General features: G+C 54.6%; 93 protein-coding genes, 1 tRNA gene and 2 pseudogenes (2 of these 96 only partly in view). 52 read left to right on the forward strand and 44 right to left on the reverse strand.

Going from position 1 to position 115,343, the window contains the following annotated elements:
• A protein-coding gene (gene mtlA / locus OGW13_RS02990; protein WP_042998597.1) for a PTS mannitol transporter subunit IICBA crosses the window boundary here: on the reverse strand, positions 1-914 show its 5' end (the start). It extends 1,000 nt beyond the left edge of the window; only the first 914 of its 1,914 coding nucleotides appear in the window; it begins with the start codon at positions 912-914; its stop codon lies off the left edge, out of view.
• Between the two features lie 530 nt (positions 915-1,444).
• On the opposite strand from mtlA, the gene OGW13_RS02995 reads away from it, so the two are divergent.
• The 7 genes from OGW13_RS02995 to aldB all read left to right on the forward strand — a co-directional run bounded on the left by OGW13_RS02995 (position 1,445) and on the right by aldB (position 9,916).
• Entirely contained in the window at positions 1,445-1,801 is a 357-nt protein-coding gene (locus OGW13_RS02995; RefSeq protein ID WP_287115668.1) for a DUF3302 domain-containing protein, read from the forward strand.
• Positions 1,802-1,803: 2 nt separating this feature from the next.
• Positions 1,804-2,940 (forward strand): HlyD family secretion protein, encoded by a 1,137-nt coding sequence (locus OGW13_RS03000; protein WP_287115607.1) that lies wholly within the window; start codon positions 1,804-1,806, stop codon positions 2,938-2,940.
• Positions 2,941-3,012: 72 nt separating this feature from the next.
• Entirely contained in the window at positions 3,013-3,621 is a 609-nt protein-coding gene (locus tag OGW13_RS03005) for a glutathione S-transferase (protein WP_042998595.1), read from the forward strand.
• A gap of 98 nt (positions 3,622-3,719) precedes the next feature.
• Positions 3,720-5,111: an L-seryl-tRNA(Sec) selenium transferase gene (selA, locus tag OGW13_RS03010; RefSeq protein WP_287115609.1), complete on the forward strand. Its 1,392-nt coding sequence runs from the start codon at positions 3,720-3,722 to the stop codon at positions 5,109-5,111.
• Positions 5,108-6,955: a selenocysteine-specific translation elongation factor gene (gene selB / locus OGW13_RS03015; RefSeq protein WP_200041173.1), complete on the forward strand. Its 1,848-nt coding sequence runs from the start codon at positions 5,108-5,110 to the stop codon at positions 6,953-6,955. Before selA ends, selB begins: the two co-directional genes overlap by 4 nt.
• Positions 6,956-7,139: 184 nt before the next feature.
• The gene (gene yiaY / locus OGW13_RS03020) at positions 7,140-8,291 is read left to right on the forward strand and encodes an L-threonine dehydrogenase (RefSeq protein ID WP_287115611.1); all 1,152 of its coding nucleotides are present in this window, start codon (positions 7,140-7,142) and stop codon (positions 8,289-8,291) included.
• A gap of 92 nt (positions 8,292-8,383) precedes the next feature.
• A complete protein-coding gene (gene aldB / locus OGW13_RS03025) occupies positions 8,384-9,916 on the forward strand; it encodes an aldehyde dehydrogenase AldB (protein WP_042998591.1) in 1,533 nt (510 codons plus the stop codon).
• Positions 9,917-9,962: 46 nt separating this feature from the next.
• On the opposite strand, the gene OGW13_RS03030 is transcribed toward aldB, so the two are convergent.
• The gene (locus tag OGW13_RS03030) at positions 9,963-10,277 is read right to left on the reverse strand and encodes a hypothetical protein (protein WP_042998590.1); all 315 of its coding nucleotides are present in this window, start codon (positions 10,275-10,277) and stop codon (positions 9,963-9,965) included.
• Between the two features lie 185 nt (positions 10,278-10,462).
• On the opposite strand from OGW13_RS03030, the gene OGW13_RS03035 reads away from it, so the two are divergent.
• Positions 10,463-10,789: a DUF3302 domain-containing protein gene (locus OGW13_RS03035; protein WP_042998589.1), complete on the forward strand. Its 327-nt coding sequence runs from the start codon at positions 10,463-10,465 to the stop codon at positions 10,787-10,789.
• A 2-nt stretch (positions 10,790-10,791) separates the two neighbouring features.
• Positions 10,792-11,928: an HlyD family secretion protein gene (locus tag OGW13_RS03040; protein WP_125339315.1), complete on the forward strand. Its 1,137-nt coding sequence runs from the start codon at positions 10,792-10,794 to the stop codon at positions 11,926-11,928.
• On the opposite strand, the gene OGW13_RS03045 is transcribed toward OGW13_RS03040, so the two are convergent.
• On the reverse strand, positions 11,925-12,899 hold the full coding sequence (locus OGW13_RS03045; RefSeq protein ID WP_042998587.1) for a LysR family transcriptional regulator: 975 nt from the start codon (positions 12,897-12,899) through the stop codon (positions 11,925-11,927). The two genes, OGW13_RS03040 and OGW13_RS03045, sit on opposite strands and share 4 nt — an antisense overlap.
• Before the next feature lie 122 nt (positions 12,900-13,021).
• On the opposite strand from OGW13_RS03045, the gene OGW13_RS03050 reads away from it, so the two are divergent.
• The 3 genes from OGW13_RS03050 (at position 13,022) to OGW13_RS03060 (ending at position 15,362) form a co-directional block, all read left to right on the forward strand.
• A complete protein-coding gene (locus OGW13_RS03050; RefSeq protein ID WP_042998586.1) occupies positions 13,022-13,762 on the forward strand; it encodes a MipA/OmpV family protein in 741 nt (246 codons plus the stop codon).
• A gap of 479 nt (positions 13,763-14,241) precedes the next feature.
• The gene (locus tag OGW13_RS03055) at positions 14,242-14,649 is read left to right on the forward strand and encodes a winged helix-turn-helix domain-containing protein (RefSeq protein WP_224267565.1); all 408 of its coding nucleotides are present in this window, start codon (positions 14,242-14,244) and stop codon (positions 14,647-14,649) included.
• A gap of 239 nt (positions 14,650-14,888) precedes the next feature.
• Positions 14,889-15,362: a 4Fe-4S dicluster domain-containing protein gene (locus OGW13_RS03060; RefSeq protein WP_042998585.1), complete on the forward strand. Its 474-nt coding sequence runs from the start codon at positions 14,889-14,891 to the stop codon at positions 15,360-15,362.
• A gap of 34 nt (positions 15,363-15,396) precedes the next feature.
• On the opposite strand, the gene avtA is transcribed toward OGW13_RS03060, so the two are convergent.
• Both avtA and malS read right to left on the reverse strand, forming a co-directional pair.
• Positions 15,397-16,650 (reverse strand): valine--pyruvate transaminase, encoded by a 1,254-nt coding sequence (gene avtA / locus OGW13_RS03065; protein WP_042998584.1) that lies wholly within the window; start codon positions 16,648-16,650, stop codon positions 15,397-15,399.
• Between the two features lie 172 nt (positions 16,651-16,822).
• On the reverse strand, positions 16,823-18,853 hold the full coding sequence (malS, locus tag OGW13_RS03070) for an alpha-amylase (RefSeq protein WP_287115616.1): 2,031 nt from the start codon (positions 18,851-18,853) through the stop codon (positions 16,823-16,825).
• A 316-nt stretch (positions 18,854-19,169) separates the two neighbouring features.
• On the opposite strand from malS, the gene OGW13_RS03075 reads away from it, so the two are divergent.
• The gene (locus tag OGW13_RS03075; protein ID WP_042998582.1) at positions 19,170-19,994 is read left to right on the forward strand and encodes a protein bax; all 825 of its coding nucleotides are present in this window, start codon (positions 19,170-19,172) and stop codon (positions 19,992-19,994) included.
• A 50-nt stretch (positions 19,995-20,044) separates the two neighbouring features.
• On the opposite strand, the gene xylR is transcribed toward OGW13_RS03075, so the two are convergent.
• From xylR to xylF, 4 genes are all read right to left on the reverse strand, one after another.
• The gene (xylR, locus tag OGW13_RS03080) at positions 20,045-21,223 is read right to left on the reverse strand and encodes a D-xylose utilization transcriptional activator XylR (RefSeq protein WP_042998581.1); all 1,179 of its coding nucleotides are present in this window, start codon (positions 21,221-21,223) and stop codon (positions 20,045-20,047) included.
• 83 nt (positions 21,224-21,306) lie between these two features.
• A complete protein-coding gene (gene xylH, locus OGW13_RS03085) occupies positions 21,307-22,488 on the reverse strand; it encodes a xylose ABC transporter permease XylH (RefSeq protein WP_044328306.1) in 1,182 nt (393 codons plus the stop codon).
• The gene (locus OGW13_RS03090; RefSeq protein WP_044253780.1) at positions 22,466-24,007 is read right to left on the reverse strand and encodes a xylose ABC transporter ATP-binding protein; all 1,542 of its coding nucleotides are present in this window, start codon (positions 24,005-24,007) and stop codon (positions 22,466-22,468) included. Before OGW13_RS03090 ends, xylH begins: the two co-directional genes overlap by 23 nt.
• Positions 24,008-24,085: 78 nt before the next feature.
• The gene (xylF, locus tag OGW13_RS03095; protein ID WP_042998578.1) at positions 24,086-25,078 is read right to left on the reverse strand and encodes a D-xylose ABC transporter substrate-binding protein; all 993 of its coding nucleotides are present in this window, start codon (positions 25,076-25,078) and stop codon (positions 24,086-24,088) included.
• Between the two features lie 363 nt (positions 25,079-25,441).
• Here xylF and xylA point away from each other — a divergent pair, with 363 nt between their 5' ends.
• The 3 genes from xylA to yiaB all read left to right on the forward strand — a co-directional run bounded on the left by xylA (position 25,442) and on the right by yiaB (position 28,831).
• On the forward strand, positions 25,442-26,764 hold the full coding sequence (xylA, locus tag OGW13_RS03100; RefSeq protein WP_042998577.1) for a xylose isomerase: 1,323 nt from the start codon (positions 25,442-25,444) through the stop codon (positions 26,762-26,764).
• A 97-nt stretch (positions 26,765-26,861) separates the two neighbouring features.
• Entirely contained in the window at positions 26,862-28,316 is a 1,455-nt protein-coding gene (gene xylB / locus OGW13_RS03105; protein ID WP_287115621.1) for a xylulokinase, read from the forward strand.
• Between the two features lie 167 nt (positions 28,317-28,483).
• Positions 28,484-28,831 (forward strand): inner membrane protein YiaB, encoded by a 348-nt coding sequence (gene yiaB, locus OGW13_RS03110; protein ID WP_042998575.1) that lies wholly within the window; start codon positions 28,484-28,486, stop codon positions 28,829-28,831.
• A 130-nt stretch (positions 28,832-28,961) separates the two neighbouring features.
• Here yiaB and OGW13_RS03115 read toward each other — a convergent pair whose 3' ends face one another.
• Positions 28,962-29,957, reverse strand: coding sequence for an acyltransferase (locus tag OGW13_RS03115; protein ID WP_090050299.1), 996 nt, complete (start codon positions 29,955-29,957; stop codon positions 28,962-28,964).
• Between the two features lie 177 nt (positions 29,958-30,134).
• On the opposite strand from OGW13_RS03115, the gene OGW13_RS03120 reads away from it, so the two are divergent.
• The 3 genes from OGW13_RS03120 to glyS all read left to right on the forward strand — a co-directional run bounded on the left by OGW13_RS03120 (position 30,135) and on the right by glyS (position 33,527).
• Positions 30,135-30,440: a YsaB family lipoprotein gene (locus OGW13_RS03120; protein ID WP_042998574.1), complete on the forward strand. Its 306-nt coding sequence runs from the start codon at positions 30,135-30,137 to the stop codon at positions 30,438-30,440.
• Between the two features lie 96 nt (positions 30,441-30,536).
• Positions 30,537-31,448 carry a glycine--tRNA ligase subunit alpha gene (gene glyQ, locus OGW13_RS03125; protein WP_042323214.1) on the forward strand — a complete coding sequence of 304 codons (912 nt, stop codon included), beginning with the start codon at positions 30,537-30,539 and terminating at the stop codon, positions 31,446-31,448.
• A gap of 9 nt (positions 31,449-31,457) precedes the next feature.
• Positions 31,458-33,527 carry a glycine--tRNA ligase subunit beta gene (gene glyS / locus OGW13_RS03130; protein ID WP_042998573.1) on the forward strand — a complete coding sequence of 690 codons (2,070 nt, stop codon included), beginning with the start codon at positions 31,458-31,460 and terminating at the stop codon, positions 33,525-33,527.
• Between the two features lie 79 nt (positions 33,528-33,606).
• Here the strand turns inward: glyS and cueP are convergent, their stop codons facing one another.
• From cueP to OGW13_RS03150, 4 genes are all read right to left on the reverse strand, one after another.
• Positions 33,607-34,146 carry a copper-binding periplasmic metallochaperone CueP gene (cueP, locus tag OGW13_RS03135; RefSeq protein WP_042998572.1) on the reverse strand — a complete coding sequence of 180 codons (540 nt, stop codon included), beginning with the start codon at positions 34,144-34,146 and terminating at the stop codon, positions 33,607-33,609.
• A gap of 179 nt (positions 34,147-34,325) precedes the next feature.
• The gene (gene cspE, locus OGW13_RS03140; protein WP_000014594.1) at positions 34,326-34,538 is read right to left on the reverse strand and encodes a transcription antiterminator/RNA stability regulator CspE; all 213 of its coding nucleotides are present in this window, start codon (positions 34,536-34,538) and stop codon (positions 34,326-34,328) included.
• Positions 34,539-34,810: 272 nt separating this feature from the next.
• Entirely contained in the window at positions 34,811-35,101 is a 291-nt protein-coding gene (locus OGW13_RS03145) for an HTH-type transcriptional regulator (protein WP_042998571.1), read from the reverse strand.
• 256 nt (positions 35,102-35,357) lie between these two features.
• Positions 35,358-36,728 carry an MFS transporter gene (locus OGW13_RS03150; RefSeq protein WP_054176515.1) on the reverse strand — a complete coding sequence of 457 codons (1,371 nt, stop codon included), beginning with the start codon at positions 36,726-36,728 and terminating at the stop codon, positions 35,358-35,360.
• A 443-nt stretch (positions 36,729-37,171) separates the two neighbouring features.
• Between OGW13_RS03150 and OGW13_RS03155 the strand changes: the two genes are divergently transcribed.
• Complete coding sequence (locus OGW13_RS03155; protein ID WP_042998569.1) at positions 37,172-37,882, forward strand: DUF3053 domain-containing protein; 711 nt, start codon at positions 37,172-37,174, stop codon at positions 37,880-37,882.
• A 42-nt stretch (positions 37,883-37,924) separates the two neighbouring features.
• Here OGW13_RS03155 and ghrB read toward each other — a convergent pair whose 3' ends face one another.
• The 6 genes from ghrB to OGW13_RS03185 form a co-directional block, all read right to left on the reverse strand.
• The gene (gene ghrB, locus OGW13_RS03160; RefSeq protein ID WP_042998568.1) at positions 37,925-38,899 is read right to left on the reverse strand and encodes a glyoxylate/hydroxypyruvate reductase GhrB; all 975 of its coding nucleotides are present in this window, start codon (positions 38,897-38,899) and stop codon (positions 37,925-37,927) included.
• Positions 38,900-38,921: 22 nt separating this feature from the next.
• The gene (locus tag OGW13_RS03165; RefSeq protein WP_287115622.1) at positions 38,922-40,202 is read right to left on the reverse strand and encodes an MFS transporter; all 1,281 of its coding nucleotides are present in this window, start codon (positions 40,200-40,202) and stop codon (positions 38,922-38,924) included.
• Positions 40,203-40,269: 67 nt separating this feature from the next.
• On the reverse strand, positions 40,270-41,208 hold the full coding sequence (locus OGW13_RS03170; protein WP_287115623.1) for a sugar kinase: 939 nt from the start codon (positions 41,206-41,208) through the stop codon (positions 40,270-40,272).
• 3 nt (positions 41,209-41,211) lie between these two features.
• Positions 41,212-41,961, reverse strand: a complete 750-nt coding sequence (locus OGW13_RS03175; RefSeq protein ID WP_061069351.1) for a sugar phosphate isomerase/epimerase family protein — start codon at positions 41,959-41,961, stop codon at positions 41,212-41,214.
• Positions 41,962-42,061: 100 nt separating this feature from the next.
• Positions 42,062-43,078 (reverse strand): LacI family DNA-binding transcriptional regulator, encoded by a 1,017-nt coding sequence (locus OGW13_RS03180; RefSeq protein WP_042998564.1) that lies wholly within the window; start codon positions 43,076-43,078, stop codon positions 42,062-42,064.
• A 122-nt stretch (positions 43,079-43,200) separates the two neighbouring features.
• Positions 43,201-43,863, reverse strand: coding sequence for an OmpA family lipoprotein (locus OGW13_RS03185; protein ID WP_042998563.1), 663 nt, complete (start codon positions 43,861-43,863; stop codon positions 43,201-43,203).
• Between the two features lie 154 nt (positions 43,864-44,017).
• On the opposite strand from OGW13_RS03185, the gene OGW13_RS03190 reads away from it, so the two are divergent.
• Complete coding sequence (locus OGW13_RS03190; RefSeq protein WP_287115625.1) at positions 44,018-46,342, forward strand: molybdopterin guanine dinucleotide-containing S/N-oxide reductase; 2,325 nt, start codon at positions 44,018-44,020, stop codon at positions 46,340-46,342.
• On the opposite strand, the gene OGW13_RS03195 is transcribed toward OGW13_RS03190, so the two are convergent.
• Both OGW13_RS03195 and tag read right to left on the reverse strand, forming a co-directional pair.
• Positions 46,320-46,751, reverse strand: a complete 432-nt coding sequence (locus OGW13_RS03195) for an N-acetyltransferase (RefSeq protein WP_042998562.1) — start codon at positions 46,749-46,751, stop codon at positions 46,320-46,322. The genes OGW13_RS03190 and OGW13_RS03195 overlap by 23 nt on opposite strands.
• On the reverse strand, positions 46,732-47,310 hold the full coding sequence (gene tag / locus OGW13_RS03200; protein ID WP_042998561.1) for a DNA-3-methyladenine glycosylase I: 579 nt from the start codon (positions 47,308-47,310) through the stop codon (positions 46,732-46,734). Before tag ends, OGW13_RS03195 begins: the two co-directional genes overlap by 20 nt.
• Before the next feature lie 156 nt (positions 47,311-47,466).
• Between tag and OGW13_RS03205 the strand changes: the two genes are divergently transcribed.
• The 9 genes from OGW13_RS03205 to dppF all read left to right on the forward strand — a co-directional run bounded on the left by OGW13_RS03205 (position 47,467) and on the right by dppF (position 58,136).
• Positions 47,467-48,168, forward strand: a complete 702-nt coding sequence (locus OGW13_RS03205) for an autotransporter outer membrane beta-barrel domain-containing protein (protein WP_044327184.1) — start codon at positions 47,467-47,469, stop codon at positions 48,166-48,168.
• Between the two features lie 231 nt (positions 48,169-48,399).
• Positions 48,400-49,602: an L-lactate MFS transporter gene (locus OGW13_RS03210; RefSeq protein ID WP_044253750.1), complete on the forward strand. Its 1,203-nt coding sequence runs from the start codon at positions 48,400-48,402 to the stop codon at positions 49,600-49,602.
• A 262-nt stretch (positions 49,603-49,864) separates the two neighbouring features.
• Positions 49,865-51,556, forward strand: coding sequence for a kdo(2)-lipid A phosphoethanolamine 7''-transferase (gene eptB / locus OGW13_RS03215; protein WP_287115628.1), 1,692 nt, complete (start codon positions 49,865-49,867; stop codon positions 51,554-51,556).
• Between the two features lie 91 nt (positions 51,557-51,647).
• Positions 51,648-51,724: transfer RNA gene (locus OGW13_RS03220), tRNA-Pro, on the forward strand.
• A 708-nt stretch (positions 51,725-52,432) separates the two neighbouring features.
• Positions 52,433-54,040, forward strand: coding sequence for a dipeptide ABC transporter periplasmic-binding protein DppA (gene dppA, locus OGW13_RS03225; protein ID WP_044253744.1), 1,608 nt, complete (start codon positions 52,433-52,435; stop codon positions 54,038-54,040).
• Positions 54,041-54,200: 160 nt separating this feature from the next.
• Complete coding sequence (dppB, locus tag OGW13_RS03230; RefSeq protein WP_042998556.1) at positions 54,201-55,220, forward strand: dipeptide ABC transporter permease DppB; 1,020 nt, start codon at positions 54,201-54,203, stop codon at positions 55,218-55,220.
• 9 nt (positions 55,221-55,229) lie between these two features.
• Entirely contained in the window at positions 55,230-56,132 is a 903-nt protein-coding gene (dppC, locus tag OGW13_RS03235) for a dipeptide ABC transporter permease DppC (RefSeq protein ID WP_042998555.1), read from the forward strand.
• Between the two features lie 10 nt (positions 56,133-56,142).
• Complete coding sequence (dppD, locus tag OGW13_RS03240) at positions 56,143-57,126, forward strand: dipeptide ABC transporter ATP-binding protein (protein WP_044267240.1); 984 nt, start codon at positions 56,143-56,145, stop codon at positions 57,124-57,126.
• Positions 57,123-58,136: a dipeptide ABC transporter ATP-binding subunit DppF gene (gene dppF, locus OGW13_RS03245; protein ID WP_042998553.1), complete on the forward strand. Its 1,014-nt coding sequence runs from the start codon at positions 57,123-57,125 to the stop codon at positions 58,134-58,136. The genes dppD and dppF overlap by 4 nt, the downstream gene beginning before the upstream one ends.
• Positions 58,137-58,201: 65 nt before the next feature.
• Here the strand turns inward: dppF and OGW13_RS03250 are convergent, their stop codons facing one another.
• The gene (locus tag OGW13_RS03250; protein WP_287115629.1) at positions 58,202-59,500 is read right to left on the reverse strand and encodes an SLC5/6 family protein; all 1,299 of its coding nucleotides are present in this window, start codon (positions 59,498-59,500) and stop codon (positions 58,202-58,204) included.
• A gap of 502 nt (positions 59,501-60,002) precedes the next feature.
• Here OGW13_RS03250 and OGW13_RS03255 point away from each other — a divergent pair.
• Positions 60,003-60,071 (forward strand): annotated as a pseudogene (locus OGW13_RS03255) (type I toxin-antitoxin system toxin Ldr family protein); the annotation flags it as partial.
• Positions 60,072-60,152: 81 nt separating this feature from the next.
• On the opposite strand, the gene bcsG reads toward OGW13_RS03255, so the two are convergent.
• Genes bcsG through bcsE form a run of 3 tightly spaced genes read right to left on the reverse strand, consistent with a single transcriptional unit; the run spans position 60,153 to position 63,576 of the window.
• Complete coding sequence (bcsG, locus tag OGW13_RS03260; RefSeq protein ID WP_044253740.1) at positions 60,153-61,832, reverse strand: cellulose biosynthesis protein BcsG; 1,680 nt, start codon at positions 61,830-61,832, stop codon at positions 60,153-60,155.
• On the reverse strand, positions 61,829-62,020 hold the full coding sequence (bcsF, locus tag OGW13_RS03265; RefSeq protein ID WP_042323160.1) for a cellulose biosynthesis protein BcsF: 192 nt from the start codon (positions 62,018-62,020) through the stop codon (positions 61,829-61,831). The genes bcsG and bcsF overlap by 4 nt, the downstream gene beginning before the upstream one ends.
• Complete coding sequence (gene bcsE / locus OGW13_RS03270; RefSeq protein WP_287115632.1) at positions 62,017-63,576, reverse strand: cellulose biosynthesis c-di-GMP-binding protein BcsE; 1,560 nt, start codon at positions 63,574-63,576, stop codon at positions 62,017-62,019. The genes bcsF and bcsE overlap by 4 nt, the downstream gene beginning before the upstream one ends.
• 288 nt (positions 63,577-63,864) lie before the next feature.
• On the opposite strand from bcsE, the gene bcsR reads away from it, so the two are divergent.
• The 9 genes and pseudogenes from bcsR to OGW13_RS03315 all read left to right on the forward strand — a co-directional run bounded on the left by bcsR (position 63,865) and on the right by OGW13_RS03315 (position 79,654).
• Positions 63,865-64,053: a cellulose biosynthesis protein BcsR gene (gene bcsR / locus OGW13_RS03275; RefSeq protein WP_042323607.1), complete on the forward strand. Its 189-nt coding sequence runs from the start codon at positions 63,865-63,867 to the stop codon at positions 64,051-64,053.
• 11 nt (positions 64,054-64,064) lie between these two features.
• Positions 64,065-64,817, forward strand: a complete 753-nt coding sequence (gene bcsQ / locus OGW13_RS03280; protein WP_044267245.1) for a cellulose biosynthesis protein BcsQ — start codon at positions 64,065-64,067, stop codon at positions 64,815-64,817.
• A pseudogene (bcsA, locus tag OGW13_RS03285) lies at positions 64,814-67,435 on the forward strand (UDP-forming cellulose synthase catalytic subunit). The gene bcsQ and the pseudogene bcsA overlap by 4 nt, the downstream one beginning before the upstream one ends.
• A gap of 10 nt (positions 67,436-67,445) precedes the next feature.
• Positions 67,446-69,803, forward strand: coding sequence for a cellulose biosynthesis cyclic di-GMP-binding regulatory protein BcsB (gene bcsB, locus OGW13_RS03290; protein ID WP_054176509.1), 2,358 nt, complete (start codon positions 67,446-67,448; stop codon positions 69,801-69,803).
• 6 nt (positions 69,804-69,809) lie between these two features.
• The gene (gene bcsZ / locus OGW13_RS03295; RefSeq protein ID WP_058587427.1) at positions 69,810-70,916 is read left to right on the forward strand and encodes a cellulose synthase complex periplasmic endoglucanase BcsZ; all 1,107 of its coding nucleotides are present in this window, start codon (positions 69,810-69,812) and stop codon (positions 70,914-70,916) included.
• The gene (bcsC, locus tag OGW13_RS03300) at positions 70,898-74,395 is read left to right on the forward strand and encodes a cellulose synthase complex outer membrane protein BcsC (RefSeq protein ID WP_287115633.1); all 3,498 of its coding nucleotides are present in this window, start codon (positions 70,898-70,900) and stop codon (positions 74,393-74,395) included. The genes bcsZ and bcsC overlap by 19 nt, the downstream gene beginning before the upstream one ends.
• A 92-nt stretch (positions 74,396-74,487) precedes the next feature.
• Positions 74,488-76,476 carry a biofilm formation regulator HmsP gene (gene hmsP, locus OGW13_RS03305; RefSeq protein ID WP_072011089.1) on the forward strand — a complete coding sequence of 663 codons (1,989 nt, stop codon included), beginning with the start codon at positions 74,488-74,490 and terminating at the stop codon, positions 76,474-76,476.
• Between the two features lie 175 nt (positions 76,477-76,651).
• Positions 76,652-77,938 carry a C4-dicarboxylate transporter DctC gene (gene dctA / locus OGW13_RS03310; protein ID WP_042323143.1) on the forward strand — a complete coding sequence of 429 codons (1,287 nt, stop codon included), beginning with the start codon at positions 76,652-76,654 and terminating at the stop codon, positions 77,936-77,938.
• Between the two features lie 222 nt (positions 77,939-78,160).
• Positions 78,161-79,654: a M16 family metallopeptidase gene (locus tag OGW13_RS03315; protein WP_287115635.1), complete on the forward strand. Its 1,494-nt coding sequence runs from the start codon at positions 78,161-78,163 to the stop codon at positions 79,652-79,654.
• A gap of 95 nt (positions 79,655-79,749) precedes the next feature.
• Here OGW13_RS03315 and kdgK read toward each other — a convergent pair whose 3' ends face one another.
• On the reverse strand, positions 79,750-80,679 hold the full coding sequence (gene kdgK, locus OGW13_RS03320; RefSeq protein WP_046401659.1) for a 2-dehydro-3-deoxygluconokinase: 930 nt from the start codon (positions 80,677-80,679) through the stop codon (positions 79,750-79,752).
• A 232-nt stretch (positions 80,680-80,911) separates the two neighbouring features.
• On the opposite strand from kdgK, the gene pdeH reads away from it, so the two are divergent.
• Both pdeH and OGW13_RS03330 read left to right on the forward strand, forming a co-directional pair.
• Positions 80,912-81,679, forward strand: coding sequence for a cyclic-guanylate-specific phosphodiesterase (gene pdeH, locus OGW13_RS03325; RefSeq protein WP_222167498.1), 768 nt, complete (start codon positions 80,912-80,914; stop codon positions 81,677-81,679).
• A gap of 77 nt (positions 81,680-81,756) precedes the next feature.
• Positions 81,757-83,817: an AsmA family protein gene (locus tag OGW13_RS03330; protein ID WP_042998539.1), complete on the forward strand. Its 2,061-nt coding sequence runs from the start codon at positions 81,757-81,759 to the stop codon at positions 83,815-83,817.
• Between the two features lie 45 nt (positions 83,818-83,862).
• Here OGW13_RS03330 and OGW13_RS03335 read toward each other — a convergent pair whose 3' ends face one another.
• The 3 genes from OGW13_RS03335 to OGW13_RS03345 form a co-directional block, all read right to left on the reverse strand.
• Positions 83,863-85,185, reverse strand: a complete 1,323-nt coding sequence (locus tag OGW13_RS03335; RefSeq protein ID WP_287115636.1) for an MFS transporter — start codon at positions 85,183-85,185, stop codon at positions 83,863-83,865.
• A 353-nt stretch (positions 85,186-85,538) separates the two neighbouring features.
• Entirely contained in the window at positions 85,539-86,567 is a 1,029-nt protein-coding gene (yhjD, locus tag OGW13_RS03340) for an inner membrane protein YhjD (RefSeq protein WP_044253716.1), read from the reverse strand.
• Between the two features lie 47 nt (positions 86,568-86,614).
• Positions 86,615-87,514, reverse strand: a complete 900-nt coding sequence (locus OGW13_RS03345; protein WP_042998536.1) for a LysR family transcriptional regulator — start codon at positions 87,512-87,514, stop codon at positions 86,615-86,617.
• Positions 87,515-87,633: 119 nt separating this feature from the next.
• On the opposite strand from OGW13_RS03345, the gene OGW13_RS03350 reads away from it, so the two are divergent.
• Positions 87,634-88,392, forward strand: coding sequence for an SDR family NAD(P)-dependent oxidoreductase (locus OGW13_RS03350; protein WP_044253710.1), 759 nt, complete (start codon positions 87,634-87,636; stop codon positions 88,390-88,392).
• 358 nt (positions 88,393-88,750) lie between these two features.
• Positions 88,751-89,350, forward strand: coding sequence for a helix-turn-helix transcriptional regulator (locus OGW13_RS03355; protein ID WP_042998534.1), 600 nt, complete (start codon positions 88,751-88,753; stop codon positions 89,348-89,350).
• Positions 89,351-89,365: 15 nt separating this feature from the next.
• Here the strand turns inward: OGW13_RS03355 and OGW13_RS03360 are convergent, their stop codons facing one another.
• Positions 89,366-89,914 carry a GNAT family N-acetyltransferase gene (locus OGW13_RS03360; protein ID WP_287115637.1) on the reverse strand — a complete coding sequence of 183 codons (549 nt, stop codon included), beginning with the start codon at positions 89,912-89,914 and terminating at the stop codon, positions 89,366-89,368.
• Between the two features lie 153 nt (positions 89,915-90,067).
• On the opposite strand from OGW13_RS03360, the gene OGW13_RS03365 reads away from it, so the two are divergent.
• On the forward strand, positions 90,068-91,639 hold the full coding sequence (locus OGW13_RS03365; RefSeq protein WP_287115638.1) for an STY4199 family HEPN domain-containing protein: 1,572 nt from the start codon (positions 90,068-90,070) through the stop codon (positions 91,637-91,639).
• 11 nt (positions 91,640-91,650) lie between these two features.
• On the opposite strand, the gene OGW13_RS03370 is transcribed toward OGW13_RS03365, so the two are convergent.
• The 4 genes from OGW13_RS03370 to OGW13_RS03385 all read right to left on the reverse strand — a co-directional run bounded on the left by OGW13_RS03370 (position 91,651) and on the right by OGW13_RS03385 (position 96,268).
• Positions 91,651-93,300, reverse strand: a complete 1,650-nt coding sequence (locus OGW13_RS03370; protein ID WP_042998531.1) for an alpha,alpha-trehalase — start codon at positions 93,298-93,300, stop codon at positions 91,651-91,653.
• Positions 93,301-93,585: 285 nt separating this feature from the next.
• A complete protein-coding gene (locus OGW13_RS03375; RefSeq protein ID WP_054176504.1) occupies positions 93,586-93,837 on the reverse strand; it encodes a DUF2059 domain-containing protein in 252 nt (83 codons plus the stop codon).
• 164 nt (positions 93,838-94,001) lie between these two features.
• Complete coding sequence (gorA, locus tag OGW13_RS03380; protein ID WP_042998529.1) at positions 94,002-95,354, reverse strand: glutathione-disulfide reductase; 1,353 nt, start codon at positions 95,352-95,354, stop codon at positions 94,002-94,004.
• Between the two features lie 71 nt (positions 95,355-95,425).
• Positions 95,426-96,268, reverse strand: a complete 843-nt coding sequence (locus tag OGW13_RS03385) for a 23S rRNA (adenine(2030)-N(6))-methyltransferase RlmJ (protein WP_042998528.1) — start codon at positions 96,266-96,268, stop codon at positions 95,426-95,428.
• A 215-nt stretch (positions 96,269-96,483) separates the two neighbouring features.
• Between OGW13_RS03385 and prlC the strand changes: the two genes are divergently transcribed.
• Both prlC and rsmJ read left to right on the forward strand, forming a co-directional pair.
• Positions 96,484-98,526, forward strand: a complete 2,043-nt coding sequence (gene prlC, locus OGW13_RS03390) for an oligopeptidase A (RefSeq protein ID WP_287115640.1) — start codon at positions 96,484-96,486, stop codon at positions 98,524-98,526.
• Positions 98,527-98,533: 7 nt separating this feature from the next.
• Positions 98,534-99,304, forward strand: a complete 771-nt coding sequence (gene rsmJ, locus OGW13_RS03395; RefSeq protein WP_054176502.1) for a 16S rRNA (guanine(1516)-N(2))-methyltransferase RsmJ — start codon at positions 98,534-98,536, stop codon at positions 99,302-99,304.
• Between the two features lie 77 nt (positions 99,305-99,381).
• Here the strand turns inward: rsmJ and dtpB are convergent, their stop codons facing one another.
• Together dtpB and uspA are read right to left on the reverse strand one after the other, a co-directional pair.
• Positions 99,382-100,854, reverse strand: coding sequence for a dipeptide/tripeptide permease DtpB (gene dtpB, locus OGW13_RS03400; RefSeq protein ID WP_263507370.1), 1,473 nt, complete (start codon positions 100,852-100,854; stop codon positions 99,382-99,384).
• Positions 100,855-101,118: 264 nt separating this feature from the next.
• On the reverse strand, positions 101,119-101,553 hold the full coding sequence (gene uspA / locus OGW13_RS03405) for a universal stress protein UspA (protein ID WP_000323571.1): 435 nt from the start codon (positions 101,551-101,553) through the stop codon (positions 101,119-101,121).
• Between the two features lie 402 nt (positions 101,554-101,955).
• On the opposite strand from uspA, the gene uspB reads away from it, so the two are divergent.
• The gene (gene uspB, locus OGW13_RS03410) at positions 101,956-102,291 is read left to right on the forward strand and encodes a universal stress protein UspB (protein ID WP_287115642.1); all 336 of its coding nucleotides are present in this window, start codon (positions 101,956-101,958) and stop codon (positions 102,289-102,291) included.
• A 62-nt stretch (positions 102,292-102,353) separates the two neighbouring features.
• Here the strand turns inward: uspB and pitA are convergent, their stop codons facing one another.
• Entirely contained in the window at positions 102,354-103,853 is a 1,500-nt protein-coding gene (gene pitA, locus OGW13_RS03415) for an inorganic phosphate transporter PitA (protein ID WP_042998523.1), read from the reverse strand.
• 230 nt (positions 103,854-104,083) lie between these two features.
• Between pitA and OGW13_RS03420 the strand changes: the two genes are divergently transcribed.
• From OGW13_RS03420 to OGW13_RS03435, 4 genes are all read left to right on the forward strand, one after another.
• A complete protein-coding gene (locus tag OGW13_RS03420) occupies positions 104,084-105,277 on the forward strand; it encodes a BaiN/RdsA family NAD(P)/FAD-dependent oxidoreductase (protein WP_054176500.1) in 1,194 nt (397 codons plus the stop codon).
• Between the two features lie 321 nt (positions 105,278-105,598).
• Positions 105,599-106,666 (forward strand): HlyD family secretion protein, encoded by a 1,068-nt coding sequence (locus tag OGW13_RS03425; RefSeq protein ID WP_287115643.1) that lies wholly within the window; start codon positions 105,599-105,601, stop codon positions 106,664-106,666.
• Positions 106,663-109,401, forward strand: coding sequence for a ribosome-associated ATPase/putative transporter RbbA (gene rbbA, locus OGW13_RS03430; RefSeq protein ID WP_287115644.1), 2,739 nt, complete (start codon positions 106,663-106,665; stop codon positions 109,399-109,401). Before OGW13_RS03425 ends, rbbA begins: the two co-directional genes overlap by 4 nt.
• Positions 109,401-110,525, forward strand: a complete 1,125-nt coding sequence (locus OGW13_RS03435; protein ID WP_044327558.1) for an ABC transporter permease — start codon at positions 109,401-109,403, stop codon at positions 110,523-110,525. Before rbbA ends, OGW13_RS03435 begins: the two co-directional genes overlap by 1 nt.
• Before the next feature lie 93 nt (positions 110,526-110,618).
• Here OGW13_RS03435 and nikR read toward each other — a convergent pair whose 3' ends face one another.
• The 6 genes in view from nikR to nikA are tightly spaced (at most 12 nt apart) and all read right to left on the reverse strand, a layout consistent with a single transcriptional unit that may run on beyond the window.
• Positions 110,619-111,020: a nickel-responsive transcriptional regulator NikR gene (nikR, locus tag OGW13_RS03440; protein ID WP_042323093.1), complete on the reverse strand. Its 402-nt coding sequence runs from the start codon at positions 111,018-111,020 to the stop codon at positions 110,619-110,621.
• A gap of 12 nt (positions 111,021-111,032) precedes the next feature.
• Positions 111,033-111,833: a nickel import ATP-binding protein NikE gene (gene nikE, locus OGW13_RS03445; RefSeq protein ID WP_044253644.1), complete on the reverse strand. Its 801-nt coding sequence runs from the start codon at positions 111,831-111,833 to the stop codon at positions 111,033-111,035.
• Positions 111,830-112,594, reverse strand: a complete 765-nt coding sequence (nikD, locus tag OGW13_RS03450; RefSeq protein ID WP_287115645.1) for a nickel import ATP-binding protein NikD — start codon at positions 112,592-112,594, stop codon at positions 111,830-111,832. Before nikD ends, nikE begins: the two co-directional genes overlap by 4 nt.
• The gene (nikC, locus tag OGW13_RS03455) at positions 112,594-113,427 is read right to left on the reverse strand and encodes a nickel ABC transporter permease subunit NikC (protein WP_042998516.1); all 834 of its coding nucleotides are present in this window, start codon (positions 113,425-113,427) and stop codon (positions 112,594-112,596) included. Before nikC ends, nikD begins: the two co-directional genes overlap by 1 nt.
• Positions 113,424-114,368, reverse strand: coding sequence for a nickel ABC transporter permease subunit NikB (gene nikB / locus OGW13_RS03460; protein WP_044253638.1), 945 nt, complete (start codon positions 114,366-114,368; stop codon positions 113,424-113,426). The genes nikC and nikB overlap by 4 nt, the downstream gene beginning before the upstream one ends.
• Positions 114,368-115,343: the 3' portion of a nickel ABC transporter substrate-binding protein gene (nikA, locus tag OGW13_RS03465; RefSeq protein ID WP_287115670.1), read on the reverse strand. It continues 599 nt past the right edge of the window; the window shows 976 of its 1,575 coding nt (coding positions 600-1,575); its start codon lies beyond the right edge, outside the window — the gene reads right to left on this strand; its stop codon occupies positions 114,368-114,370. The genes nikB and nikA overlap by 1 nt, the downstream gene beginning before the upstream one ends.

The following is a 115,343-nucleotide window of genomic DNA, read 5'->3' on the forward strand; positions in this document are numbered from 1 at the left end:
GCCAGCACTGCCAGGATTGAACCCGGAGAAGCCGGAGAAACCAGACCGCCATTCAGGAGAGTCAGCGTAAACACACCCGTCATACCGCCGAGGATAACGGCGAGGATCAGACGCGGGTTCATCAGCACATACGGGAAGTAAATTTCGTGGATACCGCCCAGGAAGTGGATGATTGCCGCACCGCCTGCAGACTGTTTAGCGCTACCGCGACCAAAGAACATGTACGCCAGCAGAACACCCATCCCCGGACCCGGGTTGGCTTCAATCAGGAAGAAGATGGATTTACCCAACTCATGGGACTGCTGAATACCCAGAGGTGAGAAGATACCATGGTTGATAGCGTTGTTCAGGAACAGGATTTTCGCTGGTTCAACGAAGATAGACGCCAGCGGCAGCATGTCATGGACAACCATGAAGTTAACGCCTGCAGCCAACACTTTCGACAGAACTTCAACTGCTGGACCAATGCCGAGGAATGCCAGAATGGCGAGGATCATACCGATGATGCCAGCGGAGAAGTTATTCACCAGCATCTCAAAACCGGATTTGATCTTACCGTCTACCCAACCATCGAAATGTTTGATTGCCCAGCCGCCCAGAGGACCGGCGATCATTGCACCGAGGAACATCGGCATGTCTGCGCCGACGATAACGCCCATGGTGGTGATTGCGCCCACCACGCCGCCGCGTTCGCCACCCACCAGTCTACCGCCGGTATAACCGATCAGCAGCGGCAGGAGATAGGTGATCATTGGGCCAACCAGCTTCGCCAGCGTTTCGTTTGGCAACCACCCTGTCGGAATAAATAGTGCAGTGATAATACCCCACGCGATAAACGCGCCGATATTTGGCATCACCATATTGCTGAGGAATCGACCAAAGCTTTGCACCTTGATCTTAATATCGGATGACATAAAAACACCCCTTCTTATGTTTGCTATCGCGCAGGCTGGAAGCCCGAGGTTTTGTTAATGTAGCGGCAGAGGTAGCCGGACCCTGTAGATACTGCGAAATCTGGCACTGAATCGTTAAGCTGTCCAGTCAGCGACCTTTAATGTGATTTGTGTCACATAAATATAGGGGGTAGGGAGGTAATTGATGTGATATTAATCACAAAACGGCTGTGTAAAAAAGCAACAAACCGTCGTTCTGAACCATTAATGGCATTAATTTGTGATGTAATTCACGTTTTATCTTTGGCTGTTTGTTGAATGTTTGTGATCTGAATCACAAGAAATATTCATCCAGATTTGTCCCGATGTGATCCTGGGCAGATTCCTCTCGTTGTCACCTGGCCTGATGTCATTAAATAACCATCTGGCGTGAAAAATAGTCTTTGGCGTGATGGCGAAAATGCATAACTCCCATTATGTTCAAATCATCAGCCAAATTACATTCGGCTGCCTGCAATAAAAACTCAAATGGGCGTAAAGTCGAGGCGGATATGTTTCTAAATTATTTCGCGTTAGGTGTGCTGATTTTCGTCTTTCTGGTGATTTTTTACGGCGTTATTGCCATCCATGATATCCCCTATTTAATTGCGAAGAAACGCAACCACCCGCATGCCGATGCTATTCATACCGCAGGCTGGGTGAGTCTGTTTACGCTCCATGTGATCTGGCCGTTTTTTTGGATTTGGGCAACCCTCTACCAACCGGAACGCGGCTGGGGGATGCATAATCACATCACGTCGCCGGGACAACATCCTGAAATTGCCGCGTTATCTGCGCGTATTACACAACTCGAGAAAAAACTGGCCGAAGTTAACACGGCTGAGAATACGACGTTTCCGGAGAGTTAATCATGGATCTGTTGATTATATTAACCTACGTCGCGCTGGCGTGGGCAGTCTTCAAAATATTCCGCATACCGGTGAATCAATGGACGCTGGCGACGGCGGCATTAGGCGGTGTATTTCTGGTCAGCGGCCTGATCCTGTTAATGAACTATAACCATCCGTATACCTTTACTGCGCAAAAAGCCGTTATTTCCATTCCTGTTACGCCGCAGGTTACCGGAATTGTCAGCGAGGTGACGGATAAAAATAACCAACTGATTAAAAAGGGTGAAGTGCTATTTAAACTCGACCCGGTTCGCTATCAGGCGCGCGTGGACAGGTTACAGGCCGATCTGGTCACCGCCACGCATAATATCCAGACGCTGAAAGCCCAGCTCTCAGAAGCGCAGGCTAATACGACGCGGGTCTCTGCGGAGCGCGATCGGCTGTATAAAGATTATCAGCGTTACCTGAAGGGCAGCCAGGCGCGGGTGAACCCCTTCTCAGAAAGCGATATTGATAACGCCCGGCAAAATTATCTGGCGCAGGATGCGCTGGTGAAGGGTTCAGTGGCTGAGCAGGTGCAAATTCAAAGCCAGTTAGACAGCATGGTTAACGGCGAACAGTCGCAGATTGCCAGTCTGAGGGCGCAACTGGCAGAGGCGAAATACAACCTCGATCAGACCATTATTCGCGCCCCCAGCAACGGCTACGTCACCCAGGTGCTGATCCGACCCGGTACCTACGCTGCCGCGCTACCGCTGCGTCCGGTGATGGTCTTTATCCCCGAACAAAAGCGGCAGATCGTCGCTCAGTTTCGGCAGAACTCGCTGCTTCGTCTTGAACCCGGCGACGACGCGGAGGTGGTATTTAACGCGCTTCCTGGGCAAGTTTTTCACGGTAAGTTGACCAGCATATTGCCTGTGGTGCCGGGCGGCTCGTATCAGGCTCAGGGGGCTTTACAGTCCCTGACGGTGGTGCCCGGGACCGATGGCGTCCTGGCGACGATTGAACTGGACCCGAATGCCGATGTGGATGCGTTACCCGACGGCATCTACGCGCAAGTGGCAGTCTATTCCGACCATTTCGCCCATGTTTCGGTCATGCGTAAGGTGTTACTGCGCATGACCAGTTGGATGCACTACCTTTATTTGGATCATTGAGAACGCCGTCACCTGCCTTTTCCCGCTGCGTGAGCCATACTCATTGTTTTGTGTTGGCGAAAAGGACTGATCATGAAACTCATTGGTAGCTACACCAGCCCGTTTGTACGAAAAATTTCGATCCTGCTGTTGGAAAAAGGCATCACATTCGAATTTGTTAATGAACTGCCCTACAACGCGGAAAATGGCGTCGCGCAGTACAATCCGTTAGGAAAAGTACCGGCGCTGGTGACTGACGATGGGGAGTACTGGTTCGATTCGCCAATTATCGCCGAATACATTGAACTGCTGGATATTGCGCCAGCGATGCTGCCGCGTGAACCGCTGGCCTCGCTGAAAGTCCGTCAACTTGAGGCACTGGCCGATGGGATTATGGACGCCGGTCTGGTGTCGGTGCGCGAGCAGGCACGTCCCGCCGCGCAGCAATCGGAAACCGAACTGTTGCGCCAGCGCGAGAAAATTAACCGCAGTCTGGATGCGCTGGAAGCGTACCTGGTCGACGGGACGATTAAACCTGACACGGTTGATCTGGCGACCATCGCCATTGCCTGCGCGGTGGGCTATCTCAACTTCCGCCGCGTCTCACCGGGCTGGTGCGTGAGCCGACCTCACCTGGTCAAGCTGGTGGAGACGCTGTTTCAGCGCGAGAGTTTTGCCCGCACTGAACCCCCAAAGGCTTGATTCATATTCTGTCCGTCCAGGCAATCTCACGTTACAATCCCCTCTATGTCGATATCCCTCCCCGTTGTGGGGAGGGTCACCAACAGCCAGGCCTTTTCATGACGACCGAAACCCGTTCGCTCTATAGTCAGCTTCCCGCCATTGATCGCTTATTGCGTGAAAGTGAATTTCTTACCCTGCGTGAGACTCACGGGCATACCCGTGTCGTTGATCTGCTTCGTCAACTGCTTGATGAAGCAAGAGAGATGATTCGCGATACGCAGACGTTGCCTGCGTGGTGTGAAAACTGGGCGCAGGAAGTGAGTCTTCGGCTGGAAAAGGAGGCCCGGAGTGCGCTGCGCCCGGTAATTAACCTGACGGGCACGGTGTTACATACCAATCTGGGTCGCGCTTTACAGGCTGAAGAGGCCGTCGCGGCTGTCACGCAGGCCATGCGCTCGCCGGTGACGCTGGAGTATGATCTGGACGGCGCGGGACGCGGGCATCGTGACCGCGCACTGGCGGAATTGCTGTGCCGTATCACCGGCGCGGAAGATGCCTGCATTGTGAATAACAACGCGGCGGCGGTACTGCTGATGCTGGCCGCCACCGCCGCCGGTAAAGAGGTGGTGGTATCACGCGGTGAGCTGGTGGAGATCGGCGGCGCGTTTCGTATCCCGGATGTGATGCGTCAGGCTGGGTGTACGCTACATGAAGTGGGAACCACTAACCGGACGCATGCCGATGACTATCGCCAGGCGGTAAATGAAAACACCGGCCTGCTGATGAAGGTACATACCAGTAATTACAGCATCGAAGGGTTTACCCACTCTGTTGATGAAACGGAGCTGGTCCAGATCGGCCAGGCGCTGGATATTCCTGTTGTGGCCGATCTTGGTAGTGGTTCGCTGGTCGATTTGAGCCAGTACGGCCTGCCGAAAGAGCCAATGCCGCAGCAGTTGATTGCCGCGGGTGTTAGCCTGGTGAGCTTCTCGGGCGACAAGCTGTTGGGCGGTCCGCAGGCTGGGATCATCGTCGGTAAGAAAGAGATGATTGCGCAATTGCAGCGTCATCCGCTTAAACGTGCGTTGCGGGCGGATAAAATGACCCTTGCTGCGCTGGAAGCGACGTTGCGTCTGTATCTCCACCCGGAAGCGCTGGCCGAGAAACTGCCGACGCTGCGCCTGTTGACCCGACGTAAAGACGCGATTCAGTCTCAGGCGGAGCGGCTTCTGGCGCCGCTGGCCGCGCACTATGGTGCGGAGTTTGCGGTGAGCGTACAGCCCTGTCTGTCGCAAATCGGCAGTGGCTCTTTGCCGGTTGATCGGCTCCCCAGCGCGGCATTAACCTTTACACCGCACGACGGCCGCGGAAGCCGTCTTGAAGCCCTGGCGACCCGCTGGCGTGAGCTACCGGTTCCGGTTATCGGCCGGATTTACGAGGGCCGACTGTGGCTGGATTTACGCTGTCTTGAAGATGAGACCCGGTTTATGGAGATGTTGTTGAAATGATTATTGCGACCGCCGGACATGTCGACCACGGGAAAACGACGCTGCTGCAGGCCATTACCGGCGTGAATGCCGATCGCCTGCCGGAAGAGAAAAAGCGTGGCATGACCATCGACCTGGGCTATGCCTACTGGCCGCAGCCAGACGGGCGTGTGCTGGGCTTTATCGATGTTCCCGGTCACGAGAAGTTTCTCTCAAACATGCTGGCGGGCGTGGGCGGAATCGATCATGCGTTGCTGGTGGTAGCCTGTGACGATGGCGTGATGGCGCAAACGCGCGAACACCTGGCGATCCTGCAATTGACCGGGAATCCGACGCTGACGGTGGCGCTGACCAAAGCCGACCGTGTGGATGATACGCGGGTGCAGGAGGTCCAACAGCAGGTGGAGGATGTCCTGCGCGAGTATGGTTTTGCGCAGGCGACGCTATTTGTGACGGCCGCGAATGAAGGCCGCGGGATTGAGGCGTTACGCGAACATTTGCAGCAACTGCCCGCCCGCGAACACGCCATGAATCAGACGTTCAGACTGGCTATCGATCGTGCCTTTACTGTAAAAGGCGCCGGGCTGGTGGTGACCGGTACTGCGCTGAGCGGTGAAGTAAACGTTGGGGATACGCTGTGGCTGACCGGCGTGAACGCATCTGTGCGCGTGCGCGGACTTCACGCGCAAAACCAGGCGAGTGAGCATGCTCATGCCGGGCAGCGCATCGCGCTGAATATCGTCGGCGATGCTGAAAAGGAGCAGCTTAACCGGGGTGACTGGCTGCTTTCAGACGCCCCGCCTGAGCCGTTCACGCGGGTGATTGTCGCGCTGGAAAGCCACGTCCCGCTTACGCAGTGGCAGCCGCTACATATTCACCATGCGGCGAGTCATGTGACCGGGCGGGTATCGCTGCTGGAAGCTAACCTGGCGGAACTGGTGTTTGATACGCCCCTGCTGCTGGCCGATAACGACCGGCTTGTGCTGCGCGATATCTCCGCGCGCGCGACGCTGGCCGGGGCGCGGGTGGTTGCACTTAATCCGCCACGTCGCGGCAAACGTAAACCCGAGTATCTGCAATGGCTGGCGTCACTGGCGGCGGCGAAAGATGACGGTGCCGCGCTGGCGGTGCACCTGCAACGCGGGGCGGTCAATCTGCCCGATTTTGCGTGGGCGCGCCAGCTAAATGGCGACGGTATGCGTTCGCTCATTCACCAGCATGGATTTATTCAGGCAGGTTACAGCCTGCTGAATGCGGAAGTTGCCGCGCGCTGGCAGCGCAAAATCCTCGACACGCTGGCGACTTACCATGAACAACATCGCGATGAGCCTGGTCCGGGGCGCGAACGCCTGCGTCGTATGGCGCTGCCGATGGAAGATGAAGCGCTGGTGCTGTTGTTGATTGAACAAATGCGCGACAGCGGCGATATTCACAGCCACCATGGCTGGTTGCATCTGCCGGATCACAAGGCAGGGTTTACTGACGAACAGCAGGCTACCTGGCTTAAAGCCGCGCCGTTATTTGGTGACGAGCCCTGGTGGGTCCGCGATCTCGCGCGTGAAACCGCGACCGAGGAGCAGACCATGCGTCTGGTGTTGCGGCAGGCGGCGCAGCAGGGGATGATTACGGCGATCGTAAAAGATCGTTACTACCGTAACGATCGCATTGTGGCTTTCGCCAGCATGATCCGCGAACTGGATCAGGAGAAAGGCTCAACCTGCGCGGCGGATTTTCGCGATCGGTTGGGCGTAGGGCGAAAGCTGGCGATTCAGATACTGGAATATTTCGACCGGATTGGCTTTACGCGTCGTCGTGGAAATGATCACCTGTTACGCGATGCGTTATTATTTCCGGCAAAGGAATAATACAATTTATTAAAAATAAGAAAGAATTGACCTAATAAATAGGTCGAGACGAAAAGAGCCCATTAATTTGTAGCCTAATGTGCTCTTTTATTTTTTCATTAAATAAACACCGCTGTGATCATATTTTCTCCTGAGATTCGTTCGTATGCTGCAATCCCTTCAAAAACTATTAAGGATTGAGCATATGGCTGCTTCTACATTTTATATTCCTTCTGTGAATATAATTGGGGCTGATTTATTAAAAGATGCAATGAATGCTATGGTGGAATATGGCTTTCGTCGGACGTTAATTGTCACCGACAGTGTGCTGACGAAATTAGGCATGGCGGGTGATATTCAAAAAGCATTGCAGAAACATGATATTTTCAGCGTCATATTTGATGGTACACACCCTAATCCGACGACAATTAATGTCGCCGACGGCCTGAAAATCCTGAAAGAAAATGATTGTGACAGCGTTATTTCGCTGGGTGGCGGTTCCCCACATGATTGCGCCAAAGGGATTGCGCTGGTGGCGGCGAATGGGGGTGATATTCGCGATTATGAAGGTGTCGATCGCTCGGCAAAACCACAGTTGCCGATGATTGCCATTAACACTACGGCAGGGACGGCCTCTGAAATGACGCGTTTCTGCATCATCACTGACGTTGACCGTCACATCAAAATGGCGATTGTGGATAAACACGTCACGCCACTGCTCTCGGTAAATGACTCTTCGCTGATGATCGGCATGCCAAAATCGCTGACGGCGGCGACCGGCATGGACGCGCTGACCCATGCGATTGAAGCCTATGTTTCTGTGGCCGCTACGCCGATCACGGATGCCTGCGCCCTGAAAGCGATGACCATGATTTCTGATAATCTGGTCGTTGCCGTGGAATCGGGCGGCAATGTGCATGCGCGTGAAGCGATGGCCTATGCGCAGTTCCTGGCGGGGATGGCCTTCAATAATGCGTCATTAGGTTACGTCCACGCGATGGCGCACCAGTTAGGCGGTTTCTATGACCTGCCGCACGGTGTGTGTAATGCCGTCCTGCTGCCACACGTTCAGGTATTCAACAGCCAGGTGGCCGCAGCGCGTCTGCGTGATTGCGCGGCAGCTATGGGGGTTCAAGTTGCAGGGATGACCGACGCCGAAGGCGCAGAAGCCTGTATCGAGGCGATCCGCGCGCTGGCGCAGCAGGTGAATATCCCGGCGGGTCTGCGAGCCCTGGGCGTGAAAGAAGAAGATATTCCGGTGCTGGCGGCTAATGCGTTGAAAGATGCCTGCGGTCTGACTAACCCAATTCAGGCCACGCACGACGAGATTATGTCGATCTATCGTGCGGCGATGTAATTCGTGACCGCTATCGTAAACCTATAAGCGGCTGGCGAGAAAATCGCCAGCCCCGTCTACCCTTGTTATACACCTGGAGCAAGGAGACGATCATGACCAATAACCCTCCCCGTATTCAGCCCGGCGAGTACGGTTTTCCCCTGAAGTTAAAGGCCCGTTACGACAACTTTATCGGTGGTGACTGGGTTGCCCCGAGTGACGGCGAGTATTACCAGAACCTGACGCCCGTCACCGGGCAACTGTTATGCGAAGTGGCTTCTTCCGGTAAAAGGGACATTGACCTGGCGCTCGACGCGGCCCACAAGGTGAAAGACCAGTGGGCGCATACTTCTGTTCAGGATCGGGCGGCGATTCTGTTCAAGATTGCCGACCGTATGGAGCAGAACCTCGAACTGCTGGCGACGGCGGAAACCTGGGATAACGGTAAGCCGATCCGTGAAACCAGCGCGGCGGATGTCCCGCTGGCAATCGACCATTTCCGCTATTTCGCCTCCTGTATTCGCGCCCAGGAGGGCGGGATCAGTGAAGTGGATAGCGACACTGTAGCTTATCACTTCCACGAACCGCTCGGCGTGGTCGGACAAATTATCCCGTGGAATTTCCCCTTATTGATGGCGAGCTGGAAAATGGCGCCCGCGCTGGCGGCAGGAAACTGCGTAGTGCTTAAACCTGCCCGCCTGACGCCGCTGTCCGTTTTACTGCTGATGGAAGTGATTGGCGATCTCCTCCCGCCTGGCGTGGTGAACGTAGTGAACGGCGCGGGTGGAGAGATTGGCGAGTATCTGGCAACCTCGAAGCGTATTGCTAAAGTGGCATTCACCGGCTCGACGGAAGTCGGGCAGCAGATCATGCAATATGCCACGCAGAATATCATCCCGGTCACTCTGGAGCTGGGCGGGAAATCACCGAACATTTTCTTCGCCGACGTGATGGACGAAGAGGATGCATTTTTCGATAAGGCGCTGGAAGGTTTTGCGCTCTTTGCCTTTAACCAGGGTGAAGTGTGCACTTGTCCGAGCCGCGCGCTGGTGCAGGAATCCATCTACGAACGCTTTATGGAGCGCGCCATTCGCCGCGTAGAAAGCATCCGCAGCGGTAACCCGTTGGACAGCGTGACGCAAATGGGGGCACAGGTCTCTCATGGGCAGATGGAAACTATCCTGAATTACATTGATATCGGTAAGAAAGAAGGGGCGGATGTCCTGACCGGTGGGCGGCGTAAGCAGCTTGAAGGTGAACTGAAAGACGGCTATTACCTCGAGCCGACCATCCTGTCTGGTAAGAATAATATGCGCGTGTTCCAGGAGGAGATCTTTGGCCCGGTACTGGCGGTGACCACGTTCAAAACAATGGACGAGGCGCTTGAGCTAGCCAACGATACCCAGTACGGCCTCGGAGCGGGCGTCTGGAGCCGTAACGGTAACCTGGCGTATAAAATGGGACGCGGTATTCAGGCAGGACGCGTATGGACCAACTGCTACCATGCTTACCCGGCTCATGCGGCCTTTGGTGGCTACAAGCAGTCGGGGATTGGACGCGAAACCCACAAGATGATGCTGGAGCATTATCAGCAGACAAAATGTTTACTGGTGAGCTACTCCGATAAACCGCTGGGACTCTTTTAACTGACCGCGTTATGCCCGATGGCGCTTTGCTTATCGGGCATAACGATTAATCCAACACCTTTACCTGTAACGGACGGAAACGGCTGTAGACCCACAGTCCCAGGCAGGCAATCGACCCGATGAAAACGGTGAACAGTACGGTGATAAACACACCGCTGAACAGCGCGGCAGGAATCGCCATTACACCATGCACGGGTTGATCGTTCCATTTTACCAGGTCAAAGCCGAAGAGACTCAAAACGCCACAAATAAAACTGAAAGATATCATTGGGATACCAAGGCCAATAAGTAATAAACGGTAAATAGTGACCGCTTTGATGCGCTTAAGGCTGACGGTGGATGAGGTTTCCGCGTTGTTCATTTTTGTTCCCTTGTATTGATGTTTAAACATAATAAACTGCGATGTGCATAAAAAACAACATACTAAAAAATGGACTGTATATAAAAAACCATATGTCGATATATAAATATGAGAATTGCAGGGCATCTGGTCATTCCACTATCATTCTCAAACTCTTTTTTTTGATTCTATTCTCTGGGAGGAATATGTTTCTCGATTATTTTGCGCTTGGGGTGCTGATTTTTGTATTTCTCGTCATTTTCTACGGAATTATTATTTTACATGATATTCCCTATTTAATTGCGAAAAAACGCAATCATCCTCATGCCGATGCTATTCATGTCGCGGGGTGGGTGAGTTTGTTTACATTACATGTTATCTGGCCTTTCTTGTGGATTTGGGCCACGCTCTATCGTCCGGAACGCGGGTGGGGAATGCAAAATACTGAATCTGGTGTTGTGCAACTCCAGGAGCGTATTGCCGGGCTGGAAAAACAATTGGCTGACCTGAAATCCTCTTCTGGCGAGTATTAATTATGGATTTACTGATTATCCTGACCTATGTGGCTTTCGCATGGGCGATTTTTAAGATCTTCAACATTCCCGTTAATAAATGGACCATACCGACGGCGGCGCTGGGGGGAATATTTATTGTCAGCGGTTTAATCTTATTAATGAATTACAACCACCCCTATACATTTAAAGCGCAAAAAGCGGTGGTGTCTATTCCCGTTGTTCCGCAGGTCACTGGCGTAGTGATTGAAGTGACGGATAAGAAAAATACGCTGATTAAAAAAGGTGAAGTGCTGTTCAGGCTTGATCCCACGCGCTATCAGGCCAGGGTGGATCGTCTGCTGGCGGATATTGTGACGGCGCAACATAAGCAGCATGCGCTGGGTGCCGAACTGGATGAAATGACCGCCAATACCCAGCAGGCAAAAGCCACGCGAGACAAGTTTGCGAAGGAGTATCAGCGTTATGCGCAGGGGAGTCAGGCGAAGGTGAATCCATTCTCTGAGCGCGACATTGACGTCGCACGGCAGAACTACCTGGCGCAGGAGGCTTCGGTTAAATCGTCAGCGGCGGAACAACAGCAGATTCAAAGCCAGTTAGACAGCCTGGTAATGGGTGAGCACTCACAGATAGCCAGTCTGAAAGCGCAGTTGGCCGAGGCGGAATATAACCTGGAACAAACCATCGTTCGCGCGCCGAGTGACGGTTATGTAACCCAGGTGCTGATTCGCCCGGGAACCTATGCCGCCTCGCTGCCTCTGCGCCCGGTGATGGTATTTATTCCTGCTCAGAAGCGACAAATTGTCGCGCAATTCCGCCAGAACTCGTTGCTGCGACTGGAGCCCGGCGATGACGCGGAAGTGGTATTCAATGCCTTACCGGGCAAGGTATTCAGCGGTAAGCTGGCTGCCATCAGTCCGGCAGTGCCTGGTGGGACATACCAGTCGACCGGGACGTTACAGTCGTTGAATACGGTACCGGGGGCGGAAGGTGTCATTGCCACGATCGAGTTGAACGATCATGCTGATTTACGTGCATTACCGGATGGAATTTATGCACAGGTCGCGGTCTACTCCGACCATTTCAGCCATGTCTCGGTCATGCGTAAGGTATTGTTGCGCATGACCAGTTGGGTACATTACCTTTATCTCGATCATTAATTGTCGATGATTGAATCTTGCTCGGGACGCAACAGTTGCGTCTGAGCAAGCTGGTTGCGGATTTCCCGTAACATCTCATCCAGTACATACTGAACTCGCCAGGGCTGATACTCCCGCTTGCGGAAGATCGCGACCAGGTCCAGCCACCACTCATGCTGTTCTGAAAAGCAAGGGACGAGCGTCCCGGCCTTCAGATCGTTTTTCACGCTTTCATTGGGTGCAAACACAATACCCAGATGGTTGCGCGCCAGTTCCAGCGCCGACAGGGTATTGTCACAAACGTAGTTCCCCGTCACGCGATAGTCGCGCATCTCTTTACTGCCGGCACTGTTGAAGCGCCAGATGTTGGCATCATCAATCATCATAGAATCGATCAGGATGCAGGAGTGATGCTCAAGGTCTTCAGGTCGGCTTAGCGGGTGCTTTTCAAGGTAAGTCTGGCTGGCAAAGGCCGTCACTGCATATTTGGTAATAAAACTGGCAACCAGTGATTCATCTTTCGGGTGGGCATAGGTAATTAACACGTCACAGTCGTCAGGAAACTCGACGCCTTCATAAAAGGCTTTTGGCTCAAGGTTGCTGGTTTTCAGCGACAAAGAGATGTCGCCAATGTCTTTAATTCTGGCGATAACCTGTTTCGATAAGTAAGCGATGATGCCTGTCGGCGCGTACACCGTTACTCGCCCTCGCTTTTCGTGTTTATAATCAGCAATGAAATGATTTAGCTGCGCGTTTCTGTCGAGCATATCATTAATGTAGGGCAGAAGCGCCGCACCAAAAGGGGTCAGCGTCAGTTGCCGGGTCGTCCGGTCAAAAACCTTAAGGCCGACTTTTGATTCAAAATCAGCAAGATATTTGCTGACGTTGGCCTGGGCGATGCCGAGAACAGTTGCGGCATGACTGATGTTTTCACTGGCGGCAATGACCGAGATGATCTTTAATTCCCGATGCTTGAGTTGTAATTTATTCATCACAGCAGCCCAATATATATAAGTTTTTATATATTACTATATAAATATGTGCCTTGCACCGACGAATTTGTAAGCATTATTATTTCGACGCTTTGTGGCTTATTTTAAATGGAACGTCGGGCATGTTAATTAAACGCAATATAGTGGCACTATTTGCTTTCTCCTTTATCGCCAGTGCATCTGCTTCGGAATTATCCATTGGCGCGGGTGCGATATATAATGAATCTCCTTATCGCGGGTATAATGAAAATACCCATGCTATTCCCCTCATTAGTTATGAAGGCGAATCATTCTATGTTCGGCAAACCACGCTGGGCTACATTTTGTCTAAAAGTGAACAAAATGAATTTAGTCTGACCGCTTCCTGGATGCCGTTGGAATTTGATCCTGGCGATAACGACGACCACGCCATGAAAAAGCTCGACAAGCGTGACAGTACGATAATGGCGGGCGCGGCCTGGTATCATCATGAAAATTGGGGCAGCGTGAAAGTTTCTGCGGCCGCAGATGTTCTGGATAACAGCAATGGCTGGATGGGAGAATTATCACTGTTCCGTAAAATTCCTGTCGGACAGCTTGCTTTGATCCCGTCTGCTGGCGTGCTTTACTACGATGAAAATTTCAACGACTACTATTACGGTGTGTCAGGCAGTGAATCCCGTCGCAGTGGTCTGGATCGCTATTCCGCACAGGACAGTTGGGTTCCTTACGTCAGCCTGACCGCAAAATACCCCGTCACTGACAACATTATTCTGATGGCGAGCGCGGCTTACAGCGTGCTGCCAGATGAAATCAAAGACAGCCCGATGATCGACCGTGATGACAGCTTTACTTTCATGTCAGGCGTGAGCTGGCGCTTCTAAAAGAATAAGAAGAATTGCCGGACAGCGGCCATTGTCCCGGCCTGGGATTGGGTCAATTCACAGGTCTGCCGCTGTTCGGCATATTTCTACCGCTCTTCAGTTAAGAGAACTACACTGTAATAATAATTGTCCCGGAACGCACTGTTGCCGGGAGTCACTTTCCCTCTCCATGACGCATTATTGATCCATGCAGCATATTAAGCTGTAATTTGTGATAAATATGCCCGTTTAACTTGTATTGTCGAATATTCACACTGAAATAGAATAACGCTCTACTAATTTGTTTTTAGAGATTATTTAACAGCGCCTGGATTGATCTTTTAGGTATTCAGTCTGCACTTTGCTTGCGGCGAGATTAAAATGAACGCTTCAGGTATCTATTGAAATTAACTCTATTTTTTTTAAACTTGCGTAAGACAATATCTACAAGGACTTACACATGTTTAGCTATCGATAGTTCAGTAAAACGTGAGTATGTAATGATGGAATACCAGTTACATGGATTTATGATAGGTCGGGAAATATTTTTTGATATCAGTGAGTCGAGAATTTTCAGGCTGCCGGTAAATAAAATGGACAGTGTTATTGCATTTGGTGGCGTATTTTTTAACCGCACAATGCTACGCTTGTTTGTTTATCTTTTACTGAACGCCAGGACCCATTATGTTTCAAAAGATGAGTTACTCGTCAACGTCTGGGAAAAAAATGAATTAAGTGCTTCCACACAGCGTTTGTCTACGATGGTTAAAAATCTCAACAACAAATTATATTTGCTGGGATTACCTCAGCATTCCATCGTTAGCGTAAAAGGAAGCGGATACATACTGGCACTGGATAATATTCAACCGCTCTACAGTGCGGTTGATGAGGCAGATTATCAAATATAGGTATCACTCAATCGGGTGCCAGCTTATTCCGCAGCGTGATGTCGCCTGCGGATTATTCCCCTGGACGTCAACGCCCAGGGTTTTTTTTATGCGTCAGGCAGAAATCCGGTCGTAAGTATAAGGCGAATCCCCTGAACGTTTCTGGCATCTGACAAAATTCGACCATTTCCCCTGTTTGATCAAGGCAGCCGCGCTATTCTCTCTGGCACTCTGTGGTTTTATGGCGGGGGGAGGGTGCAATGAACCGGTTTATCATGGCGGATGCGACTAAGTGTATTGGCTGTCGTACCTGTGAAGTCGCTTGCGTGGTCTCGCATCAGGAGAATCAGGACTGTGCCGCGGTGTCAGCAGAACACTTTGTCTCGCGCATCCGGGTTATTAAGGAAAATACCTTTACCACCGCCGTTGCCTGTCATCAGTGTGAAGACGCACCGTGCGCCAATGTTTGCCCGACACAGGCCATTCGTCGCGATCGTGGACACATTTTTGTTGAGCAGGTGCGCTGTATTGGTTGTAAAAGCTGCATGTTGGCGTGCCCGTTCGGCGCAATGAACGTTGTTGCACAAACCTCGCGCGTACAGGCGGTGAAATGCGATCTCTGTTGGCATCGTGATACGGGGCCAGCCTGCGTGGAGGCTTGCCCGACAGGGGCATTGAAGTGTGTGGATGCGGCGAGCGTGCAGCGCCAGCGTCTGCACGCTCAGCCTTTATAAGCGCATTACCCGGCCCGATCAGGCCGGGATGGCGTTACTGATTTTCCTTCCAGGCGCGCTCCACCTCTTCAGCCAGAATTTTCACCCCAGCTTCAATTTTCTCCGGATCGGGAACATAGTTCATGCGCATACACTGGTGCGTGTGCGGCCAGGGTTTATCGAGCCCCGGGAAGAAGTAATGTCCCGGCACCATCAGTACGCCGCGTGCTTTCAGACGCTGGTAGAGTAACTCGGTGGTGATCGGCAAATCCTGGAACCACAGCCAGAGGAAAATTGCCCCTTCTGGTTTGTGAATTAAGCAGCGATTTTCAGGTAAATAGCGGCGAATGATCGCAATGGTTTGCTGAACACGCTGAAAATAGAACGGTTTGATGACCGTTTCTGACAGTCGCATCAGGTCGTTACGCTTAATCATTTCGCACATCATGGCCGGCCCAATCCCGCCTGGCGCAAGGCTAATGATGCCGTTCATATTGGCGATGGCCGTGATGATTTTTTCATTGGCGATGATGATACCGCAGCGTGAGCCGGGCAGTCCCAGTTTGGAGAGACTCATGCACAGCACAATGTTGGGATTCCACAGCGGGCGCGCTTCGCTGAAAATAATGCTCGGGAACGGCACGCCATAGGCATTATCAATGACCAGTGGAATGTCGTGCTGGTTGGCAAGCGTATCGAGTTTTATCAGCTCTTCATCTGTGATGACGTTACCCGTCGGGTTAGTTGGCCGGGAGACGCAGATCATCCCGGTCTCTTCACCAATATGCAGATGTTCGAAATCTACGTGATACTTGAACTGACCCTCTGGCAGCAGCTCAATATTGGGACGCGCCGAGACGAACAAATCCTCTTCCAGCCCGGAATCCGCATAGCCGATATATTCCGGTGCGAGGGGGAACAATACCTTTTTGGTAGTCCCATCAGCGCGGCGGCCAGCAAAGAGGTTAAACAAGTAGAAAAACGCACTCTGACTGCCATTTGTTAGCGCAATATTCTGCGGTTCGATATCCCAACCCAGATTTTCACGGAGCAGCGAAGCAAGCGTGGTCAGCAGCTCGGTTTTCCCCTGCGGGCCGTCATAATTGCAAAGCGCATCAGTGAGTTTGCCGTTTTCCAGCATCTCAGTCAGGAGCGTCTGGAAGTAATCCTGCATCGCCGGGATTTGTGCCGGATTACCGCCGCCCAGCATGATTGCGCCTGGGGTGCGTAAACCGTCGTTGAGGTCCTCCATCAGGCGGGTAATGCCTGAATGGCGGGTGAATTTGTCGCCGAAAAGTGAAAATGTCATAACGGATGGTCTGTCAAACGCTGAGTCGAAGTGAGTTACCTTAACGCTAGCACTGGCAGGGTGCAAATCGAGCTGAAACGGGTGCTTTGACGTTTTATGCTTATAATTTTCTTCAGTGTAGTGTTTTGTTTTGCTGCGTCTGAGGGGTTCTGACCTCAGACGCCGGTTTACGTTAACGCTGGCCTGCCCAGATGACCATCACCGAATCGTCGCCGTGCTGGCGAACGAAGCCGTATCCCTGTTTGAGTGAGAGCGTGGTTTGCCTGCCTGCGCCGATGGCCGGATGCCGGGCTCTGAACTGACCGAGGCGCTGCCAGTGGGTAACGTTGTCGGCCAATTTTCCGCTGACATCCTGCCAGTTCATCTCAGAGCGTGTGCCCTGTAACGGATCAGAGCCTGTGGGGCCGAAAGGTCGCGCGGACTCATCGCCATAGAATATTTGTACAGCGCCGGGCGCTAACAGTAGCAACTCAGCGGCTTTATCTCCGCCTTCACGGAACAGACGAGTATCATGCGAGGAGAGATAACTCAATACATTGAAACTCTGTAACTTTTCCGCCATCTGCTGCCAGACGAGCTCCATACCTGACAGGCAATCGACGGCTTTTGCGGCCTGCTCCTGATAGTCAAAGTTGATCATCGCGTCAAAACCGTGGCGATAGTAGTCGCTCTGCATTACGCCGTGACCCCAGGCTTCACCCGTCATCCAGAACGGCTTATCATCGAGCGCTTTGTCCGGATTCGCTTTTTTCCATTCAACCAGTGCCGCGCTGGCCTGCGTTTTTAACTGTTGCCAGGCCGGAAGTTCGACGTGTTTTGCCGTGTCGACGCGAAATCCATCGACACCGTAATCGCGCACCCACTGACTCAGCCAGTGGGTCAGGTAATCCCGGGGCGTGTAGCCCTCAATGGCTTTCGCACGCGTGTTGGCTTTATGTTGATAAAACACCGGCAGACCAGATGGGGTCGTCGATTCGGTTTTCAGATCCGGCAGGAAAGCCAGCGACATTGTGAGATCGTCAAAGCCAGGATTGTCGTAATCGCCAATGTCAGTGCGGATCCACGCTTTCCCCCACCATTTTTCCCAGGCGGCCTTATCGCTAAAGTTGATGTAATCATTGAAGCTGTGCCAGCTCTGCCCGGCGGCAGGTTTCCAGTCTGTCCAGCGCTCACCGAGCGTTTTTTTCAGCTCATCGCCAGAAAGGTAGAGCGCGCCGAACTGATATTCCTGCATGTCTGCCAGCGTGGCGTAGCCGGTGTGGTTCATTACGACATCAAACAGAATGCGGATCCCGCGCCGGTGTGCGCCGTCAATCAGCGCACGCAGGTCGGTTTCGTTGCCCATGTTGGCATCAAGCGTGGTCCAGTCCTGCGTGTAATAACCGTGGTAGGCATAGTGCGGGAAATCGCCTTTCGTGCCGCCACCCACCCAGCCGTGGATCTGTTCGAACGGAGCGCTTATCCATAATGCATTCACGCCCAGTTGTTGCAGATAATCCAGTTTGTGAGTCAGACCGCGTAAATCGCCGCCATGAAACGTGCCGATTTCCTCCATGCTGTCCTTATGGCGACCATAACTCTGGTCATTGGACGGATCGCCGTTCTCGAAGCGGTCGGTGAGCACAAAATAGACCGTGGCGTTGTGCCAGTCGAACGGCGCTGGTGCGTCGGTCTCTGCCCGTTCCAGCAGTAACAGGCCATTGCTGGCAGGTGCGGGTTGCAGGGTTATCTGACCGTTTTTCACCGTGGCGGTCTGTCCGCTGTAAAAATCGCGTACCACGCTCCCTTCCGGGAAAGTCTGCGCGACCGCTAACGTCAGTGGCTTTCCATCCCACTTCGGACACTGGCGTGCCACATTGGCGGTAGGTTCGGCTTCGCGCGGCAGCGTAATCATTAACGTTGGCGTACCAGAACGGGTATCGATTTCCATCGTATAACGGCCATCTTTGAACAAACGCCATTGCGGCGGGGTCCCTTCGCACGGGATCAGCGACAGCATCTGATTGAGTTTTATCGTATTAGCCGGCTGCCAGCACTGTTGGTCAAAATTGAGCGTTAAGGAACGAGTACCCTTCGTCAATTCAGCGTGACTGGCAAACTTACCGGTTCCCTCCGCGGTAAAAGAGGGGAAGCCCTGAGACGTCCATGTTGCGGCGCTCGTGATGCCTGGCAGTAGCGCGAGGGCGATGGCAGCAAGTTTCATTGTGTGGTCCTTTTTGCGGCGATTTTAACCAGTTTGCCTGAGAACCCGCTGACGAAACTCATCCTTCAACTGCATTCAACCAGGATGAGGGGCGCGGATGAGTGATTTTGGGCAAAAAATAGCCTTAATTTGCGATAACCACCACAAATCGTTCGAATTAGTTCCTTGTGGGATAGTTTATGCGTGACATGGTTTCGGAATTGGCCTATTCATTAGGGTGCTCTTGATCGCTATTTTTGATATGATTTGAGATTCAACTCTCAAAATTGTGAAAAATATAAGGTGTTGGAATGATTCAATCCGACCAGGAGACCTAATGATATTGACTCCCATACGACGATATGGGGCAATGATTCTTATGTTACTCACCATCGTATTTTCGGGTGAGGTGCTGGCAAAGACGCACACAACAACATCGAGTCAAAAGTCCCACGTAACCAAGACAAGTAATAAACAGGTAAGCAGTAAACAAGAGTATTCTCGCAATAGTGCAAAGAGCAGTTCACTTCCTGATTTGCGAAAATACCCTTCCGGAACACCAAGGAAAAAAGCGTTTCTCCGGACGGTTATGCCTTATATTACCAGTCAAAATGCGGCGATTACTGCCGATCGTAACTGGCTGATCTCAAAGCAGTATCAGAATCGCTGGTCACCGACTGAGCGTAAACGCATGAAAGATATTGCGAAGCGCTACAAGGTGAAATGGTCGGGCAACACCCGGAGTATTCCGTGGAATACGTTGCTGGAGCGCGTAGACATCATCCCGACCAGTATGGTGGCGACGATGGCTGCGGCAGAAAGCGGTTGGGGTACTTCTAAGCTTGCGCGTAGCAATAACAACCTGTTCGGAATGAAGTGTGCTAAAGGGAGTTGTAACAATGCGCCAGGTAAAGTGAAAGGTTACTCGCAGTTCGATTCCGTCAAAGAGTCGGTCAGCGCCTATGTAATCAATCTGAACACGCATCCGGCTTACGCCTCTTTCCGTAAATCACGCGCACAGTTGCGTAAAGCGGATCAGGAAGTAACGGCGACAGCGATGATTCATAAGCTGAAGGGTTATTCAACGAAGGGGCAGAGTTACAACAATTATCTGTTCGCGATGTATCAGGATAACCAGCGATTAATCGCAGCCCATATGTAATCCCCGAACGCCTTCTGCAAAGAAGGCGTTTTTGTTTCGGTCCCACCCCATCACATCAACACTTCACTGTTCAGATCGCGATACTCTTTCGGCGTCGTGTCGTACTCTTTCTTAAAAACGGAATAGAAATACTGCAGCGAAGGATAGCCGCACATCTGCGAGATTTCGTTGATCGACAGCGTCGTGGAAATCAACAGGCTACGCGCTTTCTCCAGCTTTTCAGCGTGGATCACCGCATGAATGGTCTCTCCCACTTCTTCTTTAAACCGCTTCTCCAGATTGGAACGTGAAATCCCAACTGCATCCAGTACCTGATCCACCTTGATGCCTTTGCAGGCGTGGTTACGGATATAGTGCATCGCCTGAATAACGGCGGGATCGGAGAGGGAACGGTAGTCTGTCGAACGACGTTCAACGACGCGCACCGGAGGCACCAGGATGCGCTGGAGCGGCAGTTCCTCATCGGCCAGCAGGCGATGTAGCAGCTTTGCCGCCTGATAGCCCATTTGCCTCGCGCCCTGAGCCACCGATGACAGCGCAACCCGTGACAGATAGCGGGTCAGTTCCTCGTTATCAATGCCAATGACGCACAGCTTTTCGGGTACCGGAATATGCAGGTGTTCGCAGACCTGAAGAACATGGCGGGCGCGGGCGTCAGTGACCGCGATAATACCCGTCTGCGGCGGCAGGGTTTGCAGCCAGTCCGCCAGTCGATTTTGCGCGTGTTGCCAGAGTTCAGGCGCGGTTTCCAGTCCCTGATACACCACCCCCCGATACTTCTCCTCCGCCACCAACTGGCGGAAGGCATGCTCGCGTTCCGCCGCCCAGCGCTTTCCGCTGGAGGCCGGCAGGCCGTAGAAGGCAAAGCGGTTGACGCCTTTTTCTTTCAGGTGCAAAAAGGCGCTCTCAACGAGAGCATGGTTATCGGTGGCAATATAATGGACAGGAGGATAATTTTCCGCCAGATGATAGGAGCCTCCGACACCGATGATGGGCACATGGACGTCAACTAACAATCGTGCGATTTCATCGTCGTCATAGTCAGCAATCACGCCATCACCTAACCACTCTTTGATGTTATCAATGCGGGCGCGGAAGTCCTCCTCAATGAAGATGTCCCATTCGGATTGCGAGGCTTGTAGATATTCACCGACCCCTTCCACCACCTGACGGTCGTAGGCTTTATTGGCATTAAATAACAGGGTAATACGGTGACGTTTATCAAACATGGTTCTGTCTCTGCTCACTCTTTCATAAACGACAATGCCGGACAGGAGTGACCGGCATAAAAATAGCCCTATTTTTCAGCAGTTCAGGCGCGGCGTTTTGTCGCTGAATCCATCCATACTGCCAGCAACAGAATCGCTCCCTTCACGATATACTGCCAGAATGTTGGGACATCCATCATACTCATTCCGTTATCCAGAGAAGCCATAATAAATGCACCCATCACTGCGCCGGCAACGCTGCCGACGCCACCCGCCAGGCTGGTTCCGCCGATGACGCAGGCGGCAATGGCGTCCAGTTCGGCGATGTTTCCCGCCGATGGCGACCCGGCACCGAGACGCGAACTGAGGATGAGCCCGGCAATCGCCACCATCAGACCATTGATGGCGAACACCGCCAGTTTGGTCCGCGCAACGTTAATGCCGGAAAGACGGGCGGCCTCCAGATTGCCCCCTATGGCATAAATACGTCGGCCAAATGCGGTTCGTGTCGCCATGAACATCCCGGCGAGCAGCAAAAATACCAGCAGCAGAACGGGCGTCGGCACACCGCGATAATCATTCAACAGCCAGATGGCGCCTAACACAATCACGGCAGTTAATGCCTGGCGGCCCACTACGCTGGTTGACGCCGGGGCATCAAGACCCAGGGACTGCCGGCGCATGCGCCCGCGCCACTGCCAGCCGATAAACGCCATCAAACCCATCGCGCCGAGGGTGAAGCCCAATCCATTGGATAAGTAGCTTTGCCCAATCTGCGACATGGCGGAGCTGGTCGGCGATACGGTTGTACCATTGGTGATGCCGATGAGGATACCGCGAAACGCCAGCATCCCGGCCAGAGTCACAATAAATGAGGGAACTTTGCGGTAAGCGACCCACCAGCCATTCCAGGCGCCGAGCAGCAATCCCAGCGCCAGCGTGACGATAATGGTGAACGGCAGCGGCCAACCCAGCCAGACGTCGCAGATAGCCGCGACGCCGCCCAGCAGTCCCATCATGGAACCGACGGAGAGATCGATTTCCGCTGAGATGATGACGAATACCATGCCGACCGCCAGGATCCCCGTAATCGCGGTCTGGCGGAGCAGGTTGGAGACGTTACGTGCGCTGAGATACGCACCGTCCGTTGTCCAGGTAAAGAACAGCATGATCACAATGATGGCCGCGATCATCACGAACACCTGTAGATTCAGCGATTTAATCCCAGGAAAAACGCCCGTCAGTGGGGCGGTGAGTTTAACGTCAGACGGATTGTTTTTCGACATGATGTTCGCTCCTCAAAGCGGCTTCCATCACCTGCTCTTGCGTCAGGTTATGATTGACCAGGTTGGCTTTCAGTTTTCCTTCATGCATCACCAGAATGCGGTCGCTGAGCCCCAGCACTTCGGGCAATTCAGACGAAATGACAATTACGGCGATACCCTGCTGAACGAGCTGGTTAATGAGCTTGTAGATTTCATATTTCGCGCCGATATCGATGCCCCGGGTAGGCTCATCAAGGATGAGAATTTGCGGGTTAAGCAACAGGCAGCGCGCCAGAATGGCTTTTTGTTGATTCCCACCGCTCAGACGTCCGATCGCCAACTCAGGAGAAGACGTTTTGACTTTGAGACGTTGCAGGGATTCGAGGATGCATTTGTATTCGGCGGCATCGTCTAACTGGCTTACCTTGCCAGTGAACTGATCAAGCGCGGCGAGGGTAATGTTTTTCCCCACCGCCATGACCGGCACAATACCATCGCGTTTGCGGTCCTCCGGAACCATGGCGATCCCGTGGGCGATGGCCTGCTGGCAGTTGCGGATGTTAACGTACTGACCGTCAATCACCACCTCTCCTTCCCAGCGCCCGGGCCAGACGCCAAACAGACACTGAACAAGCTCCGTGCGTCCCGCGCCGACCAGACCAGCAATCCCCAGGATTTCGCCGCGCTTTAGTGAGAAGGAAACGTCATTCACGCGCCGGATATGGCGATTGACGGGATGCCAGGCTGTGAGGTGATCAACGCGTAAAATCTCTTCACCCGTGGTGTGAGGTTCGCTGGGGTAGAGTGCAGTGAGTTCGCGGCCAACCATCATGGTGATGATATCGTCTTCGCTCATGCCAGCCGCGTCGCGGGTGCCAATATGCTTGCCATCACGGATCACGCAGATCGTGTCGGAAATGGCTTTCACTTCGTTCAGCTTGTGTGAAATGTAGATGCAGGCGATATCGTGCTGTTGCAGATCGCGGATGATCTCCAGCAGCACCGTTGTTTCCTGTTCGGTGAGTGACGCTGTCGGCTCGTCCAGAATCAGCAGGCGCACTTGTTTATTCAGCGCTTTCGCAATTTCAACCAGCTGTTGCTGACCAAGGCCCAGTTCGCCCACCCGGGTATCGGGCGAAATTGCCAGACTGACCTGCCTGAGCAATTTTTGGCAGCGCAGGGTCATCATGTCGTAATCCAGCACGCCATGACGGCTTATTTCGCTACCGAGGAAAATATTCTCCAGCACGGTTAAGTGCTTAACCAGTGCTAACTCCTGATGGATGATGGCAATCCCTTTGCGCTCGGTATCACGAATATGGTTGGCCTGTAGCGTTTCTCCAGCAAATACAATTTCACCTTCGTAACTGCCATGGGGATAAATACCGCACAGTACTTTCATTAGCGTCGATTTACCTGAGCCATTCTCGCCGCATAATGAAATAATTTCACCGGCATTCAGTCTGAGGCTGACGTTATCAATCGCCTTGACGACACCGAAGGTTTTGGTGATGTTCTTCATTTCAAGTAGACAGGACATAGCGACTCCGCAGTAGCCAATGAGAGAACCGGGCGTAGTGGGAAATGCGCGCCCGCAGCCATCGCTGGGGCGCTGCGCTTACAGTTCGCTCTGCTTATGGAATCCGTCTTTAATCACGGTCTCATTGATGTTGTTTTTGTTAACGTCAATCGGCGTCAATAAGCGGGAGGGGACATCTTTCAGACCGTTGTTTAACGTAGCGTCGGCTTTAGGCTGCTGTCCGTTACCCAGTTCTACGGCGATTTCGGCGGCGGTATTGGCCAGCAGCGTAATCGGTTTATACACGGTCATTGTTTGTGTTCCTGCGACAATGCGCTTGATACCCGCAAGGTCGGCGTCCTGACCTGAAATCGCCACTTTTCCTGAAAGCCCTTGCGCACTGAGCGCCTGAACCGCACCGCCTGCCGTCGCGTCATTGGAGGCGACAACGGCGTCAATGTTGTTATTGTTCGCGGTTAAGGCGTTTTCCATAATTTTCAGCGCATTTTCCGGCAGCCAGCCGTCAACCCACTGATCGCCAACCACCTTTATTTTTCCGGAATCGATATACGGTTTTAAAACTTTCATCTGCCCGGCGCGGAAGAGTTTGGCATTATTATCGACTGGCGAGCCGCCCATCAGAAAATAATTTCCCTGAGGGACACGTTCAACTAATGCCTGGGCCTGTAATTCACCGACTTTTTCGTTATCAAATGAAATATAGAAATCGATGTCTGCGTCATTGATCATGCGGTCATAAGCTAAAACTTTAATACCTTCCTGTTTCGCCTCTTTAACCACGTTACTTAATACTTGTCCGTTATAAGGAATAATAACGAGGACATCCACTCCTCGGTTAATCATATTTTCAATCTGCGACATCTGGGTTTCTTCATTCCCGTTCGCGGACTGGACAAAGACTTTTGCGCCAAGCGATTCGGCTTTGCTGACGAAAATATCGCGATCTTTCTGCCAACGTTCGAGGCGCAGGTCATCAATCGCCATGCCGATTTTAATTTCTTTGGCATGTCCTGCCACGCTGGTGAGCAAAAGGGAGGTGCAGACAGTGAGTAAGAGATTCTTCATCTTCATAATCGTGATGCCTTTCGTTAGAGGGAGTAACAATAAAAGTAACAATCACAGCATAAGACGTTGCAGAATTTAGCAATTCATACGGGGAAGACAATTACAGATTTTTATCTTGCGGTTACGAAATTTGGTTTATTTCCTGAATTATGACCAGGATCGTACTTTTTATGGTGAAGACTGAATGTTGCATTTATGCCAGCAGAGTACCCATTTTTTGCAAATGGATATTTTTATTTTGCGAGGTGGCGCACACTTGTGAATTCTCTCAATAGCAGTGTGAAATAACATAATTGAGCAACGGGAGGGGAGTGCTCAATATTACGACATGACCTATTCTCGTCGTATTTCCTGATTATGGAGTTCATTATGCAGGCATATTTTGACCAACTCGATCGCGTTCGTTATGAAGGCCCCCGTTCCACTAATCCGTTAGCATTCCGTCATTACAATCCTGATGAGATCGTATTGGGCAAACGGATGGAAGATCATCTGCGTTTTGCAGCCTGCTACTGGCATACCTTTTGCTGGAACGGGGCTGATATGTTTGGTGTCGGGGCGTTTAATCGTCCGTGGCAGCAACCGGGGGATGCGCTGGCGCTGGCAAAACGTAAAGCGGACGTCGCGTTTGAATTTTTCCACAAGCTGCACGTTCCGTTCTACTGCTTCCACGATGTCGATGTTTCGCCGGAAGGCGCGTCGCTGAAAGAGTACAAAAATAACTTCGCCGAAATGGTGGATGTGCTGGCAGAGAAACAAGAGCAGAGCGGCGTGAAACTGCTGTGGGGTACGGCAAATTGCTTCACCAACCCCCGTTATGGTGCCGGGGCGGCGACGAACCCGGATCCAGAAGTGTTCAGTTGGGCGGCCACCCAGGTGGTAACGGCGATGGACGCCACGCACAAACTGGGTGGTGAAAACTACGTGCTGTGGGGCGGTCGTGAAGGGTACGAAACTTTGCTGAATACCGACCTGCGTCAGGAGCGTGAGCAAATTGGCCGCTTCATGCAAATGGTGGTTGAGCACAAGCACAAAACGGGCTTCCAGGGCACGCTGCTGATTGAGCCGAAGCCGCAGGAACCGACCAAGCATCAGTATGATTACGACGCCTCGACCGTTTACGGCTTCCTCAAGCAGTTTGGTCTGGAAAAAGAGATCAAACTGAATATTGAGGCTAACCACGCGACGCTGGCAGGTCACTCATTCCACCACGAAATCGCCACGGCGATTGCGCTGGGTCTGTTTGGCTCTGTCGATGCCAACCGGGGTGATGCGCAGCTGGGCTGGGATACCGACCAGTTCCCGAACAGCGTAGAAGAGAACGCGTTGGTGATGTACGAAATCCTCAAAGCGGGCGGTTTCACCACCGGTGGCCTGAACTTTGACGCCAAAGTGCGCCGTCAGAGTACGGATAAATACGATCTGTTCTATGGCCATATTGGCGCGATGGACACGATGGCGCTGTCGCTGAAAATTGCCGCGCGCATGATTGAGGATGGCGAGCTGGATAAGCGCGTCGCGAAACGTTATGCCGGCTGGAGTAGCGAACTGGGCCAGCAGATCCTGAAAGGACAGATGTCGTTAAGCGAACTGGCGCATTATGCTGAACAGCACAACCTGGCGCCGGTGCATCAGAGCGGTCATCAGGAACAGCTGGAAAACCTGGTGAATCATTACCTGTTCGATAAATAATCGATATCGCCGGGTGACTCAGCGTTTCCTGGTCGGTGATTTGACAAGCCCGGTGAGCGTTGTGGCACCGGGCATTTCAGTTTAAGGAACCCACTCTATGTATATTGGGATCGATCTTGGCACCTCGGGCGTGAAAGCGATTTTGCTCAATGAGCAAGGCGAGGTGGTCGCATCGCAAACGGAAAAACTCACCGTCTCCCGTCCTCATCCGCTCTGGTCGGAGCAAGATCCCGAACAGTGGTGGCTGGCGACCGACCGCGCCCTGAAGGCGTTGGGCAAGCAGCATTCGTTAAGTCAAGTGAAAGCGCTGGGGATTGCCGGGCAGATGCATGGCGCGACGTTGCTCGACAGCCAGCAACAGGTGCTGCGACCGGCCATTCTGTGGAATGACGGACGTTGTGGCGAGGAGTGTGCGTTGCTGGAGTCAATGGTACCGCAGTCGCGCGCCATCACGGGTAACCTGATGATGCCTGGATTCACGGCTCCGAAGCTGCTGTGGGTACAGCGCCACGAGCCAGCGGTGTTCCGGCAGGTGGCAAAGGTGCTGCTACCGAAAGACTATCTGCGTTTACGCATGACCGGTGAATTTGCCAGCGATATGTCTGACGCTGCGGGAACGATGTGGCTGGATGTGGAAAAACGTGACTGGAGTAACGTGATGCTGAATGCCTGCGGCCTAGACCGTGACCATATGCCCGCGTTATTCGAAGGGAGTGAGATTACCGGCAAATTGCTGCCTGATGTCGCAATGGCGTGGGATATGCCTGCGGTTTCTGTCGTTGCAGGCGGTGGCGACAATGCGGCGGGCGCAGTCGGCGTGGGGATGGTCAATGCCGATCAGGCCATGCTGTCACTGGGAACGTCCGGCGTCTATTTTGCCGTCAGCGACGGTTTCCTGAGCAAGCCTGAAAGCGCTGTACACAGCTTTTGCCATGCGTTGCCTGAGCGCTGGCATCTGATGTCGGTGATGCTAAGTGCAGCCTCCTGTCTGGACTGGGCGGCAACATTAACCGGTCTGAAGACGGTGCCGGCGCTGATTGATGCGGCGCAGCAGGCTGATGAGGCAGCCGACCCTGTCTGGTTCTTGCCGTATCTTTCAGGTGAACGTACGCCGCACAATAATCCGCAGGCGAAAGGCGTGTTCTTTGGTCTGACCCATCAGCATGGACCGGCTGAGCTGGCGCGCGCGGTGCTGGAAGGCGTGGGCTATGCGCTGGCCGACGGGATGGATGTGGTACATGCCTGTGGGGTGAAGCCGCAAAGCATCACGCTGATCGGCGGCGGTGCGCGCAGCGCGTACTGGCGGCAAATGCTGGCGGATATCAGCGGCCTGCAACTGGATTATCGCACCGGTGGTGATGTGGGGCCGGCACTGGGTGCCGCTCGTCTGGCGCAAATTGCGATGAATCCGGAGAAGTCATTAGCCGAGCTATTGCCGCAACTTCCGCTTGAACAAACACATATGCCCGACAGGCAACGCCATAGCGTTTATCAACAGCGCCGGGAAACCTTCCGTCGTCTTTATCAGCAGCTACTTCCACTCATGTCTTGAGCCTGAATCCCTCCTGTTTTGCAGGAGGGATTAACCCAAAGCATATAAATAATTGATCAATAAATTAAATATATGGATTTATTCTGAAATTCCATTTTCTGTTCATTTTTCAGTGTTGTCTTTCATAGGTTATCCCTAATCTGCATCCGTTGGATAAGGAGATCCCAGTGAAAAGCTCAACGTTAATTTCCTGGTTGTTGCTCATCTCAGGCACATCGACTTACGTTATCGGCTTAGGGATGGCATGTCCCTTACTGAGCGGAAAAGGTTATTTCCTCGGTGTCCTGGTGACCGCAATGTTTGTCACATACGTTTATCTACGTGAGGAAAAACGCGACCAACTGGACGATAGCGTCGTTACCGTGTGCCAACTGGTCGCGCTTATCACGCTGGGGTTGTTTCTGGTCGGCATCCTCAACGCGCCGCTATCACTGAGTGGGCGGGGTCTCTATCCGGTGGCGCTCTTTATGGGTCTACTGGGTTTTGTACGCCTGATTCGTGCATCGGATCATTAAATAAAAAGGGGATCACTTTGCTGTGGGGTTTCCTGGCTTGCTATTTGTTACGGCGTCTGAGACGGCGTTCTCCCTGATAACGGTTTTAGCCTCTCTGAAATGCCCGGCGCCACGACCGGGCATTTCAACATCAACTGACCAGCCTGCGCGTATCGATGCGTTGTAACAGCATTGAAAGCAGTAAACTGCCCACGAGAGTCGCGCTGAAAATCCACAACATATCCAGCGGCGGCCAGCGTTTGATTTCCAGACCGCTGGTGCGCAAGGCATGAATAATGAGCGCATGAAAGCCATAAATGCCGAGTGAATGGCGTGAAATCAGCCCCAGCCCAGGGACCGTTTGCGTATTCAGCGTGTTTTTCACCAGCGTCAGTAGCGCGACTGCACAGATAAAGACCATGGGGCCGCAATAGAGATACCAGGTATCGGCAAAATTGCCGCGCCACTGTAGTTCATGCAACGTCCCACGAGAGATGACCCACACCGCCACCACGAAAAGCCCCGCGCTTAACCAGGAAAGCGCGCGTTTTTGTGTCTCCATCATGCCGATAGCGCGTCCCAGCATCCCGTACAAAATGTAGTAAAAGGTATCGCCGTTGATATACAAATTAATGGGGAGCCACTCGAATCCGCCGACTTTTTGCGACACGGTATTCGGATTGGCGAGAATGCCAATGACCACTATCAGCACCAGCAGCATTTTGCCACTCACGTTTTTCACCTCAATCAGCGGCGAGACCAGATAGATCACAGCGATCGCGAAGAAAAACCACAGATGATAGAACACCGGTTTTTGCAGCAGATTTTTTAAGGAGAGTTCGGCGTTAATCGAAGTAAATAATGTGATGTAGAGCAGGGCAACGGCGCTGTAGAACAGCAGGCACAGCGCGATGCGTAAAAAATGGCGTGGTTGTGCGCTGCGCTCGCCAAAAAAGAGGTAGCCCGAAATCATAAAAAATAGCGGCACGCTGACGCGTGAAGCCGAATTCAGTACGTTGGCAAGATCCCAGTTAACGGGACTGACACTCTGTGCATTGGTGATGTACCAGGTTGTGGTGTGAATCATGACCACCATCAGACAGGCGATCCCTCGCAGGTTATCAATCCAGAAAATTTTGGGCTGCATCAGTTCCTCTGTTTTCGTTTCAAAAATGGTCTGACTCACATTTTGTCAGCCTGTCCCGCTGGATTAATCTGAGTTTTTACACTAAAGGTTGTGATGGTCCGATGAGATTCGCAAAATGCGTCTGCCACACCGAACGTAATAATAATAAGACTGATCAGTAAATTAGGCGGTAATAAAATGATGATGAAATCTTTTTTTCCAGCAATGGTGATTCTGTTGCTGGCAGGATGTACACCCTCCCAGCCATCGCCGACACAAAAGGCGCAGAAAGTGAAAGTCAGCCCCACGCGCACGCTGGATATGGAAGCGCTGTGCAAAGATCAGGCTGCGCGACGCTATAATACCGGTACGCAGAAAATTGATGTTACGGGCTTTGAACAGTTTCAGGGAAGTTATGAGATGCGCGGCGCTACCTTCCGTAAAGAGAGTTTTGTCTGCTCTTTTGACGCGGATGGGCAGTTTTTACATCTTTCCATGCGTTAAGCCCTGCCTTTTTCCCGTTTCGTACTGTATATCTTGCAGTCAGCGGGTATACTGAACCCTTCCTTTTAAAACCACACGTATCCAGCACGAAATACTATGCAAAAGTTTGATACCAAGACCTTCCAGGGCCTGATCCTGACATTACAGGATTACTGGGCTCGTCAGGGCTGTACCATTGTTCAACCTTTGGACATGGAAGTGGGTGCAGGTACCTCGCACCCGATGACCAGCCTGCGTGCGTTGGGGCCAGAACCGATGGCAACCGCGTATGTGCAACCTTCTCGTCGTCCAACTGATGGACGCTATGGCGAAAACCCGAACCGTTTACAGCACTACTATCAGTTTCAGGTGGTGATTAAGCCCTCTCCGGACAACATCCAGGAGCTGTATCTCGGGTCGCTGAAAGAGCTGGGTATGGATCCAACCATCCACGACATTCGCTTCGTGGAAGATAACTGGGAAAACCCGACGCTGGGTGCCTGGGGTCTGGGCTGGGAAGTGTGGCTGAACGGGATGGAAGTGACACAGTTCACTTACTTCCAGCAGGTCGGCGGACTGGAATGTAAGCCGATCACCGGTGAAATCACTTATGGTCTGGAACGTCTGGCCATGTACATTCAGGGCGTAGACAGCGTTTACGACCTGGTCTGGAGCGACGGCCCGTTGGGTAAAACCACGTATGGCGACGTGTTCCATCAGAACGAAGTGGAGCAATCCACCTATAACTTCGAATACGCGGACGTGGACTTCCTGTTCACCTGCTTTGAGCAGTATGAGAAAGAAGCGCAGCAACTGCTGGCGCTGGAAACGCCGCTGCCGCTGCCTGCCTACGAGCGTATTCTGAAGGCCGCCCATAGCTTCAACCTGCTGGATGCGCGTAAAGCCATCTCCGTCACCGAACGCCAGCGCTATATTCTGCGTATTCGTACCCTGACTAAAGCAGTGGCAGAAGCTTACTACGCTTCCCGTGAAGCCCTCGGCTTCCCGATGTGCAATAAAGACAAATAAGAGGCGGCCATGTCTGAGAAAACTTTCCTGGTGGAAATCGGCACTGAAGAGCTGCCACCAAAAGCCCTGCGCAGCCTGGCGGAATCCTTTGCTGCGAACGTGACGGCGGAGCTGGATAACGCCGGCATCGCGCACGGCCATGTTGAATGGTTTGCGGCACCGCGTCGTCTGGCGCTGAAAATCGCTAATCTGGCGGAATCACAGCCCGATCGCGAAGTTGAAAAACGCGGTCCGGCGATTGCCCAGGCATTTGATGCCGAAGGCAAACCGAGCAAAGCGGCAGAAGGCTGGGCTCGGGGGTGTGGTATTACCGTTGATCAGGCTGAGCGTCTGACCACCGATAAAGGCGAATGGCTGCTGTATCGTGCACATGTGAAAGGCGAAAGCGCCGAAGCGCTGTTGCCGAACATGATCGCTACATCGCTGGCGAAACTGCCGATCCCGAAACTGATGCGCTGGGGAGCAAGCGACGTGCATTTCGTACGTCCGGTTCATACCGTGACCCTGCTGCTGGGCGACAAAGTCATTCCGGCGACCATTCTGGGTATTCAGTCCGATCGCATTATTCGCGGCCATCGCTTTATGGGCGAGCCGGAGTTCACCATCGACAATGCCGACCAGTATCCGCAAATCCTGCTGGAGCGCGGTAAGGTTATTGCCGACTACGAACAGCGTAAAGCCAAAATCAAAGCGGATGCCGAAGACGCGGCGCGCAAGATTGGCGGTAATGCCGATCTGAGCGACAGCCTGCTGGAAGAAGTGACCTCGCTGGTGGAATGGCCGGTGGTACTGACGGCGAAATTCGAAGAGAAATTCCTCGCGGTACCCTCTGAAGCGCTGGTGTACACCATGAAAGGTGACCAGAAGTACTTCCCGGTCTACGCCAACGACGGCAAACTGCTGCCGAACTTCATCTTCGTTGCGAACATCGAATCGAAAGATCCTCAGCAAATCATCTCCGGTAACGAGAAGGTGGTGCGCCCGCGTCTGGCGGATGCCGAGTTCTTCTTCAATACTGACCGTAAAAAACGACTGGAAGATCACCTGCCGCGTCTGCAAACCGTGCTGTTCCAACAGCAGCTGGGTACATTGCGCGACAAGACCGATCGTATTCAGGCGCTGGCGGGCTGGATTGCCGGTCAGATTGGCGCAGACGTTAACCATGCCACCCGTGCGGGCCTGCTGTCGAAATGTGACCTGATGACCAACATGGTCTTCGAATTCACCGATACCCAGGGCGTAATGGGCATGCACTATGCTCGCCACGATGGTGAAGCGGAAGATGTTGCTGTCGCTCTGAACGAACAGTATCAACCGCGCTTTGCCGGTGATGACCTGCCGTCTAACCCGATTGCCTGCGCACTGGCGATTGCGGATAAGATGGACACCCTGGCGGGAATCTTCGGTATCGGTCAGCACCCGAAAGGGGACAAAGACCCGTTTGCGCTGCGTCGAGCTGCGCTGGGCGTGCTGCGCATTATCGTTGAGAAGAACCTGAACCTCGATCTGCAAACGCTGACCGAGGAAGCGGTGCGTCTGTACGGTGATAAGCTGACCAACGCGAACGTTGTGGATGACGTGATCGACTTTATGCTCGGTCGCTTCCGGGCCTGGTATCAGGATGAAGGTTACACCGTGGATACCATCCAGGCGGTGCTGGCACGTCGTCCGACCCGTCCGGCTGATTTTGACGCGCGAATGAAGGCGGTCTCGCACTTCCGTACGCTGGAAGCGGCATCTGCGCTGGCGGCAGCCAACAAGCGTGTCTCTAACATCCTGGCGAAGTCTGATGAGACGCTGAACGAGCGTGTTAATGCCTCAACGTTGAAAGAGCCAGAAGAGATCGCGCTGGCGATGCAGGTTGTGGTACTGCGTGACAAGCTCGAACCGTACTTTGCCGAAGGCCGTTACCAGGACGCGCTGGTGGAACTGGCTGAACTGCGCGAGCCGGTCGATTTATTCTTCGAAAAAGTGATGGTGAACGTCGAGGATAAAGAGTTGCGTATCAACCGCCTCTCGATGCTGGAAAAACTGCGTGAGCTGTTCCTGCGTGTGGCGGATATTTCGCTGCTGCAATAAACATCGCGCAAGTCACCACCGCAGACAAACGCTGAAACCTGCCCTCGGGCAGGTTTTTTTATGGACGGGACAGGAAGAGTTACTGCAACTGCAATTCCGTCAGACAGGTCTGGCTGTCATCCTTCGTGGCAATGGCGTGTGATGCCGTTTTGCCGTTGTAGCTCACTTCTATTGTCCCTTCAATATTGCGCGGCAACCAGACGCCGATAAACCCGTTCTGATAGCTTTTGAGCGGTTTCTGAATCAGCACATTGCCTTTGTTATCCGTCACTTTAACGTTGAACGTCGTGTCCGGCATTTCACCCTGGCAGCCGGACAAACTGTGGTTAAAGCACGGGTGCGTCTGCTGCTGGTAAGGTGCAAACGAGAGATAGAATTTTTCGCCCAACGGCAGGGTATACATCTGCCCATCAGAAGCGAGTTTTAACTCGGTACTGGTGATGGAAGCCGAATACGGCAGCGGGCGGGATTGTGGCGTTTGATCGATGGTATCCACGATCTGCTCGACTGACTTACCGGCAAGACCATGTTCGGCAAGGAATGTGGCTTCTGGCGATGCAGCAAACGCGGCGCCGCTGGTGAGTAAACCTAGCGTGAAGAACAACGGGAGTCTGGACATAGCGTCAATTCCATGTGAAAAACAGGGTTTTCACTATAAAGCTTACCCTTAGGGAAAGGTCAAAGGCTGGCCAGGTAAAGTAATGCAAAGAAGGGAAACAGGGATATCGAAAGGCGGGCAAGAGATAAAAAAAATCCCCGCCGTCTGGCAGGGATCTTGAATTCTGAGCTTATCTAAGCTTACAGGCTGGTTACGTTGCCAGCTGCCGGGCCTTTAGCGCCGCTTTCGATGGTGAAGGAAACTTTCTGACCTTCGTCCAGAGATTTGTAGCCATCGTTCTGGATAGCAGAGAAGTGTACGAACACGTCTTTAGAGCCATCGTCAGGAGTGATGAAGCCGAAGCCTTTGTCAGCGTTGAACCATTTTACGATACCAGTCATTTTACCGGACATAGTGTATTACCTTTTAAAAAATAAGTGTGCCTTTCGGCGATATGGCGTGCTCTACAGATTTTTTAAGCGTTAAGGAAATGCGCACTACGAGGGGTATCAACGATAACTCTTGAAGGGGACTGCCTTACTAAACTGCTTTAATGGTCTGTACGTCAAACCGTGGAACGCATTAACTCATGTAACGCCTGGGGATGCAACTGTTATTTTTCGCCCGATAGGTTAAGTGGTCAGAAAACGGTCCTGTATCAGGACCGTTCATCAATGATTGTCGATTACTCCATCAACTGCTTACTCAATGCCGGGTTAGCCTGTATCAGGCGCATCAGCTTCAATTCGGTACTGGAGGGTTTAACGCGTTTTGATTCCCACTCCTGTACCAGTGCAACCGTTACGCCTAACGCTCTGGCGAAATCATCCGTTTCCAGCCCGCTCCCCCGGCGTAATTGTTCAAATTCGCTAAAGGGACTTGGCTTATGTGTCAGGGTGATTTTTGATGTTTCTTCTTTAAAAACAATTTGTTCCAGGCTGCTCAGCAGCTCAAACATTGGATCTTTAGATTCCATTGAGAACTCCTTTAAATCACACAGCGAGATCGTGAATTTCATCGAAGCCAGTTAAGAATAGTCGTAAATGAGAAAGCGCGTTGGGCGTCACAGTTTAAGAGGGGAACAAGACTCGTTTCAGCGGCGAGAAGGCGGCGGATTTGTAGCTTGCTAACGATTTGATAACGGGCACTATATCCCGCGTGGTAATGTGAAATGTAAAGATTACGAAAATATGACTATTTCCTGGCAGGCGATTACCTGCCAGGAGGAAAAATCAGGCTTTTTGCGCGGCGTGAGTCGGTGATTCTGTCGGCGTTGATGCGCCAGAGAGCTGGCGTTTACCTGCCCAGTATTTCATCATCAAGGCAAAGGCAGACACTAACGCCGGAATGGCCAGGAATGTAAAGATGGTTTCGAACGCGAGTTGCGCCTGCATCAGGAAGGCGCCGCTAAACGCACCGAGGATGCCGCCGAAACGGCCCAGACCTAACATCCATGCCACACCAGTCGCGCGGCCCTGTGTGGGGTAAAAACCCGCCGCCAGCGCGGGCATGGACGATTGTGCGCCGTTCATGATTGTCCCGGCGATAAAAACCATCACCCCCATGAGCACCAGGCTGCTGGTGGAGAACCCAACCAGGCAGACAAACACCCCGGTCAACAACCAGCCGACCGCCACCACTTTGTTCGGGTTGAATTTGTCCATCAGCGCGCCCAGCACCAGGACGCCAATTCCGCCGCCCAACGGGAACAAGGCGGTAATGATGGACGCCTGGCTCAGCGTGGCCCCTGTTTCACGGATCAGCAGCGGCAGCCAACTGGTCAGCAGATAGAAGATCAGCAACCCCATAAAGTAGGTCAGGCACAGCATTACCGTACCCAGTGCGTAACGCGGCGAGAAGATGACGCCCAGCGCTGATTTCTCTTTAATCTGGCCGGTTTCACGCAGGACAAAGTGCGTCGCTTCCGGTAGCGGGGCGATACGGCGCAGAATGGTGCCAATCTGCTGCTGTGATTTGTTCTTAACCACCAGATAACGGGCAGATTCCGGCAGTAAAACGATCAACACCACTGCCAGCACCAGCGGCATCACGCCGCCGAGGATCAGTACGCTTTGCCAGCCGTAATGCGGGATCAGCCAGGCGGAGACAAACCCACCCATCGACGAGCCAATCGGGAATCCGACGAACATCAGATTCACCAGCAGCGCGCGACGGCGTTCTGGCGCGTATTCACTCATCAGGGTCGCGGCATTGGGCATTGCCGCCCCCAGACCCAGACCAGTTAAAAAGCGCAATGCGGTCAGTTGGTTCAGCGTGCTGGCAAAGGCGGTGAGCAGGCTGAAGCCGCCAAACACCAGAATCGACATAATCAGGACTTTTTTGCGACCGATGCGGTCAGCCATTGGACCCGCGGTGAGCGCTCCGACGGCAAGCCCCACCAGCGCGGCGCTCATGACCGGGCCGAGCGCGGATTTTTCAACGCCCCACTCTTGAACGAGATCGGAGGCGATGAAGCCGATAATCGCGGTATCGAATCCGTCCATCGCGACGGTCACAAAGCACAGCACGAGAATCATCCACTGGTATTTTGAAAAGGGATGCTCGTTAATAAACGCTTGAATATCAGTCGTTTTGTTTGTCATGCGGTCATTCCTGCGAAAGCAACGCGGGGGACAGAGGGGGTTTTTATTTTCTCCACCGCAAGCGTTAGGATTAATTGTGCGATTATCGAACGTTTATTCGTTAATCGTTCAATTAATCAAAACATTGAAGCCCGTGTTCGGCAATCACCCCACCGAGGTTAACGTGCGATAATCGTACGAATTGCCCCTTCACTGGCCGACTTAATGCTGAAAAGCTATTAAAATCATAGAACTACTTCTTGTTAATGCCCTCAGGACAGAGGTGGTAAATGTGATGTGTTTAACAATAAAATAACAATTTGGTCATCGCTATTTCGCCAGACGAATTTCCGCCACAAGATTACGCGGAAGGGGTATCCTGCGAGCCTGACCTGGACTATCCTTGTAAGCCGTAAGGCACGCGTATTGCGCAGTGCGCATTTTTGGGTGAAAGGAGTATTAAAATGGCGACAGGTAAGTCCTGCTCTCGCTGGTTTGCGCCTCTTGCGGCGTTGTTAATGGTAGTTAGCCTGAGTGGGTGTTTTGATAAAGAAGGCGATCAGCGTAAAGCGTTTGTCGATTTTCTACAGAATACGGTGATGCGTAGCGGCGAGCGTCTACCCACCCTGACCGCCGATCAGAAAAAACAGTTCGGTCCGTTTGTTTCTGATTACGCGATTTTGTATGGCTACTCACAGCAGGTGAACCAGGCGATGGATTCCGCGTTGCGTCCGGTTGTTGATAGCGTTAATGCCATCCGTGTGCCACAGGATTATGTGACGCAACGTGGGCCGCTGCGTGACCTGAACGGTTCTCTCGGCGTATTGGGTCAGCAGTTGCAGAATGCGAAACTGCAGGCCGATGCGGCGCATGGCGCACTGAAACAGGCCGATGACCTGAAGCCGGTGTTTGACCAGGTGTATAAGAAAGTGGTGACGACGCCCGCAGACGCGTTGCAGCCGCTGATCCCGGCCGCGCAGATCTTCACTCAGCAACTGGTCCAGGTGGGTGATTTTGTCGCGCAGCAGGATACGCAGGTGAGTTTTGTGGCGAATGGTATTCAGTTCCCGACTTCGCAGCAGGCAAGTCAGTACAACGCATTGATTGGGCCGCTGGCCTCGCAGCATCAGGCATTTAACCAGGCCTGGACTGCGGCGGTTAACGCTATTCAGTGATGGAGCTGCCGGGCAGGCGATAGCGCCTCCCGGCTGTTTTTGTTACCCCGCAACCTGCGGGTTCACGCAGTTCTTCTCGACCTTTCCTTGCAGCGCATCAATCAGATTATCTACCGCGCAGGCCGCCATGTTATAGCGCGTTTCGTGGGTGGCTGAACCAATGTGTGGTACCGCCACAACGTTACTCAGCGACAACAACGGTGAATCAACCGGTAGTGGCTCTTGCTCAAACACATCCAGACCGGCAGCGTGTATTTCGCCCTGTTGCAGTGCGGCAATCAGCGCGTTTTCATCGACCACCGGACCACGTCCGGCATTAATGAAGATGGCAGAGGATTTCATTTTAGCGAACTGCTCTGCGCCAAACAGATGATGCGTCTCGTCGGTCAGCGGCAGGATCAGGCAGACAAAGTCTGATTCCTGCAACAGCGTATTGAGGTCACAGTAGCGAGCGTTGAAGCGCTCTTCCGCTTCCTGATGGTGGCGGCGGGCGTTGTAGAGAATCGGCATGTTGAAGCCGAAGTGGGCGCGCTGTGCCAGCGCAAGACCAATGCGTCCCATCCCGACAATCCCCAGCGTTTTGTGGTGCACATCAATACCAAACCAGTCAGGACCAATGCTGGAGGTCCATTCGCCGACCTTCACGCGCTCGGCCACTTCCACAACGCGGCGAGCGGTCGATAGCACCAGTGCCATGATCGTATCGGCAACGGTTTCCGTCAGCACGGTGGGCGTATGCATCAGCAGTACCTTACGTGCGTTCAGCGCATCCACATCGAAATTGTCATACCCCACGGAGATCGTTGAGGTTGCGCGGAGCGTCGGCATTTTCTCCAGCAGCGCGGTATCGACGGTTTGGCTGGAGCCCAGCAGACCTTCAGCACTGGCAAAGGCTTGCGCGTGTTGTTCAACCGTCTGCGGGCTCAGGTCCGGCACCTGGGTGACGGTGAAATGTTCTTCCAGGCGATGCAGTAAATCGTCAGGTAACGCTTTGTAGAGAATAATGGACGGCTTCATATGACTCTCCATGAGTGAAAGTTTACGCGTGGCGTGCGCCAACCGGGACGTGCTGATTATTAGCAGGCTTAACAATTAAAGTTAGCCATACTGAGGCGAAAAGCGCCACCCCCATAAAAATGTACGAGGCGGACGGGCTGCCGGTGGCGCCGTTGAGGTAACCGACAAACCACGAGCCGAGGAACGAGCCCAGCGCGCCCATACTGTTGATTAGCGCCATTGCGCCACCGGCAACGTTGCGCGGCAACATCTCCGGAATGATGGCGAAAAACGGGCCATACGGGGCGTACATCGCCGCACCGGCAATCACCAGCAGGGTATAAGAGGCCCAGAAGTTATTCGCGCCGACGGCCCAGGAACCGATAAAAGCGCACGCGGCAATCAGCAGCAGAGGCCAGACGAACAGCTTACGGTTCTGTAATTTATCCGAGGCCCAGGAGGCGATAATCATCGCCACGGTGGCTGCCAGATACGGGACAGAAGAGAGCCAGCCCACTTCGACCATTCCCAGATTCGCGCCGCCTTCGCGGATGATTGATGGCAGCCACAGCACGAAGCCGTAGACGCCAATACTCCAGGTGAAATATTGCATGCATAACAGGATCACATTACGGGAGCGGAACGCTTCGCCGTAGTTGCGTACAGCCTTAATCCCCTGCTGCTCTTGTTCGAGTTGCGTTTGCAACGCCTTTTTTTCTGACTCGGTCAGCCAACCGACCTGCGCCGGTTTGTCTTTCACCAGCACCCACCAGCAGAAGGCCCACAGAATGGCGGGAACCCCTTCGATGATGAACATCTCACGCCAGCCGAGCGCCTGGATCAGGTAACCAGACACCACTGACATCCACAGGACCGTCACCGGGTTACCGAGGATCAGGAAGGTATTTGCTCGCGAACGCTCCGACTTCGTAAACCAGTTACTGATGTAAATCAGCATCGCTGGCATAACAGCGGCTTCCACTACCCCAAGAATAAAGCGAATAGCGGCCAGCGCCGGGATATTGCTGACCATCCCGGTCAGCGACGCGCAACCGCCCCATAAAATCAGGCAGACAAAAATCAGTTTGCGCACGCTCCGGCGTTCGGCATACACCGCGCCGGGGATCTGAAAGAAGAAATAGCCGAGGAAGAACAGGGCGCCGAGCAGGGATGAGATTCCTTTGGTGATGCCGAGGTCTTCGTTAATGCCCGCGGCGGACGCGAAGCTGAAGTTTGCACGGTCAAGATACGCCAGGCTATACGTGATGAACACGATAGGCATGATGTACAACCAGCGTTTTGCTGCATTTGTTGAGTTTGCCATAATCAACCTCTGTTGTTTCTGCCGCCGCTGTCTGTAGGGTACAGGGGGCTGTTATCATTACGTAAGGTTATTCGCCTAACGTTTCACGTGTGGGTAAGCCTTCGCTGTCGCCCTGTACCTGAATGGCCAGTGCGCCAATTTTGTTGCCGCGTGTGACGGCCTGCGACAGCGTACGGCCTTCCAGTAGGGCGCTGATGACGCCGACGGCAAAGCCATCGCCGGCACCGACCGTATCGACTACGTTGTCCACTTTGACCGGGGCAACGCTGCCTTTTTCGCCGTCGGCGGTTTTATACCAGGCGCCGTCTGCGCCTGTTTTCAGCACCACGGCTTTCACGCCATGACGGAGATAGAAATCCGCAATCCTTTCTGGCGTCTGTTGTCCGGTTAAAATCATCCCTTCCTTCAGGCCCGGTAATACCCAGTCGGCCTGGAATGCGAGACGATTCAGTTTCTCAACCATCTCGGCTTCACTTTTCCACAGCACCGGACGCAGGTTGGGGTCAAATGAGAGTGTCTTGCCCTGGGCTTTCATCGTGCGCGCCGTGTGCGCCAGCAGTTCATAGGAACTGGGGGAAAGCGCCGCAGCGACGCCGCTCAGATGCAGATGACGGGCACTGGAGAAATACGCGTCGTGGTAGTCCGCAACGGACAGATGGCTGGCGGCGGAACCTTTACGGAAATACTCCACAATGGGATCGGTTCCATTTTCAACTTTAGATTTTAGCTGAAAGCCGGTTGCGTAGCGCTCATCCAGGGTGACTCCCTGCGCATCAATCCCCTCTTTTTTCAGTGAGTTGAGAACAAAGCGACCAAAGCTGTCGTTACCTACGCGGCTCACCCAGCCGACTTTCAGTCCCAGTCGTGCCAGGCCGGTGGCAACGTTCAGTTCGGCACCGGCAACACGCTTGATAAATTGCTCAACCTCGGCCAGATCGCCGGTCTGCGTTGCTACAAACATCGCCATCGCTTCGCCGATTGTGATGACATCCAGTGAATGCTTCATGCCTTACTCCTTACGTAACAAATCGACGTAGTGGCGGGTAACCGCAGTCAGATCGGCCCCTTCCAGCGGGAATTCAATGCCGCGCGGAACGTCGGTGGGCAACAACTTGAGCAGGTCGAGCCAGCGGGGCTCTGCCTGGTCCGGGGGAACGGCGCGATAGCTGTCGTGGTGCGCGGTGGCGGCTTTAACGTGAACATAACCCACTGACTTCGCCAGTTGATGAGCGGCCTCTTCCGGCGAATCGCCTACCCACAGCCAGTTGCCCATATCAAACGTCAGGTGTACAGGCAGCGCATGTTGCTGACAGGCGGCGTTAAAACGTTGCATGGGGGCCAGTCGTCCGCAGGCGGTCTGGTCGTTCTCGACTACCAGCGCCATACCGCTGCTTTCCAGCCAGTCGCGCAGGGTGTCAAATTGTTCTGCGTGGACAAAATGGCCCAGCGAAACCTTCAGCCATAGCGCGCGCAGCGTTTGCGCTTCCTGAAGCAGTGACGGCAGTTGTAGATTGAGGCGGCCATCGTCCATGAACAGCGGTTGTGGCGCGGAATAGCAGGCCAGCAGATCGAAGCATTCGATGGCTGACGCCAGTGTGGACAGGGCGCTGAGCTCAGCGTCAGTAAACAGTTCGCGGCGAATTTCGACGCCGTCTGCACCTGCACCGGCAATGATAGGCAGCATCGCGGTTTGTCCGCCGGCAGCGCGGACAGTGTCGTGGCCATAGGCAGCGGTGACCACTATCAGTTTTCTTTGCATAGGAACTCCAGAACTCACGCTAATGTGATTACGCTAGATGGAACCGGTTCCAAAGAAAAGCGTGATGTGTCGAAATTATGATCACCATCACGAAGGAAAATTATCGGGCAGTGGAGCCGCGAACGATCAGCTCGCCGGAGAAAACCTGTTCATGAATGGCGTCGCTGCCGCCTTCAATCCTGCGTACCACTTGTTCGACAGCGGCATAACCAATCTGCCACGTGGGTTGTTTCAGAGTCGTGATCCCGACCCCTGCCAGTTCGGCCCATTCCAGCTCATCGAACCCCAACAGACCAATATCGCTGCCCCAGTTGAGGCCAATGCGCTTCAGTGAACGGGCGACCTGAAGGGTGAGCGCACCGTTAGCGGAAATCACTGCCTTGCGCATCCCGCGATGCTGCTGGTGGAACTGGCGTAAGGTGTTATCGAGTTGCGTATTCTCGGAAAGCGGAACTTCGGCGTTTTCGGCGACAACGCCCGGATAACGTGCCAGTGTTGCCCGAAAGGCGCTCAGACGTTCACGACGGGTATTGACCATCCCCAGCGGTTCGCTGAGAAACAGCAGTGCTTCAAAGCCTTGTTCAATCAGGTGTTCGGTGGCGGTGGTGGCGGCCTGAGTGTTGTCCAGCCCGACGACGTCGCAGGCGAAGTCAGGGATTTTGCGATCGATCAGTACCATCGGCAACGCGGACTGTTGCAGGCGATTCAACCCCTCTTCACGCATCCCCACGGCGTTGACCACAATACCTTCGACCTGATAACTGCGCAGCAGATCGAGATAGTGCAATTCCTGGTTCACCTCGTTATTGGTGTTACAGACCAGCGGCGTAAAGCCTTTCTCGCGACAGGCGGCCTCGATACCGCTTAACACGTGGACGGAATAGGGGTTGGTGATATCGGCAATGATCAGGCCAATCAAACGGGTGCGACCTCGTTTCAGGCCACGAGCCATCAGGCTGGGGCGATAGTCGAGATCGGCAATGGCTTTTTCAATACGCGCCAGCAGGGCATCGGAAAGCAGGTGTTTTTCGCCGTTGAGATAACGTGAAATGCTGGTTTTACCGGTTTTTGCCGCTTTCGCGACATCGCTGATGGTGGGGCGTGTTGATTTGCTCATCGCTGAATTCCTTGCTTTGGGTGAGCATACCTTAGCGCGAAAAGACCCGGCGACGCTACGCTTACCGGGCCTGTTGGTGGGTTTAAAGCCGGGGAAGGCAATGCCGCCACCCGGCACAACCGTTACTGAATCGGACTTAACGTAATTTCGACACGACGGTTCTGGGCTTTCCCTTCCGCCGTGCTGTTGCTGGCGATCGGATTTGCCGGACCCATGCCGCTGGTGCGGATGCGGTTGGCGGCAACGCCCTGGGTGATCAGTGCGCTGGCTACGCTGTCCGCACGCTGCTGTGACAGACGCATGTTCAGATCCTGGCCGCCGGTGCTGTCGGTATACCCGATCACATTGACGGCGGTTTTTTCGTATTCCTTCAGTACCATCGCCACGCCGGTCAACGTGTTGGCACCTGCCGGTTTCAGGGTCGCGCTGCTGCTGTCAAAGGTGACGTTATTCGGCATATTCAAAATGATGTTATCGCCACTTCGCGTCACGCTTACGCCGGTTCCCTGCATTTTGTCGCGCAGTTTTGCTTCCTGGACGTCCATGTAATAACCGACGCCGCCGCCGAGCGCTGCCCCTGCCGCGGCACCAATCAGTGCGCCTTTACCGCGATCCTTCTTCGACGAGGAGAGAGCGCCGATACCCGCGCCCACCAGCGATCCAATGCCTGCGCCAATGCCAGATTTACCCGCTTCGCGTTCGCCGGTGTAAGGGTTGGTTGTGCAGCCAGAAACCGCCAGGGCGCCGCTCACGATAGCGGCAATGACTAAAACACGTTTCTTCATCTTAATTCCTTAATGACATTCTTATTTTTTGCCACAGCGACCGTGGCGGTTGATTATGACGTGTGAAGATGAAGAAAATTCCAGGGATCTCTCTGAAATTTGTAAGTAACATTGAACGCCGTAATACATCATCTCATCTGCAGGAGCGCCTGGCTTGACGACGCATCATTCAGTGTTAACCGCCGCCCACTGGGGCCCCATTCTTGTCGAAACGGACGGAGAAAAGGTGCTCTCTTCCCGGGGCGCGCTGCCCACCTCGCATCCCAATTCGCTGCAAAGTGCGGTTCGCGATCAAGTGCACAGTCAAAGCCGGGTACGCTATCCGATGGTACGTAAAGGGTTTCTGGCTTCGCCGGAACAACCGCAGGGTGTGCGCGGGCAGGATGAGTATGTGCGCGTAAGCTGGGACGAGGCGCTGGCGTTGATTCATGCGCAGCATAAACGCATTCGCGATACGTATGGCCCCGCCTCCATTTTTGCCGGTTCTTACGGCTGGCGTTCCAACGGTGTTCTGCACAAGTCGGCGACGTTATTACAACGTTATATGGCGCTGGCGGGCGGCTATACCGGACATCTGGGCGACTATTCTACCGGCGCGGCGCAGGCCATCATGCCGTACGTGGTGGGCGGCAGCGAAGTCTATCAACAGCAAACCAGCTGGCCGGTGATTCTGGAACACAGCGAGGTGGTGGTGTTATGGAGCGCCAACCCGCTGAATACCCTGAAAATTGCCTGGAATGCGTCGGATGAACAAGGGATCCCTTACTTTGACGCGTTGCGTAATAGCGGGAAACGGCTGATCTGCATTGATCCCATGCGATCGGAAACCGTTGATTTCTTTGGCGACAAAATGGAATGGATTGCGCCGCACATGGGGACTGACGTGGCGCTGATGCTCGGCATCGCGCATACGCTGGTAGAACATGGCTGGCATGACGAGGCGTTTCTTGCCCGTTGCACCACGGGCTATGAGGTCTTTTCAGACTATCTGCTGGGCGTGAGCGACGGTATTGCCAAAACGGCAGAGTGGGCGGAGCCGATTTGCGGCGTTCCGGCGGCCAAAATCCGTGAACTGGCAGAATTGTTCCATAAAAATACTACGATGTTGATGGCCGGTTGGGGCATGCAACGCCAGCAGTTTGGCGAACAAAAGCACTGGATGATTGTCACCCTGTCCGCCATGCTGGGGCAGCCTGGTATACCTGGCGGTGGTTTTGGCCTTTCGTATCATTTTGCCAATGGCGGAAACCCGACACGCCGTTCTGCGGTGCTGGCGTCAATGCAGGGCAGCCTGCAAGGCGGGACCGACGCGGTGGAGAAAATTCCGGTAGCGCGCATTGTGGAAGCACTGGAAAACCCCGGCGCGCCGTATCAGCATAACGGGATGAACCGTCATTTCCCGGATATCCGCTTTATCTGGTGGGCGGGCGGGGCGAATTTTACCCATCACCAGGACACCAACCGACTGATTCGCGCCTGGCAAAAACCGGAGCTGGTGGTAATTTCCGAATGCTTCTGGACCGCGGCGGCGAAGCATGCCGATATTGTGCTGCCTGCGACGACTTCCTTTGAGCGTAACGATCTCACCATGACCGGGGATTACAGTAACCAGCATCTGGTGCCCATGAAGCAGGTCGTGCCGCCGCAGTACGAAGCGCGCAATGATTTCGATGTTTTTGCCGCGCTGAGCGAACGCTGGGAGCAGGGCGGTTATCAACGCTTTACCGAAGGGAAGAGCGAACTGGAATGGCTGGAGACGTTTTATACGATTGCCGGGCAGCGCGGGGCCAGCCAGCAGGTGACGCTGCCGCCGTTTGCCGAATTCTGGGAAGCGAATCAATTGATTGAAATGCCGGAAAATCCGGCCAATGCGCAGTTTATCCGCTTTGCGGATTTTCGTCGTGACCCGGACGCGCATCCGCTGAAAACCGACAGCGGTAAGATCGAGATTTACTCACAGCGAATTGCCGGTTACGGCTATGCAGATTGCCCCGGACACCCGATGTGGCTGGAACCGGATGAGTGGCACGGCAACGCCGAACCGGAGCAACTACAGATTGTGTCGGCGCACCCGGCGCATCGTCTGCACAGCCAGCTTAACTACAGTCACCTGCGTGAACGGTATGCGGTGGCAGATCGTGAGCCGGTGACGATTCACCCGCAAGATGCTCAGGCGCGCGGCATCCGTGAGGGTGATGTGGTACGCATCTGGAATCACCGTGGTCAGATCCTTGCAGGCGCCGTGGTCACTGACGGTATCAAACCAGGCGTTATCTGCATTCATGAAGGGGCATGGCCGGATCTCGACCTTGCTGCCGGGGGCATCTGTAAAAACGGCGCGGTGAATGTGCTGACCAAAGACCTGCCCAGTTCGCGTCTGGGGAACGGCTGCGCGGGCAATACCGCGCTGGCGTGGCTGGAGAAATACAGCGGGCCAGCACTCACGCTTACGGCGTTTACTCCGCCCGCCAGCCCATAATCCAGGTGGGATGCTGGGTATCTTCCTGCCATGCGCTGTCTTCGATACGAAAGCCCAGCGCGTGGTAGAAATTCACCGCGTTCTGGTTTTTTTGGTATACCTCGAGGCTCAGCACGTCAAAACACTGCTGAACATGCTGTACCAGCGCTTTCCCTATCCCGCTACGTAACGCATCCGGGGCGACAAACAACGCCCCTAAAAAACGCCCGTCCATGACGCTCACAAACCCTTTCAGCGCCTCGTCTTCCTCCCAGACCCAGGTTCTGGCGGCGGGCAGGTAAACATCGCGCACCACTGCCTCGCTCTCATGCCAGTAGCGTTCTGCGATAAAAGGATGCGCATAGATGGTGCTTTCCAACCACAACGCCAGCAATGGCGTCATGTCAGCACTATGAAACTCGCGAATCATGTTTATCTCCTGGATGACAGAAACAGCCGGTGATGTGGTCATTGACCAGTCCGCAGGCCTGCATGAAGGAGTAGCAAATAGTGGTGCCGACGAACTTGAATCCCCGTTTTTTTAACGCTTTCGACAGGGCGTCGGAGGCGGGCGTGGAGGTCGGGATTTCGCCCAACGCGGCGGCGCGGGTGATTTGTGGCTGGTTATCCACGAATGACCAGACGAAGTCGGCAAACGGTTCGCCGTTTTGCTCCATCGCCAGGTATGCCCGGGCATTGCCGATGATGGCCTGAATTTTCCCCCGATGGCGGATGATCCCGGCATCAAGCAGCAGTCTTTCCACATCGTCTTCCTGCATGGCTGCCACGCGGATGGGATCGAACTGGTGGAAGTTAGTGCGATAATTCTCGCGTTTCTTGAGGACGGTGATCCACGAAAGGCCAGCTTGTTGGCCTTCCAGACAGATCATTTCGAACAGTTTTTTACCGTCGTGCTCGGGTACGCCCCATTCGTTATCATGATAGGCAATATAAAGGGGGTCCTGACTGACCCAACCGCAACGTTCCATACTTCCCTCGCTCTTTGACTTGCCATAAAAATATCGTTCCGGGTGCCTTGACGCTCCCGCGAAAAAGACAATATTTAATACAGGGCTTTCGCCTGTCATCCTTAATTACAATGACAATAATATCGCCGATTTCGGCTCTCTTCTGGAGTCGCATTGATGATGATAAAAAAATGCAGTGGTCGCCGGGAAATTATTCTCCTGGCGAGCGTCGTAGTTTGTTCGCTTTACATCAACACAGCCCGTGCCTGGCAGCAAGAATATATCGTTGATAATACGCCTGGATATACGACTGAACGCTATACATGGGACAGCGATCACCAACCGCGCTATGACGACATTCTGGCGGAACGTATCCGGACGACACAAACTGTGCCGGGTCTGGCGGTGAATCTTGAGCAAGCTTCACCCACGGAGGCCACCAGCGGCATGAGTATGGGCTGGAATTTTCCCGTCTCTGGCGACATCACGACCGGACCGGTGGCGGCATTACATTACGATGGCACCACGCCCGCTATTTATAACGAATTTGGCGATAGCGTGGTCAGCCAGTCGCCCGACCCGTTATGGCATGCCAGCGTCAGTACGCTGGGCTGGCGGGTGAATTCTCAGTTTGGCGATCTGCGACCGTGGGCGCAAATCAGCTATAACCAGCAGTTTGGCGAAAATATCTGGAAGGCGCAGTCGGGGCTCAGTCGAATGACGGCGACCACTCAGGACAATAACTGGCTGGACGTGACGGTAGGCGCAGATATGCTGCTCAATCAGCACATGGCGGCTTATGCTGCGCTCTCGCAGGCGGAAAATACCACCAACAGTACCAACTACCTCTACACAATGGGAGTAAGTGCCAGGTTTTAACCTGCAATTTACAATTTAAACGCAGTGATAACAGTGTTTGTGGCGATAGTATGCACTAACTGACCGGGAAAAAATTCATTCAATGAATTTTTGTCTCGTCATTCATTCCGCATTCCAGGCATTTCATTCCGTTCTGATGGCACTTCATGCCGTTTTTTCCCTGCATAAAATGCATTTCGTTATGGTTGTTGGCAGAGAATTTATCCCTTTTGCTTATGCAGGAAGACTGCCATGAAAACCGCATCGTATCAGCGCACCCGTTGGTTGACCCTTATCGGTACCATCATTACGCAATTCGCCTTAGGTTCTGTGTATACCTGGAGCCTGTTTAATGGCGTGCTTTCAGAAAAACTGGGTGAACCCGTCAGCCAGGTGGCTTTTTCCTTCGGCCTGTTGAGCTTAGGTCTGGCGATCTCCTCTTCTGTCGCCGGGAAGTTACAGGAACGTTTTGGCGTGAAGCGCGTCACCATGGCGTCCGGTATTCTGCTCGGGCTGGGTTTCTTCCTGACCGCGCACTCCAGTAACCTGATGATGCTGTGGCTGAGCGCAGGCGTGCTGGTAGGCCTGGCCGATGGCGCGGGCTATCTGTTAACACTGTCCAACTGCGTGAAGTGGTTCCCGGAGCGTAAAGGGCTAATTTCTGCCTTTGCCATTGGTTCTTATGGTCTGGGAAGCCTGGGTTTCAAATTTATCGACAGCCAACTTCTGGCAACCGTTGGTCTGGAAAACACCTTTGTGATTTGGGGCGCGATTGTGCTGGTGATGATTGTCTTCGGCTCTACGCTAATGAAAGATGCGCCGAATCAGGAGGTCAAAACGCAAAATGGTGTTGTAGAAAACGACTACACCCTGGCACAATCTATGCGTAAACCGCAGTACTGGATGCTGGCGGTGATGTTCCTGACGGCGTGCATGAGCGGACTGTATGTGATTGGCGTGGCGAAAGATATCGCTCAGGGGCTGGCGCATATGGACGTGGCGTCGGCGGCCAATGCGGTGACGGTGATTTCTATTGCTAACCTCTCCGGCCGTCTGGTGCTGGGGATCCTGTCCGATAAAATTGCCCGTATCCGTGTGATCACCATTGGTCAGGTGGTGTCGCTGGTGGGGATGGCCGCTCTGCTGTTTGCGCCGCTGAATGCGCTGACTTTCTTTGCTGCCATTGCCTGCATCGCCTTTAACTTTGGCGGGACGATCACCGTCTTCCCGTCACTGGTCAGCGAGTTCTTCGGTCTGAACAATCTGGCGAAAAATTATGGTGTGATTTATCTCGGCTTTGGGATTGGCAGCATCTGCGGTTCGATTATCGCGTCGCTGTTCGGTGGGTTCTACGTGACTTTCTGTGTCATCTTTGCATTGTTGATTCTCTCGCTGGCGCTCTCCACCACCATTCGTCAGCCAAAACGCGAGGTGCTGGAAATGGCACACGCCTGATATCCCGTAAGATTTTCTACAGGCCAGCCGATGAGCTGGCCTTTTTTTGTTATATCTGCTGTGAATAGTCTGCTTTCAAACTTGATTTTTTGTAAATATCTCTTTCGATCACATTCTCTGTTGCCACTTTCTTTGCTGCTTGTGGTCTACTTAGCCGCGCGTGTCGATTTTACTATTTGACTACCTTCGCAATTTCACCTGCCCGGCGGATGTCGCCGTTGCGCAGGCTGTGTTAACCCCTCGATTTCCAGGGCTTGCTTGCATGAGATACATTACGTCGATGTCGCAGCAAAAGCTGAGTTTTTTGCTCGCGATCTATATCGGTCTGTTTATGAATGGCGCGGTTTACCTCCGTCGGTTTGACGGTTACGCGCAAGACTTTACCCTCTGGAATGGAATCTCCGCGGTGGTTGAACTGGCTGGCACTGTGCTGGCAACGTTCTTCTTTTTACGACTCCTGTCACTGATGGGCAGGACGGTGTGGCGTGTTCTGGCTTCGTTGCTGGTGCTGATTTCAGCGGGCGCAAGTTATTACATGACCTTTATGAACGTGATGATCGGTTACGGCATCGTTGCCTCGGTCATGACCACGGATATCGATCTCTCCAAAGAGGTGGTCGGCTGGACGTTTGTCCTCTGGCTGGTGGCGGTGAGTTTTCTCCCGCTGATCTTCATCTGGTTTAACCGCTCGACGGATACCTTCTGGCGTCAGCTCTGCACGCCAAAAGTGCGCTGGCGCAGCGCGCTGATTGTGCTGATGGCGGGGCTGCTAGTCTGGGTGCCAATTCGTCTTCTGGAGATGCATCAGAAGCGTGCCGATCGTATTGCCGGTGTCGATATGCCGAGTTACGGCGGCGTACTGGCGAACTCTTATCTGCCGTCAAACTGGCTGTCTGCACTGGGCCTGTATGCCTGGGCGCAGGTGGATGAATCATCGGATAACAAATCGCTCATCAACCCGGCGAAGAAATTCACCTATACCCCGACACAGAACCTGGATGACACTTACGTGATTTTCATTATTGGTGAAACTACACGCTGGGATCATATGGGAATGTTGGGCTATGAACGCGACACCACGCCGAAGCTTGCCAAAGAGAAGAACGTCGTGATGTATCGTGGTTATTCCTGCGATACCGCGACGAAACTGTCGCTGCGCTGTATGTTCGTTCGTCAGGGTGGGGCCGAAGATAACCCACAGCGTACGCTGAAAGAGCAAAACGTCTTTGCGGTGCTCAAGCAGTTAGGCTTTAGTTCCGATCTCTACGCGATGCAGAGTGAGATGTGGTTTTACAGCAACACGATGGCCGACAACATTGCCTATCGCGAACAAATTGCTGCTGAGCCACGTAACCGGGGTAAAGCCGTGGATGACATGCTGCTGGTCAATGAGGTTGATCGTTCGCTGCAGGAAAACCCGCAGGGTAAGCATCTGATTGTGCTGCACACTAAGGGCTCTCACTACAACTACACTCAGCGTTATCCGCGCGAGTTCGCTCAGTGGAAGCCGGAATGTTACGCTATCGATCGTAAGTGCCCAAAAGACCTGATGATTAATTCATACGATAACTCGATTACCTACGTCGATCATTTTATCGACACGGTGATTGATCAGGTACGCGATAAGAAAGCGATTGTGTTCTACGCTGCCGACCACGGTGAGTCAATCAATGAGCGCGAGCACCTGCACGGTACGCCACGTAAGATGGCGCCGCCGGAGCAGTTCCGCGTGCCGATGATGGTCTGGATGTCTGATAAATACCTGGAGAACCCGACCAACGCCCAGGTGTTCGCGCACCTGAAGAAGGAAGCGGAAATGAAGGTGCCGCGCCGTCATGTGGAGCTGTACGACACCATCATGGGTTGTCTCGGTTATACCTCGCCGAATGGCGGAATTAATGAGAACAACAACTGGTGTCATATCCCTGACGGACAGAAAAACGTCGCGCAGTAAGCGGGCTGACGACTTTCTCGCCGATCAAAGGGCATTTTGATACTAAGGGATTGACGGGGACGCACCTGCGCAGTAAGATGCGCCCCGCATTCGGTGATTGGCGCAGCCTGGTAGCGCACTTCGTTCGGGACGAAGGGGTCGGAGGTTCGAATCCTCTATCACCGACCAAATTCAAAACCCTGCTCAACGAGCAGGGTTTTTTGCTTTTGTAGGCCTGATAAGCGAAGCGCCATCAGGCATTCGGTGCACACTGCCTGATGGCGGCATTCGCCTTATCCCGCCTACGAAATCGCATCATCAGGTAAATATCCATTCTTGCGGAACATCAACAAAAAAGTGCGCATCACTTCTCACTATTTGTTAACGGTTTTGTGACATATTCCATTGTCTTTTTTTATCTATGCATGAATCTTTTTTTGCGTTACTTATGGCTGGCGCTAGCATTTTCCGCTGTGCGTTTTAACGTTCGTGGGATTTATCGCTCAGATATGCAGCATTTCGTCAGAAATTTTTCATATTCTGCACGATTGTTAATCACCAAATGTTGCGAAATATTAAGGTGTTTATTCTGGTGTTCTGGGCGTAGCATAAATTTCTCTGCTGAAAATACCCGCCTGAAGTTTTTTTAATCTTTGTTTGCGAATTCTCACCGTTGTTGTAAATCATGGATACCTGTATTGACGTTTTCACATTCTGTTGACAGATTGTAGGGCATGAGGGGCATTTCATGGAGAATCCGCGCTGCTACTCAGTCGTTTATGTGAACGGAATCCCCACCTCTTAACGCCGACCCAGCCGGTTAAAAAACAAAAAAGGCCAGGCGGTGCAAACCCACTGCAAAGGGTAAAACAACAACATCACATTTGGAGCAGAAGAATGAGTATTTCCTTGAAGAAGTCAGGGATGCTGAAGCTTGGTCTGAGCCTTGTGGCTATGACTGTCGCAGCAAGTGTACAAGCTAAAACTCTGGTTTATTGTTCAGAAGGTTCACCTGAAGGGTTCAACCCGCAGCTGTTTACCTCTGGCACAACCTATGACGCCAGCTCAGTACCTATCTATAACCGTCTGGTTGAATTCAAAACCGGCACCACGGAAGTTATTCCGGGCCTCGCTGAAAAGTGGGAAATCAGTGAAGACGGTAAAACATACACCTTCCACCTGCGTCAGGGCGTGAAGTGGCAGGACAATAAAGAGTTCAAACCGACGCGTGATTTCAACGCCGATGACGTGGTGTTCTCTTTCGATCGTCAGAAAAACGCACAGAACCCGTACCACAAAGTCTCTGGCGGCAGCTATGAATACTTTGAAGGCATGGGCCTGCAAGACCTGATCAGTGAAGTGAAGAAAGTGGACGATAACACCGTTCAGTTCGTGCTGACGCGTCCTGAAGCGCCGTTCCTCGCTGACCTGGCGATGGACTTTGCCTCTATTCTTTCTAAAGAATATGCCGACAATATGATGAAAGCTGGCTCGCCGGAAAAAGTGGACCTGAACCCAATCGGTACCGGTCCGTTCCAGCTGCAGCAGTACCAGAAAGACTCCCGTATTCTCTACAAAGCGTTTGAAGGTTACTGGGGCACTAAGCCGCAGATCGACCGTCTGGTCTTCTCTATTACGCCTGACGCTTCCGTGCGTTACGCCAAACTGCAGAAGAACGAATGCCAGGTGATGCCGTACCCGAACCCGGCTGACATCGCGCGCATGAAGCAGGATAAAAACATCAACCTGCTGGAGCAGGCGGGTCTGAACGTCGGCTATCTCTCTTTCAATACCGAGAAGAAACCGTTTGATGACGTCAAAGTACGTCAGGCGCTGACCTACGCAGTGAACAAAGACGCGATCATCAAAGCCGTTTATCAGGGTGCTGGCGTTGCGGCGAAGAACCTGATCCCGCCAACCATGTGGGGCTATAACGACGACGTTAAAGACTACACCTACGATCCTGAGAAAGCGAAAGCCCTGCTGAAAGAAGCCGGTCAGGATAAAGGCTTTACCGTTGAACTGTGGGCAATGCCAGTACAGCGTCCGTACAACCCGAACGCTCGCCGTATGGCTGAGATGGTTCAGGCCGACTGGGCGAAGATTGGCGTTCAGGCCAAGATTGTGACCTACGAGTGGGGCGAGTATCTGAAGCGCGCCAAAGCGGGTGAGCATCAGGCGGTAATGATGGGCTGGACCGGCGACAATGGGGATCCGGATAACTTCTTCGCGACCCTGTTCAGCTGCGCGGCGGCGAAAGACGGTTCCAACTACTCTCGCTGGTGCTACAAGCCGTTTGAAGATCTGATTCAACCGGCGCGTGCGACCGACGACCACAACAAGCGTATTGAACTCTACAAACAGGCTCAGGTCGTGATGCACGATCAGGCTCCGGCGCTGATCGTGGCTCACTCCACCGTGTACGAGCCAGTGCGTAAAGAAGTCAAAGGCTATGTGGTTGATCCGTTAGGTAAACACCACTTCGAAAACGTCTCTATCGAATAATAAAAGCAACGCCAGGTAAGCGCTACGCACCGTTAAGTCGGTACGTGTAGCGCCACCCGGCAGTAATGCTTTATCCCCTTCTCATTGAGGAGGGGATAAGATTTGTGAGCAATACAGACTCACGGTTCCAGGCCGTGCGTCATTAGAGAGAATCCGGGTTATGTTGCAGTTCATTCTCCGACGTTTGGGACTCGTCATCCCCACGTTTATCGGTATCACTCTTCTCACCTTTGCTTTTGTCCATATGATCCCCGGCGATCCGGTGATGATCATGGCAGGTGAGCGTGGTATCTCCCCTGAGCGTCATGCTCAACTGTTGGCTGAACTCGGTCTCGATAAGCCGATGTGGCAGCAGTACCTCCATTACATCTGGGGGGTTATGCATGGTGATTTAGGCATCTCGCTGAAAAGCCGTTTACCGGTGTGGGACGAGTTCGTGCCTCGCTTTAAAGCGACGCTGGAACTGGGTGTCTGCGCCATGATTTTCGCTACCGCCGTGGGGATTCCCGTGGGCGTGCTGGCCGCCGTTAAGCGCGGTTCCATTTTCGATCATACTGCTGTTGGCCTGGCGCTGACCGGTTATTCCATGCCGATCTTCTGGTGGGGCATGATGCTGATCATGCTGGTCTCCGTGCAGCTCAACCTGACCCCCGTCTCCGGGCGCGTGAGCGACATGGTGTTCCTTGATGACTCGAACCCGTTGACCGGTTTTATGCTGATCGACACCGCAATCTGGGGTGAAGAGGGCAACTTTATTGATGCTGTGGTGCATATGATCCTGCCCGCGATGGTGCTTGGCACCATCCCTCTGGCAGTGATTGTGCGAATGACTCGTTCATCAATGCTGGAAGTGCTGGGCGAAGATTACATCCGTACCGCGCGTGCCAAAGGGTTGACGCGTATGCGCGTCATCATTATTCACGCGTTGCGTAACGCCATGCTGCCGGTGGTGACCGTGATTGGTCTACAGGTGGGAACGCTGCTGGCGGGCGCCATTCTGACCGAAACCATTTTCTCGTGGCCTGGCCTTGGGCGCTGGCTGATTGATGCGCTGCAACGTCGCGATTATCCGGTTGTGCAGGGTGGGGTGTTACTGGTGGCGACGATGATTATTCTCGTCAACCTGCTGGTCGACCTGCTGTACGGCGTGGTGAACCCGCGTATTCGTCATAAGAAGTAAGGGGCCATCATGTCACAGGTTACTGAAAATAAAGTTATTGCTGCGCCGGTGCCGATGACGCCGATGCAGGAGTTCTGGCACTATTTTAAACGCAACAAGGGCGCTGTGGTGGGGCTGGTGTACGTCGCGATCATGATCCTGATTGCGGTATTCGCCAACTTCCTGGCGCCGTATAACCCGGCTGACCAGTTCCGCGATACCCTGCTGGCGCCGCCGGCCTGGCAGGAAGGCGGCACGCTGGCGCATCTGCTGGGAACTGACGACGTGGGCCGCGATATCCTGTCGCGCCTGATGTATGGCGCGCGTCTGTCGCTGCTGGTGGGCTGCCTGGTGGTGGTACTGTCGCTGGTGATGGGCGTCGTGCTGGGCCTTGTGGCCGGATACTTCGGTGGCATCGTTGATAACATCATTATGCGTATCGTCGATATCATGCTGGCACTGCCGAGCCTGCTGCTCGCGCTGGTGCTGGTGGCGGTCTTCGGTCCCTCGATTGGTAACGCCGCGCTGGCACTGACGTTCGTGGCGCTGCCTCACTATGTGCGACTGACGCGCGCCGCTGTGCTGGTGGAGGTTAACCGCGACTACGTGACCGCTTCCCGCGTGGCGGGGGCCGGCGCGATGCGCCAGATGTTCATCAACATCTTCCCGAACTGCCTTGCGCCGCTGATCGTTCAGGCGTCGCTCGGTTTCTCTAACGCCATTCTCGATATGGCCGCGCTTGGCTTCCTGGGCATGGGTGCGCAACCGCCAACACCGGAGTGGGGCACCATGCTCGCTGATGTGTTGCAGTTTGCACAAAGCGCCTGGTGGGTCGTGACCTTCCCGGGTCTGGCGATCCTGCTGACGGTGCTGGCATTTAACCTGATGGGTGACGGTCTGCGTGACGCGCTTGATCCCAAACTGAAGCAGTAAGAGGTTCGAGATGGCGTTATTAAATGTAGATAAATTATCGGTGCATTTCGGCGATGTTGGTTCCGAATTTCGCGCCGTAGACCGCATCAGCTACAGTGTGAATCAGGGCGAAGTGGTTGGTATTGTCGGTGAGTCAGGCTCAGGAAAATCGGTCAGTTCGCTGGCGATTATGGGGCTGATTGATTATCCAGGCCGCGTGATGGCGGAAAATCTGATCTTCAATGGTCAGGATCTGAAGCGTATTTCTGAGAAAGAGCGCCGTAATCTGGTTGGCGCCGAAGTGGCGATGATTTTCCAGGACCCGATGACCAGCCTGAATCCGTGCTACACCGTCGGTTTCCAGATTATGGAAGCGATCAAGGTGCATCAGGGTGGTAACAAGCAAACCCGTCGTCAGCGGGCGATTGACCTACTGAACCAGGTGGGGATCCCCGATCCGGCCTCGCGTCTGGACGTGTATCCGCATCAGCTTTCCGGTGGGATGAGCCAGCGCGTGATGATCGCGATGGCAATTGCCTGTCGACCGAAGCTGTTGATTGCCGATGAACCGACGACGGCGCTGGACGTGACCATCCAGGCGCAAATCATCGAGCTGCTGCTGGAACTGCAGCAGAAAGAGAACATGGCGTTGGTGCTCATCACTCATGACCTGGCGCTGGTGGCGGAAGCCGCGCACAAAATCATTGTCATGTACGCCGGCCAGGTGGTGGAAACGGGGGCGGCGCACGATATTTTCCGCGCGCCGCGTCATCCTTACACCCAGGCGTTGCTGCGCGCGTTGCCGGAGTTTGCTCAGGATAAAGCGCGACTGGCCTCACTGTCTGGCGTGGTGCCGGGGAAATATGACCGCCCGTTGGGCTGTCTGCTGAACCCGCGTTGCCCCTATGCAACGGACAAATGCCGCAGTGAAGAACCTGAACTGGCCCTGCTGGATGGCGGTCGTCAGTCGAAATGTCATTACCCACTCGATGATGCCGGGAGGCCCACACTATGAGTACGCATGAGGCCACCTCGCAACAACCGCTGTTGCAGGCGATCGACCTGAAAAAACACTACCCGGTGAAGAAGGGAATTTTCTCCCCTGAACGTCTGGTGAAAGCGCTCGATGGGGTCTCTTTTACCCTTGAACGCGGCAAAACGCTGGCGGTAGTGGGCGAATCCGGCTGCGGGAAATCCACGCTTGGCCGTCTGCTGACGATGATTGAAACGCCGACCGGCGGTGAACTGTATTACCAGGGACAGGATCTGCTTAAGCACGATCCGCATGCGCAGAAACTGCGTCGGCAGAAAATCCAGATTGTGTTCCAGAACCCGTATGGTTCACTGAATCCGCGTAAGAAAGTGGGTCAGATTCTGGAAGAGCCGCTGCTGATCAACACTTCGCTGAGCAAAGAGCAGCGCCGTGAAAAAGCGCTGGCGATGATGGCGAAAGTGGGGCTGAAAACCGAGCATTACGATCGCTATCCGCACATGTTCTCCGGCGGTCAGCGCCAGCGTATCGCCATTGCCCGTGGGCTGATGCTCGATCCGGATGTGGTGATTGCCGATGAACCGGTCTCTGCGCTCGATGTTTCTGTCCGTGCGCAGGTGCTGAACCTGATGATGGATTTGCAGCAGGAACTGGGGCTGTCCTACGTCTTTATCTCCCACGACCTGTCGGTCGTCGAACACATTGCGGATGAAGTGATGGTAATGTACTTAGGCCGTTGTGTGGAGAAGGGGACGAAGGATCAGATCTTCAATAACCCGCGTCACCCGTATACCCAGGCACTGCTCTCCGCCACGCCGCGTCTGAATCCGGACGAGCGCCGTGAGCGCATCAAACTGACCGGCGAGCTGCCCAGCCCGCTGAATCCGCCGCCGGGTTGCGCCTTCAACGCCCGCTGCCGTCGTCGCTTCGGCCCCTGCACCCAGTTGCAGCCGCAGTTGAAAGACTACGACGGTCAACTGGTCGCCTGTTTTGCGGTTGACCAGGATGAGAACCCGCAGAAGACAGCGATCTGACAAAAGTGCCTGATGGCGGCTTCGCCTTACCTGACCTACGGTGATTTGTAGGCCAGGTAAGGCATTTACTCGATCAGCTTCAGTAGCGGCGACAAACAGAGCAAAACGCCGTACAGCAAAATCAGCCAGCTTTTCAGGCCGCGCAGTTTTTCCAACTGGCTGACTTTATAAATCAGGAAGAACGGAATCAGGCAGGAGACGATCCCGTACAGCGGGCTGCCGAGCTGGAAGAACACCAGCACGGAGACACGGAACGAAACCCAAATCACCAGCGTGGTGACGATAAACGCGCAAATACCCAGCGTAATGATGCGCGGAGGAATATTTCCGACGTTAACGATGCGCCCCAGCACATTCAAAATGATGCCCTTCATCGCCTCGTGGAACCCCAGATAGATCCCAAAGAACGCCGTCAGCACCGCAAAGATATTCAGCACCGTCGAGGTGATGTGGATAATCGGGCCTGGAATAACCTGTGCGGCTAACGCCAGCGCCGAAATGTTTTGCTCAAAGGCGGAGACCGCCTCCTCGTGGGTGATGGAGAAGGTAAACGAGAAGGAGAAAAACAGGATCACCGCAATGAGCGTGATATAGCTGATACGGTGCGTACGAATCGCCATACGGGTTGCCAGGAGTCTGTCCGCTTCACGTTTGCGATAGGCAATATTCATCGGATTAAGAACCTGAATGAAGACTGCCGAAAAGAAGCAGAACGGAATGGTGAGCAACACGTCGCGAAAGAACACCGAAGCTTGCGGGAAAGCGGTGATATTGCTCAGGTTCCAGTGTGGTATCATCGCCAGTCCAAACACCACGATGATACCGACTTTCACTACCACCATTGGGCCGGAGATTTTAAAAAGCAACTTCTCGCCGCCGGAGGCGATCGCCACCAGCACCGCAAAAATTGCCACCTTGTAGAGCAATGACTGCGAAAGGTCGGCGTCAGTCAGACCGAAGGTGCGAATGTACGACGCGCTGTCGAACACCACGGAAAGCGAGTAAATAAATATGCCGTGGATAATCATCAGGAAGTAGATCACGCCAAGGAAGACGCCCCAGTTTTTCCCCAGGTAATGGCTGATGACATCGGTATAGTCGTTACAGGTTTCGCTCTCGGAGAGCGTTTTCAGGTAGATATCCTGCACGATCCAGGTGGCCGGATAGGCAATCAAAGAGGCAGTAATAAAGACCCAAATGCCTTTTAACCCAATCTGCACCGGCATTAATACCGTTCCTGCGCCAATCGCCATGCCGATGCACAGCAACACCCAGCCAAAATCGTAGCGGGTAAACGGTAAACTCTGCGACGCCGGTTTGCCGGATACGCGGTGATCGGAAAGTGGTGATGTGTCGTGCTGCATGGAGTCCCCTGCCAAAAAGAGCCGTCACGGCTTGATGACCGCGAGGGGACGCAATTCTACAGAAGAGTGTAGGTCTCTGCCAGTTGGCTGATTGCGAGGCGTCGCGCAAAGCGAAAGCATGTTGGATGTCGGGCCTGGCGGGTTATCGTAGAATCGGCGGTAAGCCGGTGCTTCCCGGTGAGGCGCAGCGTTGCGGGGGCTTGATCCCTGGCGGCGTGAGTTGCTGGAAAGAGAAAACCCCCGCACGTTGTCTGGTATAAACCTGGCAACTAAACGGGGGCTTACCTTGCACCTCAACGATAGCCGCGAACGGTTGCCATTGCAACACAGGCGGCGATATGGCGTTGACTCAGCCAGGCATGGCTTTCTGGCATGATTTATACCCGTCATACTTCAAGTTGCAGGTGCGTTAGCTGCGCTCGCTCACCCCAGTCACTTACTAGAGAAAGCTCCTGGGGATTCACTCCCTTGCCGCCTTCCTGCAACTCGAATTATTTAGGGTATAGCGGCTCCAGCCATTGCCGGTATCATTGCGGGTATGGTTGTGAACTGGCTACGTAGCAGGAAGTAATGCGCTGATGGGCGTCTGCCTGCCGCAGTGGCAACATGCGCCCGAACCAGGCCGCAAGGGCGATCCTTGCGGCCTTTTTCGTTATTGCGGATATGGCACCCAGTCGCCGCCATTCAGACGGACGTACGGTTTGTCCTGATACTGGATAACCACCGCGTTGGCGTTTTCCGAGACCACAGCCGTTTGTGGCAGGTTGCTGGTGAGTTTTGCCCAGTCCACGCTGTCTTCGGAGAAGATCTTACCGTCAAGCACGCGTACCACCAGATCAGAAATGGCCAGATAGCTACTTGGCTGATTAATGACGATCGGCGCACCCTGATGCGGCGCTTTCATGCCGAAGAATTTCACGCCAGCCGGGACGTTGGTGATCGAGGGGCTCGGAATATCACGCAGGCCAGAGACCTGCATTCTGTCGCCTTTCAGCGCGCCGCCGTGTTCCGGTACGACAACCACCATGACCTTACGACCCGATTTCTCCAGCTCGGTGAAGAACGCATCCAGTTCATCAAAGAATTTCTGTGCGCGCGCTTTGTAATCCGCCGTTTTACTGACGCCGGGATAGTGGTTACCGTCGTGGAGCGGCAGGGTGTTGTAGAAAGTGGCGCTACGGGAGTCCTTATCTTTTTCCGTGGTTTCCATCCAGCGCTGTAGCACGGCGGTGTCGTCATACACCGGGGAACCATCAAAGCCCAGCAGCGGCGCAGGTAAGCCTTTCTGATCCATCAGTTCAGCCTGCATGCCGCCATTTTCACGAACCTCTTTCAGGAAGCCGCCGAATTCGCCGTTATGGCCCATCATCAGGTGCTGCGTGAAGCCCAGTTTTGACAGGTTATCAAACAGATAGCATTCATTGCCTGCGGGTTGATACAGGTTCGTGTGCGAGGGCTGTCCGCAGCTGGCGCGTAGCAGGCGAATCGCCGCCGGGCCGCTGTACGACGTGGCGGAATTGAAGTGTTTAAACTGGATATCAAAGTGCGACCACAGCGGGTGCGACATCAGCCCTGCGGCTTCAATATCGGACCAGGAGAGTGAGCAGATATTGATGACTAACAGTTCAAACGGCTGCGCATCGGCAGGGAGCGCTGATGGGAAAGGCGTTTTGCGCTTCGCTTCCGCATTGTAGAACGTATTCAACCATGCGTTGAGATTCGCCGAGGTCGGCGGTGCGGTTTGTGCCGGGATATCACCAACGACCGGTGCTCCTCCAGCGGTCGCGACCGTTTCTGCTGCCGTACCGCCCGTGGTGGTCACCGTGGTCGTCGGTTGACCCGCCGGCCACAAAGAGAAACTCGGACCCGCCAGCGTCAGGACGTTAAGCCAGACCAGAATCGCCACCACGAAGGCGGTAACCCGAATCCATTGTGACAAAAACAGCCACGCGACCAGCAGGACAAACATGGCGCCAATCATCTGCCAGTTGATAAAGCGCGTGGCAAGATCGAGTAAATAGTCCGTGCTAAAGCCTGCCACCTGCGAGCCCTGGCTCATAATACTTTCCGGGCCTGGCAGCCAGGTGTCGTGCCAGAACAGAGCAAAACCGATCGGAATGGCGACCCAGTGACGCATGCGATGCAGGCTGTAACGCGGAATCGGCATCAGCAGGAAGGCCATAAAGACCAGATTCAGCAGCGGGTGAAAATTCAGATAGCCCGCCCAGAGCAGGCCGAACTTGACCAGAAAATAGAAGTTCCAGCCAGAAAGACCGCGCCAGTATTGCCAGAGAGGTGAAGGCAGTGATGCGTTTTGTGTTTGTTGAGTCATTTTTTCGTTGCCCTGGAAATCACCGTGCGGCGCAATGTTCCGGCCGGTTTAACATAACGAGGTTTTGCAAATAACAGCCGGGTCGTATTGCTGATCCGGCGCAGTGAATGGCGCGCCAGATACCCCAGCGGGAAGAAAATCAGTGCACAAACAACGATGATTTGCAGGATATCGCTGATAGTCATCATGATGAGTGCTCCGTTTCATCGTCCAGTAAGCGTAGCGGTTGTGGAATACGCCGCCACGTCTTGCCGTCATGCTCGGCATTGATGACGGGTTTCACGTTTTGGGTCAGCGGCAACGGTTGTCCCCACTGTTCTGGCGCCAGTAAGCGCATCTGCACCAGCTCAGCGCTGATGAGATTATCTTCAAACCAGACCATGCGGTTAGAGAAGAGATCGCCGGTCGGGAGTGGGAAGATATGATTGAGCGCGGTATCGAGATCGTTCACGCGGCAAAACGACAAGAACAGCACCAGGCGGTTGCCGCCAATAGTGACGATATCGCCGGTACGGTGCGGGCGACACATCGTTAAGGCTTGTTCAACGCGGATACCCGGAACGGGCCGCAGCGCCACCATCACCCCTTTCCCGTCGGCAGGCAGCAGGGTGTTGCTCATCATGTTATTTACCGCTTCACAGAACACGTCCCATTTCTGGAAACCGCGCAGTTTCATCGGCTGGGTCATCGACAGCAGCGTCGTGATATCTTCCGGCACGTAGCGACTAAATTGCTGACCCTGAACGCTTTCAATCAGCGTCAGACAACGCGAGAGTGGCGCGTTCCACGGAATCACCATATTGGCACCGCAGCCTAAGAGCAGTCGTTCGTCGGTGGCGCGCAGGCTGGCGATGTTTTCCCGCACAAGGATTTTCAGCGCGCTTCCGCGTTGGCGACGCAGAGTATGGATGCTCCGTGCCAGGGGCTCAATCTGGCTGTTTTGCTGAAGCGAAAAGATCAACGTTGCCGCCTGTGCGCTACGCGCCTCATTGAATAAAGCTTCATTATTATCGAATAATTTCCAGTGCTCGGAGAGTGGCGGCGCCCCTTCCAGCACGGCGACATTACTCAGGATCTGCTTTTCATCGCTACGGGGCTGGATTTCAGCCTCTTCTTTTTGCACCAGTTCCCACTGCCCTTCATGATGGCGGACGGTGAGTTGCTGACGAGCGCTAACCCCTTTTTCATTACACCAGAAGGCAATATCAAACAAATGCTGATCGCCCTGATAGCGCATACTGGCGAGGCCATAAAGCGAGCGATATTCCCCCATTAAAAGAGAGAATTGTTTATCGTTATTATTGCCGGGGTTAAGCACCACTACAGAACAGTGATGGAGACGCGTCCATTTATTCATTTTATCCAGCCACAGACGCAAACGTTCAGCTGGTATATTTTGCCAGCCGTTATTTGCGCAAATAAGAATGAATAAGTAATGCGTCGGGTCCACGGAACACAGCAAATCGCGGGTCATAAATTGTAGACCCTTTTCCGAATTTGGCATGGAAAATAACTGAATTTTTTCCGGACCGTGAGATTCATCTAATTTGAATATCTTACCGGGATCGCTGCCCATGGAAATGCCCGCGACTTTTGCCGTCCCGGTCTGAAAGGCAATCGTTTGATTCGCCAGGCTGATAGCGTCTTCAACGCGATCGGTGTTAACCCACCAGACTCCGCCGGCTGGCATATGGCGTAGTTCATCCCATAATGATGAGATGCCAATTGAAAATACAGGGTCCACAGCGTTCCTCGGGTCGCTATTTTATCTGTTTATCAGTTTACTAGCGAAAGCTCAGAAATAAACCTAACATTGAAATTAAAACGTATCAGATTTAGCATGTGAATCGATTTGGCGAGCAAGAAGCCTTGTAACATCGGCCTTTCCGATTCCATGACGCGTATTTTCACGAAACAACAAGACAGAAAATGAGCAACATCTGGCCTTGCCGAATTTCGGTGAGAACGAAGCGGAATGCGAAAAGAAAAAATGTTTGAAGCATGGCGAGTCTATTCAAAGGGATAAAACAAAATGTCTGACAACGAACCCGGCACGCAAACTGATTCAACATTGGGCTATACCTTTCAAAACGACTTCCTGGCATTAAGCCAGGCTTTTTCATTGCCAGAATTTGATTACACTGATATTTCCCAGCGTGAACAGCTCGCCGCCGCGATTAAACGCTGGCCGCTGTTGGCTGAATTTGCGCAACAACAATAAGGAAGCCGTGGATGGCCATTCTGGGACTTCAGGGCATACGAGGCGGAGTGGGCACGACGTCGATCGCGGCTGCACTGGCCTGGTCATTGCAATTATTAGGGGAAAACGTCCTGGTTGTGGATACCAGCCCCGATAATTTGTTGCGCCTGTCATTCAACGTCGATTTTTCTCATCGCGACGGCTGGGCCAGAGCGATACTTGATGGTCGTGACTGGCAGGAAGGCGGGATGCGTTATACCTCGCAGCTTGATTTGCTGCCGTTTGGTCAACTGACGGCGCAGGAGCGGGAATATCCTGACCGCTGGCTGGAACGACTGGGCGGCATCGCGGCGGGCATCCGTGCGCTGAAAGAGAGTGGGCGTTACTCATGGATTTTACTGGATCTGCCGCCGGGTTCCGCGCCGTTAACCCGACAACTGGTCAATGAGTGCGACCACACGCTGGCGATTGTCAAAGCCGACACCAACTGCCATGTCCGTTTGCATCAGCAATCGCTGCCGGCGGGCGCGCATATTTTAATTAACGACTTACGTGTTGGCAGCCAGTTGCAGGACGATCTCTACCAGGTCTGGCTACAGAGTCAGCGTCGTCTGCTGCCGATGGTGATTCACCGCGATGAAGCGATGGCTGAGTGCATGGCGGCCAAACAGCCGTTGGGGGAATACCGCAGTGACTCACTGGCCGCAGAAGAAGTGCTGACGCTGGCAAACTGGTGTTTATTACATTACGCAGGTCAAAAAACTCCTGTCGGGAGCGCATCATGAGTGTCCTGTCCCGGTGGTTGCTTATTCCGCCGGTGAGCGCCCGCTTAAGCGAGCGCTATCAGGGTTATCGTCGTCATGGCGCGTCGCCTTTCAGCGCGGCGCTGGGTTGCCTGTGGGTGATTCTCGCATGGGTCTTCATCCCGCTGGAGCACCCGCGCTGGCAGCGTATCCGTGCCGAGCGTAAAGTGCTCTATCCTCATATCAACGCCGCGCGCCCGCGCCCGTTAGATCCTGCCCGTTATGCCATTCAGACCCTCTGGCTGATGGCGACCTCGCCGCGTCAGGAGACGACGCAGCCTCGCTGGCAAACCTTCTCCCGTCTGCAAGGCGTCAGAGGGCGTTATCACCAGTGGATGGATGCGCTACCGGGACGCGTGACGCAAAACACCACGCACCTGGATAAACAAAAAGAGCTTGGTCACCTGAGCTCTGGCGCGCGTCGCTTTATCATCGGGATTATTGTCACTTTTTCGTTGATTCTGGCGCTGATATGCGTGACCCAGCCGTTTAACCCGCTGGCGCAATTCATCTTCCTGATACTGCTGTGGGGCGTTGCGCTGATCGTGCGCCGCATGCCGGGGCGCTTCTCCGCGCTGATGCTGATTGTGCTGTCGCTGACGGTATCGTGCCGCTATATCTGGTGGCGCTATACCTCCACGCTGAACTGGGACGATCCGGTGAGTCTGGTCTGCGGGCTGATCCTGCTGTTTGCCGAAACCTATGCGTGGATTGTGCTGGTGCTGGGTTACTTCCAGGTCGTCTGGCCGCTGAACCGCCAGCCGGTGCCGCTGCCAAAAGATATGTCGCAGTGGCCGTCGGTCGATATCTTTGTGCCGACTTACAACGAAGATCTGCACGTAGTGAAGAACACCATTTACGCGTCGCTGGGTATCGACTGGCCGAAAGATAAGCTCAATATCTGGATCCTCGACGATGGCGGACGTGAAGAGTTCCGCCAGTTCGCCCAGACCGTGGGGGTGAAATATATCGCCCGCACCACCCATGAGCACGCCAAAGCCGGGAACATTAACAATGCACTGAAATACGCCAAAGGCGAGTTCGTTTCGATCTTTGACTGCGACCACGTGCCGACGCGTTCGTTCCTGCAAATGACGATGGGATGGTTCCTGAAAGACAAGAAGCTGGCGATGATGCAGACGCCGCACCACTTCTTCTCCCCGGACCCGTTTGAACGTAACCTCGGGCGTTTTCGCAAGACGCCAAACGAAGGCACGCTGTTTTACGGTCTGGTACAGGACGGTAATGACATGTGGGATGCCACCTTCTTCTGCGGTTCTTGTGCGGTGATTCGCCGTAAACCGCTCGATGAAATTGGTGGTATTGCCGTTGAGACGGTGACTGAGGATGCGCATACGTCGCTGCGTCTGCACCGTCGCGGTTATACCTCCGCGTACATGCGCATTCCGCAGGCGGCAGGGCTGGCGACCGAAAGCTTATCTGCTCACATCGGTCAGCGCATTCGCTGGGCGCGCGGAATGGTACAGATTTTCCGACTCGATAACCCCTTGACCGGCAAGGGGCTGAAGTTCGCTCAGCGATTATGTTACGTCAATGCCATGTTCCACTTCCTGTCAGGTGTTCCACGGCTGATCTTCCTGACCGCCCCGCTGGCGTTCCTGCTACTGCATGCTTACATCATCTATGCGCCCGCGCTGATGATTGCGCTGTTCGTCCTGCCGCACATGGTTCATGCCAGCCTGACCAACTCGAAGATTCAGGGCAAGTACCGCCACTCCTTCTGGAGTGAGATCTACGAAACGGTGCTGGCCTGATACATTGCGCCGCCGACGCTGGTGGCGCTGATTAACCCGCACAAAGGGAAGTTTAACGTCACTGCAAAGGGCGGACTGGTAGAAGAAGAGTATGTCGACTGGGTGATTTCCCGTCCGTACATCTACCTGGTACTGCTTAACCTGTTCGGTGTGGCGGTCGGCGTCTGGCGTTACTTCTACGGGCCGGAAAACGAAATGCTGACTGTTATCGTCAGCCTGGTGTGGGTGTTCTACAACCTGATTATCCTCGGCGGCGCGGTGGCGGTATCGGTTGAAAGTAAACAGGTTCGCCGCTCACACCGTGTTGAAATTTCTATGCCAGCGGCGATTGCCCGTGAGGACGGACATCTGTTCTCGTGCACCGTCCATGATTTCTCCGACGGCGGTCTGGGGATCAAGATCAACGGTCAGGCCCAGGTGCTGGAAGGGCAGAAGGTGAATTTACTGCTCAAACGCGGCCAGCAGGAATATGTCTTCCCGACACAGGTAGCGCGCGTTTGGGGTGAACAGGTGGGGCTGCAACTGATGCCGCTGACCACCAAACAGCATATCGATTTTGTGCAGTGTACGTTTGCCCGTGCTGATACATGGGCGCTCTGGCAGGACAGCTATCCGGAAGATAAGCCGCTGGAAAGCCTGTTGGATATTCTGAAGCTGGGTTTCCGTGGCTATCGCCATCTTGCGGAATTCTCCCCATCTTCCGTGAAAATAGTTTTCCGGTCTCTGACTTCTCTGGTTTCCTGGGTTGTGTCGTTCATTCCACGCCGTCCGGAGCAGGACGAGGTGGCGGTGCAACAGCCGGATCAGGTTATGGCTCAACAATGATGATAACGCGATGAAAAGAAAACTTTCCTGGATTTGTGCAGTGGCAATGGGGATGAGCGCAATCCCTTCATTCATGACGAATGCGACGCCGGCAACGCAACCATTGATAAACACTGAGCCAACCGTGGCCCCGGCGGCGGCCGCCCCTGCACAGGCAGATGAAAATCAGCCGGTGGGTCAGGTGATGCCGGGCGTTCAGGGAGCTGATGCGCCGATTGTGGCGCAAAATGGCCCATCCCGTGACGTGAAACTGACGTTTGCGCAGATCGCGCCGCCGCCGGGCAGCATGGTGCTGCGTGGCGTGAACCCTAATGGCAGTATTGAATTTGGCATGCGTAGCGATGAAGTGGTCTCCAGAGCCGTGCTGAATCTGGAGTACACCCCGTCGCCATCCCTGCTGCCGATACAGTCGCAGCTCAAGGTCTATCTGAACGATGAGCTGATGGGCGTGCTGCCGGTCACCCAGGAACAGTTGGGCAAAAAGACGCTGGCGCAAATGCCGATCAACCCATTGTTTATCACCGACTTTAACCGTGTGCGGCTGGAGTTTGTCGGCCACTATCAGCAAGTTTGTGAAAACCCGGCCAGCAGTACGCTGTGGCTGGACGTCGGTCGCAGCAGCATGCTGGACCTCACCTACCAGACGCTGGAAGTGCAAAACGATCTCTCGCACTTCCCGGTACCGTTCTTCGATCCACGCGACAACCGCGCGGTGACGCTGCCCATGGTCTTTGCCGGCTCGCCGGATCGTACCCTGCAACAGGCGGCGTCGATCGTATCATCCTGGTTTGGTTCCCGGGCGGGCTGGCGAGGCCAGCACTTCCCGGTGCTGTACAACACGCTGCCAGATCGTAATGCGATCGTCTTTGCCACTAACGACAAGCGACCTGATTTCCTGCGTGAACATCCGCCGGTGAAAGCGCCGGTGATCGAAATGATCAGCCATCCGGATAACCCTTACGTGAAACTGCTGGTGGTGTTCGGTCGTGACGACAACGATCTGCTGCAGGCCGCGAAAGGGATCGCCCAGGGCAATATTCTCTTCCGCGGGAGCCGTGTGGAAGTCAACGAGGTGAAACCGCTGCTGCCGCGTAAACCGTACGATGCGCCAAACTGGGTGCGCACCGATCGCCCGGTCACCTTCGGTGAACTGAAAACCTATGAAGAGCAGTTGCAGTCCACCGGGATGGAACCTGCCGCGATCAACGTCTCGCTGAACCTGCCGCCGGATCTCTATCTGCTGCGCAGTACCGGTATTGATATGAATCTCAATTACCGTTACACCACGCCGCCGACCAAAGACAGTTCGCGCATGGATATCAGTCTGAATAACCAGTTCCTGCAAGCCTTTAGTCTGACCAGCAATGAGAAGAGCAATCGTCTGTTGCTGCGTCTGCCGGTGTTGCAAGGACTGCTGGACGGGAAAACGGATGTCGCCATTCCGGCGCTGAAGCTGGGCGCGATGAACCAGTTGCGGTTTAACTTCGAGTACATGAACCCGATGCCGGGCGGCTCGGTTGAAAACTGTATTACCTTCCAGCCGGTGCCGAACCATGTGGTGATTGGCGACGACTCCACCATCGACTTCTCGAAGTACTACCACTTCATAGCGATGCCGGATCTGCGCGCGTTTGCGAACGCGGGCTTCCCGTTCAGCCGCATGGCGGATCTGTCGGAAACCCTCACCGTGATGCCGAAAACGCCGAACGAAGCGCAGATGGAAACACTGCTCGACGCGACAGGCACTATTGGCGCGCAAACCGGCTTCCCGGCGATTAACCTGACTATCACCGATGACAGCAGCCAGATTCAGGGCAAAGATGCGGACATCCTGATTATCGGCTCGATCCCGGACAAACTGAAAGACGACAAGCGTATCGACCTGCTGGTTCAGGCGGCAGAAAGCTGGGTGAAAACCCCAATGCGCCAGACGACGTTCCCGAGCATCATGCCGGATGAAGCCGATCGCAAAGCGGATGCGCAGGCGACGGTAACGTCGAGTGGACCGATGGCAGCGGTCGTCGGCTTCCAGTCGCCGTTTCACGATCAGCGTAGCGTGGTGGCGCTGCTGGCGGATAGTCCGCGCGGCTATGAGTTGCTGAACCAGGCCATCAATGACAGCGGCAAACGGGCGGCGATGTTTGGTTCCGTCTCGGTGATCCGTGAATCTGGCGTGAGCAGTTTACGCGTCGGCGAGATCTACTATGTGGGTCACCTGCCGTGGTTTGAACGTCTGTGGTACGCGCTGGCTAACCATCCGGTGCTGTTAGCGGTGCTGGCGGCGATCAGTGTGGTATTACTGGCCTGGGTGCTGTGGCGTCTGCTGCGCATCATCAGTCGCCGCCGTCTCGATCCGGATCATGAGTGATAAATAATGAACGCGTTGCGAAGTGGGATAGTCATGGTGTTAATGCTGGCCGCGCTGAGTGTACAGGCGGCCTGTACCTGGCCTGAGTGGGATCACTTTAAAAAGGATTACATCAGTCAGGAAGGGCGGGTGATTGATCCCAGCGACGCACGCAAAATCACCACCTCGGAAGGGCAAAGCTATGCGATGTTCTTTGCCCTCGCCGCTAACGATCGCCAGGCTTTTGATACGCTGCTGGCATGGACAGAGAATAATCTGGCACAAGGTTCACTAAAAGATCATCTGCCCGCCTGGCTGTGGGGGCAGAAAGATCCCTCCACCTGGGCGGTGCTGGATAGCAACTCTGCTTCTGACGGTGATATCTGGATCGCGTGGTCGCTGCTGGAGGCGGGACGCTTGTGGAAAGAACCGCGCTATACCGAGATCGGCAAAGCCTTGTTGAAACGCATTGCCAGCGAAGAAGTGGTGACGGTGCCGGGGCTGGGCTCCATGCTGTTACCCGGCAAGATTGGTTTTGCCGACGCCAACACCTGGCGCTTTAATCCGAGCTATCTGCCACCGCAGCTGGCGCAGTATTTCACCCGTTTCGGCGCGCCATGGTCCACTCTGCGTGAAACCAACCAGCGACTGCTGTTAGAAACGGCGCCGAAAGGTTTCTCACCGGACTGGGTTCGTTACGAGAAAAACAAAGGCTGGCAACTGAAGGCAGAGAAAACGCTGGTCAGCAGTTACGACGCGATTCGCGTCTATCTGTGGGTGGGCATGATGCATGACGGCGACCCGCAGAAAGCACGGCTGCTGGCAAAATTCAAACCGATGGCAACCCTGACAACTAAAAACGGTCTCCCGCCGGAGAAAGTGGACGTCGCCAGCGGCAAAGCGCAGGGCAATGGCCCGGTAGGCTTTTCTGCGGCCTTACTGCCTTTCCTGCAAAACCGCGACGCACAAGCGGTGCAGCGACAGCGCGTAACAGACCATTTCCCCGGCAGCGATGCCTATTACAGCTACGTGCTAACCCTCTTCGGACAAGGGTGGGATCAGCATCGTTATCGCTTCACCGCCAAAGGTGAGTTACTACCTGACTGGGGCCAGGAATGCGCAAGTTCAAATTAAGTTTACTCGGGGTTTCACTCGGCATTGCCCTGATGCCCTTTGCCGACGCCGCGCCGTCGGCGCAACAGCAGTTGCTGGAGCAGGTGCGGCTGGGAGAAGCAACGCACCGCGAAGATCTGGTGCGCCAGTCGCTCTATCGCCTCGAACTGATGGACCCGAATAATCCTGACGTCATTGCCGCTCGCTTTCGTTACCTGCTGCGTCAGGGCGATAACGACGGCGCGCAGAAACAGCTTGATCGACTTTCTCAATTAGCGCCGGGTTCTAATGCCTATAAATCGTCGCAAACCACCATGCTGTTAGCGACGCCGGATGGGCGTCAGTCGTTACAGCAGGCGCGTCTACAGGCGACAACCGGGCATGCCGCAGAGGCGGTTGCCGCCTATGATAAGTTATTCAAGGGCAACCCGCCGGAAGGCGACCTGGAAGTGGAGTACTGGAGCGCGGTGGCAAAAATTCCGGCCCGCCGCAATCAGGCGATTAATCAGCTCAAGGCGATTAACGCCCGCAGTCCGGGCAATAACACATTGCAAAATACGCTGGCACAGCTGTTGTTTGATAACGATCGCCCGGCCGAAGGCTTTGTGGTTCTGGAGCAGATGGCCAAATCCAACACCGGGCGGAATGCCGCGTCCACGATCTGGTACACCCAGATCAAAGATCTGCCGGTCAGCGATGCCAGCGTGAAGGCGTTGCAAAAATACCTCACGGTATTCAGTGAGGGGGACAGCGTGGCTGCGGCACGCAGTAAGCTTAGCGAACAGCAAAAACAGCTTTCCGATCCGACATTCCGCGCGCGTGCGCAGGGGCTGGCGGCAGTCGACGCAGGCCAGGGCGGACGGGCGGTTTCAGAATTACAGCAGGCGGTGAGAGCCAACCAAAACGACAGCGAAGCCGTGGGTGCACTGGGGCAGGCCTACTCTCAGCGAGGCGATCGCGCCAGCGCCGTTGCGCAGTTTAAGAAAGCGCTGGCGATGGATCCGCAGAGCGGGAGTCGCAGCAAGTGGGAAAGCCTGCTGAAAGTGAACAGTTACTGGCTGGCGATTCAGCAGGGCGATGCCGCGCTCAAAGCCAACAATATTGACCAGGCTGAACGTCTCTATCAACAGGCCAGAAACATCGACAATACCGACAGCTATGCGGTACTGGGGCTGGGCGATGCAGCAATGGCGCGGAAAGATTATCCGGCTGCCGAGCGCTATTACCAGCAGACGCTGCGCATGGACAGCGGCAATACCAATGCCGTACGCGGTCTGGCAAACCTCTATCGCGCGCAGTCGCCGGAGAAAGCCTCCGCGTTTATTGCCACGCTCTCTGCCAGCCAGCGTCGCAGCATTGATGATATTGAACGCGGACTGGAAAACGATCGTCTGGCGCAGCAGGCCGAAACGCTGGAGAACCAGGGCAACTGGGCACAGGCCGCGGAACTGCAACGCCGCCGACTGGCGCTGGATCCGGGGAGCGTCTGGATAACCTATCGTCTGTCACGCGATCTATGGCAGGCCGGGCAGCGTAGTCAGGCTGATGCGCAGATGAGCGCGCTGGCGCGTCAGAAACCCAACGATCCGGAACAGGTGTATGCGTATGGGCTGTACCTGTCCGGCAATGATCAGGATCGGGCGGCGTTGGCGCATATCAACAGCCTGCCGCGCAGTCAGTGGAACAGTAACATTCAGGAACTGGCCGATCGCCTGCAAAGCAACCAGGTGCTGGAAACGGCGAATCGTCTGCGCGACAGCGGCCGGGAAGCCGAGGCTGAAGCGCTGTTACGTCAACAGCCTGCCTCCACCCGTCTCGATTTAACGCTGGCCGACTGGGCGCAGCAGCGCAGGGAATACAATGCGGCGCGAGGTTCATACGACGCCGTGCTGGCGCGCGAACCGGATAATGTCGATGCGATGCTGGGGCTGACGGAAGTGTACATCGCCCAGGGCGACAAGCCTGCCGCGCGAGCGCAACTGGCAAAACTGCCCGCAACGCAGACGCCGTCAATCAACATGCAGCGGCGAATCGCGCTGGCACAAATGCAGCTTGGCGATACCGCTGCGGCACAACAGACCTTCAATACGTTGATTCCGCAGGCCAAAGCGCAGCCGCCATCAATGGAAAGCGCAATGGTGCTGCGTGACGCCGCGCATTTCCAGGCGCAGAGCGGCGAGCCGCAACAGGCGCTGGATACGTACAAAGATGCGATGGTGGCGTCCGGTATTACGCCAACGCGTCCGCAGGATAATGACACCTTTACCCGTCTGACCCGTAACGATGAAAAAGATGACTGGCTGAAGCGTGGCGTGCGCAGCGATGCGGCGGATTTGTATCGTCAACAGGATCTGAACGTCACGCTGGAGCATGACTACTGGGGATCGAGCGGTACCGGCGGCTATTCTGATCTAAAAGCGCATACCACTATGTTGCATGTGGATGCGCCGTATTCGGACGGTCGTATGTTCTTCCGTACCGATCTGGTCAACATGAATGCAGGTAGCTTCTCGACTGATGACAATGGTCGCTACAAGAATAACTGGGGCACCTGTACGCTGGAAGACTGTAGCGGCAGTCGCAGTCAGTCGGACACGGGGGCGAGCGTCGCCGTTGGCTGGAAGAATGACACCTGGAGTTGGGATATCGGCACCACGCCGATAGGCTTCAACGTTGTCGATGTGGTCGGCGGCGTCAGTTACAGCAATGACATTGGGCCGTTGGGTTATACCCTGAACGCGCACCGCCGTCCGATTTCCAGTTCGCTGCTGGCCTTTGGCGGACAGAAAGATGCGCAGAGCCACAACGGTGACAGCAACGACGTCAACACCGGTAAAAAATGGGGTGGCGTTCGTGCCGATGGCGGCGGGATTAGCCTCAGCTACGACAAAGGTGAAGCCAACGGCGTCTGGGCTTCACTCGGCGCCGATCGGTTAACCGGGAAAAATGTCGAGGATAACTGGCGCGTCCGGTGGATGACGGGTTACTACTACAAAATCATCAACGAGAATAATCGCCGTGTCACCGTAGGTCTGAACAATATGATCTGGCACTACGACAAAGACCTGAGCGGTTATTCGCTGGGCCACGGTGGCTACTACAGTCCGCAGGAATACCTGTCCTTCGCGGTGCCGGTAATGTGGCGTCAGCGGACGGAAAACTGGTCCTGGGAACTGGGCGGTTCGGTTTCCTGGTCGCATTCGCGCACCAAAACCATGCCGCGTTATCCGTTGTTGAATCTGATTCCGTCGGATTACCACCAGGAAGCCATCGACCAAACTAACGGTGGTGGAAGCAGCCAGGGCTTTGGTTATACCGCGCGGGCGCTGATTGAGCGTCGGGTGACCTCGAACTGGTTTGTCGGGACCGCGGTGGATATTCAACAGGCAAAAGACTACGCGCCTAGCCATTTACTGCTGTATGTTCGTTATTCCGCCGCAGGCTGGCAGGGCGATATGGATTTACCGCCGCAGCCGCTGGTGCCTTACGCGGACTGGTAATCAGAAAAATCCTTTTCAGACACAGCCTCTCTCAATGCCGCCGCGATCGGGTATACTCGGGCGGCAATCTGGGATATCCGGGGGAGACAATATTGCGCGTCAGTCGCTCGTTAACAATTAAGCAGATGGCAATGGTGGCTGCCGTTGTCATGGTGTTTGTGTTTCTGTTTTGTACCGTTTTGCTGTTTCATCTGGTGCAGCAGAACCGCTACAACACGGCGACGCAACTGGAAAGTATTGCCCGTTCGGTACGTGAACCGCTGTCTGCCTCAATTTTAAAAGCCGATATTCCCGGAGCTGAAGCAATTCTTGCCAGTATCAAACCAGCGGGGGTGGTGCAACGGGCCGATGTGGTGCTACCGAATCAGTTTCAGGCGCTGCGCATGAGCTTTATCCCTGAACGGCCCGTTCCGGTCATGATAACCCGACTCTTCGAACTGCCGGTGCAGATCTCGCTGCCTGTCTATTCACTTGAACGTCCTGCAAATCCGCAACCGCTGGCATATCTGGTGCTCCAGGCCGACTCATTCCGCATGTATAAGTTTGTGATGAGCACGCTGTCTACGTTAGTGACCATTTACTTACTTTTATCCCTGATGCTAACAGTCGCCATTAGCTGGTGCGTGAATCGCCTGATTTTGCACCCGCTGCGCAAAATTGCCCGCGAGCTGAATAACATTCCGCAACAGGATTTGATTGGACATCAGCTGGCGTTGCCGCGTCTGCATCATGACGATGAGATTGGTCTGCTGGTGCGCAGCTACAACCTCAATCAACAACTGGTCCAGCGCCACAGCGAAGAGCAGACGGATAACGCGATGCGTTTTCCGGTCTCTGACCTGCCGAACAAAGCGTTCCTGATGGGGCTGCTCGAGCAGGTCGTGTCGCGTCAGCACACCACGGCGCTGATGATTGTCACCTGCGAAACGCTGCGCGATACGGCGGGCGTGCTGAAAGAGGCGCAGCGGGAAATTCTGCTGCTGACGCTGGTGGAGAAACTGAAATCGGTGCTGTCACCGAGAATGGTGCTCGCGCAGATCAGCGGTTACGATTTTGCCATTATCGCCCACGGCGTCAAAGAGCCGTGGCACGCGATCACATTAGGTCAGCAAGTACTCACTATCATCAATGAGCGATTGCCGGTGCAGGGGATCCAACTTCGCCCAAGCTGCTGCATTGGCGTGGCGATGTATTACGGCGATCTCAGCGCCGAACAGCTCTATGGGCGCGCGGTATCCGCAGCGTTTACCGCCCGGCGCAAGGGCAAAAATCAGATTCAGTTCTTCGATCCTGAGCAGATGGCAATCGCCCAGAAACGGCTGACCGAGGAGAGCGATATTCTCACCGCGCTGGACAATCACCGCTTTGCCCTCTGGTTGCAGCCTCAGGTGGAGATGAGCAGCGGCAACGTGGTCAGCGCCGAAGCGTTGCTGCGTATGCAGCAGCCCGACGGGAGCTGGGAATTGCCGGAAGGGTTGATTGAGCGGATTGAGTCCTGCGGCCTGATGGTCACCGTGGGCCACTGGGTGTTGGAAGAGTCTTGTCGTCAGCTCGCTGCCTGGCAGGAACGGGGGATCACGCTGCCGCTGTCGGTCAATTTGTCGGCGCTCCAGTTGATGCACCCGAATATGGTGTCAGACATGCTGGAACTGTTAAATCGTTATCGTATCCAGCCGGGTACGCTCATTCTGGAAGTGACGGAGAGTCGGCGGATCGACGACCCGCATGCCGCCGTGGCGATACTGCGTCCGTTGCGTAACGCCGGCGTGCGTATCGCGCTGGACGATTTTGGCATGGGCTACGCGGGGCTGCGCCAGCTCCAGCACATGAAATCCCTGCCCATCGACGTGCTGAAAATCGACAAAATGTTTGTCGATGGCCTGCCGGAAGATAACAGCATGGTCTCGGCGATTATCCTGCTGGCGCGCAGTCTGAATTTGCAGATGGTGGCGGAAGGCGTCGAGACCGAAGCGCAGCGTGAATGGCTGGCGCAGGCGGGGGTTGAAATCGCTCAGGGCTTCCTTTATGCCCGTGCGGTACCCGCTGAAACCTTCGAAGAACGTTATCTGAAGCACAATTGATGTGATTACAATACTTTAAAAAGGTCCGGCTTGTGCGAGCCAGCTCAAGGTTTTTAACATTTTTGTTTCAATTATGATCCTGGTGCATTTCTGTGATGTTGTCTGGGTGTTATTTTAAGGCCGCAGGTTAACCAAAACCTTATAAGACCTGTGGTTTTTACTTCAAGGACACCCTATGAAAATCTCTCTGTTTAAAAGCCTCTACTTTCAGGTCCTGACAGCAATTGCCATTGGTATTCTCCTTGGCCATTACTACCCTGAATTAGGCGCACAAATGAAACCGCTTGGCGACGCGTTCGTTAAGCTGATCAAGATGGTCATCGCACCGGTTATCTTCTGTACTGTCGTGACTGGCATTGCAGGCATGGAAAGTATGAAAGCGGTGGGCCGTACAGGTGCAGTTGCGCTGCTTTACTTTGAGATTGTCAGTACGATTGCGCTGATCATTGGTCTCATCATCGTTAACGTGGTGCAGCCCGGTGCCGGGATGAACGTCGATCCGGCAACGCTGGATGCGAAAGCGGTAGCGATTTACGCCGAACAGGCAAAAGACCAGGGAATCGTAGGCTTCCTGATGGATATTATCCCGGGCAGCGTCATTGGCGCCTTTGCCAGCGGTAACATCTTGCAGGTTCTGCTGTTTGCGGTGATGTTTGGGTTTGCCCTGCATCGTCTGGGCAGCAAAGGCCAACTGATTTTCAACGTCATTGAAAGCTTCTCGCAGGTCATTTTCGGCATCATCAACATGATCATGCGTCTGGCGCCAATCGGGGCGTTCGGGGCGATGGCGTTTACCATCGGTAAATATGGCGTGGGTACGCTGGTGCAGTTGGGGCAACTGATTGTTTGCTTCTACATCACCTGTATCCTGTTTGTGGTTGTTGTGCTGGGTTCGATCGCCCGTGCAACAGGCTTCAGCATCTTTAAGTTTATCCGCTATATTCGTGAAGAACTGCTGATCGTGTTGGGAACGTCCTCTTCCGAGTCTGCGTTACCGCGTATGCTCGACAAGATGGAAAAGCTTGGCTGTCGCAAGTCGGTTGTGGGGCTGGTGATTCCCACCGGCTATTCGTTTAACCTTGATGGAACCTCGATATACCTGACGATGGCGGCGGTGTTTATCGCCCAGGCCACCAACAGTCATATGGATATCTTCCATCAGATTACGCTGCTGGTGGTACTGCTGCTCTCCTCGAAAGGGGCGGCGGGCGTGACCGGAAGTGGCTTTATCGTGCTGGCGGCCACTATCTCTGCGGTTGGCCATCTGCCGGTTGCCGGTCTGGCGCTTATCCTCGGTATCGACCGTTTCATGTCTGAAGCCCGTGCGCTGACCAACCTGGTCGGTAACGGCGTGGCAACGGTCGTGGTCGCGAAGTGGGTGAAGGAACTGGACCACAAGAAGCTTGATGATGTGCTGAATAATCGTGCACCTGAAGGCAAAACGCACGAAATATCCTCTTAATTTCGATACTTATGACCGCAGTCCCTTGTGGGGCTGCGGGCTCCTGCGCATAATTGACCCCTGGGCCCGAATCCTTCAACATGGAGGTATCGGGTTTATTTCACTTCGTCCGTGACATTTTCATGTTCTTGCGGTCTAACACGAAGTGTTTTTAACGTCATATTCAGATAAGCCCAACTGGGGTTGTCTTTTTATTACCAGGATTGTTGATCAGGGGTTCACATGCAGGGCACAAAAATTCGACTTTTAGCGGGCGGTTTGCTGATGATGGCCACTGCTGGCTATGTGCAGGCAGATGCGCTCCAGCCTGACCCAGCATGGCAACAGGGGACGCTGGCGAATGGTTTACAGTGGCAAGTGTTAGCCACCCCGCAGCGCCCCAGCGACCGTATCGAGGTCCGCCTGCAGGTAAATACCGGTTCGCTCGCCGAAAGTACTCAACAGAGCGGTTTCAGTCATCTTATTCCCCGTATTGCGTTAACCCAAAGTGGCGGCCTTGATGCCGCGCAGGCACGTTCACTGTGGCAGCAGGGTTTTGACCCTAAACGTCCGATGCCGCCCGTCACCGTCTCTTACGACTCCACACAGTACAATCTTAGCCTGCCCAATAACCGCAACGACCTGCTGAAAGAGTCGCTGAACTATCTGGCGAACACGATGGGCAAACTGACGATCACCCCCGACGTCGTCAATCATGCGCTAAACACAGAGGACATGGTCACCACGCTGCCCGTCGATACGAAAGACGGATGGTGGCGCTATCGTCTGAAAGGGTCGGCGCTGTTGGGTCACGATCCTGCCGAGCCGGTAAAAATGCCGGTGGACGCGGAGAAAGTGCATGAGTTCTACCAGAAGTGGTACACCCCAGACGCGATGACGCTGATTGTTGTCGGCAACGTTGATGCGCGGTCGGTGGCCGAGCAAATCAACAAAACCTTTGGTGAACTGAAAGGGAAACGTGAAACCCCTGCGCCGGTGCCGACGCTCTCGCCGTTGCGTGCGGAGGCGGTGAGCATTATGACCGACGCGGTGCGCCAGGATCGTCTCTCTGTCATGTGGGATACGCCGTGGCAGCCGATTCGCGAGTCTGCCGCGCTGTTGCGCTACTGGCGCGCGGATTTAGCGCGTGAGGCGCTGTTCTGGCACGTCCAGCAGGCGCTGAGTAAGAACAACGCGAAAGATATCGGCCTCGGCTTTGACTGCCGCGTGCTGTTCCTGCGCGCCCAGTGTGCAATCAACATCGAATCGCCAAACGACAAGATTTCCGCCAATCTGAGCACCGTGGCGCGTGAACTGGCGAAGGTACGTGATAACGGCCTGCCGGAAGAAGAGTTCAACGCCCTGGTGGCGCAAAAGAATCTGGAACTGCAGAAACTGTTTGCGACCTACGCTCGTACCGATACCGATATTCTCATCAGTCAGCGTCTGCGCTCGCTGCAAAATCAGGTCGTGGATATCGCGCCTGAACAGTACCAGCGTTTGCGTCAGGACTTCCTGAACAGCCTGACCGTTGAGATGTTGAATCAGGATCTGCGTCAGCAGTTGTCGCAGGATATGGCGCTGATTTTGCTACAGCCGAAAGGCGAACCGGAATTCAACATGAAAGAGTTGCAGGCGATGTGGGATCAAATCATGGCGCCGGTGACTGCCGCGGCGACACCGGCAGAAACGGACGATGCGCATCCGGAAGTGACAGATATTCCGGCTGCACGGTAGGGGTGGATTGCCTGATGGTGCTGCGCTTATCCGGCCTGGAAGAACGCGTTTCCCGGGCCGGATAAGGCGTTTACGCCGCGCCTGCGGCGTTGGTCTTACTGCGGCATGGCGTCGCGTGGGATAATCGCCCCGCGATGCTGAATAACGGTGCTGGCGGTCAGGTGGCCTCGTTTGGCAGCGTTAACTGCATCGCCGCCGGTCAGGCGAACGGCCAGATACCCGGCGCTGAACGAGTCGCCAGCGGCGGTGGTATCGATCACTTTTTCTTTCGGCAGTTTCACCGCAGGAACGTCGATCGGTGCGTTACCGTCGACAGACACCAGGCACGAATCCGCACCGCGTTTCACCACCACTTCCTGCACACCCGCGGCATGCGTCCGGGCGATCACCTCTTCAACCGGCTTCACGCCCCAGAGCAAATCTTCGTCGTCCAGCGTCAGGAAGGCAATATCAGTGCATTCCAGCATCTTCTGATACACCTGCCGGGTCTCTTCTTTGCTGGCCCACAGGCGCGGACGATAGTTGTTGTCGAAAATCACTTTCCCGCCGTTGGCGCGGCATTCTCGCAGCAGCGACAGCAGTTTGTCGCGGCTGGATGGGCTCAGGATCGCGAGGCTGATACCGCTCAGGTAGAGATAATCAAAGGTCGCCAGCTCTTCGCAGATAGCCGCTGACTGTTCGCTCTCCAGCCAGAATTTCGCTGCTGCTTCGTTGCGCCAGTAATAGAACGTCCGCTCACCGGTGCTGTCCGTCTCGATGTAGTAGAGGCCAGGCAGACGGTTTTCCATGCGCTGCGTCAGCGAGGTATCCACGTTTTCGCCTTGCCATGACTCGAGCATCTGCTGGCTGAAACTGTCCGTGCCCAGCGCCGTGACGTAGTGCACGGAGAGCGCCGCAGCATCAACCTGACGGGCAATGTAAACGGAGGTATTCAATGTGTCGCCACCGAATCCGCGCTGAACATCTGCGCCTTTCTGTGACAGCTCAATCATGCATTCGCCAATCACGGCAATCTTTTTGGACATAGTCGTGAACCTGCTTAAAAAAAGTTAGCGTTAGTGTGCGCTGTGGGTGTTAGGTGGTCAATCATATTAAAACAACGTTCCAAAATTTTTTTTGAGCCAGTCCGTATTCTGCATTGATTTTTACAAAACCGTTTTCGATTTTGCGCGAGGCTGAACATAAAGTTCTCCGTCCGAAGGCCGATAACCTTTGACGAGTCGGGGCAGTAACACACTTAATCACGGGACATCTGAGATGATAAACCAGGTTATCCAGCAGCGAAGCAATTCCGAGGCGAGCGTTGAAAGCTTGCAGGATCGGCGCTTTTGGCTGCAGTGCGAGCGTGCTTACACTTATCAGCCGATTTACCGGACCGACGGACGCCTGTTAGCCGTTGAGCTGTTGACGGTGGTGACACATCCGGACAACCCAACCCAACGTATCGCACCTGACCGTTATTTTTCCGGGGTGGCGGTGCGCCATCGCATTGATATCGTCAAAGAACAACTTCAGCTACTGGAGCAGAAGACCGACTTTTTCCAGCGTCATGAATTGCTGGCCTCTGTGAATGTCGATGGCCCGACGCTCCTCGCCATGCGCCAGCAACCCAACATGGTGCAGATGATTGAGCGGATGCCGTGGCTGCGTTTTGAGCTGGTCGAACATATCCATCTACCAAAAGAATCCTCGTTTGCCAGCATGTGCGAATTTGGCCCGCTGTGGCTGGATGATTTCGGCACCGGGATGGCGAATTTCTCTGCGCTGAATGAAGTCCGTTATGACTACATCAAAGTCGCGCGCGAACTGTTCGTGATGCTTCGCCAGACGCCAGAGGGGCGCAATCTCTTCACCATGCTGCTGCAACTGATGAACCGCTATTGCCGCGGCGTGATCGTTGAAGGGGTGGAAACGCTGGAAGAGTGGCGCGACGTACAACGTTCTCCTGCCTTTGCCGCACAGGGCTATTTTCTGTCGCGCCCGGTCCCGTTCGCCTGCCTCGATGAGGTCATTCTGTCACTGTAAAAACCGGCAGTTTCCGCTAACTCCGTCTGGCTGGACTATCTTTAGGACAGGCAAGGAAAGACGTGAGGATGCTAACTATGACCAAAGCCGGAAAAATAACTGCAGTGATAACAGGGACTTTCTTGTTGTTGATCGTGGTCGTTATCGTGTTGATAGCGACATTTGACTGGAACCGCCTCAAACCGACCATCAACCAGAAAGTCTCTACCGAACTTAACCGACCGTTCGCTATTCGCGGTGATTTAGGCGTTGTCTGGGAACGCCAGAAGCAGGAGACCGGCTGGCGCAGTTGGGTGCCGTGGCCGCACGTACATGCTGAAGATATTATCCTCGGCAATCCCCCCGACATTCCTGAAGTGACGATGGTGCACCTTCCCCGCGTCGACGCGACGCTCGCCCCGCTGGCGCTGTTAAGCAAAACCGTCTGGCTGCCGTGGATCAAGCTGGTGAAACCCGATGCGCGGCTGATTCGCCTGTCCGAGAAAAACAATAACTGGACCTTCGACCTCGCGAATAGCGAAAACAAAGACCCGAATGCGCAGCCGTCTGACTGGTCCTTCCGGCTGGACACTATTCTCTTCGATCAGGGGCGGATCGCTATCGACGATAAGGTCAGTAAAGCTGATATTGAGATCCTGGTCGATCCGCTGGGTAAACCGTTGCCGTTCAGTGAAGTCACGGGAAATAAAGCGAAAGGCGATAACGCGAAGGTTGAAGACTACGTATTTGGTCTGAAGGCGCAGGGGCGATACAACGGCGAACCGCTCACCGGAACGGGAAAAATGGGCGGCATGCTGGCGCTGCGTAGCGAAGGGGCAGCGTTTCCGGTACAGGCCGATTTCCGTTCCGGCAATACCCGGGTGGCGCTGGTGGGCGTGGTTAAGGACCCAATGAAGATGGGCGGCGTCGATCTGCAACTGAAATTCTCCGGGGATTCCCTGGGTGAGCTGTACGATCTGACGGGAGTGCTGCTGCCGGATACGCCGCCGTTCGAAACGGACGGTCGGCTGGTGGCGAAAATCGATACCAACGCATCATCGGTGTTTGACTACCGGGGGTTCAATGGGCGGATCGGCGACAGCGATATTCACGGCTCGCTGACCTATACGACAGGGAAACCGCGTCCGAAGCTGGAAGGAGAGGTGGAATCGCGCCAGCTCAGGCTGGCGGATTTAGGACCGCTAATCGGCGTCGATTCCGGTAAAGGCACAGAAAAAGCGCAGCGTTCGGAACAGAAAAAGGGCGAGAAGAGCGTACAACCCGCGGACAAAGTACTGCCTTATGACCGCTTCGAAACGGACAAATGGAACGTGATGGATGCCGATGTGCGCTTTAAAGGACGGCGTATTGAACATGGCAGCAGCCTGCCTGTCAGCGATCTCTCGACCCACATTCTTCTGCAGAATGCCGATCTGCGTCTGCAACCGTTGAAGTTTGGTCTGGCGGGCGGCAGCATCAATGCGAATATCCATCTGGAAGGGGATAAAAAGCCAATGCAGGGGCGTGCGGATATTCAGGCGCGGCGTTTAAAACTGAAAGAACTGATGCCGGACGTTGAACTGATGCAGAAAACGCTGGGGGAGATGAGCGGTGACGCCGAATTTCGCGGGACCGGGAATTCCGTGGCGGCGCTGCTGGGTAACAGCAACGGCAACCTGAAACTGCTGATGAACGACGGACTGATTAGCCGCAACCTGATGGAGATTGTCGGTCTGAACGTCGGGAACTTCATCGTCGGGCAGATCTTTGGCGATGACGAAGTGCGGGTTAACTGCGCGGCGGCGAATCTGGATATCGTAAACGGCGTGGCGCGCCCACAAATTTTCGCGTTCGACACTGAAAACGCGCTGATCAACGTCACCGGGACGGCGAGCTTTGCCTCCGAACAGCTGGATTTGACCATCGACCCGGAGAGCAAAGGCATCCGCATTATTACCTTGCGTTCGCCGTTGTATGTGCGCGGAACGTTTAAGAACCCTCAGGCGGGGGTAAAGGCCGGGCCGTTGATTGCGCGTGGCGCGGTAGCCGCGGCGCTGGCGACGTTAGTGACGCCTGCCGCCGCGCTGCTGGCGCTGATTTCACCGTCAGAAGGTGACGCCAACCAGTGCCGGACGATATTGTCGCAGTTGAAGAAGTGATGCGCAGTGCCGGGTAAGGCGTTGCCACTACCCGGCATGTAAAGATTACAGCGACTGATGACGTGTTTCGTGAGTTAACAGCAGCGCGATCAGGGTTAATGCCGCCATCGATGCCAGGTAGGTTCCTACGGCGGCAAGACCATAATTGGACTGCAACCACGCGGCGATATACGGTGCGACGGATGCCCCGAGAATCGAAGAGACGTTATAGGAGAACGATGCGCCGGTGTAACGCACTTCAGTCGGGAACAGCTCAGGCAACAGTGCGCCCATCGGCCCGAACGTCAGCCCCATCAGGCTCAGTCCAAGCAGCAGGAAGGCGAAGACCAGCACCGGATTGCCGGACCCCAGCAGCGGTTTAAAGGCGAACAGCGCGAACAGGATAATCATTGTGGTGATGATGACCATGCTCTTGCGGCGACCAAACGCGTCTGCGAGCAGACCGGCGACCGGCACCATCACGCCAAAGCCAATCACCGCCATCATCAGCATCCACAACACGTCGTTACGCGGCAGGCCCAGACCGACCGGCGCAGCGGCGGTACTGAACGTCATCGAATACACGGTCATGATATAGAACAGCGTATAGGTCGCCAGCATGATGAACGTGCCGAGGATGGTCACGCGAACGTGTTTAGTCAGCAACGTACCCAGCGGGATTTTCACCTGTTTTTTCGCGGCGGCCACTTTAGCGAAAACCGGCGTCTCATGCAGGGAAACGCGGACGTACAGGCCGATAATCACCAGCACCGCTGAGAAGATAAACGGAACGCGCCAGCCCCAGCTCATGAACTGCTCATCCGTCAGCAGCCAGGAGAGCAGCAGGAAGGTGCCGTTAGCAAAGAAAAAGCCAATCGGTGCGCCCAGTTGCGGGAACGAGCCATACAGTGCGCGCTTACGCGGCGGGGCGTTCTCTGTCGCCAGCAGCGCCGCGCCGCCCCATTCACCACCCAGTCCCAGCCCCTGCCCAAAACGAGCCAGCGCCAGCAGAAGTGGGGCGAAAATGCCAATGGTGGCATAGCCTGGCAGCAGGCCGATGATCACCGTTGAGATCCCCATTGTCAGCAAAGACGCCACCAGCGTCACTTTACGTCCTACCCGATCGCCAAAGTGGCCGAAGAGCGCGGAACCAATTGGACGCGCGACAAAGGCGATGGCAAACGTGGCGAGCGACTGTAGCGTTGCCGCTGTCGGGTCGCCCTGCGGGAAGAAGATGTGCGGGAAGACAATCACGGCGGCGGTCGCATAAATATAGAAGTCGAAGAACTCAATGGCGGTGCCAATGAGCGAGGCGACGACGACCTTATTGCGCGAATTGACCGGAGTATGTTCCTGTTCGTTATCGAGTGTGGTGGCGGTTGCTTGCATAGTATTTTCTTATTTTTTGGCGAACGAACGGCCATATTACGCACAGCAAAAGCGACATTTCAATCTGTAACAATCGCTCGATATGGTTAAAAATCAGGCAAAAAGCGGATAATGTTTGCGCCTGCGATTTCTCGTCCATGAAATGCTTCACATAATTTAAAAATGAGTGGATAAAACTGGTTTTTGGTTAAATAAAAGTTAAGGACTGGATTTATGTGCTAAATGAACGGAGCGAGGCGGAAGTAAGTGCCTGAACATATTGCCGGATGGCGACGTAAGACACTTATCTGGCCTGGGTAGCGGGTGAAAGTTAGGCCGGATAAGCACAGCGCCATCCGGCATAATACCGCGCATCAACGGTGCGTTTTGCCCGGCATCCGGGGATCGTCTTTGTATTCGGCGGTTGCAATCCACGCCGCGCAGAACAGCGTCAGACGTGCGAAAAAGTAGAAGAACGCCATCAGTCCCAGTACGGAACCAAACGCCGCGCCGGAAGGGGATTTCACCAGCGCCGGCAGCGTCCAGGTCATGATGATTTTAATGACTTCAAAGCCAATCGCCGCAATCAGCGTGCCGCGAATCAATGCCTTTTTACGTGGACGATGACGCGGCAGACGCCAGAAAATCCAGAAGAACAACAGGTAGTTGGCAAAAATGGAGATCGCCAGGCCAATCAACCGCCAGGTGGGCTTTAGCCACTCAATGCTGTCGAGATAGAGGGCGGAGATAATCATCTGTTGCGCCGAACCGGCGACCGAGGTGATCGACAGCGTCACAATCAGTGCAATCAACAGGCCAATCAGTGAGATGAAATCGCGCAGGTATTTGATCCAGATTTTTTCCTGATCCTGCGGCGTGCGCTCCCAGACGTCCCGCGACTGGGCGCGGATCGCCTCGCGCAGGTTGCCCATCCAGTTAATCCCGGAGTAGAGGGCGATCCCTAACCCGACCAGACCAACGGTGGTACGCTGCTGTACCGCCGTATTGATGGTGCTTTTCAGCGTAGCGGCAAGCGTCGGGTCGCTGACGTTCATCAGGATTTTAGTGAAGATGTCCTGCAACAGCGTGGGATGCGAGGCAAGAATAAAGCCTGCGGCGGCAAACGACACCATCAGGATGGGGATCATCGACAAAAACGAGAAGTAGGTAATGGCCGCGCCGAACTGGTTCCCTAACCGATCGTTAAAGCGTTCAGCCGCGCGGAGCAGATGCGCAATCACCGGAATGCGCTGGATTTTTTCGACGGTGGTGGTCACCGTTTTCAGCGTCTCGCTGGCGGTGCTTTTCTTCTCGTGCTCGGCGTCCCCGGTCGTGTCGATTTTGCGTACCGGGTCGTGTTCAAGTTCCTGAGTGGGGCGTTTTACGTCGTTATCCTGCATCATCAGGTCAGGCGTCCTTTTTTTGTTAATTCTCTGGACAGTATAGCGTCTCAGTCCACGTAGTCCTTCATTACCCCGGTCAGCCACTCCATAAACAGGTGCACACGGCGTGAAAGATTACGCCGGTGTGGGTAAAGCAGCGATACCGGCATCGGCAAGGCGCGGTATTGCGGCAGCACCTCAACGAGCGTGCCATTGCGTAACGCCTCACGAACCCCGACGCGCGGAACCTGAATAATTCCCAGCCCAGCCAGACAGGCGGCGTGATAGGTTTCGGTGCTGTTAACCGTTAGCGTACCGCCGGTTTTTATCCACTGTGTCCCGCTGCTGGTGGCGATTTCAAAGCCTGGCGGTCGTGTTCCCAGATTTTGCGAGTAATGTACTACCGCATGGGAGGCGAGGTCTTCAAGGCTTTCCGGATAGCCAAAACGCGTCAGGTACTGTTGGCTGGCGCAGTTGATCACGGTAAGCTTGCCCAGCGGACGCGCGATCAGTCCCGAGTCTTTCAGCGTGCCGACGCGCACCACGCAGTCAAAACCTTCGCGGATCAAATCCACCAGTCGGTCACTGCTGCTGAGCTCCAGTTCAATCCCAGGGTACTGCTGCAAAAAGGCGGGCAGGCGGGGGATCACCAGATTTCGCGCGACGCCAACCGGCATATCGACTCGTAGCTTACCGCTGATGCTGGTGGGATCGTGCTGAAACAGACCGTCCAGTTCATCCAGATTGCTCAACAGATCTTTCGCCCGTTCGTAATAGACCATGCCGTCCTGCGTCAGTTGTACCCGCCGCGTGGTGCGGTGTAAAAGCTGGGTGCCAAGATGGTTTTCCAGCGCCTGAATCTGGCGCGATACGCTACCTTTCGGGAGTCCGAGCGTGTCGGCTGCGCGAGAAAAACTCTCCAGCTCTGCGACACGAATGAATAACTGCATTGCATGAATTTTATCCATCCTGTAGCCCTATTGTTGTTCCAGATGAAACAGTCATGCGCAATTAGCGACATTTATTGTTTTTCTATCACCTAATAAGCTTTACCTCAATCCACACAACAGCTGAAATGAGGTTTCTTATGACGCAACGTATCGCATTGGTGACCGGCGGGAGCCGCGGGCTGGGTAAAAATGCCGCGCTTAAGCTGGCGGACAAAGGAACGGATATTCTCTTTACTTACCACAGTCAACAGCAGGCGGCGCGGGATGTCGTCGCTGAAATTGAGCAAAAAGGCAGGAAAGCGGCAGCAATTCAATTGAATGTCGGTGATAGTGCCAGTTTTGCAGCTTTTGCCTCTGAGGTGAAAACGCAGTTGCAAACGCACTGGAACAGAGAGACGTTTGATTATTTAGTGAACAATGCCGGGATCGGGCTATACGCGCCGTATGCTGACACCTCAGAAGAGATGTTTGACGAACTGATGCGCATCCATTTTAAAGGCCCGTTTTTCCTGACGCAGCACCTGTTGCCGTTGATTAACGAGGGCGGACGTATTCTTAATGTTTCAACCGGGCTGGCGCGTTTTGCCCTGCCGGGGTATGCCGCCTACGCGTCAATGAAAGGGGCGATGGAAGTGCTGACGCGCTACCAGGCGAAAGAACTGGGCGCGCGTGGGATCTCGGTGAATGCCATTGCGCCCGGCGCCATTGAGACCGATTTTGGCGGTGGTCATCTGCGGGATAATAAAGAACTGAATGCGTATGTGGCTTCGCAGACGGCGCTGGGCCGCGCTGGTTTGCCCGATGATATTGGCGATGCGATTGCGGCGTTACTCAGCGACGAACTGGCATGGATGACGGCGCAGCGTATTGAAGTCTCGGGCGGGATGTTCCTGTAAGCTGAATTCAGCGAGCCTTTACGTGCGATGAATGATCATGAAATGCGAATTTTAATTCTGTAACATAATTTCGCGCAGGCGATAATTTCTTTTCTCCTGCGCGTTCGTTATTCTCACTGAGATTTAATTTTCAATTAAGATAGTGGGTAGTGAAATATAAGGAATTCCTTAAGTCATTGCCCGTTTTTTATCCCCGGATGTAATTCTCGTGTTTCAGCTGTAAAAAAATGTTTTTTTACTTCTCTCCCGACGTGATATCTGTAAAATGGCCCCCCGCCAAATGGCGAATGTTTATTTTACCCATCGGGTAATACCCTTCCCCTCCTTAATGTTATTATCGGAAACGGTGGAGAGAGTAATGCAAATCATCATGTTTGACAGGCAGTCAATATTTATTCATGGAATGAAAATCAGTTTACAGCAACGAATTCCAGGAGTGAGTATTCAGGGTGTCAGTCAGGCCGATGAACTCTGGTATAAACTGGAAGAAAACCCGGAAGCCCTGCTCATGCTGGATGGCGATCTTGACGGTGAGTTTTGCCGTTGGATCCTGCAAAAAACGGTGCAACAGTTCCCCCTCGTCAAAACCTTAATTATCGCGACGGACTGCGCGAAAAAAGGTTTACAGGAACTGACGCAATATAATGTACTCGCGATTATTTCCCGCGATTCTGAACCGGAAAAATTTGTACTGGCGATCAATAGCGTTGCGATGGGGATGATGTTTTTACCTGGCGAATGGCTAACGACTCCGGCTGCGGAATATCGTGATATTCATGCATTAAGCGCCCGGCAGAGGGAAATTTTGACGATGCTGGCATCAGGCGAGTCAAATAAGGAAATTGGCCGGGCGTTAAATATCAGTACCGGAACGGTGAAAGCGCATCTTGAATCACTCTACCGCCGACTGGATGTTAAAAATCGCACCCAGGCGGCGATGCTGCTGGTTCAGCCTTAATACCCTGCAGTGATATTACGGCCGGGCTCCTGCGGTCGTAATATATTCCTGTTTTAATAACCCCAGCAGCCAGTCATTCTGCCAGCGCTGTTGTAGCCAGTAACTCTCCCTGAGCGTCCCTTCCAGTATAAATCCCACTTTCTCCAGCACATGCCGGGAAGCCTGATTACCTTCAGTGACACAAGCGGTCAGACGGCGCAGACCGCCGGTGGTAAATGCGTAATCGCAGACGGCGCGTAGTGATTCTGTCCCGTATCCCTTTCCCTGCGCGCCGGGCGTCAACAAGAACCCGACCTCAGCACAGACTTCCCCTCGATGAATATAGCCCGTCACCCCGAGCGGCTTGTGGCTTTCGTTATCGCACAGGAGCAAACACAGCCAGTGAGAGTCTCCTGGACACCATGTCGGTAAGCGAGAATCGAACGCTTCCCGAATGTCGCGCTCACTTCGCGCGTCGGCCACATGACGCATCACGTCCGGATCCTGCTGCAGCGCGAGAAAAAAGGGCCAGTCGGCAGAGGTTATCGGGCGACAGGTCAGGCGGGCTGTTTTCAGTATGGGCACAGGGCTATCTCCTGGGATATTTCTCAATGTTCACGTAGCGGTCACTGTATTAATTATTGAACTTGTTATATCTATAAAAACTAATAATTAAAACAAAGAACTAAAGCAAAATTAATGGTCTCCGTATGGGGGCGCTTTTAGCGAAGGAAGAGAATGACGATTAGCGTTTTGACGACACGCACCACCTTTGAACACTGTCTGGGGATTATCCGCCAGGCTTCGGTGGAGATCCTGCTGATGCTGGGGGTGCATGCCTCTGACGGCAAAGATCCGCGATGGTTTCTGGAACACCTGGATCAAGCCCGGCTGAACCTGGGCGGCTGGAGCCAGGTCGCCCGGCGTTTGCATCTCAACGACGCGCAACTGAGCCAGTTCACGCTGCAACTGCGCCATCTCCAGCAGTGCGTACCGCAATATGACAGCGGGCAGGAGGTCAGTGAGAACCAACTGATTGCCGCCCTGCGCGTGGTCAGGTCGCTGGAATTGCTGCGCCATCATCAATCGTTACTCAATTTTAAAACGGACATTGAAGAGGCCGACCACAGTCAGCAAGTACGCGCAGAACGGCAGTTACGCACGATTGAGTTAACCCTGACTGCGCTTATCTCGCAGATGTGGCCGGATAAAACGCAGCTCAATAATTACCTCAAAGACAACTTTGGCGCGGATAAGCTCAGACGCTGGATTAAGCTGGGTGAACGCCAGGATCCGCTGAATGGGATGCGTTTTAGCGAGCTGGCGCTGATGATTGTCGATAAAAAGACCTTCACCCGCCACTATTCCGGCATCTTTAACGATGCGTCAGTGCTGAACCTGTTTGTTGAACCGCGCCTGACGCTGCGGGTGTTTCTCGATGACTGTCGCCAGGCGCGTAACACGGTGCTGGCCGGGGAGCCGCTGTCTTCGGCACAGTTGACGTTACTCTCCTGCCAGTTTCAGCATATTGTCCGTCCTGTCCAGCGGGCCTATGAGCAAGGGCGCGCCCGCATTAATCCGGCGGCGTTAATGATTGTGGAAGAGGGGCAACTGGCGCAGTTTTGGGAGGAGGCGCGGAAAAAGGACCGTCAGGCGGGAGGCGATACCGAGGAAATTGGCGAATCCATTGAACCCCTGCGCAAGCGTTCGCTGCGCACGGCGGAAGAACGTGAACAACTGATCACTGGCGTGCTCTGGGGCGCGGTGGGGCTCATGGTGATCGCCATCCTGGGCGGTGGAGCGTGGTTAGTGAGTTCGCAACCGCCCGCGCCCGCGCCGAACATCAAGATCACCCAGGCAGAGCCCAAGCGCGAATTGCCTTCCGCACGCGAAATGGTGACGCAGATGGGGATCACCTGGGATGTGTTTAACATGCGTGCGGCGATCGATCGCAATGACACCCGGATCACCGCGCTTTTTTTGCAGGGCGGTATGAACTGGCAGGTCTCGTGGACCGAAACGGCGTTTGCCCGCAACAATACCGATGTCCTCGAGTTACTGTTGCGCTACCCTTCGCAGATGGATGAAAGCAAACCGTGTCGACGCTTTATCAATACGTTGGGTCACGCCATGTCCGGTGGTGCGCCGCTGACGGGCGAACACAAAGCTTATCTGAAGCGTTTCTGCACAGTGCCTGCGGTGATAGCGCGACAGCAGCATGATACCGGGCAGGCAGAGCGGCGTTTCCGCGCCGATCCCAGCGCGGATAACGAGAAATGGCTGAAGATTCAGCGCGCCATTTTGACGTGATAGAGTAACCGTTATGGTTCTCCATACAGCCCAATCAGGCGCCGTGCGACGCCGTTGGTCCAGCCAAAGCCATCCTGCAACGGATATTCGCCGCCGCCCCCTTCGCGCGGGGTGCCGCTGGCGATATGGTATTTCTCAATAAGCTTATGATGTTGCTGATAAAACTGATTCACCGTCTGCAGCCAGCTATGGGCGATTTCGTCTCCCAGCGCATCATCGCCGTACATCTTAAAACCCTGAATTGCCATCCATTGTAGCGGCGCCCAACCGTTGGGTTTATCCCACTGCTCGCCGGTTTCGTACTCGGAGGCCATAATGCCGCCGGGCGTCAACAGGCGAGCACGCACGGTATCCCCCAGCCGATCGGCCTGTTCATGGGTCGCCATCCCGACGTAAAGCGGGACAATGCTGGCGGCAGAGAACAGCGCCATTTGCTCCCGCCGCCAGTCATAGTCGCGAAAGCAGCCATTTTCCTCATCCCACAGATAGCGGTTGACGGCAGCCCGTCGATTGCTCGCCTTCTGGCGGAACAGTGCCTCAACGTCACGTTCGCCTTTTAGCGCTGAAATATTGGCGATGGTGCTCTCCAGTTTGAACAGAAAGGCGTTGAGATCGATAGGGATAAACTGCGTGGTGCGAATGCTCGCCAGTCGTGTGGGGTCACGTAGCCAGCGGGAAGAATAGTCCCAGCCCGATGCCGCACCGGCGCGCAGATCGCGGTACACCTCGTTCGGCGGACGACCAGAATGTTTGGCAGTTTCCACATCTTCCAGCCATGATTCATCGCGCGGCGTGTCGCGGTCATCCCAGTAGCGGTTGAGCAGTGAACCGTCCGGCATCCTGACGGCATGGCGATATGCCTGGTTGAGCACCAGCGACTCTGCGCCGTCCATCCAGAAGGCATACTCCATCTTCAGATGGTCGAGGTAGCGCCGTGCGCCGCGAACGCCGTCCTCTTCGAACAGTTCGACCATCAGCGCAAACACCGGCGGCTGCGAGCGGCTGAGGTAATAAGTACGGTTGCCGTTCGGAATATGGCCGTAGTTTTCAATCATCCACGCAAAGTTATCTGCCATACATTTCAGCAGGTCTTCGCGACCGCTTTCCGCCAGACCCAGCATGGTGAAATAGGAATCCCAGTAGTAGGTTTCGCTGAATCGACCACCTGGCACGATATAGGATTGCGGTAGCGCCAGCAGCGATGACCACGGAATATGATCCTGCGGCTCGCGGGTGAGTACCGGCCACAACTGGTCAATATGCTCTTTCAGCGAATTTTCCGGGTTGGAAACATACGCGCTGTCGAAGACTTCAGGCAGCCAGAAGTGATTTTCGACAAAGCGGCGTAAATCGAAATCCCGATGACGACGGACTTTGCGGTAGCGAATCAGAATATCGAGCGGATCCATTTTCGGCGCACAGTCAGGAAACGTTTTGCTGTCGGCAAAAATTTTCGAGGATTGTACATGCTCGAACAGTTCAAGATAGCGATCGGCTGGTGTCAGGGCGTCAGAGGCGGGGAGCCCCTCAATCATCTCAGGTTCCGGTTCTGCTTCAATCATCTCATCCAGTTTTAACTCGCACGGATCCGTTTCGTAGAAAAGATCGACGTCGATCGTGATTTCCTCTGACGGGGCGTGTTGCAGTTTCTGGTTGATCATAATGAGAAAGACCTCCGGATGGCGTCGTAAAGGATACGGGTGTTGCCCGGCTGTCTTTTAAGCGTAGACATTCGCTTCGGTGTGTGCGGTGCAAAGTGTGCGGCAGATCACGTTTACACAATCGCCGCAAACCGGGAAAAAAGCACAATACATTGATAATCGGTGATAATTTTTATTACGTGTCGACTGGCGAATCCCTATTTTCGGAACATTCGAATGAAACGAATTGTGAATATTGTCGGGACGTCGCCTGGATAAGGTTTCCTACCCCGCTGAATACGGGGATTACCATTTCTCATCACGCGCGTCACGACGCCCTTCGCGGCGGTTTTCACGTTTATCCTGGCGGCACTGGGAATTACTTTCATCGTTATTCCGGACACATTCCCGTTTTGTTTCACGACCGTCCTGACGGGCATCCTGGCGGATCTCACGGGCGTCCTGACGTTTTTCAGCCCGCGCGGTGGCATGCGCCGGGAGTGTCACAACCGGGAATAAAACGACGGCAATTAAAGCAGGAAGTAATGTCTTTCTCATCGGGTAAAACCTCTTAAAATAAATAGCATTAGATACTATTAGCGCGGCAAGTATTGCTGCGGATTTTAATTTATACCCGGGGGAAAGTCGTGTTATGAGGAGGAACTAAATTGTCCATTTTTAAATTGCAGAAAAAACCCCGTGAAATCACGGGGTCAGGAACATTAACGCATGGTCACAAACTCTTCCGCTGCCGTCGGGTGAATGGCCACGGTGTTGTCGAAGTCTTTCTTGGTGGCGCCCATTTTCAGCGCTACTGCAAAGCCCTGCAACATTTCATCCATGCCAAAGCCGATACCGTGGATGCCGACGATTTTCTCTTCCGGGCCGACGCAGACTAACTTCATGCGGCACGGCTGGCGGTGTGAGGTTACCGCGGTATACATTGCAGTAAACGAAGATTTATACACTTTCACCTGCGCATCGCCATACTGCTCGCGCGCCTGCGGTTCGGTCAGACCTACGGTGCCAATCGGCGGGTGGCTGAAGACCACGGTAGGAATATTGCTGTAGTCCAGATGCTCGTCCGGCTTGTTGTTAAACAGGCGCTCAGAAAGACGGCGACCTGCCGCAACAGCAACTGGCGTCAGCTCGACAGCGCCGGTGTTATCTCCGACCGCATAAATCCCGTCCACGCTGGTATTCTGGTATTTATCGACGACGATATACCCTTTGTCGTTGGTTTTTACGCCGGTCGCTGCCAGGTTGAAATTATCGGTTGCCGGTTCACGACCAATCGCCCAAATCAGGCAATCGACCGTTTCACTGCGACCGTCTTCCAGTTCAAGCGTCAGGCTACCGTCGGCGTTTTTCACGACCGCTTTCGGAATGGCGTGGGTGTGAAGCGTCGGGCCTTCGGCATTCATCACTTCCACCAGCGTTTCGGTAATCATCGGGTCAAAACTGCGCAGTGGCGCATGCTTACGCACGAACAGATGGGTTTTGGCACCCAGACCGTTAATCACGCCCGCCAGTTCAACGGCGATATAACCGGCACCGACAACCGCGACGCGCTCCGGCAGGGCCGGCAGTTCAAAGAAACCATCGGAGTCGATACCGTATTCCACGCCCGGAATATCCGGGTGGCTCGGACGACCCCCCGTGGCGATGAGAATGTGATCGGCAGTAATTGTTTCACCGTTGACTTCAATGGTTTTGGCATCGACGAAGCGGGCAAAACCTTTGATCACATCAACGTTATTTTTACCCAGCACGTTGTCATACGAGGTGTGAATGCGGTCGATATAGGCAGTACGGCTGGCAATCAGCGTATCCCAGTTGAATTTATTGATCGTGGTGTCAAACCCGTAGTCCGGACCATACAGGTGGATCGCTTCACGGATCTGCGCAGCATGCCACATTACTTTTTTCGGGACGCACCCGACGTTAACGCAGGTGCCGCCCAGCGCTTTGGCTTCAATCAGCGCACACTTCTGGCCGTACATGGCTGCACGGTTAATCGAGGCGATACCGCCGCTGCCACCGCCGATGGCGATGTAGTCATAATGCTTGCTCATGCGTCTTTTCCTTACATTCTGATTGCCGCGATTGTATACCTGAAATCAATAGTTTCCACCGATGGCTGCAATTACTCAGGCACGATCCAGTTTACTAAGGTATGCCCGGTACCCGCTGGCACCAGCTTGCTGTGCAGCCACGGTAGCACTGTGTTCATTTGTGCTTCCAGCTTCCACGGCGGGTTGACCACAATCATGCCGGAGGCGGTCATGCCGCGCTGGTCGCTGTCCGGGCGGACCGCCAGCTCAATTTGCAGGATTTTACGGATGCCGGTCGCTTCCAGATCGTGCACCATGCGCTTGATTTGCTGGCGTAACACGACCGGATACCACAGCGCATACGTCCCAGTGGCAAAACGTTTATAGCCTTCGCTAATCCCGGCGACAACGGCCTGGTAGTCCGATTTAATCTCGTAAGGCGGGTCGATGAGAATCAAACCACGACGAGAGACCGGCGGCAGCTTTGCCTTCAGTTGCTGATAGCCGTCGGCACGGGCTACGCGGGCACGTTCATCTTTCTGGAATTCACCTCGCAGCAGCGGGAAATCACTCGGATGCAGCTCCGTCATATGCAGGCTGTCCTGCTCGCGCAGCAGTTGACGCGCGATCAGCGGGGAGCCGGGGTAGTAACGCAGTTGCCCGCTACGGTTGAAGTGTTTGACCACGCCGATGTACGGCTCGAGTTCGGCCGGCAGATCGTCCTGCTGCCAGATGCGGGCGATACCTTCCAGGTATTCACCAGTGCGTTCAGCATGCTCGCCGCTTAGCTGATAACGGCCCGCGCCTGCATGGGTGTCCAGATAGAGAAACGGCTTCTCTTTCTCTTTGAGCGACTCGATGATCAGGCTCTGAACCGTGTGTTTAAGGACGTCGGCGTGGTTGCCAGCGTGGAAGCTGTGGCGATAACTGAGCATGGGTAAACGTGTTCCAGGTTGTAAACGTAGGCCCGATTAGCGTCACGCTTTCGGGCGAATAAAAAGCCTATCGCCACAGTATACAGAAAACTCACCGCTGCCGCGAAAGCGCAACGCCTGGCATTGAAATCCTCTACACTTATCCCCATTCTACAGGGATATTGCACAGCGCCGGACGCGCGCGACATTCACCTTATTCTAACAGGACAGCGTTTATGACCAATCCTTTACTGACGCCTTTCGAGCTACCGCCTTTTTCCAACATTCAGCCGGAACATGTGGTCCCGGCGGTAACCAAAGCGCTGAACGACTGCCGTGAGAATGTGGAGCGCGTCGTAGCACAGGGCGCACCCTACAGCTGGGAAAATCTTTGCCAACCGTTGGCGGAAGTCGATGACGTCCTGGGGCGTATTTTTTCTCCGGTCAGCCATCTGAATTCAGTAAAAAACAGCCCGGAACTGCGCGAAGCCTACGAGCAAACCCTGCCGTTGCTATCGGAATACAGCACCTGGGTCGGTCAGCATGAAGGTTTATACAAGGCATACCGTGACCTGCGTGACGGCGATCATTACGCCACGCTGAACACCGCACAGAAAAAAGCCGTGGATAACGCGCTGCGTGATTTTGAGCTCTCCGGGATTGGCCTGCCGAAAGAAAAACAGCAGCGCTACGGTGAGATCGCCACCCGCCTGTCTGAACTGGGCAACCTGTACAGCAACAACGTCCTCGACGCCACCATGGGCTGGACGAAGCTGATTACTGATGAAGCAGAGCTGGCCGGGATGCCGGAAAGCGCGCTGGCGGCAGCAAAAGCACAGGCTGAAGCGAAAGAGCAGGAAGGCTATCTGCTGACGCTGGATATCCCGAGCTACCTGCCGGTGATGACTTACTGTGACAACGGGCAGCTTCGTGAAGAGATGTATCGTGCCTATGTGACCCGGGCGTCCGATCAAGGACCTAACGCCGGTAAATGGGACAACAGCCCGGTGATGGCGGAAATTCTCGCCCTGCGCCACGAGCTGGCGCAACTGCTGGGCTTTGAAAGCTATGCCTTTAAATCGCTCGCCACCAAAATGGCGGAAAACCCGCAGCAGGTGCTGGAGTTTTTAACCGATCTGGCAAAACGCGCGCGTCCGCAAGGCGAGAAAGAGCTGGCGCAACTGCGCGCCTTCGCGAAAACGGAGTTTGGCGTCGATGAGCTGAACCCGTGGGGTATCGCGTACTACAGCGAAAAACAGAAGCAGCATCTCTACAGCATCAGTGATGAGCAATTACGTCCGTACTTCCCGGAAAACAAAGCCGTTAACGGCTTGTTTGAAGTGGTGAAACGTATTTATGGTATTACCGCAAAAGAGCGTAAGGATGTGGATGTCTGGCATCCGGACGTGCGTTTCTTTGAGCTGTATGACGAAAACAATGAACTGCGCGGCAGCTTCTATCTCGATCTCTATGCCCGTGAGCACAAACGCGGCGGGGCGTGGATGGATGACTGCGTCGGTCAGATGCGTAAATCCGACGGCTCACTGCAAAAACCGGTCGCTTACCTGACCTGTAACTTTAACCGCCCGGTGAATGGCAAACCGGCGCTGTTCACCCACGATGAAGTGATCACTCTGTTCCACGAATTTGGTCACGGCCTGCATCACATGCTGACCCGCATCGAGACCGCTGGCGTTTCCGGGATCAACGGCGTGCCGTGGGATGCGGTCGAGCTGCCGAGCCAGTTTATGGAAAACTGGTGCTGGGAACCGGACGCGCTGGCGTTTATCTCCGGCCATTACGAGACTGGCGAACCGCTGCCGAAGGAATTACTGGATAAAATGCTGGCGGCGAAGAACTACCAGGCGGCGCTGTTTATCCTGCGTCAGTTGGAGTTCGGTCTGTTTGACTTCCGTCTGCATGCGGAATTTGACCCGCAGCAAGGGGCGAAAATCCTCGAAACGCTGGCGGAAATCAAAAAACAGGTCGCCGTGGTGCCGGGGCCGTCTTGGGGGCGTTTCCCGCATGCATTCAGTCACATTTTCGCCGGTGGTTATGCGGCGGGGTATTACAGCTACCTGTGGGCTGATGTGCTGGCTGCGGATGCGTTCTCTCGCTTCGAAGAAGAAGGCATTTTCAATCGCGATACCGGCCAGTCATTCCTGGATAACATCCTGACGCGTGGCGGGTCTGAAGAGCCAATGGAACTGTTCAAACGTTTCCGTGGCCGCGAGCCGCAGCTCGACGCGATGCTTGAGCATTACGGAATTAAAGGCTAGTTCTTCAGTGAAAATTTGTTTACTGGATGAAACAGGCGCCGGAGACGGCGCCTTATCTGTTCTGGCCTCCCGCTGGGGCCTGGAACACGACGAAAACAACCTGATGGCGCTGGTGCTGACACCGGAGCATCTGGAGTTGCGTAAGCGCGATGAACCGAAGCTCGGCGGTATTTTCGTGGATTTTGTCGGCGGGGCGATGGCCCATCGCCGCAAGTTCGGCGGCGGTCGCGGTGAAGCGGTGGCAAAAGCGGTGGGCGTTAAAGGCGACTATTTGCCAGATGTCGTCGATGCGACTGCGGGTCTGGGGCGTGATGCATTCGTTCTGGCCTCGGTCGGCTGTCATGTGCGGATGCTGGAGCGTAACCCGGTGGTGGCGGCGCTACTTGATGATGGTCTGGCGCGCGGCTATGCCGATGCGGAAATCGGTCCGTGGTTGCAGGCACGACTGCAGCTGATCCATGCCTCCAGCCTGACGGCGCTGACGGATATCACGCCGCGTCCGCAGGTGGTCTATCTCGACCCGATGTTTCCCCACAAACAGAAAAGCGCGCTGGTGAAAAAAGAGATGCGCGTCTTTCAGTCGCTGGTGGGCCCGGATCTGGACGCCGACGGCTTGCTGGAACCAGCGCGTCAGCTCGCAACCAAACGCGTGGTGGTGAAACGCCCGGACTACGCGCCGCCGCTGGCGGATGTTGCTACGCCAAATGCAGTGGTGACCAAAGGGCACCGGTTTGATATTTATCCCGGCACGCCTCTGGCGGATGAACAGATCGCCTGATGGCGCTTCGCGTATCCGGGCTACGACGCGGTGTGGGTAGACCGGATGAGGCGTGAGCCGCCATCCGGCAATCACGATTATTGCGCGGTATCCGGTGTATTAATCATCCGGTTCAGCCACGGCACCATCAGCGCCATTACGACGGTGACAGCCAGCGTCACCAGCCCGATTTTACTGAACACGCCGGTATAGATCGGCAATGTCTGCAGCGGATCGGTGATGTTTTCCGGGACGGCAGTAAAGGTCGCGACGTAACCCCCCAGCAGGAACGCAGCAGCCTGCGTCAGGAACCACATCCCAAGAATAAAGCCCATCAGATGCTGCGGAACCAGTGCCGCGACCATCGCCAGCCCCAGCGCGCTAATCAGCAACTCGCCGAGGCTCTGGAACAGATAAACCAGTACGATAAACCACGGTGACGTCAGTCCCTGCGCATCGGCAAACCACATGCCTGCCGCTGCGGCGGTCAGAAAGCCCAGCGAGCACAGGAACATCCCGAGGGTAAACTTCATCGGCATCGTCAGGTCTTTGCCTTTGCTACCCAGACGCGTGTAGATCGCCGCCAGCACCGGGCTGGCAACCACCACCCAGAACGGGTTCAGTGCCTGAAAGCTCACCGGGTTAATCGTGAAACCGAGGATCTCATGGTGAACGTTATTGATGGCAAAGAAATTCAGTGATGTCGGCATCTGCGCATACAGAATGTAAAACAGTACCGCTTCGAGCATCAGGATAAACGCCACAAACATCTTGTTGCGCCCGGTTTTATCCAGCCTGAAAGCCTGGCGGAAGAAGATAATGGTCACCGCAATCGACAGAACAATCAGCACCAGGTTGGCGATTTTCACGTTGTGCATCAACCAGGCGCAGAGAAAGACCATCGCCACGGTGCCAATCAGGACATACAGCAGATTGTGGAAGCTCATCGGCAGATGGTCTGGCTCGGAACCGATATCTTTCACCATACCGCGGCAGGCGAAATAGACCAGCAGCGCGACAATCAGCCCCGCTCCGCACAGGTTATAGGTGACGGCATAACCAAACTTATCTGCGATCACCGGCGCCAGCGACAGCGACAGCAGCGAACCGATGTTTATCGACATGTAGAACAGTGTGAATGCGCCATCCAGACGTGGATCTTTTGGCGGATAGCATTTGGAGAGCAGGCTTGCCGGGTTCGCTTTAAACAGACCGTTGCCGACGGCAATCGTCCCAAGCGCGATAAAAATAAGGTCCGGTTTGAGCAGCGACATTCCCGTCATGAAGTAACCAAGCGCCAGCACAACCGCGCCCAGCACCAGCGTACGTTTGGTGCCGAGCAGGTGGTCGCCAACGTACCCCCCAATCGAGATCAGACCGTAGACCAGTGCGGCAAAGGCACCGAAGGTGATAAACGCCTGCTCTTGTGAGAATCCCAGTTGCTTAACAAAGAAAACCGCCAGGATACCCTGAACGCCGTAATAGCCAAATCGTTCCCATAACTCGACAAAAAAGATCATGAAGAACGGGCGGGGTTGCTGCAGCAAACCCGTTGGTGCAGATGTATTCATATTGCTTCGCCTTTCAATGCCATCCCGAAAAGTATGAACGCGTAATACGAAACGCGCCGAAAAAGTCTGACTCTGTTATAGACTGCGGCCATTAGCCGGTAGCGTAGAGTATTATACAGATTGATTTCGTTCTAATTAGTTGATCACACTAATTATGATTGGAGGGATGGGAGGTTGTACTGATCGTTTGTGGAGAGGACAGAAACAAAAACGCCCGCAAAGGCGGGCGCTCTGACATGACCGGATAACCCGGTTAGCGATGTTTTATTCTTCTTCGTCGCGTAGCGGAACAATCAGCATATCGACGTGAACAGTGTTGATCAGCTGGCGCGCGGAGGACATCAGTTTGCTCCAGAAGTCCTGGTGATGACCGCAAACGACCAGGTCCATGTCGTATTTCTTGATGGCGTCAACCAGCACCTGACCCAGATCGCCGCTGCCGCTCAGGGTTTCGGTAATCGGATAGCCTGCGTTGGTGGACAGTTCGGTCAGTGCGTGGTGAGTTTCTTCAGAAATGCGTTTTTGCATGTCGCCCAGATTGACGTCGATCAGGCCGGTATACAGGTCAGAGTAGTTCACATCAACGTGGATAAGGGAAACTTTTGCGTTGTACGGCCGTGCCATAGAGACGGCTTTTTCTACCAGAACTTTGCTTTCCGGAGAAAGATCAACCGCGATGAGAATATGTTTGTAAGCCATAGTATTACTCCTTCCATAAAGTTGTCGATGACCAGCCAGCTAGCGATTTTTCTACCTTGCGTCACTCGCGTCCTGCGAACTGTGCGATATGTCTACGCGGGGCTAGCTCAGCCGCGATGAAGTGAATTGTAGAGACTATCCTTACAGTATAGCGACCTGGATAATCCGTCAATCCGCCTTGCTTACCAAATAGTTAAACAAAATATTTAGATAATTGCATTGATAGTGATTAACCTTCTGGCAAAAAAATTAACTGATCTCCTACACTATTTAGAGAGCCGCTCTGATGATAAGCTCAAAATGAGCGGTTTTTAGTCGTACTTTTTCATTGACTGTCTGGCAAGTTTCGGGGAGCGGTAGTCCCGGAGCGGAGCTCCGTGGGCGGGTCGCCGGGGAGGTCGTATGATAAGCACCGTTGCATTATTCTGGGCATTATGTGTTGTTTGCATTGTGAATATGGCGCGCTATTTCTCGTCGCTACGCGCGCTGCTCGTGGTACTTCGTGGTTGCGATCCTTTGCTCTATCAGTATGTTGATGGGGGCGGCTTTTTCACCTCGCACGGCCAACCCAATAAGCAGGTACGCCTGGTGTGGTATATCTACGCCCAGCGCTACCGCGATCATCATGATAATGAGTTTATCCGCCGCTGTGAGCGGGTACGTCGTCAGTTCATTCTGACCAGCGCGCTATGTGGGCTCGTGGTGGTCAGTCTTATTGCCCTGTTGATTTGGCACTGAGCAAAAAAAAGCGGGCCAGTTTCCTGACCCGCTTGCTACGGTAATTTCTTTTCTCTTTGCGCTTAAATCAGCTTCAGCGAGATCCAGTACAGGGTACCGGACAGCAGAATCGCTGCGGGTAATGTGAACACCCATGCCATCAGAATGCTGGTCACCGTTTTACGTTGCAGACCGCCACCGTCGACAACCATCGTCCCCGCGACGGAGGAAGAGAGTACGTGGGTGGTGGACACCGGCATCCCGGTGTAGCTGGCCAGACCGATAGAGACCGCCGCCGTCATCTGCGCAGACATCCCCTGAGCATAGGTCATGCCTTTCTTACCAATCTTCTCACCGATGGTGGTCGCCACGCGGCGCCAGCCGATCATGGTACCAATACCCAGCGCCAGCGCGACCGCCATGATGATCCAGATTGGCGCATACTCAATGGTGCTCAGCATATCGGTTTTCAGTTTCTTCAGCAGACGCTGGTCGTCAGCGCTCACGCCCGGCAGTTTCGTCACTTTATCGGTCGTGTCGGAAATGCACAGCATGATGCGACGCAGTTGGCCGCGCTGCTCAACGCTCAGCTTGTCATAGCTTTCCACATTGTTCGACAACATCGCCTTCGCGCGATCCAGCGCGTTAAGGGTGTTTGCCGGATGGCAGTGGAATTCTGCCGGCTGCGTTGCGGCCGGTTCCGGAGACGGAATCAACTGATCGACGCCCGTCACCTGTTTCAGCAGATCAGGATGCTGCTGGAAGTAGATTTCGACGTTGTTGATGGCATCACGAGTACGGGTGATTTCATAACCCGAAGCATTCATATTTACCACGAAGCCCGCTGGCGCCACACCAATCAGAACCAGCATGACCAGACCAATGCCTTTCTGACCGTCGTTCGCGCCATGCGAGAAGGCCACGCCGATAGCAGAAAGAATCAGGGCGATACGGGTCCAGAACGGCGGCTTTTTCTTGCCGTCTTTCTTTTCACGTTCCGCTGGTGTGAGGTGAATACGGGCGCGTTTTTTAGTCCCGCTCCAGTAGCGACGCAGAAGGAAAATCAGGCCGCCTGCAACCACCAGGCCAACGATGGGCGAGACGATCAGCGAGGCAAAAATACCGATGACTTTCGGGATGTTGAGTGCGTCCACCACTGACGTGCCGGTCATCAGGGCATTGGTTAAACCGATGCCGATAATCGCGCCGATCAGCGTGTGGGAACTGGAGGCGGGTAACCCAAAGTACCAGGTACCCAGGTTCCAGATGATCGCGGCGAGCAGCATGGAAAACACCATCGCAAGTCCATGCGAAGATCCCATGTTGAGCAGGAGATCGGTCGGTAACATATGCACGATGGCATAGGCTACGCTGAGACCGCCCAGCAGCACACCAAAGAAGTTGAACACCGCAGCCATGACCACCGCAAGTTGCGAACGCATCGCACGGGTGTAGATCACGGTTGCGACTGCGTTGGCTGTATCATGGAAGCCGTTGATTGCTTCGTAGAACAGCACAAAAGCCAGAGCAAGCAATAATAAAAGCCCGGTATGTAAATCCAGGCCAGCAAACAAATGTAGCATAGGACGTTACGCCATCTTGAGGACATGAACGCGGCGCATTATCAGTGACTTTAGCGGCGCGGGCAAAGTGAAATATAGACTTTTTTTGATTTAACGTCTGAATACAATAGTGCCCATAAAGAATTATCTTATATATTTCATATAAATACTTCTTCCTAAGGATTTTGTCGCTGGTGCGACCACTGAGATAACTTTACAATTCACGCCCTGAATTCAGAGAGGAACGTAAAGTGGAAAGGTTTGATGCCATTATTATAGGCGCTGGCGCGGCAGGTATGTTCTGTGCAGCACAGGCAGGACAGGCCGGCAGTCGGGTGCTGCTTATTGATAATGGAAAGAAGCCTGGCCGCAAGATCCTCATGTCCGGTGGGGGTCGCTGCAACTTTACCAACCTTTATGTTGAGCCAGCGGCTTATTTAAGCCAAAACCCGCATTTTTGCAAATCTGCGCTGGCGCGCTATACCCAGTGGGATTTTATCGATCTCGTCAGTAAGCACGGCATCGCCTGGCATGAAAAAACGCTCGGGCAACTTTTTTGCGATGACTCCGCGCAGCAAATCGTCGATATGCTGGTGGCGGAATGTGAAAAAGGCAATGTAACCCTGCGCTTACGCAGTGAAGTGCTGAGCGTTGCGCAGGATGACGACGGTTTTACGCTGGCGCTGAACGGGGCGACTGTCGGTGCGAAAAAGCTGGTGATTGCCTCCGGCGGACTGTCGATGCCCGGTCTGGGCGCGTCACCGTTTGGCTATAAAATTGCCGAACAGTTTGGTCTGAACGTTCTGCCAACCCGCGCCGGGCTGGTACCGTTTACCCTGCACAAACCGCTGCTGGAGCAGCTTCAGGTGCTGTCTGGCGTTTCCGTTCCGTCGGTCATCACCGCGCAGGACGGTACCGTCTTTCGTGAAAATCTGCTCTTTACCCATCGCGGCCTTTCTGGTCCTGCGGTTTTACAAATTTCCAGCTTCTGGCAGCCAGGCGAATTTGTCAGCATTAATTTACTGCCAGATGTCAGTCTGAATGACGTCCTGAACGAACAGCGCAGCGCCCATCCGAATCAAAGCCTGAAGAATACGCTGGCGATGCTGCTGCCGAAGCGTCTGGTCGAGTGCCTGCAACAGCTCGGGCAGATCCCTGACGTCTCGCTCAAACAGCTCAACGTGCGCGACCAGCAGGCGTTGACGGACACGTTGACCGACTGGCGCGTACAGCCGAACGGCACTGAAGGCTATCGCACGGCAGAAGTGACGCTTGGCGGGGTAGACACCCACGAACTGTCGTCACGTACCATGGAAGCGCGCAAGGTGCCGGGTCTTTACTTTATCGGCGAAGTGATGGACGTCACCGGCTGGCTGGGCGGTTATAACTTCCAGTGGGCGTGGTCCAGCGCCTGGGCATGTGCACAGGATCTTGCCGGGGAGTAAGTCATTCACCCTGTATATCATTACCAACCATAAGCGAATAGACATCACCCATAATGATGCTAGTATTCCATTGATACTAGCTATGAGTATGCGTGTTTCATTTACGGCCAGGAACGCTGATGATGACAACATTACTACCCGTTTTTCGCACTTCTCTGTCATTCACTTTCCTTCACGGCGAGCGCAGTCATGACGTCTGTACGCCGCCCGGCTACTCTCACTTTTTCCTTCTCATCCCGGAGGGAAGATACCGCTGAACGCCCGTTCAGTGGGGTTTTGTGACACGCATTGTTTTCTAACAGGGATTATGGCGGGTCGATTATGGACAACATTAAACGTCATCTGACGTGGTGGGTTGTGGGCGCACTGGTGGTGATCGCTGCTGGCGTGTGGTGGGATCTACGGCCCGCAGGCGTACCGGACGGTTTTGCTGCCAGCAACGGCAGAATCGAGGCGACGGAAGTGGACATTGCCACCAAAATCGCCGGACGTATTGATACCATCCTCGTGACTGAGGGGCAGTTCGTTCGCCAGGGCGAAGTGCTGGCGAAGATGGATACCCGCGTGTTGCAGGAGCAACGGCTGGAAGCCATCGCACAAATCAAAGAGGCCGAAAGCGCCGTGGCGGCTGCACGGGCGCTGCTCGAACAGCGGCAAAGCGAAACCCGCGCTGCCCAGTCGGTAGTGAAACAGCGTGAAGCCGAGCTGGATTCCGTCTCCAAACGTCACGTCCGTTCCCGCTCGCTCTCCCAGCGTGGCGCGGTCTCGGCGCAACAACTGGATGACGATCGTGCCGCCGCGGAAAGCGCACGCGCGGCGCTGGAGTCGGCAAAGGCGCAGGTCTCTGCGACGAAAGCAGCGATTGAAGCCGCGCGCACCAGCATTATCCAGGCGCAAACCCGCGTCGACGCCGCGCAGGCGACCGAACGGCGGATTGTCGCGGATATCGAAGACAGCGAGCTTAAAGCCCCGCGTGATGGCCGGGTTCAGTACCGCGTGGCGGAGCCGGGAGAAGTACTGGCGGCGGGCGGTCGGGTGCTGAATATGGTCGATCTCAGCGATGTTTACATGACATTCTTTCTGCCCACCGAACAAGCAGGTCTGCTGAAAATTGGCGGTGAAGCCCGTCTGGTGCTTGATGCCGCGCCGGACCTGCGTATTCCCGCCACGATCAGTTTTGTCGCCAGCGTCGCGCAGTTCACGCCGAAAACCGTTGAAACCAGCGATGAGCGCCTGAAGCTGATGTTTCGCGTCAAGGCGCGGATCCCCCCTGAATTACTCCAGCAGCATCTGGAATATGTCAAAACCGGCTTGCCAGGCATGGCGTGGGTGAGACTGAACGAACAGCTTCCCTGGCCTGACTCGCTGGCGGTGAGGTTGCCGCAATGACCGCTCTGGCGCTGGTTCCCGTTCCTCCCGTGGCGCACCTTGACGGCGTGAGTCAGCATTACGGGACCACGGTGGCGCTGAATAACATCACGCTGGATATCCCCGCGCGCTGCATGGTGGGGTTGATCGGCCCCGACGGCGTGGGGAAATCAAGCCTGCTGTCGCTCATTTCCGGTGCCCGGGTGATTGAGCAAGGCAACGTCATGGTGTTGGGCGGCGATATGCGCGATCCGAAACACCGTCGTGACGTCTGCCCGCGTATTGCGTGGATGCCGCAGGGCCTGGGAAAAAACCTGTATCACACGTTGTCGGTGTATGAGAACGTCGACTTCTTCGCCCGTTTGTTCGGTCATGACAAAGCCGAGCGCGAAGCGCGGATTACGGAGTTACTGAACAGCACCGGTCTGGCGCCGTTTCGCGATCGTCCGGCGGGGAAACTCTCGGGCGGGATGAAACAGAAGTTGGGTCTGTGCTGTGCGCTGATCCATGACCCGGAATTATTGATACTGGATGAACCGACCACCGGTGTTGATCCCCTGTCTCGCGCCCAGTTCTGGGATCTGATAGAGAATATTCGTCAGCGGCAGACCAACATGAGTGTGCTGGTGGCGACGGCATATATGGAAGAGGCCGAGCGTTTCGACTGGCTGGTGGCGATGAACGCAGGCGAGGTGCTGGCGACCGGCAGCGCGCAGGAACTCCGCGATAAAACCGCCAGCGCGACGCTGGAGCAGGCGTTTATCGCCCTGTTACCACAGGCGCAGCGGCAGGCGTATCAGCCGGTGGTGATTCCGCCGTATCACGCAGAGCAGGAAGAGATTGCCATTGAGGCAAAAGACCTGACCATGCGCTTTGGCAATTTTGTCGCCGTCGATCACGTCAACTTCCGCATCCCGCGTGGGGAGATTTTTGGCTTCCTCGGTTCCAACGGCTGCGGTAAATCGACCACCATGAAGATGCTGACCGGGCTGCTGCCTGCCAGTGAAGGTGAGGCCTGGCTGTTCGGTCAACCAGTCGACCCGAAGGATATCGACACCCGCCGCCGGGTGGGCTACATGTCGCAGGCGTTTTCGCTGTACAGCGAGCTGACCGTTCGACAAAACCTGGAACTCCACGCCCGGTTGTTTCACATCCCCGAAGCGGAAATCCCCCGGCGCGTTCAGGAGATGAGCGAACGTTTTATGCTGGCGGAGGTTGAGGATTCGTTGCCCGAGTCGCTCCCGCTTGGCATTCGCCAGCGGCTGTCGCTGGCAGTGGCGGTGATCCATCGCCCGGAAATGTTGATCCTCGACGAACCGACCTCCGGCGTTGACCCGGTGGCGAGGGACATGTTCTGGCAATTGATGGTCGATTTGTCGCGTCAGGACAAAGTGACCATTTTTATCTCCACTCACTTTATGAACGAAGCCGAGCGCTGTGACCGTATGTCGTTAATGCATGCCGGAAAAGTGCTCGCCAGCGGTACGCCGCAGGAGCTGGTTGAGCGGCGCGGGGCTGCAAACCTGGAAGAGGCGTTTATCTCCTGGCTCCAGGAGGCTGCGGGCCCGGCGCCTGAAACCTCTGTGCCGGTGGACACAAAGCATGAAGAGGCGAAGCCACCGCGTCAGGGATTCAGCCTGCGGCGATTGTTCAGCTACAGTCGTCGCGAAGCGCTGGAACTGAGGCGCGATCCGGTGCGTTCGACGCTGGCGCTGCTGGGCACGGTGATCCTGATGCTGATCATGGGTTACGGCATCAGCATGGACGTCGAAAACCTGCGTTTTGCCGTGCTCGATCGCGATCAAACCGTCAGCAGCCAGGCCTGGTCATTGAATCTGGCAGGCTCACGCTACTTCATTGAACAACCGCCGTTGACCAGCTATGACAATCTCGACCGGCGGATGCGTTCCGGCGAGGTGGCAGTAGCCATCGAAATCCCACCTAACTTTGGTCGTGACATTGCGCGCGGGACGCCGGTGGAGATTGGCGTCTGGGTGGATGGTGCCATGCCCAGCCGTGCCGAGACGGTAAAAGGCTACGTGCAGGCGATGCACCAGAGCTGGCTACAGGACGTGGCGAGCCGCCAGCCGACGCCAGTAGGGCAGAGTGGACTCATGACCATTGAAACACGCTATCGCTACAACCCGGATGTGAAAAGTCTGCCAGCGATTGTTCCGGCGGTCATTCCGCTGTTGCTGATGATGATCCCGTCGATGCTGAGCGCACTGAGCGTGGTGCGGGAAAAAGAACTGGGGTCGATCATCAATCTGTATGTCACGCCCACCACCCGCAGTGAATTTTTGCTCGGTAAACAGTTGCCGTATATCGCGCTGGGGATGCTGAACTTCCTGCTGCTGTGCGCCCTGTCGGTGTTTGTGTTTGGCGTACCGCACAAGGGCAGTTTCCTCACGCTCAGCCTGGCCGCGCTATTGTATGTCACCATCGCCACGGGAATGGGGCTGCTGATCTCCACGTTCATGAAGAGTCAGATTGCGGCGATTTTTGGCACGTCCATCATTACCCTGATCCCGGCGACGCAGTTCTCCGGGATGATCGATCCGGTGGCGTCGCTGGAAGGACCGGGACGGTGGATCGGCGAGATCTATCCAACCAGCCATTTCCTGACGATCGCCCGGGGCACATTCTCGAAAGCATTGGATCTTACCGATCTCTGGCCGCTGTTTGTACCGCTGCTGATCGCCATTCCGGTGGTGATGGGGCTGAGCGTGCTGTTGCTGAAAAAACAGGAGGGGTGATGCGCCGACTACGCAATATTTATAATTTAGGCATCAAGGAGTTGCGCAGTCTGTTGGGCGATAAGGCGATGCTGACGCTGATCGTGTTTGCCTTTACCGTCTCGGTGTACTCCTCCGCGACCGTGCTGCCGGGGTCGCTGCATCTCGCGCCGATTGCCATTGCCGATATGGACCAGTCTCAACTCTCGAACCGTATCGTCAACAGCTTCTACCGTCCGTGGTTTTTACCGCCGGAGATGATCACCGCCGATGAGATGGATGCCGGGCTGGATGCGGGTCGCTATACCTTTGCGGTCAATATTCCGCCAAACTTTCAACGGGACGTGCTGGCCGGAAGGCAACCCGATATTCAGGTGAATGTTGACGCCACGCGCATGAGCCAGGCGTTCACTGGCAACAGCTACATCCAGAATATCATCAGCGGTGAAGTGAACAGTTTTGTCGCGCGTTATCGCGATAACAGTGAACCGCTGGTTTCGCTGGAGACCCGAATGCGCTTCAACCCGAACCTCGATCCGGCGTGGTTTGGCGGGGTGATGGCGATCATCAATAACATCACCATGCTGGCGATTGTGCTGACCGGTTCGGCGCTGATACGCGAACGTGAACACGGTACGGTGGAACACCTGCTGGTGATGCCGATCACCCCGTTTGAGATCATGATGGCGAAAGTCTGGTCAATGGGACTGGTGGTGCTGGTAGTCTCGGGGCTGTCGCTGATGTTGATGGTGAAAGGGGCGCTCGGCGTGCCAATTGAAGGGTCCATTCCGCTGTTCATGTTGGGTGTGGCGCTGAGTCTGTTCGCCACCACGTCGATCGGCATTTTTATGGGTACGCTGGCGCGCTCCATGCCGCAACTGGGGCTGTTGATGATTCTGGTGCTTTTGCCTCTGCAAATGCTTTCCGGCGGCTCCACGCCGCGCGAAAGCATGCCGCAGGTGGTGCAGGACATCATGCTGACGATGCCGACTACCCACTTCGTCAGCCTTGCGCAAGCCATACTCTATCGCGGCGCCGGGTTCAGCATTGTCTGGCCGCAGTTTCTGACGCTTCTCGCCATTGGCGCGGCGTTCTTCCTGATCGCATTGCTGCGGTTCAGAAAGACGATTGGCACGATGGCGTAATCAGATGCCGGATGGCGACGATGTCTTATCCGGCCTACGGGAGTGCAAAGGCAGGCCGGGCAAGCGTAGCGCCCCCGGCGGCATCGTTGAGTCTTACTCTTCCTTCGGCAAACACTGCAAATGGCCGTGGCGCACACCGCGCTGGGCGATAACATCATCGGCAAAATGTTGAACATCGCCCATGTCGCCTTTCAGGACGGCAATCTCCAGACAGTCGTCATGATTGATATGCACATGCAGTGTGGCGACGGACAAATCATGGTGATGGTGCTGCGTTGAGACAATGCGACTGGCTAAATCACGCTTCTCATGTTCATACACGTAGGAGAGCACCGCAAAGCCCTGGGTGCCGTGCTCTTGCGTGGTTTCCTGCGCCAGCGCGCCGCGCAGAATGTCACGAATGGCTTCGGAGCGGTTGTTGTAACCACGGCGCTGGCTCAGGCTATCCAGCGTTTCCAGTAAATCGTCATCAAGCGTGATGGTGACTCGTTGCATCAGATATCAACCTTACGAAATGGCGCGACGGCGCACGGGATATGCGGGGAGTACCGCCTTTTGTAGCACACGACCGGCCTCGGAGGAAAAGGTTAATGCCTCACCCACAGTCTGTGTCTCAACGATCTGCCCGTCCTCCATCACCATCACACGATGGCAAAATCGTTCCACCAGCCGCAGATCGTGGGTGATAAACAGGCAGGCGGTACCAAACTGCTGCTGTATTTTTTTGAGCAGACGAATGACGCCTGCCTGCAACACCAGATCGAGATTCGACACCGCTTCATCGAGAATCAACAGTTTCGGCTCTACCACCAGTGCGCGGGCCAGACAGACGCGCTGGAGCTGACCGCCGCTGAGCTGTGGCGGACGTTTATCCAGCAGGTTTTCATCCAGATCGACGGCGTGAAGCATCTCGCGTACCCGCGCCAGCTGTTCGGCTTTGGACAACGAGAGTAAATGACGCATCGGCTCACGCAGGATCTCACAGACGGTTTTACGCGGATTCACTGCGCTAATGGAATCCTGAAAGACCATCTGGATATCGCGGCGAAACGCCTTTTGTTTAACCCGGTTCAGTTTTGCCAGCGGTTCACCGCGCCAGCTTACGCTTCCCTGACTGGGCGATTCCAGACCGACCAGCAGACGCGCTAACGTGCTTTTTCCGCAGCCGCTGCGCCCTAACAGGGCAACGGTTTCGCCGCTTTTCAGATGCAAAGAGACCGCTTTCAGCACCTGCTGATGCTGATGTTTTCCGCCCAGGCTGGCGTGGGCGTACTGATGAGAAAGGTCTGTGACGCTGAGTAAAGTCATGAGGCTAACTCCATACCGTACAGAGCGAGATGTGCCGACACCAGACCGCGGGTGATGGCGTGTTGGGGTGTCCTGAACAGGGTTTCCACGTCACCCTGTTCGACGATGTTTCCGTCATCCATCACTGCCACATCGTCGGCCAGTCGCGCGACCACACCCATATCGTGAGTCACCAACAGCATGCCCGGTGCCCGGCTCTGCATAATGCTCTCCAGCAGATCGAGGATGCGCGCCTGTGCCACCACATCCAGATCGGTGGTCGGCTCATCGGCGACGATAAACGGCGCATCGGACAGTACCGCCATCGCGATCATCATGCGTTGTAGCATGCCGCCGCTCATCTCGAACGGGTAGAGCTTCAGCACGCGATCGGCCTGCTCCAGGCCCACGGCTTGCAGGGCGTTGACGAGCGTGGCGTCATCTGCCGGTTTACCCAACGCCTGACAGGTTTCCCGTGCGTGGGTCGCCATCGTATGCAGGGGATTAAACGCGCTGCGCGGATTTTGCATAATGGTGGCAATTTTGAACCCACGCAGGGATCGAGGCGACACCGGTTTGCCGTCAGCGAGCAGCGTTCCGTTTGTCTGGCGCACACCAGCGGGCAAAATCCCAAGCGCCGCCGCGCAGGTCAATGATTTACCGCTACCGCTGCCACCCACCAGCGCCAGCACACGTCCGCGTTTGAGCGTTAACGACACACCGTGCACCAGCGGGCGATCGGCCACTAAAGCGATGTTTTGCAGTTCAATGTGCTGTGGCATCAGTGGGCATGCTCCGTGATCAGATGAGGATCCAGGTGATCGCGCAGGGCGTCACCCACCATGTTGAAGGCCATCACGGTGATAAACAGCGCCAGCCCCGGCCAGAACATTTGCAGCGGCTGAGTCCAGATATACTGGCGGGCGTCGTTAATCATCACCCCCCATTCCGCCGTCGGTGCTGTCACGCCAAGGCCGAGGAAAGACATCCCAGCAACGTGCAGCATCATATGTCCAATATCCAGCGTGGCCAGCACCAGCAAAGACGGGATCACCGCCCCGGCCAGATGGTCGATGAATACCCGGACATGACCTGCGCCGGAAAGCCGTGATGCGAGAACAAACTCGCGCTGACGCAGAGAGATGACCAGGCTGCGCACCATGCGCGCATACCATGCCCAGTGTGACAGGGCGATGGCGATAATCACGTTGGTGAGTCCCGTGCCCAACACGCCGACCATGAAGAATGACAGAATGGAGGTCGGGAAGGTCATAAACATATCGGCGACGCGCATGGTGGCTTGATCGACACGACCACCCAGCAGTCCGGCGCTGCCGCCAACAATCAGTCCCAGCGCCAGCACCAGCAGCAGACAGGCCATCACCGAACCCAGCGACACGCGGGTCGCCGCCAGCAGGCGAGAGAAAATGTCGCGTCCCAGATGGTCCGTACCCAGCCAGTGCTGGCTGTCGGGGGCCAACAGGCGCGAGGGTAAATCGATCGCTTGCGGATCATACGGCAGCCACCACTGGCTGGTCAGCGCAATCACCGCCAGCAGGGCGATGACAATCATGGCCAGACGAACCGACCAGCGTGAAGAGAGGAAAAAGTTCACGAGTGCGCTCCTTCATGACGACGAATGCGTGGGTCCAGCGCGGCGTTCAGCAGATCAACAATCAGGTTACAGACCACGAAGACCACCACCATCATCAGCGTAAAGCACTGAATCACCGGGTAGTCGCGGTTAAATATCGCCGACACGGCATAGCGGCCGACGCCCGGCCAGGCAAAGATGTTCTCGATAATCATCGTCCCGCCAATCAGTTCGCCGATGTGCATCCCGACCGCGGTGACGACCGGCAACGACGCATTACGCAAAATATGGCGGCGCTCGGTTTGTTTGTCGTTCAGCCCGCGCAGGCGCGCCCAGGTGACGTGACGCTGCCCTGCGACTTCTAACATGCTGGCGCGCAGGAGTCGGGCGTTGATCGCCAGGGACATAAAGGCGATCGATACCGCGGGTAAAATAAGATGCTGCCAGCCGCCGTAGCCCATTGCGGGCAGCCATTGCAGCCAGACCGAAAAGAACATCACCAACAGGAAGGCGAGCCAGAAGTTCGGCATCGACACGCCGAGGAAGGCAATCAGTCGCACGACGAAATCCGGCAGACGGTCGCGGTGACGCGCCGCCCAGATACCGAGCGGCACGGAAGTCAGCAGGATCAGCACCAGCGCCGCGCCCGCCAGCTCCAGCGTCGCGGGCAGGAAATTCAGCATGTCATCCAACACCGGGCGCTGGGTGGCGAACGAGATGCCAAAATCCAGATGCAGCGCCTTCCACAGCCAGGTGCCGTACTGCACGACAAGCGGCTGATCAAGGCCCAGCATCACGCGGGTTGAGGCCACCATTTCCGGCGTCGGCGGCAGGTTCGATAAGCGCAGATAGTCGAGCGCCGGGTCGCCGGTGCCCAGGCGCAGCATCAGAAAGATAATCACCGAGGCGGCGAAAATCATCGGAATCAGCAGCAGAATGCGCCGCAGTACATAACGCAACATCAGGGTTTCACCGGCTTAATCTGTTCAAACGGGATTTCAGAGGCGATAGGCGCATACGGAATTGTGCCCAGTTCAGGTCTGGCGACCACCATCATCGAGACATAGCTGATGGGCAGATAGACCGCGTCGTTGTGCAGACGGGTCAGGATGTCTTTGTACAGCGCCTGACGCTGGGTGTCGTCGGTGGTTTCCAGTACTTCACCAATCTCTTTATCAATTAACGCTTTGTCAGCTAACCCCTGCTGAGCCTGGTAATCCGCATGTGACGGCACGCGCATCGAACTCATAAAGGCGTGCGGATCGTACGGCGCGCCCCAGGTGCGGTTGAAGATCATTCCGAAGCGTCCGTCGCGCTGGCGGGCATAAATACTGCTCTCTTCTTCGCCAATAAGTGCAACATCAACGCCAATCTGGCGCATATCGGCCTGAATAATTTCCGCCATCGATTTGCTCAGCGCGTCGGTGCCAATGAATGACAGCTCAATGCGCAGCGGTTGGCCGTTCTTCTCACGAATGTCTTTGCCGGCGGGTAGCGTCCAGCCGGCTTTTTCAAGCAGATCTTTCGCCTGCTGCGGGTCGTACTGACGTGGCTTCAGGCCAACGTTGGCATAAGGAACGGTAGGTGCAAACAGCGTGTCGGCGACCTGCTGCGTGCCGTACAGCGCATTGTCGATCAATGATTTCTTGTTCACCGCATAGTTCAGCGCTTCACGTACCGCCAGCTCATTGGTCGGTGCTTTTGCTGAGTTGAGTGCCAGCATTACCGTTTCAATCGGCTGAGAAAGCTGGGTACGGTAGTTCGGGTTCTGACTGAAACGGGCGAAGGTATCGAGCGGCAACAACCCTTCGTTACCGTATAACAGGTCGATGTCGCCCGTTTCAAACGCGACAGCGCGGGTCGTCGGATCCGGGATCACTTTGACGGTAATTTTTTGAATCTGTGGTTTTTCACCCCAGTAGCGATCGTTGCGTACC

Origin of the sequence: Citrobacter sp. Ca225, from assembly GCF_030337175.1 — a bacterium.
Taxonomy (GTDB): domain Bacteria; phylum Pseudomonadota; class Gammaproteobacteria; order Enterobacterales; family Enterobacteriaceae; genus Citrobacter_A; species Citrobacter_A amalonaticus.

Coding starts and splice junctions, on each gene's coding strand:
- dppD (WP_044267240.1), top strand. CDS start 56,143: ATGGCGTTATTAAATGTAGATAAATTATCGGTGCATTTCGGCGATGTT.
- glyQ (WP_042323214.1), top strand. CDS start 30,537: ATGCAAAAGTTTGATACCAAGACCTTCCAGGGCCTGATCCTGACATTA.
- bcsC (WP_287115633.1), top strand. CDS start 70,898: ATGCGCAAGTTCAAATTAAGTTTACTCGGGGTTTCACTCGGCATTGCC.
- OGW13_RS03355 (WP_042998534.1), top strand. CDS start 88,751: ATGCAAATCATCATGTTTGACAGGCAGTCAATATTTATTCATGGAATG.
- yhjD (WP_044253716.1), bottom strand. CDS start 86,567: ATGATGCAGGATAACGACGTAAAACGCCCCACTCAGGAACTTGAACAC.
- OGW13_RS03175 (WP_061069351.1), bottom strand. CDS start 41,961: ATGCAAAGAAAACTGATAGTGGTCACCGCTGCCTATGGCCACGACACT.
- nikE (WP_044253644.1), bottom strand. CDS start 111,833: ATGACTTTACTCAGCGTCACAGACCTTTCTCATCAGTACGCCCACGCC.
- OGW13_RS03345 (WP_042998536.1), bottom strand. CDS start 87,514: ATGGATAAAATTCATGCAATGCAGTTATTCATTCGTGTCGCAGAGCTG.
- gorA (WP_042998529.1), bottom strand. CDS start 95,354: ATGAGCAAGCATTATGACTACATCGCCATCGGCGGTGGCAGCGGCGGT.
- OGW13_RS03040 (WP_125339315.1), top strand. CDS start 10,792: ATGGATTTACTGATTATCCTGACCTATGTGGCTTTCGCATGGGCGATT.
- OGW13_RS03075 (WP_042998582.1), top strand. CDS start 19,170: ATGATATTGACTCCCATACGACGATATGGGGCAATGATTCTTATGTTA.
- nikB (WP_044253638.1), bottom strand. CDS start 114,368: ATGTTGCGTTATGTACTGCGGCGCATTCTGCTGCTGATTCCGATGATT.
- dppA (WP_044253744.1), top strand. CDS start 52,433: ATGAGTATTTCCTTGAAGAAGTCAGGGATGCTGAAGCTTGGTCTGAGC.
- dtpB (WP_263507370.1), bottom strand. CDS start 100,854: ATGAATACATCTGCACCAACGGGTTTGCTGCAGCAACCCCGCCCGTTC.
- OGW13_RS03185 (WP_042998563.1), bottom strand. CDS start 43,863: ATGAAGAAACGTGTTTTAGTCATTGCCGCTATCGTGAGCGGCGCCCTG.
- bcsZ (WP_058587427.1), top strand. CDS start 69,810: ATGAACGCGTTGCGAAGTGGGATAGTCATGGTGTTAATGCTGGCCGCG.
- OGW13_RS03035 (WP_042998589.1), top strand. CDS start 10,463: ATGTTTCTCGATTATTTTGCGCTTGGGGTGCTGATTTTTGTATTTCTC.
- pitA (WP_042998523.1), bottom strand. CDS start 103,853: ATGCTACATTTGTTTGCTGGCCTGGATTTACATACCGGGCTTTTATTA.
- nikD (WP_287115645.1), bottom strand. CDS start 112,594: ATGCCACAGCACATTGAACTGCAAAACATCGCTTTAGTGGCCGATCGC.
- OGW13_RS03000 (WP_287115607.1), top strand. CDS start 1,804: ATGGATCTGTTGATTATATTAACCTACGTCGCGCTGGCGTGGGCAGTC.
- yiaY (WP_287115611.1), top strand. CDS start 7,140: ATGGCTGCTTCTACATTTTATATTCCTTCTGTGAATATAATTGGGGCT.
- glyS (WP_042998573.1), top strand. CDS start 31,458: ATGTCTGAGAAAACTTTCCTGGTGGAAATCGGCACTGAAGAGCTGCCA.
- kdgK (WP_046401659.1), bottom strand. CDS start 80,679: ATGTCCAAAAAGATTGCCGTGATTGGCGAATGCATGATTGAGCTGTCA.
- uspA (WP_000323571.1), bottom strand. CDS start 101,553: ATGGCTTACAAACATATTCTCATCGCGGTTGATCTTTCTCCGGAAAGC.
- rbbA (WP_287115644.1), top strand. CDS start 106,663: ATGACCGCTCTGGCGCTGGTTCCCGTTCCTCCCGTGGCGCACCTTGAC.
- OGW13_RS03350 (WP_044253710.1), top strand. CDS start 87,634: ATGACGCAACGTATCGCATTGGTGACCGGCGGGAGCCGCGGGCTGGGT.
- eptB (WP_287115628.1), top strand. CDS start 49,865: ATGAGATACATTACGTCGATGTCGCAGCAAAAGCTGAGTTTTTTGCTC.
- OGW13_RS03375 (WP_054176504.1), bottom strand. CDS start 93,837: ATGAGAAAGACATTACTTCCTGCTTTAATTGCCGTCGTTTTATTCCCG.
- OGW13_RS03145 (WP_042998571.1), bottom strand. CDS start 35,101: ATGGAATCTAAAGATCCAATGTTTGAGCTGCTGAGCAGCCTGGAACAA.
- xylF (WP_042998578.1), bottom strand. CDS start 25,078: ATGAAGATGAAGAATCTCTTACTCACTGTCTGCACCTCCCTTTTGCTC.
- selB (WP_200041173.1), top strand. CDS start 5,108: ATGATTATTGCGACCGCCGGACATGTCGACCACGGGAAAACGACGCTG.
- selA (WP_287115609.1), top strand. CDS start 3,720: ATGACGACCGAAACCCGTTCGCTCTATAGTCAGCTTCCCGCCATTGAT.
- ghrB (WP_042998568.1), bottom strand. CDS start 38,899: ATGAAGCCGTCCATTATTCTCTACAAAGCGTTACCTGACGATTTACTG.
- OGW13_RS03180 (WP_042998564.1), bottom strand. CDS start 43,078: ATGAGCAAATCAACACGCCCCACCATCAGCGATGTCGCGAAAGCGGCA.
- prlC (WP_287115640.1), top strand. CDS start 96,484: ATGACCAATCCTTTACTGACGCCTTTCGAGCTACCGCCTTTTTCCAAC.
- OGW13_RS03315 (WP_287115635.1), top strand. CDS start 78,161: ATGCAGGGCACAAAAATTCGACTTTTAGCGGGCGGTTTGCTGATGATG.
- tag (WP_042998561.1), bottom strand. CDS start 47,310: ATGGAACGTTGCGGTTGGGTCAGTCAGGACCCCCTTTATATTGCCTAT.
- OGW13_RS03425 (WP_287115643.1), top strand. CDS start 105,599: ATGGACAACATTAAACGTCATCTGACGTGGTGGGTTGTGGGCGCACTG.
- nikR (WP_042323093.1), bottom strand. CDS start 111,020: ATGCAACGAGTCACCATCACGCTTGATGACGATTTACTGGAAACGCTG.
- bcsF (WP_042323160.1), bottom strand. CDS start 62,020: ATGATGACTATCAGCGATATCCTGCAAATCATCGTTGTTTGTGCACTG.
- aldB (WP_042998591.1), top strand. CDS start 8,384: ATGACCAATAACCCTCCCCGTATTCAGCCCGGCGAGTACGGTTTTCCC.
- OGW13_RS03030 (WP_042998590.1), bottom strand. CDS start 10,277: ATGAACAACGCGGAAACCTCATCCACCGTCAGCCTTAAGCGCATCAAA.
- OGW13_RS03370 (WP_042998531.1), bottom strand. CDS start 93,300: ATGATCAACCAGAAACTGCAACACGCCCCGTCAGAGGAAATCACGATC.
- cspE (WP_000014594.1), bottom strand. CDS start 34,538: ATGTCCGGTAAAATGACTGGTATCGTAAAATGGTTCAACGCTGACAAA.
- cueP (WP_042998572.1), bottom strand. CDS start 34,146: ATGTCCAGACTCCCGTTGTTCTTCACGCTAGGTTTACTCACCAGCGGC.
- OGW13_RS03115 (WP_090050299.1), bottom strand. CDS start 29,957: ATGCAGCCCAAAATTTTCTGGATTGATAACCTGCGAGGGATCGCCTGT.
- bcsQ (WP_044267245.1), top strand. CDS start 64,065: ATGGCCATTCTGGGACTTCAGGGCATACGAGGCGGAGTGGGCACGACG.
- OGW13_RS03050 (WP_042998586.1), top strand. CDS start 13,022: ATGTTAATTAAACGCAATATAGTGGCACTATTTGCTTTCTCCTTTATC.
- dctA (WP_042323143.1), top strand. CDS start 76,652: ATGAAAATCTCTCTGTTTAAAAGCCTCTACTTTCAGGTCCTGACAGCA.
- xylA (WP_042998577.1), top strand. CDS start 25,442: ATGCAGGCATATTTTGACCAACTCGATCGCGTTCGTTATGAAGGCCCC.
- dppB (WP_042998556.1), top strand. CDS start 54,201: ATGTTGCAGTTCATTCTCCGACGTTTGGGACTCGTCATCCCCACGTTT.
- OGW13_RS03250 (WP_287115629.1), bottom strand. CDS start 59,500: ATGCAGCACGACACATCACCACTTTCCGATCACCGCGTATCCGGCAAA.
- avtA (WP_042998584.1), bottom strand. CDS start 16,650: ATGACATTTTCACTTTTCGGCGACAAATTCACCCGCCATTCAGGCATT.
- bcsG (WP_044253740.1), bottom strand. CDS start 61,832: ATGACTCAACAAACACAAAACGCATCACTGCCTTCACCTCTCTGGCAA.
- OGW13_RS03205 (WP_044327184.1), top strand. CDS start 47,467: ATGATGATAAAAAAATGCAGTGGTCGCCGGGAAATTATTCTCCTGGCG.
- OGW13_RS03170 (WP_287115623.1), bottom strand. CDS start 41,208: ATGAAGCATTCACTGGATGTCATCACAATCGGCGAAGCGATGGCGATG.
- OGW13_RS03195 (WP_042998562.1), bottom strand. CDS start 46,751: ATGATTCGCGAGTTTCATAGTGCTGACATGACGCCATTGCTGGCGTTG.
- OGW13_RS03060 (WP_042998585.1), top strand. CDS start 14,889: ATGAACCGGTTTATCATGGCGGATGCGACTAAGTGTATTGGCTGTCGT.
- bcsR (WP_042323607.1), top strand. CDS start 63,865: ATGTCTGACAACGAACCCGGCACGCAAACTGATTCAACATTGGGCTAT.
- OGW13_RS03165 (WP_287115622.1), bottom strand. CDS start 40,202: ATGGCAAACTCAACAAATGCAGCAAAACGCTGGTTGTACATCATGCCT.
- xylR (WP_042998581.1), bottom strand. CDS start 21,223: ATGTTTGATAAACGTCACCGTATTACCCTGTTATTTAATGCCAATAAA.
- OGW13_RS03055 (WP_224267565.1), top strand. CDS start 14,242: ATGATGGAATACCAGTTACATGGATTTATGATAGGTCGGGAAATATTT.
- OGW13_RS03045 (WP_042998587.1), bottom strand. CDS start 12,899: ATGAATAAATTACAACTCAAGCATCGGGAATTAAAGATCATCTCGGTC.
- OGW13_RS03155 (WP_042998569.1), top strand. CDS start 37,172: ATGGCGACAGGTAAGTCCTGCTCTCGCTGGTTTGCGCCTCTTGCGGCG.
- OGW13_RS03090 (WP_044253780.1), bottom strand. CDS start 24,007: ATGTCCTGTCTACTTGAAATGAAGAACATCACCAAAACCTTCGGTGTC.
- OGW13_RS03335 (WP_287115636.1), bottom strand. CDS start 85,185: ATGCAAGCAACCGCCACCACACTCGATAACGAACAGGAACATACTCCG.
- malS (WP_287115616.1), bottom strand. CDS start 18,853: ATGAAACTTGCTGCCATCGCCCTCGCGCTACTGCCAGGCATCACGAGC.
- OGW13_RS03330 (WP_042998539.1), top strand. CDS start 81,757: ATGACCAAAGCCGGAAAAATAACTGCAGTGATAACAGGGACTTTCTTG.
- uspB (WP_287115642.1), top strand. CDS start 101,956: ATGATAAGCACCGTTGCATTATTCTGGGCATTATGTGTTGTTTGCATT.
- OGW13_RS03120 (WP_042998574.1), top strand. CDS start 30,135: ATGATGATGAAATCTTTTTTTCCAGCAATGGTGATTCTGTTGCTGGCA.
- dppF (WP_042998553.1), top strand. CDS start 57,123: ATGAGTACGCATGAGGCCACCTCGCAACAACCGCTGTTGCAGGCGATC.
- OGW13_RS03385 (WP_042998528.1), bottom strand. CDS start 96,268: ATGCTCAGTTATCGCCACAGCTTCCACGCTGGCAACCACGCCGACGTC.
- OGW13_RS03150 (WP_054176515.1), bottom strand. CDS start 36,728: ATGACAAACAAAACGACTGATATTCAAGCGTTTATTAACGAGCATCCC.
- OGW13_RS03435 (WP_044327558.1), top strand. CDS start 109,401: ATGCGCCGACTACGCAATATTTATAATTTAGGCATCAAGGAGTTGCGC.
- OGW13_RS03210 (WP_044253750.1), top strand. CDS start 48,400: ATGAAAACCGCATCGTATCAGCGCACCCGTTGGTTGACCCTTATCGGT.
- xylB (WP_287115621.1), top strand. CDS start 26,862: ATGTATATTGGGATCGATCTTGGCACCTCGGGCGTGAAAGCGATTTTG.
- bcsB (WP_054176509.1), top strand. CDS start 67,446: ATGAAAAGAAAACTTTCCTGGATTTGTGCAGTGGCAATGGGGATGAGC.
- OGW13_RS02995 (WP_287115668.1), top strand. CDS start 1,445: ATGTTTCTAAATTATTTCGCGTTAGGTGTGCTGATTTTCGTCTTTCTG.
- dppC (WP_042998555.1), top strand. CDS start 55,230: ATGTCACAGGTTACTGAAAATAAAGTTATTGCTGCGCCGGTGCCGATG.
- xylH (WP_044328306.1), bottom strand. CDS start 22,488: ATGTCGAAAAACAATCCGTCTGACGTTAAACTCACCGCCCCACTGACG.
- OGW13_RS03365 (WP_287115638.1), top strand. CDS start 90,068: ATGACGATTAGCGTTTTGACGACACGCACCACCTTTGAACACTGTCTG.
- pdeH (WP_222167498.1), top strand. CDS start 80,912: ATGATAAACCAGGTTATCCAGCAGCGAAGCAATTCCGAGGCGAGCGTT.
- OGW13_RS03005 (WP_042998595.1), top strand. CDS start 3,013: ATGAAACTCATTGGTAGCTACACCAGCCCGTTTGTACGAAAAATTTCG.